The sequence below is a fragment of the Nocardia sp. NPDC059177 genome (genome assembly GCF_042755165.1).
In the GTDB taxonomy this organism is placed as follows: Bacteria; Actinomycetota; Actinomycetes; order Mycobacteriales; family Mycobacteriaceae; genus Nocardia.
On the sequence record NZ_JBHZBX010000013.1, the window covers coordinates 1 to 112,259 of the forward strand.

A 112,259-nucleotide genomic window follows, 5' to 3' on the forward strand; every position below is an offset into this window, starting at 1 on the left:
GGACGCCCAACGAAGTAGAGTCCGACTGGTTCGAGCGGAATCGAGCAGCCTGAGAAGTCAAAATCTCACTGTCCGAGAACTTCCCAGCCCCTCAGAGAGCAGGTTGGTGGTGTCGGTGGCGTGGGATTTGTAGGCGGTGGCGGTTTGGCCGGTCCAGTCGGCGACGTCGGTTTCGACGGCGGATTTCTGGGTGTTGGCTACTTCGGTGATGCGGGTCGCGACGTTGTCCCAGGTTTTGGCGTAGGCCTCGATCTGGTCGGGGTCACCGGCGATCCAGTTCAGGGCCTTCTGCAACGGTTCGCAGTGTTCGATGAGCCAGCCGACACCGTAGGAGGCCAGGGTGCCCAGCGGGTCGACGGCCAGGGAGAACAGGTCCGCGGCGCCGCCGAGGACGCCGAGGCCGGCTTCGATCCAGGAACCGGAGGAGATGGCGTCGGAGACGCCGGTGACGGTTTCGATGCAGCTGATGCCGGTGTAGGCGGTGGTGGAGTCTTCCTTGGCGGCGATCAGGGGGTTGGCGGCCATCAGATGCCGGATTCCTGGGACTTCAAGGCGGCGGCGTTGGTGGTGTCGCGGGTGGTGAACGAGTCCACGACGGTGGACAGGTTGGTGCTGGTGGTGGTGAAGGAATCGATCGCGGCCTCGATGGCGTCGATACCGTCGGTTTCGACCGAGTCGACGAACAACGGGCCCAGGAACGCGCAGATCTTGCCGAACGCGTCGGAGGGCGCGGAGACGGCTTGGGCGGCTTCCAACGCTTCGGTCAGGCCTGAGCCGGCAGAGGTGATGTTGGTGGCGTGGGATTTGATCTGATCCGCGGAGACGTTGATCTCCCCGGCACCGCCTGTATTCGTCATCGTGTTCCCCGCCCCTGTGAATCCCGTGCCACCCGCACTGGTGGGCGTTGTCACTCCCCCGCACAGCGCGTGTTCTACCGAACCGACCTGTAGAAGACCGGGTCCATGATCTTTTGGCACTCGGTGCCAGGCGTCGAGCCTAGCGGAAGTTCTCAGGCGCGAAGGTGTCGTGAAGTCGATGGAACCGGATGGTGGTCTTGTGCGTCTAAGCCGGTTGGCGGGTGTTGTGGGCATCGCGGGTTCGGGTGGTGAGGGAGCATCGACTGGGTGTGAATTCAGCGGGGTCAGAACATGGTTGGCGATATCGGTGCGATGGGAGCGGACGTCGCAGAGGTTGGTGGCTGGCAGCTGGCGCGCGGTCGTTTCGCGGGTCGGTAGGGAGGCGGGTCGGAGGGCGGGGAGATGTCGTAGGGTGGGCGGGACTGTGGGGCGGTCGGGTGCGGGGAGTGCTCGGGTGGCTCGGGGCTGGGACCGTGGGGTCGTGGCCGGTGGATCGGGGAAGACGGAGGATGCTCGTGCGGCGACGGTCTGTGGTGCTGGGCACGGTGGTGTGCGGGGTGCTCGCGGTGGTGGGGTGTTCGACTACCGAGGACGGGAACGCGCAGCCGAGTACGACGGATACGGCGGTGGCTACTGCGGCGCTGTGGGATCCGTGTTCGGAGATTCCGGAGGCGACGTTGACCGGGCTCGGGTTGAACCCCGGATCGAAGCGATCGGGAATCCTCGGGGCAGAAGAACCCGGCTGGAAGATCTGCCGGTGGACTGACGCGGAGTACCCGTCGAACTACAGCACAGCCGTCTACTCGACCACACACACGATCGATGAAGTGAGGACGAAACCGGGCAATACGAACTTCGAAGACATTGTGATCGCTGGCCGAACCGGCGTGCAGTACACGGACTCCTCGCACGCCGCCGACGAGTACTGCGTGGTCGCGTTCGAGACCGCGACCGGCTTCGCCCAGATCGACATGATCAATACAAGCTCGAAGTCCAAGCAGGTCGCACCGTGCGATCGGCTCCAGACGGTTGCCGAGGCCGTCGTTCCACTGATGCCGAAATAGCCGCCATCGTCGGGAGGGGAATTCCGTGGCAGACGAAAAGAATCGCTGGCAGACGCTCAAAGCCGAGGCTCAAGCTGGGAACCTGTACTTGGATCCATCAGTCGCCAAGGGCTGCCGCGATGCGAGCAACAAGCAGATCGAACTCTTCAAGACTCTGAAAGACGACCTCGTCACGCTGAAGACAGTCACCGGCCTCGGCCGCTTCAACTGTTCCGACCAGCTCGCCAAGATGCTCGGCATGAAAGCTGTTGGTGGGGAACGGGATTTCGATACCGCTTTCAAAGAACACATCGAAGTCCTCGAGCTGATCCGTGACACCATCGAGATCTCGGTGCAGAAGTACGAGAATCAGCAGTCCGATCAGGTCGCCGCGACAAACAACAAGGCCGCTGAACTCGAGAACGGGGGCAAGTGATGGCACTTCCCGCGATTCTGGCGGCTGCGGCGGTGGTCGGTGGCGCGTATGCCGGGCTGTCGGCGTATGCGAACGGTTCCACTCCGGAGCGGTCGACCGATGAGAGCCCGGATGCGACGATCGCCCGGAATCGGTTGACCGAGTTGCAGTCCGGGTTCGATGGTGATTATCAGGGCGGGCAGGTCAACGATTACGAAGAGCCGACCGAGATGTCGGATCTGTATGAGCGGGTGTCGGCGATGAATGTCGCCGATATCGCCACTCTGCACACGCGCTGGGAAAGTCTGCGTAATCAGATCGAGCAGGGGTTCAAGACCTATGACGCCGAGATCGGCAAGGCGATCGCCGAGAAGTGGACCGGTGATGCCGCGTCCAAGGCCGGTGAGGGGATCTCGCAGTACGTCGAGAAGTCCGGGAATCTGCTGGCTTCGGCGCAGATGATGGCGGAGAAGGTGAAGCTGGTGAAGTCGGCGGCGCAGGTCACCAAGGATCGGGTGCAGCCGCACGACGGGTCGACGGTGAGCGCGATCGCCAGCTGGATCCCCGGCCCCACCTGGAAGATGGACAGCCACAACAAGGAGACCGCGAAAGCCGAAGGCGCGGAAGTGGTTCGGGGCGTGTTCTACACCGCGGTCGAAGAGGCCGACACCCAGGTGCCGAAGGTTCCCGCGCCATACAACCCGGTGGTCACCGAGGACGAGACTCCAGGCGGCAAGTCGCCCGGGTCGACCAAGCCGACCACGACGCAGCCGACGACAACCCAGCCGACGACCACTCAACCCACCACCGAAGAACCGACGACCGAAGAACCGGCCACCGAGGACCCGTCCGACGACGACTCCGACGACGACACCTCGCCGTCGGGCACGAACCCGGCCACCACACCGGAGACACCGACGACCCCCACCACACCGGGCACCACGCCCGCCGGGACGAATCCGGCCGGGACCAGCGGGCTGCCGAGTGGCGGATCGCCGGGATCGCCGGGAGCGGGGACGCCCAGCGGCGGGACGCCGGGTGCCACCCAGCCGGGCACGCCGGGCGGCGCGACCACGCCGGGCGGCACGGTCGCGGCGGCGGGCGCGGCCGGGGCGGGCCGTAGCGGCATGGCCGGGATGGGCGGTATGGGTGCGGGCGGTGCGCGCGGCAAGGGCGAGGACGAGAACGAAACCGGGACCAAGGATTATCTGATCAACCAGCAGAACGGCGAGGAACTCACCGGCCTGTCCGAGGATCAGCGGGCTCGGACGGTGCCGCCGGTGATCGGCGAATGAGCGCCGGGCAGTGGCAGTTCAGCGCGCTCGGGTTCACCGTGTTGATGCGGTCTGTCGAACGCGATGTGCTGCCGTATCCGCTGGAAACCCACAGTGATGCCGAGACCGTCGACGAATACGACCGGCAGTGGCAGCGCGAGGCGCAGCGGATCCTGCCGATGTTCGACGCGACGCTGGAATCGGCGTTGCGGATCGTGCTGGCACCGGAGGGGCGGGTCGAACTGGCCGGGTTCGGCGACGGGGAGAGGTTGCGTTCTTTCGCGGCGGTGCAGGAACGTTCGGCGGTGCTGGTCGAACAGCAGCGGGTGCCGGTCGACGGTGCCGGCGGCGACATCCGGATGACGTTGCTGGGGATCGAGAGGCTGGCGGAGAAGCTGGCGGCCCGGCTGCCGAAGGTCGAGGCGGCCCGGGGCGAGGTGTTCTCGATGAACACCAACGACTTCGACGAGGAAGCACCGTACGACCCGTGGGCGGCGGATCGGCGCACGCCCCGGCAGCAGGCCGACGACTTCTTCGGGCGGACACGGTCGACACTGGTGTATGTGGCCGCGTATCCCGGTGCGGCGGTGGACAATCGGCCCGAACCGGGGCAGGGATTCCATGTGATGGACTTCCCGGACGGGCGCTACCTGGTGACCCAGCGTGGCTCGGTCGTCGAGGCACGACCGGGCGATACCGCGCAGGCGCGGCAGTCGGTGGTGCGATTGCTGAAGTCGGCTATCGCGCTGTACCGCGAGGAGAACGACCCCGCCTACCGGTGACCGGTTGTCCGGCCCGAGCGTGTGCGATGTGATCGGTAGCGGGTTTGTCGCAGAAAATCCTTCGACGTGACGCTCGCTCGGCGCTAGCGTGGTCCCTCGCCCCGCCGCCGTCGAGAGGAACCGCCGTGTCCGAAGCCGAGGCGATCGCCGCCAATCGCGCGAACTGGGATGATCGGGCCGAGGTGCACGTGCGCTCGCGGATGTATGACGTCGACGCCTTCCTGGCCGACCCGGACGACATCTCCTCGGTGGTGCGCAACGATCTCGCCGTGCTGGCCCCGCATCTGCCGCCGACCGGGGTCGCAGGCCGGTCGCTGCTGCATCTGCAATGCCATATCGGGACCGACACGGTGAGCTGGGCGCGGCTCGGCGCGGTCGAGGTCCACGGGCTCGATCTGTCACCGAACTCGCTGCGGCACGCGGCCCGGATCGCCGCCGCCGACGGGCGCGACCTCACCTGGGTGGAGGGCGACGCACGATTCGCCTCGACGCTGATCGACCGGCACTTCGACGTCGTCGTGACCAGCGCGGGCACGATCGTGTGGCTGCCCGAACTCACCGCGTGGGCGCGCTCGATCCATGACCTGCTGGCACCGGGCGGGGTGTTCCTGATTCGCGACGACCACCCGATCCTGGGCGCGATGGCCTTCGAGCCGTGGGAGATCGAGGACGACTACCTCGCCGGGAGCGGTGCGCGCACCTACTCGGATTCGGGGACCTACACCGAGGACTCCCAGGGGTCGATCACCCACACCACCAACCACGAGTGGCGCCACGACCTGGGCGAGATCGTCAGCGCGCTACTCGCGGCCGGGCTCGTCATCGAGGCGCTCGCCGAACTGCCCGCCATGGACTGGCCCGCGTTCCCGGATCTCGTCCCCTGCGCCGACGGCTGGACGCTGCCGGCCGGGAAACCCCGGATCCCACTGAACTTCGCCGTCGTCGCCCGCAAACCCGGACACTGACCGCCCCGGTTTCCGGGCGCCGAGACACGAGCAGACGCGGCGCCGACCGCCGCGCGCCCGGCGACGCGAACTCCGTGGGCGGCGGCCGAAGGCGCTGCTACTGCAGCCAGCCGGTGATGCGCTGGGCGATCGCGTCGGGGGTCAGGCCCAGGTCGTCGAGGATCTCGTTGCGGGAGGCGTGGTCCAGGAACTGTTGCGGGACACCGAGATCGCGGGTGGGGACATCGAGGCCGGCGTCGCGCAGGCGAGCCGAGACCGTGGAGCCGATGCCGCCGTGCAGGCCGCCGTCCTCGACGGTGACGACGAGACGGTAGTTCTCGGCGAGCTTGACCAGGGTGTCGGAGACCGGGATGACCCAGCGCGGGTCGACCACGGTGACCGAGAGGCCGTGCGGTTCCAGGAGTTCGGCGACACGCATGGCCGTCTCGGCGAACGGGCCGACGGCGACGAGCAGGACATCGCCGTGCTGGGACTGCGCGGAACCGGCGCCGGGCACGGCCAGGCGCAGCACATCGACACCGTCGAGGCGTTCGACGGCGGTGATGTCCTCGGCGACGCTGCCCTTCGGGAAGCGCAGCACGGTGGGGCCGTCGGCGATGGCGAGGGCTTCGGCGAGTTCCTCGCGCAAGGTGGCGCCGTCGCGCGGGGCGGCGACCCGGATGCCGGGGATGATGCCGAGCAGCGAGAAGTCCCACATGCCGTTGTGGCTGGCGCCGTCGGGACCGGTGACACCCGCGCGGTCCAGGACGACGGTGACCGGCTGCCGGAGCAGCGCGACATCCATCAGCAGCTGATCGAAGGCGCGGTTGAGGAAGGTCGAGTAGATCGCGACGACCGGGTGCATGCCGCCCAGCGCCAGGCCGGCGGCGGAGGTCATCGCGTGCTGTTCGGCGATGCCGACGTCGAACATGCGCTCGGGGAACCGTTCGCCGAAGGCGGCCAGGCCGGTGGGGCCGGGCATGGCGGCGGTGATGGCGACGATGTCCTCGCGGCGGGCGGCGTGCTCGATGAGTTCCTCGGAGAACACCGAGGTCCAGCCCTTGGCCTTCTTACCCGCGAGCGGGCGGCCGGTGAGCGGGTCGATCGGGTCGCAGGCGTGCATCTGGTCGGCGACGTGGTTCTCGGCGTGCTCGTAGCCGTTGCCCTTGCGGGTGACCACGTGCACGACGACCGGACCGCCGAAATCCTTGGCGCGGCGCATGGCCGCCTCGAGCGCGACCAGATCGTGGCCGTCGACCGGGCCGACGTACTTCATGCCCAGATCGGCGAACAGCTCCTGCGGGCTCACCGCGTCCTTGATCCCGGCCTTGAGCGCATGGACCATCGAGTACGCCGAATCCCCCACGGCAGGAATGCTTTTCAGGATGCGTTTGCCCGCGTCGAGGGCGTGCTCGTAGGCGGGCTGGGTGCGCAGCGCGGTCAGCCGGTCGGCCAGGCCGCCGATGGTGGGCGCGTAGGAGCGGCCGTTGTCGTTGACCACGACCACCACCGGACGGTCCGGGGCGCCCGCGATGTTGTTGAGCGCTTCCCAGCACATGCCGCCGGTGAGCGCGCCGTCGCCGACGACCGCGACGACGGTGCGGTCCTGGTCGTTGAGCGCGAACGCCTTGGCCAGACCGTCGGCATAGGACAGCGCGGCCGAGGCGTGCGAGGACTCGACCCAGTCGTGCTCGCTCTCGGACCGGCTCGGATAGCCCGACAGACCGTCGCGCATGCGCAGCGAGTCGAAGCGGTCCTTGCGGCCGGTGAGGATCTTGTGCACGTAGGCCTGGTGGCCGGTGTCGAAGATCAACGGGTCGGCCGGGGAATCGAAGATCCGGTGCAGGGCGATGGTCAGCTCGACCACGCCCAGGTTGGGACCGAGGTGTCCACCGGTGGCGGCGACCTTCTGCACCAGGAACTCGCGGATCTCGCCCGCCAGTTCCCGCAGTTGCGGCACGCTCAGCCGGCGCAGATCTTCGGGTGAATCCACCCGCGACAGCACTCCCACCTGAACTCGCTCCCTCCGGACTACAGTGTGATCCGCCCAGTGTATTTGGCCGCGCGACGGGCTCCGGCTCGCGGGCCCTTCCCGGGTGGCCCGCGCCGGGGTCTATGGTCTCGCCGGGCCCGCCCGGTCAGGCCGCTGAACTGCGCACGCGCGGCTGCCGTGGTGCACAGCCGCGACCCGGCGGGCTGTGAGGACTATCTCCCGCGCGTCCCCCGCCCCCACCCGGCCGGGGCCACCTACAGTGACGCTGTGGCCGAACCGGACGGTGTTGCGCGCACGATCGACCCGGGTGTGGTGGCCGGCATGCTCGACGAGGTGTACGCGGTCTGCCGCGACGACACCTCCGGTGCGCCCGCCGACTACATCCCCGAACTGGCCGCGGTGGCCCCCGATGCGTTCGGGTTGTGTCTGGCCACCGCCGACGGGCTGATCTACCGGGTCGGCGACACCGGGACCGGGTTCACCATCCAGTCGATCTCCAAGCCGTTCACCTATGCCCTGGCGCTGGCCGATCGCGGCCTCGACGGAGTCGCCGAACACATCGACGTGGAGCCCTCGGGTGAGCCGTTCAACGAGATCAGCCTGGATCCGCAGACCCAGCGGCCGAGCAACCCGATGATCAACTCGGGCGCGATCACCGCGGCCTCGCTGATCCGCGGGCGCGACACTGCCGAGAAGTTCGAGCGGGTGCGCCGCTGCTACTCCCGTTTCGCCGGGCGCGAGCTGACGATGGACCCGGCGGTCTACGAGTCCGAGGCGCGCACCGGCTACCGCAACCGGGCCATCGGCTACATGTTGCGCTCGGTCGGCATCATCGACGCCGACCCCGACGACGCGGTCGACCGGTACTTCCGGCAGTGTTCACTCGAGATCACCTGCGCGGACCTGGCGGTGATGGCGGCGACGCTGGCCGACAACGGGGTGAATCCGAAGACCAGGGAACGCGCGCTGTCGGCCGCGCTGACCGAGCGGGTGCTCAGCGTGATGACCACCTGCGGGATGTACAACGCCGCGGGTGACTGGGTGACCACGGTCGGCCTGCCTGCCAAGAGCGGGGTCGGCGGCGGGATCATCGCGGTGCTGCCCGGTCAGCTGGGGATCTCGGTGTACTCGCCGCGGCTGGACGCGCACGGCAACAGCGTGCGCGGGGTGGCCGCCTGCCGGGAGCTGTCGCGGCGGCTGGAACTGCATTTCTGTCACGTGACCCGCTCGGCGCGCACGGCGATCCGCGCCGACTACTCGGTGGCCCAGGTGCCCTCGCGGCTGCGCCGCAGTCCCGGGGACGCCGCGGTGCTCGACGCGCACGGCGACCGGGCCCGGATCTACGAACTGCACGGCGACCTGCTGTTCTCCGGCGCCGAACGGGCGGTGCGGGCGATCGAGGGCAAGGCGGGCGTGCTCGACGCGCTGGTGATCGATCTGCGGCGGGTCGGCGAGGTGAGCGCGGTGGCGCGGGAGATGTTCGACAAGTTGCAGGCCGGGCTCGTCGGCCGGGACACCCGGGTGGCGCTGGTCGACCCGGACGCCAAGGTCGGGCACGAGGCGTCGAGCCTGGACCCGAAGGACCCGCGCGGGCGGGTGTTCATCGACCGCGACACCGCCACCGAATGGTGCGAGGACATCGTCCTGGCCCGGCACCGGCCCGCCGGGACCACCCGCACCTCGATCGAGCTCGCCGAGCATCCGCTGCTGGCCGGGCTGGACGACACCGACCGCGCCGCGCTGGCCACCGACTTCCAGGCACGGACGCTGGCGCGCGGGGAGGTGATCGCCGAGCGGGGCGGGCCGCGGTCGGGTCTGTATCTGATCCTGGCGGGACGGGTGCGGATGACATTCGCGGGAGCCGACGGGCGGGTGCACCGGCTGGTGACCCTGTCGGCGGGGATGTCGTTCGGGGAGATCCCGATGCTGCTCGGCGAACCGTTCGTCAACGACATCGTCGCCGAGACGCGGGTGCGGGTGGCGGTGCTGAGCCCGGCCGCCTTCGACGCGCTCGCCCAGGCGCATCCGCGGCTGAAACTGGCACTGCTGCAACGGCTCGCGGCCGGGGCGTACGCGCAGATGGATGCCGCGCTGCGGACCATCTCGGGCAACCCGAGCAACTACTAGGAACTCGGGCCGGGCACCGGCCGTTGGCAGCTGAGGGAAACGTTTCGCGGCGACGGGAGTGGCACGGTGGGCGAGAAATCCTGGCAGGCGAGCACCACGATGCTCGGGCGCGGCACGGTCGGCGCTGTCCCGGATCTGATCCGGGTGACGCTCTCGGTCGAGTCGCGGGCCGCGACGGTCGCCGAGGCCTACGGGCGCGCGGGTGACCGGGTGAGCGCGGTGGTCACCGCCCTGCGCACGGCCGGGGTGCGCGATGCGGACATGGCGACCAGTGGGCTGAGTGTGCGCACCGAGACCGTTTACACCGACAACGGACGCACCGAGATCACCGGCTACCTGGCCGGCACCGGGCTGAGTGTGTCGCTGCGCGAAGGCACCGGCACCGAACCGGCCGAAACGGTCGCCGCGGCGGTGACCGCGGGCGGTGACGATGTCCGTCTCGGCGGGTTGACCAGGGAGATCGCCGATCCGGAGCCGCTGCTCGCCCAAGCCCGCGACGCCGCGTTCGACGACGCGAAGACCAAGGCCGAGCAGTACGCGGCGCGGGCGGGCGTGCGGTTGGGCGCGGTGCTGCAGATCTCCGAGGACATCGCTGCCCCGGTGCCGCGCGCCTACGAGATCAGCGGGAACGCGGCCCCGATGATGGCGCGCGGCAGTGCGCCGGTGCCGGTGGTGCCGGGCGAGACCGAGGTCGCCGCCACGGTGCGCGTCACCTGGGCGCTGGACTGAGCAGGTAGCCGGGGTTCAGCGGTCGAGCAGGGCCACGCATTCGACGTGGTGGGTGCCGGGGAAGGCGTCGAAGGCGCGCAGGTCGGCCAGGTGGTAGCCGGCGTCCAGGTAGAGGCCCAGGTCGCGGGCGAACGCGGCGGGGTCGCAGCCGATGTGGACGATGCGGCGGGGGTCGGCGTCGGCGACGGCGGCGATGATCTCCTTGCCCGCGCCCGCGCGCGGCGGGTCGAGGACGACGACGTCCGGTGTGCCCGCGGCGCTGTGGGTGCGCACCCAGCGTTCGACCCGGTCGGCGCGCAGGTCCAGCCAGGGCAGATCGCGCAGGGCCGCGGTGCCGTCGGCGACGGCTGAACGCGCCGATTCGACGGCCGCGACGGCGCCGGTCTGCCCGGTCTGCTCGGCCAGGCGCGCGGCGAAGACACCGACACCGCTGTACAGGTCCCAGCCGGACCCGCCCGGCGTCAGCCCGGACCATTCGGCGACCAGGTCCGAATAGCATTGCGCGGCACGATGATGCGCCTGCCAGAAGCCGGTGGCCGCCAGTTCCCAGCGTCGCCCGGCGACATACTCGACCGCCCGGCCGGTCCCGGCCATCACCCATTCCTCACGCGGCGCGTTGGTAGCGGACTTGCGCGCGGCCGCGCGGTCGCGAATCGCCCCACGGTCGTCACCGCCGGGCCCGCCGGATTCCCGGCGCCGGGTGGGATGCTGACGACCACGGCCGCGACCCGCGCCGCGCGGGGTCCCGGGCCTGCCGCCGCCACGGGCGGTGTCGTCGGCGGCGGCCAGTTCGACGATGTGGCGCACGCCGTCGCCGTCGACGGCGACGACCAGATCGCTGCCGGGAGTCCAGCTCCGCTGCGCGACGCCGTCGAGCGCGCCGGCCACCGGCTGCGGGCAGCGCAGGTCCGGGATCACCGCGGTGCTGCGGTAGCGGTGCACACCGGCGCGTCCCGCGTCGTCGACTACCAGCCGCACCCGGGTCCGCCAGCCGCCGGTCACCTCGGCGGCATCGCCCGCGATGGGTTCGACGGTGATCTCGGGCTCGATACCGGCCAGCCTGCGCAGCTGCTCGGCCACCACAGTGGCCTTGAGCGCGCGCTGCGCGGCCGGGGTGGCGAAGGAGAAATCGCAGCAGCCCGCGCCACCGGGACCCGAGACCGGGCAGGTCGCGGGGACCCGATCCGGCGACGCCTCGACGATCTGCACCGCGTCGGCCCGGCAGAACGAGCCACCCCGGTCCTCGGTGACACGCGCCAGCACCAGCTCGCCGGGCAGCCCGTGGCGCACGAACACCACGCGGCCCTCGTGGCGGCCCACACAGAATCCGCCGTGCCCGGGCGGGCCGAGCCGGATCTCGAATTCCTGTCCGCGCCAGTCACTCACGACCGCACCCACTCACTGTCTCGACCTGCGCGCGGCTCATCCGCGTCGACCCGGTTGTTCGAAGCCACGCCGCACCGAACCCGGCGCGTTGCCCTCGGCGGCCTGCTTGGCCCGCGTCGAGGAACTGAGCTGCCAGGGCACACTCGTCACCATCACGCCCGGCTCGAACAGCAGGCGCCCCTTCAGGCGCAGCGCGGACTGATTGTGCAGGACCTGCTCCCACCAGTGGCCGACCACGTATTCGGGGATGAACACGGTGACCACGTCGCGCGGGGCGTCCTTGCGCACGCGTTTGACGTAATCGAGCACCGGCTTGGTGATCTCGCGGTACGGCGATTCGATCACCTTCAGCGGGACATTGATCTCGCTGTTCTCCCACTCCCGGACCAGGCGGCGGGTGTCGGCGTCGTCGACGTTGACCGTGATCGCCTCGAGGGTGTCGGGGCGGGTGGCGCGCGCGTAGGCCAGGGCCCGGCGGGTGGGCAGGTGCAGTTTGGAGACCAGCACGATGGAATGGGTGCGGCTGGGCAGCACACCGTCCCAGTCGGACTCGTCGAGTTCGCGCGAGACCGAGTCGTAGTGGCGGCGGATGAGTTTCATCACCACGAAGATGGCGACCATGGTCGCGATGGCGATGTAGGCGCCGGCGAAGAACTTGGTGATCAGCACGATCACCAGCACCGCGCCCGTCGCGGTGAGACCGATCGCGTTGATCACCCGGGAACGCTGCATCTTCGCGCGCTGGGCCGGGTCGGTCTCGGTGCGCAGCAGCCGCGTCCAATGCCGCAGCATGCCGGTCTGGCTCAGCACGAACGAGACGAACACCCCGACGATGTAGAGCTGGATGAGCTTGGTCACCTCGGCACCGAACAGGACAACGAACGCGATCGCCGCGCCCGCCAGGAACAGGATGCCGTTGGAGAAGGCCAGCCGGTCGCCGCGGGTGTGCAGCTGACGGGGCAGATAGCGGTCCTGGGCCAGGATCGAGCCGAGCACCGGGAAGCCGTTGAACGCGGTGTTGGCGGCGAGCACCAGGATCAGCGCGGTGACGATCGTGATGAAGAAGAAGCCGATCGGGAAGCCGTGGAAGACGGCCTCGGCGAGCTGGGCGATCAGTGTCTTCTGGTGGTAGCCGTCCGGGGCGCCGACCAGGTTCGAGGTGTCGTGGGCGTAGACGATGCCGATCTTCTGGGCCAGGATGATGATGCCCATCAGCAGCACGATCGCGATGCCGCCCAGCATGAGCAGCGTCGTCGCCGCATTGCGCGACTTGGGTTTCCGGAACGCGGGCACACCGTTGCTGATCGCCTCCACACCGGTCAGCGCGGCGCAGCCGGAGGAGAACGAGCGCGCGATCAGGAACGCGAAGGCCACGCCGTAGAGGTGTTCGTCCTCGGCCTCCAGCCCGAAACCGGCGGACACGGCGTGGATGTCGTCACCGAGGACGTAGATCCGGAACAGGCCCCAGCCCAGCATCACGCCCATGCCGATGATGAAGGCGTAGGTCGGGATCGCGAAGGCCTTACCGGATTCGCGTACGCCGCGCAGGTTGATCGCGGTGAGCACGGCGATCGCCACCACCGCGAACAGCACCTTGTGCGTGGCCACGAACGGGACGGCCGAGCCGATATTGGAGGCGGCCGAGGAGATCGACACCGCCACGGTGAGCACATAGTCGACCAGCAGCGCGCTGCCGACGGTCAGACCCGCGTTGGGGCCCAGGTTCTTCGTCGCGACCTCGTAGTCGCCGCCACCGGACGGATAGGCGTGCACGTTCTGGCGGTAGCTGGCGACCACGACCGCCATCACCAGCGCGACGGCCAAACCCACCCACGGCGCGTACACGTAGGCGGAGATGCCCGCCGCCGACAGGACCAGGAAGATCTCCTCCGGCGCGTAGGCCACCGAGGACATCGCGTCGGAAGCGAACACCGGAAGAGCGATACGCTTGGGCAACAAGGTGTGGCCGAGCGAATCGCTACGGAACGGCCTGCCCAGCAGCACACGCTTGGCTGCCGTCGTCAACTTGGACACCGGGCTGAGCATAGAGCAGTTGATCGGTCCCCTCGCGCGCGCTCACCGGCCGCGACGGTGGCGTGGCGAGTGTTTGCGCCACGGCGCCGAGGGGAAAATGGGCGATGGGAGAACGCGGCGGGTACGGTCCATGCCGGACATGCCACGGGTCGGCCAGGAACGAGGGTGCACGGTGTACGTAGTGATCATGGGGTGCGGGCGTGTCGGCTCATCGCTGGCGCGCGCCCTGGTCCGGGTGGGGCACGAGGTCACGGTGATCGACCGCGATCCCAGCGCGTTCCGCCGGCTCGGTGAGGGGTTCACCGGTCAGGAGGTCGTCGGCGTCGGCTTCGACCGTGATGTGCTGACCCGCGCGGGGATCGAGCGCGCCGACGCGTTCGCCGCGGTGTCCTCCGGTGACAACTCCAACATCATCTCGGCGCGGGTGGCCAGGGAGATGTTCGGGGTGGAACGTGTCGTCGCACGCATCTACGACGCCAAACGCGCCGAGGTGTACGAGCGCCTCGGCATCCCTACCATCGCGACCGTGCCGTGGACGACCGACCGGTTCCTGCGCACGCTGATCGGCGACAGCTCCACCACCACCTGGCGCGAACCCACCGGCACGGTGGCCGTGTCCCAGCTGACGCTGCACGAAGAGTGGTTCGGGCGCACCGCGCGCGATCTGGAACGCGCGCTCGGGGTGCGGGTGGCGTTCCTGCTGCGCTTCGGTCAGGGCGTGCTGCCCGACGCGAAGACGATCATCCAGGCCGACGACGTGGTCTACGTCGCGGCCACGTCCGGCAGTGTCGGTGAGGTCGTCGCGCTGGCGGCCAAGCCCCCCGTGAGCGAGGACTGAACATGAAGGTGGCCATCGCCGGAGCGGGCGCGGTCGGGCGTTCGATCGCCAGGGAACTGCTGCGTGGCGGGCATCGGGTGATGCTGCTGGAACGCCAGCTCGACCACATCGATCCCACCGCCATCCCGGACGCGGTGTGGGTGCACGCCGACGCCTGCGAGCTGTCGCTGCTGGAGAACGCCGACCTCGAGACCTACGAGGTGGTCATCGCCGCCACCGGCGACGACAAGGCGAATCTGGTGCACAGTCTGCTCGCCAAGACCGAGTTCGGCGTGCGCCGGGTGGTCGCGCGGGTCAACGATCCGCGCAACGAATGGCTGTTCAACGAGTCGTGGGGGGTCGACGTCGCGGTGTCGACGCCGCGGCTGCTGGCCTCGCTGGTCGAGGAGGCGGTCTCGGTGGGTGATCTGGTGCGGCTGATGACACTGCGCCAGGGCCAGGCCAATCTGGTGGAGATCACCCTGCCCGCCGACACCCAGCTGGCCGGTAAACCGGTGCGTTCGCTGACCATGCCGCGCGACACCGCGCTGGTGACGATCCTGCGCGGCGGGCGGGTCATCGTGCCCCAGCCCGACGACCCGTTCGAGGGCGAGGACGAACTGCTGTTCGTCACCTCGGTGGAGGCCGAGGAGGACCTGCGGCTGTCGCTGGCCACCCACGGCGTGCGGCCCTAGGCGACCTTCAGCTCCGCGCGCAGCTTGTTCAGCGCGCGATGCTGCATGACCCGCACGACGCCGGGGCTGGTGCCGATGGCCTCGGCGGTCTGCGCTGCGCTCCAGCCGAGCACGATCCGCATGACCAGCACCTCGCGATGGTTGGGGGCCAGCACCTTCATCAGGTCGTGGGCGGCGGCGCGGCGTTCGTTGGCCATCGCCCACTCCTCCGGGCCCGCCGCCGCGCAGGCGGTGTCGGGCAGGTCGGCCATCGGGTAGGCGGTGTGCTTGCCGCGGCGGAACGCGTCGGAGACCTTGTTGGCGGCGATGCCGTAGACGAAGGCCAGGAACGACTTGCCCTGGTCGCGGTAGCGCGGGATGGCGGTGACGGTCGCCATCAGGACTTCCTGGGTGACGTCGTCGGCGGTGACGGTGAGGTGTCCGGTGGCACCCATCCGCGCCGAGCAGTAGCGCCGCACCAGCGGGTGCACCAGGCGCACGATCTCGGCGACGGCGTCGCGGTCACCGCGCGCGGCGGCACCGACCAGCGCGTCGAGTTGCGCGGCAACGCGCTTGCTCTCCGACATGGCGGGGGCGGAGGTCTTCGACGCGCCGGACGGTCGGTGCTCGGAAGCCATCATGGTCGCCGGTCCTTTCACGATCACTGCGTTTTTCCTACGCATTGATCGTGCGTCGAACGACCGGGGAGAACCAGACACCCCAGGGTGGGTACTCCCCCACCCACGCACCCTCAGGCGGGCGCGGAATCCTTTCCGGCACCGGCTTTGTCGGCTTTCTCGGCCGGGAGGTGTCCCGCGCGGCGCACCGCCCACACGGTGACCACCAGCGCCACCGCGGTCAGCGGCCAGCCCATCGCGATGCGGGCCACCGCGAGCCAGGTGGTGTGGTCGGTGTCGTAGAGCTGCGACTGCACCAGGTAGCGGGCACCGAAGACGACCACCCACACCGCGGTCGCCAGGCTGTAGAGCTTGCGCACGCGCGCGTCGGTGCGCCAGCCGCTGCCGTGCCCGTTGAGCGCGCCCCAGATCACCCCGACCAGGGGGCGGCGCAGCAGGATCGACAGCAGGAACACGCTCGCGTAGACCAGGCTGGTGTAGATGCCGAACAGGAAGAAGCCTTTGGCCTCGCCCATCCGGTAGGCGATGAACGCGCACACGCCGACACCGAGGAAACCCGAGATGGCCGGCTGGACCGGATCGTGGCGGACCAGCCGCCAGATCAGCACCGCGGCGGCGACGCCGAGCGCGGCCCAGATGGCGGCGGTCAGCCCGCCGAAGGTGTTGACCGGTACGAAGACCAGCACCGGGAGGGTGGAGTAGATCAGGCCGCTGAACCCGCCGAGCTGTTCGAGCAGGGTCTGTTCGGTCTGCTCGACCTCGGCGTCGGTGTCCGGGTCGACCGGGTCAGCGGTCGCCACGGGCAGCACCACGGTGGGTTCGGGGTCCGCGTAGCGGTACTCGTCGCTGGAGGGCATACGTCAGCTGTTCCCGCGCAATTCGTAGTAGGGGTTGAAGATCACCTTGCGGCCGTCGCGGTCACCGACCCGGCCACGGACCAGGATGCGCCTGCCCGGTTCGATCCCGGGAATGCGCCTGCGCCCGATCCAGACCAGGGTGATCGCGTCGGTGCCGTCGAAGAACTCGGCCTGCACGGTCGCGCCCGCGGCCTTGGGACACGCTTCCACACTGCGGAGCCTGCCGACGATTGTCGCTTCCTCACCGCGACAACAGTCCGCGGCGCGCCGGGCACCGGAGGCATCGGCCGTCTCGGCCAGTTCCTCGGCGTCGAGCTCGTCGATATCGGCGGTCAGGCGGCGCCCCAGCCGGCGAAAATATCCCGAGTCCGGACCCGATCCCGACTTGTGTCCGCCCGTGGATGACGACATTGCACGCTTCTCCCGCTAGTTGGCCGTACACCGCCACTGTAGATGGGCAAACGGGCGGCCGCTACGCTCGGTCCGTGTTGCGCACCCCACCCCAGGTCACCGTGGTCGCCCTGCCCGGAACCGGTTCCGACGCCGATTTCGCCGCCCGCGCGTTCGGTCCGGCCGCAGCCGCGCGTGGGTGGGCGTTGCACGCCGTCGAACCGGATCCCCAGGCCGTGATCGCGAGCTATATCGCGGCTTTGGATGCCGCCGCGGCCCGCGGTCCCGTCCTGGCCGCAGGGATTTCCCTGGGCGCCGCGGTGGCGCTCGACTGGGCAGCCGGGCAGCCCACCGCGGTGGTCGGTGTGATCACAGCATTACCCGCCTGGACGGGCGCCGAAACCGCCGCCTGCCCGGCCGCGTTGAGCGCCTCGGTTACCGCCGGGCAACTACGCGCCGACGGCCTGGACGCGGTACTCGCCCGCATGCGGGCATCGAGCCCACCGTGGTTGGCGGCGGCCCTCACCCGGTCCTGGCGCAGCCAGTGGCCGCATCTGCCCCAGGCCCTGGACGAGGCCGCCGCCTACGCCTGGCCGACCCGCGAGCAACTGGCGACGATCACGGTCCCGGTGGCGGTGGTCGGCGCGAGCGACGACCCGGTCCACCCGATCGCCGTCGCCGAGGAGTGGGCGAGCGACCTCCCCCACGCGAGCTTGCGCCGGGTGACCCTCGCCGAACTCGGCGAAAACCCCGCGATCCTCGGCGAAGCGGGCTTCGCCGAACTGGACGCGACACTCGCGAGTTCGACGCTGCCCACCACCACCTGACCAGCGAACATCCCTGCGCGAGTCCTAATTCAGGCCGAGTTGTTGCATGGCCGAACCGTCCGCACCGCGACGCGGCTCGTCGGGCAGCTGGGGCGGCAGCGCCGAGGGCGGCGGGGCGGCGGCCGCGGCGGCCTGCGCGGCCAATGCCTGCTGCTGGGCCAGCACCTGCTGCTGGTGGGCGGCGGCGAGCTGTTCGGCCAGTTCCTGCGGCAGCACCACCGGCAGCGGGTCACGCACCGGCAGCGGCTCGCTGCCACGACGCACCACCGCGTCGGCGAGGACCGCGCGGGCGGCGGTGATCAGCGGACTGCGGTCGTCGACCGCGCCCGAGGGGCCCGCGGCGACCAGGCGGATCATCCAGCGCGGTCCGTCGACACCGATGAAGCGCAGATCGGCGCCCTCGGTGATCGCCTTGACCTCGCGACCCCACGGCCCCTTCTCGACCGCGACGCTCGCCCCGTCGCCACGCAGCGACTCGGCCAGATCGGCGGCCACCGTGCGCCATTGACCCGCCGACTTCGGCGCGGCGTAGGCGGCGACGGTGAGCCGGCCGTGTTCGGTGGCCAGGTGCACCGCCTGCGGTGTGCCGTCAGGGCTCATCTCCACCTGGAGCTGACCGCCCTGGGGCACCGGGATGAGCACCGAGCCCAGGTCGAGGCGTTTGGCGACGACCTCCTCGGACACCTCGCTGATGTCGTAGGGGCCCGCGGCGGCGTCCGGCTCGTGGTCGAAGTTGCCGTAGATGCGCTCGTCGGTCGGCGCGTCGTCGAAGTCGAGGTGCGCGAAGTCCGGGCGCGGGAACTCGTCGGTGTCGTAGTCGTCCTCGTCGTAGCCGTCGAGGTCGTACTCGTCGGCTTCGGCATAGTCGTCTTCGTCGTAGGACTCGTCGTAGTTCGCCGGCTCGTCCTCGCGCGGTGCGCGCTTCTTCTTTCCGAACAGACCCATTACGCCTCCTCGCCGGTCAGGCTGGCATGCCCGCCGCTCGACCCGTATCCGCCCGCGCCGCGCGCGGTGTCGTCGAGGTCGTCGACCTCGGTGAAATCGACCAGTTCGACGCGCTGCACGAGCAGCTGCGCGATCCGGTCGCCGCGGCGCAGCTCGATGGCGGTGCGCGGGTCGTGGTTGATCAGGCACACCTTGATCTCGCCGCGGTAGCCGGCGTCGACCGTGCCCGGGGTGTTGACCACCGAGAGACCGGCCTTGGCCGCGAGGCCGGACCTGGGGTGGATCAGGCCGACCGTGCCGACCGGCAACGCGATCGCGATCCCGGTGCCGACCAGCACCCGCTCCCCCGGTTCGATGATCACATCTTCGGTGGTACAGAGATCGACGCCCGCGTCACCCGGATGGGCACGCGTCGGCACGGGAATGCCGGGATCGAGCCGCCGCAGCGGAATCGGTGCAAGTGCGTTCACATCGGTCGAGCCTACGCGTTCCGGCCCCGACCTTGCGGTCAGAGCCCCGGCGCGGTGGCTTACTCTGGACAGGTGCCCGACCAGCCCCATTCCACGACCACCGACCCCGACCACCCCGCGCCCGCGGCGCATCGGGCCTCGCCCTATCGGGAGCGCCTGTGGGTACCGCTGTGGTGGTGGCCGATCGGCTTCGCGATCGCCGGTCTGCTGGCCGCCGAGATCCACATGGGCGCGCCGGGCCTGCGGGCCTGGCTGCCGTATGTGTTGCTGGCGCCGGTACCGGTCTGGATTCTGTTGTGGATGAGCAGGCATCGCCTGGAAGTCACCGTCGCGCCCGACGGTGCCGCGGAACTGCGCGTCGACCGGGCCCACCTGCCGGTGAGTTTCGTCGCGCGCGCCGCGGCCGTCGCGCCGACAGCCAAGAGCGCGGCGCTGGGCCGTCAGCTCGACCCCGCCGCCTATGTGCAGCACCAGGCCTGGATCGGGCCGATGGCGCTGCTGGTTCTCGACGACCCGGACGACCCGACGCCGTACTGGTTGGTCAGTACGCGCAGGCCGGACCGGGTCCTGGCCGCGCTCGGACTCCCGAGCGCGGGCTGACCCGTCGCGTCGTCGTCTAGGCGGCGCAGTCCATGCAGATGAGCTGACCACCCTTTTCGCTGGCCAGTCGGCTGCGGTGGTGCACGAGGAAACAGCTCGAGCAGGTGAACTCGTCCGCCTGCTTCGGGACCACCCGAACGCTGAGTACCTCGTCGGACAGGTCCGCGCCGGGAAGCTCGAACGATTCCGCTGTATCGGACTCGTCGATGTCCACGACGGCGGACTGCGCCTCGTTGCGGCGGGCCTTCAGCTCCTCGAGCGAATCCTCCGACACTTCGTCGGATTCGGTGCGCCGCGGTGCGTCATAGTCGGTTGCCATGTCGTCTTCCCCTCAGTCCTTACTCCGTATATCCCGGATCAGTTCGATTGCCGAACCCCACTGGGATTCGGCGTTCGTTCCGCCCCGCCGGTGGTGCACCTCACACGTACACCGGTCGCCTATCAGGGTCGATCGGCGATCGATCACTCCGACAGCGTTCGGTTAACGCAGGACATGCCCTGGTTGTTCCCGCGACCGATCACCGTTTCACCGGTGATTATTCGATCTGGGCGGGCAGACAATAGCGGACCTGCGGACAAATGTCGCAATCACAACCCGGCCGAGTCGAAACCGACGACGAATCTTCACCTACCGGGAAACTCGCCGAGACCTCCCGCACTCGCGGACTGCCGCCGGACTCGTAGAGTGAGCCCGTGGTTTCACTGATCACCGAAGGCAGCGCGACCGATCGCGACGGCAAACCCTACCCGCGGCGGCGGCCCGAGCTCTGGCTCGTGCTCGTCCTCGTGCTGGCTCTGGTCAGCTTGTTCGTCTGGATCACGGCGTTTCGGACCCATGACGACAGCAACGCGCCGATGGCCTGCAACGCGCCGAGCACGCCGACCGGAGCCAACGCGCCCCAACCCGCGCCGCTCGGTACCCGGGTGAGCCCCTCGCGGCTGGACAACGTCGACCCGGCCGCCCTGTCGGAGTCGAAGGTGCGCGTGTTCAACGCCAACGGCCAGAGCGGTCAGGCCGGTCACATCGCCTCGGCGCTGGGCGATCTCGGCTTCGCCGGCGCGCCGGGGACACAGGTCGGTAACGATCCGGTCTATGTCAACGGCGATCTCACCTGCACCGGTCAGATCCGCTTCGGCGTCAACGGCCGCCCGGCCGCCGCCTCGGTCCAGCTGGTCGCGCCGTGCGCCGAGCTGATCGAGGATTCGCGGACCGACGACACCGTGGACCTGGTGCTCGGGCTGGCCTTCGGCGAGTCGCTGCGGCCCGGCGCCGACGCCGAAGAGGTGCTGCGGTCGCTGCGCAATCTCGCACCCGGCGCGAGTTCGTCCTCGATCGATCCCGATCTGCTCGAGGCCGCGCGCACCGTCTCCTGCTGAACCGCGCCGGGTCAGTCCGGCAGCGGCGTGAACGCGCCTGACTGTTCGAGCACCTGGGTCAGGTCGGCGGCGACACCCGGGGCGGCGACCACGGCGAGTTCGCCCTCGGCGCCGCCGACGGTGATCGCGGGCACCCGCACCACCGCGCCCGCCTCGGCGGCGATGAGTGCGCCCGCGGCCCAGTCCCAGGCGTTGAGGCCGTGTTCGTAGAACGCGTCCAGGCGGCCCGCCGCGACATGGCACAGGTCCATCGCGGCGGCGCCGAGCCTGCGGATGTCGCGGATCCTCGGCAGCACCTGGGTGAGGATCTGCGCCTGCCGCTCGCGACGCACCCGGCCGTAGGCGAAACCGGTGCCGACCAGCGCGACAGCCAGGGAGTCCTCGGCGCTGCAGCGCAGCGCGACGACGGTGCCGTCGGCGTGCACGGCCGTGGCGCCCGCGCCGCGGGCGGCGCTGTAGGTGACCGCGGCTGCCACGTCGACGACCGCGCCCGCGACCGGCTCCCCGTCCCGCACAGCGGCCACCGAGACCGCGTAGCCGGGCAGCCCGTAGAGGAAGTTCACCGTGCCGTCGATGGGGTCGACGACCCAGGTGACGGTGCCCGGCGCAGTCGCGCCGACATCCCCGCCGCCCTCCTCGCCGAGAATCGCGTCGGCGGGCCGGTGCCGGGCGAGCAGGCCACGGATCAGCTGTTCGGATTCGGTGTCGACGACGGTGACCGGATCGGTGACGTGGCCCTTGGTGGTGACGGCGCCCGCGACGGGCCCGCCCGCGGCGAACACCTCGGGTCGGCGCGAGCGCACATGGGCGGCCGCGGCTTCGGCCAGTTCGATCGCGAGCGAGCGCAACCGTTCCGGCTCGTCGGCGGTGCTGCGGAGGGTGGAGGTCTCGGAGGTCGTGTAGTCGGGCACGACTCCATCGGATCACATGTCGCGCCGCCCGGCGCCGGAGGTGACTACCGCTACTCTTTGTCAGGCACATCGACCGCGTCAGGCAAGGGGTTGCACCATGTCCGCTCGGGGGCACGCATTCGGCATCGATATCGGCGGTAGCGGGGTGAAGGGCGCGGTGGTCGATCTGGCCACCGGCACCCTCACCCACGACCGGATCAAGATCGCCACACCACACCCGGCCACGCCCGCCGCGGTGGCCGAGGCCGTCGCCGAACTGGTGGCGAAGGCACAGTGGGAGGGTCCGGTCGGGCTCACCATGCCGTGCGTGGTGCTCGACGGGCACGCCAGGACCGCGGCCAACATCGATCCGTCCTGGATCGGCACCGACGCGCGCGCGCTGTTCTCCGCGGCGCTGGACGGCCGCCCGGTGACGGTGCTCAACGACGCCGACGCCGCCGGGCTGGCCGAGGACAGCTACGGCTCGGCGCGCGATCTGCACGGGCTGACCATCATGCTCACCTTCGGCACCGGCATCGGCTCCGCGCTGCTCTACAACGGCACGCTGGTACCCAATTCCGAGCTCGGCCACATCCTGGTCGGCACGGACGAGGCCGAGCATCTGGCCGCCGCGTCGGTCAAGGATCGCGAGGATCTCGGCTACCCCGAGTGGGCGCGCCGGGTGAGCACCGTGCTGAGCACCATCGAGGCCCTGTTCTGGCCGAAGGTCTTCATCGCGGGCGGCGGCATCAGCCGTGATCACGAGCAGTGGATTCCGTTGCTCACCAACCGAACTCCGGTGATTCCGGCGGTGCTGAAGAACACCGCGGGTATCGTCGGTGCTGCTATGGCCATCGATGCGGGGCTCGCGCCCTGACTCGCCAGGAGGGGCGGCGCAACGCCTCGGTGGCATCGTGCCATGAGTACCCTGGTTGGATCGTTACAATGGAACACGTCCGGCGGTGAGCCGGTGAAACCTTCCGGCCGCGGCCGGTCGCGAGAAGGCTGGTGAACATACCGGCTTCCCCGGCCGACGCACCGCCGGTGCAACCCGACCGACCGCTCCGCCGGAAAACCACTCTGGCGTGACGCCGCACGAGACCGTCACGAAAGGGCGTACGTGGTAGCCACGAATACCCGTCAGACCGCCGACTCGGCCGACGCCGATGCCGACGACGCCGTAACCCCGGCCAAGAAGGCGCCGGCCAAGAAGGCCGCCGCCAAGAAGGCCCCGGCGAAGAAGGCCGCTGCCAAGAAGGCCCCGGCGAAGAAGGCGGCCGCCAAGAAGGCGCCGGCCAAGAAGGCCGCCGCCAAGAAGGCGAGCTCGGCCGAAGGCGGCGAGGAGCAGCTCGACGACGAGTCGATCGAACTCGACGACCTCGGCGATCTCGAGGTCTCCGAGGACGAGCTCACCGACGGTGAGACGCTGGTCGAAGAGGCCACCGAGGAAACCGCCGAAGCCGAGACCGACACCGAGGAGCCCTCCGAGAAGGACAAGGCTTCCGGCGATTTCGTCTGGGACGAGGAGGAGTCCGAGGCGCTGCGCCAGGCGCGCAAGGACGCCGAGCTCACCGCCTCCGCCGACTCGGTGCGCGCCTACCTCAAGCAGATCGGCAAGGTCGCGCTGCTCAACGCGGAGGAGGAGGTCGAACTCGCCAAGCGGATCGAGGCGGGCCTGTTCGCCGCGGAGAAGATGCGCGAGTTCGCCGAGGCGGGCGAGAAGCTCTCGGTGACCACCCGCCGCGATTTCAACTGGATCGTGCGCGACGGCAACCGCGCCAAGAACCATCTGCTCGAGGCCAACCTCCGCCTGGTGGTCTCGCTGGCCAAGCGCTATACCGGTCGCGGCATGGCGTTCCTGGACCTGATCCAGGAGGGCAACCTCGGCCTGATCCGCGCGGTCGAGAAGTTCGACTACACCAAGGGTTACAAGTTCTCGACCTACGCGACGTGGTGGATCCGCCAGGCCATCACCCGCGCCATGGCCGATCAGGCCCGCACCATCCGTATTCCGGTGCACATGGTCGAGGTCATCAACAAGCTCGGCCGCATCCAGCGCGAGCTGCTCCAGGACCTGGGCCGTGAGCCCACGCCGGAGGAGCTGGCCAAGGAAATGGACATCACGCCGGAGAAGGTCCTCGAGATCCAGCAGTACGCGCGGGAGCCGATCTCGCTGGACCAGACCATCGGCGACGAGGGCGACAGCCAGCTCGGTGACTTCATCGAGGACTCCGAGGCGGTCGTCGCGGTGGACGCGGTGAGCTTCACCCTGCTGCAGGATCAGCTGCAGTCGGTCCTCGAAACGCTGTCCGAGCGTGAAGCGGGCGTGGTGCGGTTGCGCTTCGGCCTCACCGACGGTCAGCCGCGCACCCTCGACGAGATCGGTCAGGTCTACGGCGTGACGCGTGAGCGCATCCGCCAGATCGAGTCGAAGACGATGAGCAAGCTGCGCCACCCGAGCCGGTCGCAGGTACTGCGCGACTACCTCGACTAGCCGAGTCGCTCGAGAAGCCCGTGTCCTCCGTCAGGAGGGCGCGGGCTTCCTTTATTTCCGAATGAACATTCCGAGCAGTTTGTATTAGCTGGCCGGTCGACACGGTAATCGTTTCGTGATCAACCCCACAGTGCCGTATTGCGCTGCGAAGGCCACGGATTCGCGATCTTCACCGTATCGTCACAGGCGGTTTTTCGTTCTACTGCCGCCGGTCTGCGGTACTGGCATTGAGGGTTTCGCGGCGTGCTCGACATTTATCACTTCAGCTACGGCTGGATCACTCCCCTTCTCGCGTATTTCATGTCCGTCACCGGCTGCCTGCTCGGCCTGCAGTGCGCGGCGCGCGGCCGCAACGCCGCCGAGGGCCGTACCGGCTGGCTCGTCGGCGCGGCCATCGCCATCGGCGGCACCGGCATCTGGGTCATGCATTTCATCGCCATGCTCGGCTTCACCATCCGTGGCGCCGATATCCGTTACGACATCCCGTTGACGCTGTTCAGCGCCCTCACCGCGATGGTGGTCGTCGGCATCGGGCTGTTCATGGTCAACAAGCCACAGCCCACCCTGCGTTCGCTGCTCGGCGGCGGCACGATCACCGGCCTCGGCGTCGCCACCATGCACTACACCGGTATGTACGCGATGAAATCCACCGCGACAGTCAGTTACCGGCCGGGCCTGGTCGCGCTGTCGCTGGTGATCGCGGTCGTCGCCTCGGTGGTGGCGCTGTGGTTCACGTTGCGCGTCAAGGGTTTTCTCGCCACCGTCGGTGCCGCGCTGATCATGGGTGTCGCGGTGTGCGGCATGCATTACACCGGCATGGCCTCCATGCACGCGCACTCCAATCATCACGCCGCCCCGCCGACCGGTGCCGGGGCGATGGATCTGCTCGCCCCGCTGATCGGCGTGAGCAGCATCGTCACCATGCTGGTGCTGATCAGCGTGAGCCTCACCGAGATCGAGAACGAGGAGGCGCTGCCGCGGATGTGGCTGACCTCCCGGCACGGACCGCGCCCGCAGCGGCCGCGTGGCCCGCGCCCGCTGCCCCAGATGCCGCCGCTGCCACCGGTCGCGCCCCAGCAGCTCCCCCCGGGAGTCCCGGGCGCCGGGCCGATCGAGTACCGCACCGAGGAGCTGGTCTACGACGGTGCGGGCGCCTGGCCGCGCCGGGTCGTGGACTGATCAGATCGGCGCCGGACCTGTGCGGCGCCGGGCGAATTCGACCGCGGGCTCGACGATCCTGGCCGCCACCGGGCCCAGGATCGCCATCAGCAGCACATAGGCGGAGGCCAGGGCGGCCAGGCGCGCGTCGACCTGGCCGTAGCCGACCGCGAGGCCGGCGATGACGATGGAGAACTCACCGCGCGCCACCAGCGCGGCGCCCGCCCTGGCACAACCCATCCGGCGGATGCCCTGCCTGCTCGCCGCCCACCAGCCGACCGCCACCTTGGTGGCGGCGGTGACCACCGCCAGCGCCACCGCCCAGCCGAACACCGGCGGCACCGCGCCCGGATCGATGGACAGGCCGAAGGCGACGAAGAACAGCGCCGCGAACAGATCCCGCAGCGGTTCCAGCAGTTTGACCGCCTGGTGCGCGGTCGACCCGGAGATCGCGATGCCGAGCAGGAACGCGCCGACCGCCGCCGAGACATTCAGCGCCGAGGCCGCGCCGGCCACCAGCAGCGCCGCGCCGAGCAACTGCAACAGGAACACCTCGCGGTCGGCGCTGTCGAGTACCGCCGAGACGACCCGCCCGAAGCGCAGCGCCACCACCAGTACCACGGTGATGGTCGCCAGCGCGACGGCCATCGACACCAGCCCGTTGAGCAGGCTCAGCCCCGCCAGCATCATGGTCAGGATCGGCAGGTAGACCGCCATCGCGAGATCCTCGAACACCAGGATCGACAGCACCACCGGGGTCTCGCGGTTACCGAGACGGCCCAGGTCGTCGAGCACCTTGGCCACGATTCCCGAGGACGAGATGTAGGTGACGCCACCCAGCACGACCGCGCCGACCGCGCCCCAGCCCAGGATCAGCGCGACCGCGGCCCCGGGCAGCGCGTTGGCCACCAGGTCCACCGCTCCGGCCGCCCAGGAGCGCCGCAGCCCGGTCATCAGCTCGGGGGCGGTGTACTCCAGCCCGAGCAGCAGCAACAGCAGCACGACGCCGATCTCGGAGGCGATGTGGCCGAACTCGGTGGCGGCGTCGAAGTCGACGAGTCCGCCCTGACCGAAGGCCAGCCCGCCCAGCAGATACAGCGGGATGGGCGACATCCCGAACCGGCCGGCCACTCGCCCGCAGACCCCCAGCGCGAACAGGATCGCACCGAGCTCGAGCAGAGCCAGTGCCTGCGCGGTCACGGCCGTCAGCCGTGGGTGAGGATCTTCGCGGCCGCGTCGAGGCCGTCCGGCGTGCCGACCACCACCAGCAGATCGCCTTCGGTGAAGGTGAAGTCCGGGCCGGGTGAGGGATGCAGCTGACCGGCGCGCATCACCGCGACGATCGAGGTCTTGGTGCGCGTGCGCATCCCGGTCTCACCGAGAGTGCGTCCGGCATAGGGGGATTCGTCGAGCAAGACCAGCTGGCGGGTGGTGATGCCGGGCAGGTCGCGGTGGTCGTCGTTGAGCTTGGCGACCAGTTGCGGCGCGCCGAGCAGGTTCGCCAGCACCGAGGCCTCGTCGGTGGACAGCGGCACCTGAGCGGCGATCGCGTCCGGATCGTCGGGCTTGGACACGATCAGGTCGATGTCGCCGTCGCGGTGCGCGACCACCCCGACGCGACGCCCCGACCTGACCTCGAAATCCTTGCGCACTCCGATTCCCGGTAGCGCTGTGACGTCGACGTTCACACGATCCAGCCTAGTCGCGCCGACCCCCGGATGTGGCCTACGCCACTGCGCCGCGCCGCGGCGTGGTGAACTCGCCGCCGGGACCGGGCCGATAGTCCTGGGCCGCGAGCACCGCGGCGAGCGGGAGCGGACCGTACAGATGCGGGAACAGCATCGAGGCCGGGTCGGCCGGTACGCCCGGCTCCCATCTCACCTCGGCGGTGAACCGGGCCGGATCCAGCCACAGCACCATCATGTCGGTGCGCCCGGCGAAGAGCCGGTTGGCGGGCAGCTGGACCTGCTGCGGCGTGGACAGGTGCACGAAACCGCTCTCGGCCAGCGACGGTGGCCTGCGTTCGCCGTCGTTCTGCAGTTGCAACCATTCTTGGGAAGTACACAGGTGAACAAGCGTGTGAGTGTCAGAGGTCACGGGTAATCTCCGGGTAGACAACAGGTTCGGACGTCGAAGACCTTGTCACAGCACCCGTTGCGGGGCTCGCTGCGGCGGTTGCGCCGCGCGCGTAACGAGCAACACCGCAGCGAGCGACACACCGGGTGAGCGACAAGATCGATGGGGAGGTGGCACAACGGCTCCGCAGGTGAACGGCGAGTGCTCGAAACCCGCGACCAGTAGCTGTTCGCTTTCAGCGAAACCGCAGGTCGTGTTATCGAAAACACAAAGATTCACTTCCGGGAACAAAGCCTGAATCCCGAACGTCTGACAGAGTAGTCGTACCACTGCTGGGAAGTAGCGGATGCGAGCCTCGTGGAGTGACCACGGGGCCCACACCTAGGCGAACGGCCACGCAGCGCCGGGAGCCGGGACGGAGGAGTCATGCCAGGAACCCTGACCAGCACCCCACTGACCGCGGTCGATCGTTGCGATCGTTGCGGGGCGGCTGCCCGAGTGCGTGCCGTGCTTCCCGCAGGTGGCGAGTTGCTCTTCTGCCAGCATCACGCGAATGAACACATGGACCGCTTGCGCGAGCTCGAAGCCGTGATCGACACGGAATCCGCTCCCGCTCTCTGACCTACTCCTCGCGTCCGAAACAACCACATCCGACAACAGAACATCCCGACAGCGGGCGACCCGAGCAGGGCGCCCGCTGTTGTTGTGTCCGGGGGGTTCGTCCTGGCCGTCAGCGGTCGGCCAGGATGCCGTCGACCAGCGTGGCAACTCCGTAGGCGAAGGCGCCGTCCGGGTCGGCGGGTGCCTGGTGGTGCTCACCGGCCGCCGCGCCGACCCGCCCCGCCAGCGGGAACTCGCCGGCGGGCACGATCCGGGCGAGCAGCGGGCCGTGCACGGCCCACCAGTCCGCGTCGCTGAGGAGCTCGGCCGCACCGGCCGCGGCGACGGCGAGGCGGGCGTTGCCGGTGGCGAAGTCGGTGAGCACCGCGATCGCCCGGTCCATCGCCAGATCGCTCAGTCCGGCGCCGTCGAGGGCGCGCAGCTGGCTCTCGTAGCGGCGCATCCGGGCCGGGCCGAGCACCTGACGCCACGGCGACACCTCGAGCAGCCACGGGTGGGTGAGCAGTTCGGTGCGTACGCCGGTGGCCACGGCGATCATCCGGTCGCGGATCGGCAGGTCGGCCTGCACCGGCGCGTCCTCGGCGGCGACCGCGTCCACCATGAGCGCCAGCAGGGCCTCCTTGCTCGGCACATAGGTGTAGATGCTCATCGCCCGCACACCGAGCTCGGCGGCGACCGCGCGCACGGTGAGTGCGGCGATGCCGTCGCGGTCGGCCAGGGCGATCCCCGCGGCGACCACGGCGTCGACCGTGAGACCAGGCTTGGGCCCCCGTGTGCCGGGCTTGGCGGGCAGGACGTGCCGCCACAGCAGTTCGAGGATCTGGCCGGCCTGCGCGGTGGACTTCTCGGCGCCGTCGGTGGGCACGATTTCGCCTTTCTGGCAAGCGGGAACAAACTCGGTACAGTGTACGTTGTTCGATCGTTCGCGCTACCCGATCAGAGGAGACCGCTCTGCCCGCCACCCAGGCCACCTATCTCCCCGACCGCCACCTGTTCGCCCTGTGGACCTGGACCGGCCATGCCGCAGGCCCCGCGCCCGGCCTCGGCGACCCGGAACAGCTCACCCTCGCCCTGCCGGTGGGTGAACGCGGCGCGATCGAGCCCGTCGAGATCGCCACGGCGGTGGTGACCCCGGCCGAACTGGCCACGCTGCCGACCGCCGGCCTCGCCCCCTCGGCGCTGTCCTGGCACACACTGCTGGCCACGCCCCGGCGCGACCCCGGCGATCGGCCGGGCGACCACCTCCCACCCGCACCGCACGCAACAGCCACCGCAACGACCGCAACCGCCGACCTTCCACCCGCCCTGCGCGCGGTGAACACCGATACGACCGCCGCCACGCACCTCGCACCAGCCGGACACCCGGCAGCCATGGAAACGACCGCAGCCACGCACGGTCCGTCGACGGCACTCCCCCCGACGGCAGTGGATCAGCTCCCGCCGGCGGCGCACGCCGTCCCGGACGCGGTGGGTACAGCGATCGTGTCGGCGGAGCGGGCGGTGCGGGTCCTGCGTGAGACCGAGGCGCTCGACGCAGAGCTCGCGCGGGTGTTGGACGCGACGTTGCGGCCGTATCAGGTACGGGGTGTCGGCTGGATGCGCGAGACCGTCGCCGCGTATGGCGGTGCGGTGCTGGCCGACGAGATGGGTCTGGGCAAGACGGTGCAGACCATCGGGTTTCTGCAGGGGCGGGCCGAGGGGCCGCAGCTGGTGGTGTGCCCGACCTCGCTGGTGGGCAACTGGGTGCACGAGATCGCGCGATTCGCCCCGGGGCTGACAGCGCACGCCTGGCGCGGCGGCGAGGTGACGGCCGAGGCAGGCACGGTGCTGGTCACCGGCTATCCGACGCTGCGTCTGCACGGTGCGCGCCTGCACGATCGCGAGTGGGCGACAGTGGTTTTCGACGAGGCGCAGGCGTTGAAGAATCCGCGCACCCAGGTGTCGAAGGCGGCGCGGGCGCTGCCCGCCGCGGCCAGGGTCGCGCTCACCGGCACCCCGGTGGAGAACCATCTCGACGAACTGTTCGCGCTGCTGCACCTCACCGTGCCGCGGCTGTTCGCGCACCGCACACAGTTCCGGCGCCGGTTCGTCAAGCCGATCGAGGAGGGGTCGGCCGCCGCGGCCGCCCGGCTGCGCGATGCCGTCGAGCCGGTGGTGCTGGGGCGCAAGAAGATCCAGGTGGCGGCCACGCTGCCGGCGAAGATCCACACCGATCTGCTCTGCGATCTGTCCGCCGAGCAGGAACGGGTGTACGACGCGGCGCTGGCCCGCGCGGTCGAGGAGGGGTTCGGTTCCGGCCTGCAACGCCAGGGGCGCGTGCTCGCCGCGCTCACCGAGCTCAAACAGGTGTGCAACCATCCCGGCCTGGTCTCCGGCGACCTGGCCGAGCTCGCCGGACGCTCCGGAAAACTCGACCTGTGCACCGACATCGTCGCCACCAATCTCGACACCGGCGATCCGACACTGATCTTCACCCAGTACCGCAAGACCGGCGACTTGCTGGTGCGCCACCTCGCCGAGCAGTTCGGGATCACCGCGCCGTTCTTCCACGGCGGACTCGACGCCGCCCGGCGTGCGGAGATCGTCACCGAGTTCCAGTCCCCCGGCGGTCCACCGGTGCTGATCCTGAGCCTGCGCGCGGCGGGCACCGGTCTGACTCTCACCCGCGCCGCCGACGTGATCCATTTCGATCGCTGGTGGAATCCGGCGGTCGAGGCGCAGGCCTCCGACCGCGCGCACCGGATCGGGCAGACACGTACCGTCACCGTCACCACGCTGACCAGCTCGACCACGGTCGAGGAGCACATCGCGGCGATGCACACCCGCAAGTCGGCGCTGACCGATCTGTCCGACGCGGCGGGCATCGCCGAACTGGCCCGCCTCGACGACGACGCCCTCGTCGACATCCTGCGCCGAAAGCGAGAGAACTGATGGGCGACAACGAATTCGGCTACACACCGTGGGGCAAGGACTGGGTCCGGCTGGCCGAGCCCTTGGGTCAGACCAAGCCGGAACCGATGCTGCCGCGGGCCCGCAGCATCGCCCGTAACCACGGCGTGCGCACCGAGATCGAGGGGCGCATAGTGCGCGCGCATCTGCACCGGGGCGGGCAGGCGTCGATCGCGCATGTCGAGGTGGTGCCGCTGACCCGGGACGCGGTGACCACGATCGCGCGCACCATCCCCGATCCGTCGGTGGTCACCGACGAGATGCACCGCGCGCTGCTCGACGCGGGCCGATCCCCCGCCCCGGCCCTGGCCAGTACCGACTGCTCCTGTTCGGCGCGCACCGACCGGTGCGTGCACGTGCTCGCGGTGCTGTACACGATCGCCCGCCAGGTCGACGAGAATCCGCGCCTCGCGCTGGAACTCCAGGGCTATTTCGACGCGACCGACGACATCGACGCGCCGGTCCAGGAACCACGCTGGACCAGCATCAACGCACTCGATCCCACCCGGTTCTTCGCCGTCTGACACCCGGGAGCGCGCAGGCGCCGGCGTCGATGGTGATCACCGCGCCGATGATGGTCCGCCCGCGCGACCGGCGAGGAACACGACGCGGTCGGCGACTACGGCCGAGGGTCACGCACGGCGCAGGCATTGCGCGAGGAAGCCGACGCCGGCGGCGGCGGCGCGCTACTGGCGGCGCAGGGCGGCGATGCGTTCGGTCAGCTGGTCCGAGGTCGCCAATGCCGTGGGCGGGCCGCCACATTCGCGACGGAGCTCGCCGTGGATCACGCCGTGCGGCTTGCCGGTGCGGTGATGGTGCATGGCGACCAGGCTGTTGAGTTCGCGGCGTAGTTCGCCGAGCTTGTCGGAGGTGGCGATGCGTTCGACGACCGCGGCGGGCGGGGGCGCGGCCTCGGCGGCGCTGCGGTCGGCGAGCTGGCGGGTCTGGCGGTCGCGCAGCAGCGCGCGCATCTGGTCGGCGTCGAGCAGGCCGGGAATGCCCAGGTAGTCGGCCTCCTCGTCGCTGCCGGCGATGGTGGCGGTGCCGAAGGAGGAGCCGTCGTAGATCACCTGGTCGAGTTCGGCGTCGGCGGCCAGCGCGACGAAGGACTTCTCCTCTTCGCCGGGCTCGTCCTTGGTCTTGTTCGCGTCGATCAGCAGTTCGTCGTCGAGCGCGTTCTTCTCCCGGTGCGGCTTGCCGATGACGTGGTCGCGCTGCAACTCCAGCTGGGCGGCCAGGTCCAGCAGCACCGGCACCGAGGGCAGGAACACACTCGCGGTCTCCCCCGGCCTGCGGGCACGCACGAACCGGCCGATGGCCTGGGCGAAGTAGAGCGGGGTCGACGCGCTCGTCGCGTACACGCCGACGGCCAGGCGCGGCACGTCGACACCCTCGGACACCATGCGCACCGCGACCATCCACGGCTGGGTGCCCTTGGCGAACTCGTCGATACGGCTCGAGGACTGTGGGTCGTCGGAGAGCACCACGGCGGGCCGCTCGCCCGAGATGTGTTCGAGCAGTTCGGCGTAGTCGCGGGCGCGTTCCTGATCGGTGGCGATCACCAGGCCGCCCGCGTCGGGGATGCCGGAGGCGCGCAGCTGACGCAGCCGGGTGTCGGCCGCGCGCAGCACCGCCGAGATCCAGTCACCGGCCGGGTCCAGCGCGGTCCGCCAGGCGCGTGCGGTCTGTTCGGCGCTGAGCGGTTCGCCGAGGCGGGCGGTGTGTTCCTCGCCCGCGCTGTCGCGCCAGTGCGCGTCACCGGAGTAGGCCAGGAAGACCACCGGGCGCACGACGCCGTCGGCGAGGGCATCGGCGTAGCCGTAGGAGTGGTCGGCGCGCGAGCGCGGGAAACCGGACTCGTCGGGTTCGTAGGTGACGAACGGGATCTTGGAATCGTCGCTGCGGAACGGGGTTCCGGTCAGTGCGAGCCTGCGGGTGGCGTCACCGAAGGCTTCCTCGGTGGCCTCACCCCAGGTCTTGGCGTCGCCCGCGTGGTGGATCTCGTCGAGGATCACCAGCGTGCGGCGGTTCTCGGTGCGCACCCGGTGGCGGGTGGGGTGGGCGGCGACCTGCGCGTAGGTCACCACGACGCCGTGGTAGTCGCCGGAGGTGGCGCCGGTGGAGTTGGAGAAGCGCGAGTCCAGCTGGATGCCCGTGCGCGCGGCCGAGGCGGCCCACTGGTGCTTGAGATGTTCGGTGGGGGCGACGACGGTGATCTGGTCCACCGTGCGATCGGCCAGCAACTCGGCGGCAACCCGCAGCGCGAAGGTCGTCTTACCGGCGCCGGGCGTGGCGACCGCGAGGAAGTCCCGCGGCTTGGTGGCCAGGTATTTCGTCAGCGCGCGCCGCTGCCAGGCGCGCAGGGAACCCCCCGCCGCACCCCCCGCGGCCGTATCGCCCGGTGTACCCGCTTCTCTCGCCGCAGCGACGCCACCCGACCCAGTCACGCAGACGACCCTAGCCGCCCGATGCGGCGTGTCGCCAAACCGACGCGGGGTGCGCGACCGGCATCACAATCGAGACCGAGGTCATCGGCCATTTACCTGTTACCCGCCGACACGTTGCCCGGCCCGCGGCACACCGCACACCGTTGTGCGGGATGCTTGACACGAGATGAGCAACGACCAGGTCCGGGCAGCCGATGTGGCACACCCGCCGCAGGCACCCCTGCCCGGCGGCCGGGCCACGCTGCCCACGATCCCGGCCGAGCCGCCCGGGCAACGTCCCCGCGAACACACCAGGGTGGTGCGGTGGCTGCTGTCGGCGTGGCGGTTGGTGGTCCGGGTCGCGCAGAAGTGCTGGAACAACTCGATCTTCGCCAAGTCCGCGGCGGCCGCCTTCTGGCAGACCCTGTCGCTGGCGCCGCTGCTACTCGGCCTGCTCGGCAGCCTCGGCTATGTGGGCGGGCTGTTCGGGCCGGACACGGTGCAGATCGTGGAGGCCAAGATCATCGCGTTCAGCCGCGACTTCTTCAGCCCGTCGGTGGTCGCGGACCTGATCGAACCGACCGTCGACGACGTGCTGGGCCGCGGCCGCGGCGCGGTGGTGTCGGTGGGTTTCGTGCTGTCGCTGTGGGCCGGTTCCTCGGCGATGGCGACCTTCGTCGACGCCATCGTGGAGGCCCACGATCAGCAGGACGCCCGGCATCCGGTCTGGCAGCGGATCTTCGCGCTGCTGCTCTATGTGCAGTTCCTGGTGGCGGCGGTGCTGATCCTGCCGGTGATCGCGCTCGGCCCGACCCGGATCGGGCGGGTGCTGCCCGAGACCTGGCGCGAACCCGGACTGCGGCTGATCGACACCTTCTACTACCCGATCGTCGGGTTGCTGCTGATCATCGGCCTGACCACGCTCTACAAGCTGGCCCTGCACAAATCCCTGCCCTGGCACCGGCTCTTCGGCGGCGCGCTGGTGGCCGGGGTGTTCTTCATGGGCGCCAGCGATCTGCTGCGCCGGTACCTGGCGTGGATCACCGACACCGGCGTCAGCTACGGCGCGCTGGCCACGCCGATCGCGTTCCTGCTGTTCACCTATTTCCTCGGCTTCGCGGTGATCCTGGGCGCCGAGTTCAACGCCGCCGTGCAGGAGTTCTGGCCTGCCCGCGCGACCAGGATGGAGCAGGTCAAGGAATGGCTGAGCAAGGTCCGTGCCGAGGACGGACCCGACGAAACCGCCGACGCCTCCCACGAGGCGCCGGCGTCAGCGACCGGGCAACCGGTTCAGTCGCCGCCCTTGCGCAAGCCGTCGTAGACCTTCTTGCAGTCCGGGCACACGGGCGAGCCGGGCTTGGGCGAGCGCGTCACCGGGAAGACCTCACCGCACAGCGCGACGACCATCGTGCCCATCACGGCACTCTCGGCGATCCGGTCCTTCTTCACATAGTGGAAGAACTTGGGGACGTCGTCGCCGGTCGTCTCGTCGGTCGTGGTTTCCGGGCGTACCAGAGTGTCTGTACTCACGCCTTCCATGATGCCGCATCCGCGGCCCGCACCGCTGACCAGCCGCGTGTGCGCGCCCGGAGCGAGAGTGGAAGACTCGGGGTATGCAGTCCCACGGCGACACCTCCGGCGGCGACGAGCCGACCCCGGACCCGGAGGTGACGATGCCCGCCACGCCCAGCCCTTCGCGCGGCTATTTCCCGGGCGCCGATGCCAAACATCCGGTCCTCATCACCGAGGCCGCGCCCTCGCTCGACGAGCAGCACCGCGCCCGGGTACGCCGCTACACGATCATCATGGCCTGCCGCATCCCGTGCCTGGTGCTGGCGGCGATCACCTACAGCATGTTCGAGAATCCGCTGATCTCGATCCTGATCATCGTCGCCTCGGTGCCGCTGCCGTGGATCGCGGTGCTCGTCGCCAACGACCGGCCGCCGCGCACCAAGGACGAACCGAGCCGCTGGGACGGGCGCGAGAACCAGATCGCGCTGGAATCGGGTCGTCGCAAAGCCATCGACTAACTCGCGGGCACCTGCGGCCTGCGGACCAGCATCGACATCAGCGCCGCGACGCCACACAGCGCGCCGGCCAGATACCAGGCCAGGTCGTAGGAGCCCTGCACGTCCCGGATGACACCGGCCCCGGTGGCCGCGATCGCGGCGCCCACCTGGTGCGCGGCGAAGACCCAGCCGAAGGCGATCGGGCCGTGGGCACCGAACAGTTCCCGGCACAGCAGCACCGTCGGCGGGACCGCGGCGAAGGGCGAGATCAGGCCGTAGAGCAGCATGTTCAGCGAGACCGCGGCCGAGATCGTCGCGTGCGACCAGCCGAATTCGGCGTGCAGCGGATCGATCAGGACGCTCGGAACCGAACGAAACGCGGCCGCACCCAGCAGGGCGACGAAACCGACACCGGCGACGATCCACGCCGGATGCAGGGCGCGCGGCCCGGTCGAGTCCTGCGCACGCGGCGTGGCAGCGGCGGGCATGTGGTCGGCGTCGTAGCTGCGGGGTGTGGCGCCGGCCGGCTCGGCTGGGTCGTCTCCGGTGGCGGGTGGCGGCGGGCGGAGGTCGGTCACCCGGATCAGAGTGCCTGATGGCGGCGATGCGAACGAGTGGCCGGTATGTCATCTTTCGTCGAGATCCTGCCAATCGACAACGCGGCGTGGACGGCCTACCGTTCCGACAGGGCCATCCGGCTCGACCCAGAGCGAAAGGGCGACAGCATGATTCGCTGGACCTGGGCGTTTCTCGACCGTCCCGCAACGAGTTTCGACGCCTGCGTGCGTTTCTGGGCGACGGTCACCGGCTCCACGGTGTCCGAACCACGGGGCGAGCACGCGGAATTCGTGACACTGCAGCCGGCGACCGGTCCGGCCTGGCTGAAGTTGCAGCGGGTCGGCGACGAGGGCGGTGTCCATCTCGACCTCGATGTCGACGACATCCCCGCCGCGGTTTCGGCCGCGACGGCGCTCGGCGCCCGGCTGATCACCATCGCCCCCGATTACACCGTGCTGCAATCGCCTGCCGGTCAGACATTCTGCTTCACCCCGATCACACACGTGCACGACGACCCACCGCCGGTCACCGTGTCGACCGCGCCGGACGGCACCGTGACCCGGCTCGACCAGATCTGCCTCGACCTGGCACCGGCCGAGATCACCACCGACACCGTCTTCTGGCATGCCATGACCGGCTGGACCCATCGACCGGGCCGCCGCCCCGAATTCGCCCGCCTGCGCGGCCCCGACCAGCCACTGCACCTACTGCTCCAGCGCCTCGACGAACCACGTCCCCCCGGTGCGCACGCCGATCTGGCCTCCTCCGACATCACCGCCACCGCCGCCTGGCACGAGTCCCTCGGCGCCACCCGCATCCACGACACCGACCACTGGATCGTCCTGCGCGACCCCGGCCACACCCTCTACTGCGTCACCGCCCGCGACCCTTACACCGGCTGACCTCGCACGTAACGATACCCGTCCCACCACCTCGGCCGCCGTCAGCCGCGCGTCCACAAAATCAGTCACACGCACCCACGCACCCCACGAGCGCTCCGGCCTGTGCGCACCAACAGCGACACCGACTGCAAGGTCAGCCGCACGCACCCACACCGCCGAGCGCTCCGGCCTGCGCGCACCAACGGCAACACCGGCCGCAAGGTCAGCCGCACGCACCCACACCGCCGACCGGCCTACCCGCCCACGGCAACGCCGCACGCGCCCAGATGCGCTCCTGCCGGCCTGCGTGCCCCGGTTGCAGGCCGATCACGAGGTCAGCCGTGTACCCGCTGGTCTGCGTGCCCCGGTTGCAGGCCGATCACGAGGTCAGCCGTGTACCCGCTGGTCTGCGCAGACGCCGCGCGGCCGAGCACGCGGCTGTCCCTGGCGGCGACTCGCCGCGGCCGGCTGTGCACGGTCGACACGCTGCCACGACGGGTGGAACCGCGTGGGGTCGGGCCTGGCAGAGTGATCGGGTGCCTACGAATCCCACCGCAACCCGTTCTCCGCTCACCGCGCTGTGCCCGGATCTGCGCGCCGCCCTGATCCGGGTCGGCTATGACGCGGACACGCTGGTCGAGGTGCTGGGGGTGGATGTGCATGCGGCGCTGAGCCGTTCGGAACCGGTGCCGGTGCGGCGGGCGGCGCGGGCGGCGGGTGAGCTGGGCACGCTGATCCGGCTGCTGCTGCTCGGGGACCCGCTGCCGGAACGGGAAGTGGGCGCGGCGTTCGCCCCGGTGCGGATCGAGGACGCGATCGCGGCGGGACTGCTGGTGCGCGACGGCGACGAGATCCGGGCCGCGCTCGATCTGCGGCCGCTCGACACCGGCGCCGGGACCCGCTGGATCCTGTCCGACCTCGACGATTCGATGCGCAGGCGCACACTGACCGAGGACCACGTGCTCGGAGTCGGGCACGCCTCGCTGTCGCTGCTGCGCGCCACGCCGACCGAGCCGGTCGGCACGGTGCTGGATCTGGGGACCGGCTGTGGCGTCCAGGCGGTGCACGCCGCGAGCTATGCGGGCCGGGTCACCGCCACCGATGTCAACGCGCGGGCGCTGTGGCTGGCCCAGGCCACGGCCGCGCTCAACGAACTCGACATCGAACTGGTCGAGGGCTCGTGGTTCGAACCGGTCGCGGGACGGCGTTTCGACCAGGTGGTGGCCAATCCGCCGTTCGTCGTCGGCCCGGCCCGCATCGAGCACACCTACCGCGATTCCGGCCTGGCCCTCGACGGCGCCAGCGAGCTGGTCATCGGCCGGGCGCCGGAACTGCTGGCACCCGGCGGCACCGCGGCCATGCTGGCCGCCTGGGTGCACGTCGACGGCCAGGACTGGCGTCAGCGGGTGTCGTCGTGGCTGCCCGCGCACGGCGTCGACGCCTGGGTGGTGCAGCGCGACGTCGCCGACCCGGCGCTCTATGTGGGCACCTGGTTGCGCGACGCGGGCCTGGACCCGCGCGATCCGGCCGCGCAGGCACGCGCCGAGCAGTGGCTGGCCGCGTTCGAGGCCGCCGAGGTGGCCGGCATCGGGTTCGGGTTCGTCTATCTGAAGTCGATCGACGGGCCGACCGAACTGCTCGCCGAGGACCTCACCCACGGCTTCGACGATCCGCTCGGCGAGGAGGTCGCCGGGTATTTCGCCAGGTCGGCGTGGTTGCGGGCGGTCGCGGCCGACAACGATCTGGCCTGGACCGCGCGTTTCGCCCCGAGTCCGGCGACCGCGCTGGAGCGGGTGTCGCTGCCCGGCGAGTCCGGCTGGGAGCAGCAGGTCGCCCGCCTGCACCGCGGTGACGGTCCGCGCTGGCAGCACGAGGTCGACGAGTCGACGATCGCGCTGGTCGCGGGAATGCGCCCGGACGGGCTGCCGTTGTACGAGCTGATCGAACTCCTCGCCCTGGCCGACGGAGCCGACGAGGTGACCCCGGAATTCGCCGCCCAGGCGCTGGGCGTGGTCAGCGGTCTGGTGCGGCACGGATTGGTGCGGCCGGTGTGATCGGCGCCGGCCGGGTGCCCGCCGGTTCCACCCGCCGCCGCTTCTCAGGAACTTCTCAGCCGTAAGGGTCGGAATCCGCAGCTCAGAGCTGTTTACCGCGAACGGGATCGGGAACTTTCCTTATGTCGGTTCCGTTGAACGGAGTGAGACACCACCGACAGGAGGCAAGTCATGACAAGCCCCGCCACTACTCGTGTGCGCCCCAGCGAGTCCGATATCGACGCCCAGAGCCCCGCCGCCGACCTGGTACGCGTGTACCTGAACGGAATCGGACGCACGGCACTGCTCACGGCGGCCGACGAGGTCGAGTTGGCCAAGCGTATCGAGGCGGGCCTGTATGCCCAGCACCTGCTCGAGACCGGTAAGCGGCTATCGGCGACTCGCAAGCGTGATCTGGCGATTCTGGTCCGCGAGGGGCAGGCCGCCCGCTCGCATCTGCTCGAGGCCAACCTGCGCCTGGTCGTCTCGCTGGCCAAGCGCTACACCGGCCGCGGCATGCCGTTGCTCGACCTCATCCAGGAGGGCAACCTCGGCCTGATCCGCGCGATGGAGAAGTTCGACTACGCCAAGGGCTTCAAGTTCTCCACCTACGCCACCTGGTGGATCCGCCAGGCCATCACCCGCGGCATGGCCGATCAGAGCCGCACCATCCGGCTCCCCGTGCACCTGGTCGAGCAGGTCAACAAGCTCGCCAGGATCAAGCGTGAACTGCATCAGCAGCTCGGCCGCGAGGCCACCGACGCCGAACTCGCCAACGAGTCGGGCATCCCGGTGGAGAAGATCGCCGATCTGCTCGATCACAGCCGCGACCCGGTGAGCCTGGACATGCCCGTCGGCAACGACGAGGAAGCCCCGCTGGGCGACTTCATCGAGGACTCCGAGGCGACCTCCGCCGAGAGCGCGGTCATCGCCGGCCTGCTGCACCACGACGTGCGCAGCGTGCTGGCCACCCTCGACGAGCGCGAACAGCAGGTCATCCGCCTGCGCTTCGGCCTCGACGACGGCCAGCCGCGCACCCTCGACCAGATCGGCAAGCTGTTCGGGCTGTCCCGTGAGCGGGTCCGCCAGATCGAGCGCGAGGTCATGTCCAAGCTGCGCAAGGGCGAGCGCGCCGACCGGCTGCGCGCCTACGCCAGCTGACCCCCGACCAGACGGCCCCACGGGGTCGTCTTCCGGAAACGCCGACCGGTGTCCGCGACCCCACCCCCTCCGTGGTCGCGAGCCGGTCGGCGTTGCCGTCTCTCAGGCCAGCCTGCGTGGACCGGCATCGAAACGGCTCGGTTGCGGACCGATCCGCACGCGGGCGTAGATGATCTCCGCCGAGGCGGGCGCGGCCAGCACCGGATCGCAGGACATCTCCCGGATCTGCGGGATGTCGTCGAACAGTGCCGAGATGCGCTGGGCCAGCTCGGCCAGGGCGGCCTTGTCGACCGCCGGGCCCGCCGGGCCACCGGAGAGCAGCGGCGCGGCGCGGGGCGCCTCGATCAGGGCGGCGGCCTCCGCGGCGGTCAGCGGCAGCGCCCGGTAGGCGCGGTCGCCGAGCAGGTCGATGATCATCCCGGACAGCCCGAACTCGATCACCGAACCGAACGACGGATCGTCGGTGACCCGCAGCACACAGCCCACGCCCTTGGTGGCCATCTGCTGCACGTGCAGCAGGGGATCGCCGCAGATCTCCACCAGGTCGGTGTAGGCCTGCCGGACCGCCTCGGGCCCCCACAGGTCCAGCCGCACGCCGAGCAGGTCGGGGCGGCGCCGCCACAGTTCCCCGGTCGCCTTCGCCGCGACCGGGTAGCCGAGTTCGGCCGCCGCCGCGACCGCCTCGCCGGCGCTGCGCACCGCCCGGAACGCGACCACCTCGATGCCGTAGCAGCGCAGTAGCCGAACCGCCTCGTCGTCGCTGAGCCAGCGCCCACCCGATTCGGCCAGCCACCCCTCGACCAGCGCTGCCGCGGCCGCTGTGGCGATGCCAGGGGGCCGCATCACCGGGGAGACGGGCCGGTCCCGCCAGCGCGCGTAGCGCTGGACCCTGGCCAGGGCTCTGGCCGCGCGTTCCGGATCGGGATAGGACGGGATGGACCCGCGCGCGGGTGCCGCCCCGGTCGTACGGACCGCGAGCAGCCGTGGGACACCCGATTCGGCGACGAAGGTCGTCAGCACCGGCTTGTCGTGACCCGTCGCGGCGGTGGCCGCGCGCAGGGCATCGGCGAAACCGCTCATCGCCACCGGTACCGGCGGGATGACCACCACGATCACGGCGTCGACCTCGTCGCTGCGCAGCGCGGCCAGCACCGCCTCGCGGTAGTCGGCCGGGGTCGCCTCGGGGCCCAGGTCGACCGGACCACCCACCGGCGAGGCATGCGTGTCGCGTTCGGTGGGCCGCGCCCCCGGTCCGCGGTCCACACTGGTCACCGGCCGGTGCACGCGCAGGCCCTCGCTGTGCGCGGCGTCGATGGCCAGCCAGTTCAGCGCGGCGCTGTTGCCGACCACCGCCACCCGCGATCCGCGCGGCAGCGGCTGACAGGCCAGCAGCGCGGCACAGTCGAACAGTTCGGAGATGGAGTCGACCTGGATGATCCCGGCCTGGGCGAACAGGTCGCGCACCACGGTGCGATCCATGTCGGCGCCCGCCGCGAGCCGCCCACTGCTCACGGCCACGATCGGCTTACCGCGCGCCACCCGCCGCGCCAGCCGGGAAAACTTGCGCGGATTACCGAAGCTCTCCAGGTAGAGCAGGATCACCTCGGTATCGGCGGCGGTGTCCCAGTACTGCAGCAGGTCGTTGCCGGAGACGTCGGCACGGTTACCGGCCGAGACGAAGGTCGACAGGCCCAGATTGCGGGCCGCCGCCTCCCCCAGGATGGCCGCGCCGAGCGGGCCGGACTGGCAGAAGAACCCGATCCGCCCGCGCTCGGGCAGGACCGGCGCGAGGGTGGCGTTGAGCCCGACGGCCGGGTCGGTGTTGGCGATACCCAGCGCGCTGGGCCCGACCACCCGCATGCCGTGTCCGCGCGCGGCCGCGACCAGGTCGTGTTCGGCGGCCAGGCCGTCGGCGCCGGTTTCGCCGAAACCCGCGGTCAGCACGACCAGGCCCTTGACGCCCTTGGCCATGCAGTCGTCGAGTACCGCGCCGATCGCCGCGGGCGGCACCGCGACCACCGCCAGATCCACCTCGTCGGGGATATCGCGCACGGTCGGGTAGGCCCGCACGCCACGGACCGACTGCCGGTTCGGGTTCACCGGGAACACCGGACCGCTGAAACCACCGGCGAGCAGGTTGGCCAGCACGGCGCCGCCGACCCTGGCCGGGTCGGGCGAGGCGCCGATCACCGCGACCGAACCGGGCGTGAGCAGGTTGCCGACGCTGCGCGCCTCGGAGGCCGCCTCGCGCGCATCCCGGACGGTGCGCAGCGCTTCGGTGGGATCGATGGCGAATTCCAGATGCACCTCGGCGCCGTCGCGACTGCGCTGCAACTGGTAGCCCGCCTCGCGGAAGACGGTGATCATGCCCGCGTTCTCGGCCAGCACCTCGGCGACGAAAGCGGCCACGTCGTTCTCGGCCGCCGCGCCGGCGAGGTGTTCGAGCAGGATCGAGCCGAGGCCACGGCCCTGGTGCTCGTCGGCGACGACGAAGGCCACCTCCGCCGCGCGCGGGCCCGGCCGGTCGAGCAGTTCGTAGCGGGCCACGCCGATGATCGCCTCACCCAGCACCGCCACCAGCCCGACCCGGTCGTGGTAGTCCACGTGGGTGGTCCGGTACATGTCCTTGGGCGAGATCCGCGGGTACGGACCGAAATAGCGCAGATAGCGGGTGCGGTCGGACAGGCCGGTGTGGAAGGTGGCCAGCGCCTCGGCATCGGCGGGCACGATCGGGCGGATCCGCATTACACCGCCGTCGGCGGCCAGCACGTCGCCGAACCATTGTTGCGGTGGCGCAGGCGGATTCGCCGGGGTGTCGGGTGTGTCGGGTAGCAGTGGCTCAGTCACGGGGATCCTCCGGGTCGAGGCCGAGCAGGCCGAAGCTCGCGCGCCGGGTGGCGGTGATGGCGGTGTCGACAGCGCGCTGGGCCCGGATCTGATCCGCGTCGCCGATCTCCGGGGTGCCGCCGGGACCGTCCCACGGCCGGTAGCCGGTGTCGCCGCCGTCACTCATGGTGGCCGAGGGCTGCACGCGCGGTGCCGCTGCCCGCACCTGGTCGAGCCACTCGGCGGGTACCGGCGTCTCGGGCGCCAGCGGGCGGTCCAGGGCGGCGGCGAGCAGATGGGTCCAGGCGCGCGGAACCACCCGCACCACCCCGTATCCGCCGCCGCCGAGCGCCAGCCACCGGCCCTCGGCGTGGCGGTCGGCGAGATCGCGCATGGCCAGGAACGCCGCGCGCTGCCCGTCGACGGTGAGTTCCAGATCGGCGAGCGGATCCTCGCGATGGGTGTCCACCCCGCACTGGCTGACGATGATCTGCGGCCGGAACGCCTCGACCGCGCCCGGCACCACCGCGTGGAAACCGCGCAGCCACTGGGTATCTCGCGTCCCGGGCAGCAGGGGCAGGTTGATCGAGGTGCCCTCGGCCACCCCGATCCCGGTCTCCTCCGGCCAGCCGGTGTTGGGCCACAGCGTCGCCGGATGCTGGTGCAGCGAGACCGTGAGCACCCGTGGATCGGCGTAGAAGGCGTGCTGCACGCCGTCACCGTGGTGGACATCGACATCCAGGTAGGCGATGCGGTCGAAACCGTGCTCGAGCAACCACGAGATGGCGATGGCGGCGTCGTTGTAGACGCAGAAGCCGGCCGCCGAACTCGGCATGGCGTGGTGCATTCCGCCACCGATACTCACCGCGCGCCGCGTGCGACCCGCCGCGATCTCGGCGGCCGCGGCCAGCGTGCCGCCGACGATCACCGACGCCGCCTCGTGCATGTGCGGGAAGATCGGATTGTCCGCTGTGCCCAGCCCGTAGGCGCTGTCCTCCGGTGCGGGCGGACCCGCTCCGGCCCGCCGCACGGCGTCGATGTATGAACTGCTGTGTACGCGCAGCAGGTCCTCGCGCGTCGCCGCGCCGGGAGCCAGCAGCTCGACACCGTCGAGCAGGCCCAGACTTTCGGCCAGCGACATGGTGAACTGCAAGCGCGCCGGTTTCATCGGGTGCTCCGGAGTCCAGGTGTAACCGAGGAATCGCTCGGTCCAGACGACGGTGCCGGGGTCGACACTGCGCGGCGATGTGACCATGCCCGCCACGCTAGCTGGAAGCAGCGGGCCCCGTGCGGCGTTGACATGCAGTAGAAATAGGGCCGCCGGTCCGGCGGGCGGACAGGCGTTCGCGCGTGGGTAGAATTCGTGCCGACGAAGGGGTAACAGGTGAAGGATCTGGTCGACACCACGGAGATGTATCTCCGTACCATCTACGACCTCGAGGAAGAGGGCGTCGTGCCGCTGCGCGCGCGCATCGCCGAACGCCTCGAGCAGAGTGGTCCGACGGTGAGCCAGACGGTCGCGCGGATGGAGCGCGACGGACTGCTGCTCGTCGCGGGCGACCGCCACCTCGAGCTGACCGACAAGGGCCGTTCCATGGCGGTGGCGGTGATGCGCAAGCACCGGCTCGCCGAGCGGTTGCTGGTCGACATCATCGGACTCGAGTGGGAGAACGTCCACGCCGAGGCGTGCCGGTGGGAGCACGTGATGAGCGAGGAGGTGGAGCGGCGCCTGATCGAGGTGCTCAACCACCCGACCACCTCGCCCTACGGTAACCCCATTCCCGGCCTCGACGAACTGGGCCTCGGCGATACCCCCGCCGCCGAGGAGACCCTGGTCCGGCTCTCCGATCTGCCCAACGGCACGCTGCACGCGGTGGTCGTTCGCAGGCTCGCCGAGCACATCCAGACCGACCCGGAGGTCATCGGCCGGCTGCGTGAGGCCGGTGTGGTGCCCGACGCGCGCGTCACGGTGGAGACCAAGCCCGGTGCGGTGCTGATCACGGTGCCCGGGCACACCGGGTTCGAACTGTCCGAGGAGATGGCGCACGCCATCCAGGTGAGGCTGGTCTGATACGTGAAACTCCTGGTCACCGGCGGAGCCGGCTACGTGGGCGGCGTCTGCGCCGCGGTGCTGCTCGAACAGGGCAACGAGGTGGTGGTCGTCGACGACCTGTCGACCGGTAACGCCGCCGGTGTCCCCGCGGGAGCGCGCTTCGTCGACGGTGACATCGCGGTCGCGGCGCCGGAGTTGTTGCGGGCCGAATCCTTCGACGGTGTCCTGCATTTCGCGGCGCAGTCGCTGGTCGGTGAGTCGGTGGAGAAGCCGGAGAAGTACTGGCACGGCAATGTCGTGAAGACGCTGACACTGCTCGAGGCGATCCGCGAAACCGGTACGCCGCGACTGGTGTTCTCCTCCACGGCCGCCGTCTACGGCGAGCCCGAGCAGGTGCCGATCACCGAGACCGCCCCCACTCGCCCGACCAACCCGTACGGCGCCAGCAAGCTCGCGATCGATCACGCCATCACCTCCTACGCGGTGGCGCACGGGCTGGCCGCGACCAGCCTGCGCTACTTCAATGTCGCCGGCGCCTATGGCGGGCTCGGTGAGAACCGGGTCGTGGAAACGCATCTCATCCCCCTCGTGTTGCAGGTGGCGCTGGGCCACCGCAAGGCCATCTCCGTCTACGGCACCGACTGGCCGACCGCCGACGGCACCTGTGTGCGTGACTACATCCACATCCGCGATCTGGCGCAGGCGCATCTGCTGGCGCTGAGTTCCTCGCAGCCGGGCAGTCATCGCATCCTCAACCTGGGCTCGGGCACGGGATTCTCGGTGCGCGAAGTGATCTCGGCGTGCGAGCGGGTGACCGGGCTGCCGATCGAGGCGATCGACGCACCGCGCCGCGCGGGCGATCCGGCCGTATTGATCGCCTCCAGCGCGCGGGCCGTGGCCGAGCTGGGCTGGCGGCCCGAGCACAACGACCTCGACGAGATCGTCGCCGACGCGTGGGAATTCCTGCGTTCGCTCGGTGACGCCGCGCACAGCGCCCGCTGAGCGCACCCGCCGGTCAGTCGCCGATCGGGCCGATGTCGACGCCGAGGTCGGCGGCGATCTGGTGCCCGCAGTAGGCGAGTTTGCGCAACCGTTCCGGCCGCAGCCCGCTCTGCAGCGAGGTCTCCAGCAGCACCGCCATGGGGTGGGTCGCGTCGGCCTCCACCGCAGCGGTCAGCGCGACGCCCGCGAACGGCCCGTCGCCCCGCAGATAGGCGCTGAATCCCAGCAGCGCGGCGGCCTCGGCCCGATCGGTCCCGGGCGTGGCCCTGGCCAGCTGGGCCCACAGCTGTTCGGCGGCCTCGGCGTGGTCGCCGAGGGCCAGCCCGTACATCGCGTCGCGGATCGCGCGGTCGCGCAGGGTGGCCGCCAGCTGGGCGAATTCGCGTTCCGCGCGCGGCGCCCCGGAGGCCGCGTCGGCGATCTGCCAGAGCACCCATTCCAGCGCCCGGCGCTGGTACGCGGTCTCCTGACCCGCCCGCCGCGCGAGGTCGAGCCGGTCGCGGTAGCGGACCACCTCGGGACCGATCCGCGCGCGCACTCGCGCGCACAACAGCTCGTCGGCGGCCACCAAGGCCGTCAATTCGCTGCGTGAGCCGCGAATCTGCCTGCCGTCGAACACGTGGGACACCGCGATCATCGACGCGCTCGGATCGCCGACCCGTCCGCTGCCGGCCGGGTCGAACAGATTCCGGTACCGCCGGCCCGCCGCGATGACGGGTACCGACCAGGCCCCGCGCACCGCGATCCCCTCGGCACCGAGCGCGTCGAGCAGGGTGGCGGTGCGCCGCAGCGGCGCCCCCGACGAGGACAACCGGTCATCGACGACGATCGCGAGCACTCCGGTGCCCTGTTCCCGGGCGAACACCGCGCTTACACAGTCGGTGAACTGCTCGACGCCTCCGGCCGCGCTCACCCCGTCCAGATCGAACCGGACGATCGCTTCGATCGCCGCGCCGCCCACCTGGCCGGGGCCGTGCAGCACCGCGACGACGAGGGAGCGCTCGGGAACGAAGCCCAGCATGGCGGGTAGCGCGGCGATCAGTTCGCCGGGTTCGGCGACCCGCAACAGCCGCTGCGGGAATTCGCCGGGGTAGGCGGGGGTGGATTCGGCGCAGGTGAGCGCCCGGGGGAAGGGGCCGGTGCGCTTGGCCCGGCGGGGTGAGTTCGTCGAGGAGGTCATGGCTCCACGGTGCCCCCGACCGCCGCCGGCGCCGAGAACGCGACCTGGGCTTTTGCCCGCCCTGTGGATAGCGGCCCGCCTGTGGAGCACGCCCGCTCCGGGCACCTGTCCCCGCCCGAATCTGTCGGACCGGTGTGGTAGCGCCCGGATCAGGTCCCGCGGACCGCTCGCACGGTGGTGGCGAAAAGCTCGTCGACGGCCGCGATGTCGGGCGCGGCGGCGCCGAAAGTCATGGAGGTCACCGTGATTCGCACATCACCGACCTGCCCGACCGAGGTCTGCATCGTCTGCGTCAGCTCCGCGCCGCCCACCTCGGGAACGACGGTGCGCCGCAACGATACTGCGTCGTCGGCGCCACCAGCGGGCGCCGTGGCGCCGACCGTGGTGGTGACCACCGATTCCGCCCCCGCCCGGCTGACCTGAATCCGCTCGCACCCGCCGAGCCGATCCCGCAGCCGCGCCATCGACTCCCCGGTGCGCGCGAGTTCGACGGTCAACGAGGTCCGGGTGGCGTCGTCGGTGCCGACGGCCACCGCGGCCGGTTCGGCGCCCGGTTCCGGCTCGGGCGGCGTACAGCCGATCGGCCGCACCGTCGCACCGGCGCCGATCCCGTCGAGATCGCCCGCGGCCGCCTCGGCCGCCGCAGGCGGCAGGATCACCGCCGGGTAGCGGGCCGGGAACTGCCCCGGCGCAGGCAGCAGGTCGGCGAGCGCGCCATCCACGTGCTGAACGGCCATCGCGCTCTCGGCGACCGGCGTCCCGTCGACGCGCTGCCCGCACCCGGACAGCACCGCGACCGCGCCGACCAGCGCACACGCGGCCGCCGCGCGCGCCACCCGGACGTTGCGGGCCGATGTCGTTTCCGCCACGTTCACAGCGTCCACTGTGCCCCACCGCGCGGATCCCGCCACGGCCGCCACGCCGGGGGAATGCCGCGGCCAGGCGGGCTGTTGTGTGTCGGAGACGAGCCGTCCTCCGGCCGTGTGCGAGGCGAGTGCTCGTATGGGGGACAATGGAGAAGGCCTCCCCCGCCGCGAGCGATGGTGGACCGCGCAGGAAGGAGAACCGCGATGGATGACCAGTCGCACATGTACGAGCTGGAGTTCCCGGCGCCGCAGCTGTCCTCGGAAGACGGCGCGGGTCCCGTGCTGGTGCACGGCCTGGAGGGCTTCACCGATGCCGGTCACGCCGTCCGGCTGGCGACCACCCACCTGCGGGAGAGCCTCGAATCCGAGCTCGTCGCCTCCTTCGACGTGGACGAGCTGCTCGACTACCGGTCGCGCCGCCCGCTGATGACGTTCAAGACCGATCATTTCGCCGACTACGCCGAGCCGGAACTGAACCTGTGGGCGCTGCGCGACACCGCGGGCACGCCCTTCCTGCTGCTCTCGGGCCTGGAGCCGGATCTGCGCTGGGAGAAGTTCACCACCGCGGTGCGGTTGCTGGCCGAACAGCTCGGCGTGCGCCGGATGATCGGGCTGTCCGCGATCCCGATGGCCATCCCGCACACCCGTCCACTGGGGGTCACCGCGCATTCCTCGGACCGTTCGCTGATCGGCGAGCACCAGCGCTGGCCCGGTGAGCTGCAGGTTCCCGGCAGCGCGTCCTCGCTGCTGGAGTACCGGATGGCCCAGCACGGGCACGAGTCGGTCGGGTTCTCGGTGCACGTGCCGCACTATCTGGCCCAGACCGATTACCCCGAGGCCGCGCAGACCCTGCTCGAGAACGTCGCCGACAACGCGGGCCTGGAGCTGCCGCTGGCGGCGCTGGGCGAGGCCGCGGCGCGGGTGCGTGAGCAGGTCGCCGAGCACATCGCGGGCAACGAGGAGGTGGAGACGGTCGTCACGGCGCTGGAACGCCAGTACGACAGCTTCGTCACCGCCCAGGAAGGCCAGTCCAGCCTGCTGGCCGGCGACGGTGAACTGCCCAGCGGTGACGAACTCGGCGCCGAGTTCGAACGTTTCCTGGCCGAACAGGGCGGTTACGGCGACACCACCGCCGACGGCAAGGACTGACCGGCCGACCCACTAGGGTGGTCGGAGTGGATCTGACCGACCTGCTCGACATTCCCGGGACCGACGCCGACGCGCTCTACGAGTCGTTCGCCGTGTGGGCCGCCGAGCAGGGCACGCCCCTGTATCCGGCGCAGGACGAGGCGCTCATGGAGCTGGCCTCGGGATCCAATGTCATCCTGGCCACGCCGACCGGGTCGGGCAAATCGCTCGTCGCGGTCGGCGCGCACCTGTTCGCCATGACCAACGGGCAGCGCAGCTACTACACCGCGCCGATCAAGGCGCTGGTCAGCGAGAAGTTCTTCGCGCTGTGTGAGGTGTTCGGCGCCGAGAACGTCGGCATGGTGACCGGCGACGCCGCGGTCAACGCCGACGCCCCGATCATCTGCGCGACCGCGGAGATCCTGGCCAATCTGGCGCTGCGCGAGGGCGCGGCCGCCGAGGTCGGCCAGGTGGTGATGGACGAGTTCCACTTCTACGCCGATCCCGATCGTGGCTGGGCCTGGCAGGTGCCGATCATCGAGCTGCCGCGTGCGCAGTTCCTGCTGATGTCGGCCACCCTGGGCGAGGTCGACTTCTTCGCCACCGATCTCGAGCGCCGCACCGGCCGCGCCACCACCGTCGTCGCCGGCACCGAACGCCCGGTCCCGCTCACGTACTCCTACGTGCGCACCCCGATCACCGAAACCCTCGAAGAGCTGGTCACCACCCATCAGGCTCCGGTCTATGTCGTGCACTTCACCCAGGCCGCCGCCCTGGAACGCGCCCAGGCGCTGACCAGCGTGAACTTCGCCTCCCGGGCCGAGAAGGACGCCATCGCCGCCGCCATCGGCGAGTTCCGCTTCGCCGCCGGTTTCGGCAAGACGCTCTCGCGGCTGATCCGGCACGGCATCGGCGTGCACCACGCGGGCATGCTGCCCAAATACCGCAGGCTGGTGGAGAAGCTCGCCCAGGACGGGCTGCTGAAGGTGGTGTGCGGCACCGACACCCTCGGCGTCGGCATCAATGTCCCGATCCGCACCGTCCTGCTGACCGGGCTCACCAAGTACGACGGTGTGCGTACCCGCCGGCTCAAGGCGCGCGAGTTCCATCAGATCGCCGGGCGCGCGGGCCGGGCCGGTTTCGACACCATGGGCACGGTCGTGGTGCAGGCGCCCGAGCACGAGGTGGAGAACGCGCGCCTGCTCGCCAAGGCAGGCGACGATCCGAAGAAGCAGCGGAAAGTCCAGCGCCGCAAGCCGCCCGAGGGTTTCGTGTCCTGGAGCGAGGAGACCTTCGACCGGCTGGTCGGTGCGCAGCCCGAACCGATGGTCTCGCGGTTCGCGGTGACGAACTCGCTGCTGCTCAATGTGATCGCCCGCCCTGGCAACTGCTTCGAGGCCATGCGCCATCTGCTCGAGGACAATCACGAGCCGCGCCCGGCCCAGCGCAGGCACATCCTGCGCGCGGTCCGGCTCTATCGCGCGTTGCGCGATGCCGGTGTGGTGCAACAGCTCACCGAGCCCGACGCGCAGGGCCGGATGGCCCGGCTCACCGTCGACCTGCAACGCGATTTCGCGCTCGATCAGCCGCTGTCGCCGTTCGCGCTGGCCGCCTTCGAGCTGCTCGATCGCGAAAGCTCCACCTACACACTCGATGTGGTGTCGCTGATCGAGGCGACCCTCGAGGACCCGCGGCAGTTGCTGATGGCCCAGCAGCACAAGGCGCGTGGCGCCGCGGTCGCGGAGATGAAGGCCGACGGCATCGAATACGAGGAGCGGATGGAGCTGCTCGAGGAGGTCACCTGGCCCAAGCCGCTCGCCGAGCTGATCGAGCCCGCCTTCGAGACCTACCGTGCCGGGCATCCGTGGGTCTCGGAGTTCGCGCCGTCGCCGAAGTCGGTGGTGCGCGACATGATCGAACGCGCGATGACCTTCGCCGAGCTGATCTCGTTCTACGAGCTGGCCCGCTCCGAGGGCGTGGTGCTGCGCTATCTCGCCGACGCCTATCGCGCACTGCGGCGCACGGTGCCCGACGCCGCCCGCACCGAGGAGCTCGACGACCTGGTGGAGTGGCTCGGTGAGTTGATCCGCCAGGTGGATTCGAGCCTGCTCGACGAGTGGGAGCAGCTCACCAACCCGGGCGCGGAGACCGACGCCGAACAGGTCGCCTTCGGCGCCGAATCGGTGCGCCCGATCACCGCCAACGAACGCGCGTTCCGGGTGATGGTGCGCAACGCGATGTTCCGCCGGGTGGAACTGGCCGCCCGGCGCCGCTGGTACGACCTCGACGAGCTCAGCCCCGGCACCGACTGGGCCGGGGACCTCGCCGCCTACTTCGACGAGTACGAGACGCTCGGCACGGGCCCGGACGCGCGCGGGCCGCAGCTGTTCCAGGTGGAGAAGCGGACCGGGTTCTGGCATGTGCGCCAGGTGCTCGACGACCCGGCCGGCGATCACGGCTGGGCGCTGACGGCGATCGTGGATCTCGAGGAGTCCGATGCCGCGGGCGAGGTCGTGTTCGACGAGGTCACAGTGGCGGCGGGCTGAGTCATACCGGATCCGCATGGGCCCGGAGAGCGAGTGTTTGACGGATTCGTTTTTGGGTAGGCGCCGCTGATACTCTCTCCCGGCCGCCGACCGAAAGTTCGACTATGCCCGAATCCCCGTACCTTGTCATCTACCCCGAACGGGTACGTGCCAACTACCGAGCCCTCGACGCCGCGCTGGCGGCACCGGGCACCCGGATCAGGTACGCGGTGAAGGCGGCGCCGGTCGACGAGATCCTCCTCCTGCTCGCGGCCGAGGGCGCGGAGTTCGACGTCGCCAGCATCGGCGAGATCGACCAGTGCCTGCGCCTGGGGATCGACCCGGCGACGCTGTGCTACGGCAATCCGATCAAGAAGAGCGCCCACATCGCGCGCGCCTTCGCCCTGGGCGTGCGCCGCTACGCCTTCGACACCGAGGACGATCTCGCCCGCATCGCCGAGCACGCCCCCGGCGCGGAGGTCGAGTGCCGGTTCCTGTCCTCGGCACCGCAGTCGCGCACCCCGTTCGGCACCAAGTTCGGCTGCGCGCCCGCCGAGGCGCTGCGCCTGCTGGTGCGCGCCCGCGATCTCGGCCTGACCGTCGGCGGCCCGTACTTCCATGTCGGCTCCCAGCAGCTCGATCCGGCCGCCTGGCGGATCGGCATCGAGCAGGCGGGGCAGATCGTGGCCGCGCTGGCGGACAAGGGCATCACCGTTCCGGCGGTGAATGTCGGTGGCGGACTGCCGATCTCGTATGCCGACGCGGCGCCGGAGCTGCCCGCGATCACGGCGGCGATGAGCGCGGCCGCCGCGCAGTTCCTGCCCGCGAACACCGCCCTGATCGTCGAACCCGGCCGGGCGCTGGTGGGCGACGCGGGCACGATTCACGCCGAGGTCGTCGGCGTGCGATTCGCGCCGGACGGGCGGCGCTGGGTGTATCTCGACATCGGCCGATACAACGGTATGGCCGAGACGGAGAACGAGTACATCGCCTATCGTTTCGTCACCGATCGCGACGGCGATCCGGTCTCGGCGGCGGTGGTCGCGGGTCCGACCTGCGACGGCGACGATGTACTGTATCAACGCACGAAGGTCCTTCTGCCGACCACGTTGCGAGCCGGTGATCAGATCCAGATCCTCGACACCGGCGCCTATACCGCGAGTTATTCGTCGGTGTCCTTCAATGGTTTTCCGCCCTTGACCGTTCATGTCTCGGGCGCTGAGCGAGAGTGAGTTTGCCCATGACGGCGGAATTCACCGGCTGGCACGTGCTGGCCGAGTTCGGTGGTGTCGACACAGACCTGTGTGACGATCTCGAACGACTCGAATCGGCGTTGCGTGAGTCTCTGATCGCGGCGGGCGTCACCATCTGCGATGTCGTTCACAAAAAGTTCGATCCGCAGGGGGTGACCGTCCTCGCCCTGTTGTCGGAGTCCCACGCCTCGATTCACACCTATCCGGAGTCCGGCGACATCTTCGTCGACGTCTTCACCTGCGGCAGCATCGGCGCAGGCGCCACGAAAGCCGTGGACATGCTGCGGGACAAGCTGTCTCCGGCGCGCGTGCAGATGAAGGTCGTCCAGCGTGGCCACGGCGCCGAGAAGATCTTCGAACCGGTGGGCGACGGCCTGACCCGGATCTGGGATCTGCACGAGGTGATCGTGGACACGAACACCCCGTTCCAGCACATGGTGATCGCGCGCACCGATCAGGGCATCTCGCTGTTCTCCGACGACGACCGCCAGTCCACCGAGTTCTCTCAGGTCACCTACCACGAGGCCATGATGGTCCCGGCGTTCGTGCTGGCCGAGAAGCTGGACCGGGTGCTGATCATCGGGTCCGGTGAGGGCGTGGCCTCGCAGATGTCGGTGGCGGCCGGGGCGAGCCTGGTCGACCATGTCGACATCGACCAGCGCGAGGTCGAACTGTGCGCGCGGCACCTGCCCTACGGCTACACCCCCGGGGAACTGGCCGCCGCGGTCGCGGGTGAGGGCCCGGTGCATGTGCACTATGCCGACGGCTGGGACTTCCTGGCCAACGCGCAGCAGGCAGGCACCCGCTACGACGTGATCGTCATCGATCTGCCCGACGAGCGGGTCGAGGACGCCCAGCACAACCGCCTCTACGAAGCGGAGTTCCTGTCCCGATGTAAGGCGCTGCTGGCCCCCGGCGGTGTGCTGTCGGCCCAGGCAGGCTGCGCGACCATGTGGCGCAACGAGACTCTGAAGCGTTCGTGGGGCCGTTTCCACGAGCAGTTCGCCACCGTGGTTCCCTACGGCAGCGACGAGCACGAGTGGACCTTCCTGTTCGGCCTGAACGAGAAGATCGAGGACCCGGTGCGCGGCATGACCGACCGTCTGGCCCTGCTCCCCTACCGTGCCGAGACCATCGACGCGCGGGCACTGGAGCGCGGCGCGATCGAGCCGTACGCCCTGCGTCGCTGAGCGCACGACGACACCGTAGGCGGTGATCCGGACAGTCCGGGTCACCGCCTGCGTCGTCACCGGGGACCGCCCGCGAGCTCGAATCCGGTGCCGGCGGGCACGAATGTTGGCACCATGCGAAGTGCACAGCTTCGAGGAGAAACGAGTCGTCCCCATGACACCGACACCGTTGTCCGCCGCCGGCCTGATGCCGGTGCGCCGCCCGTCCGATCACCGTCCCCGCCTGGACGGGCTGTCCACGGCGGGACTCGCGACGTTCCGCGCGCGGTTCGACCGGGCCCCCGCGACCTCGGCGGCCGACTTCGCGCGGCTGGCCGGCGATGTGTCGATGCGGTCGTTCCCCGGCGCCGCCGAGCGCGTGCTGGGCCCGCTGATGGCCCGCCCGGCGTATTTCTGGGTGGCGAAATCGCTGCGGCATCTCGGCGACGGCACCGCGGTGGGGCACAATGTCTTCCGCCTGCTCGGCGGTGTGCGGGCGCTGAATTTCGTGGCCACGGTGGGTGATTCGGTGCTCGACGGCCGGGCGGCGGTGCTGTTCGACTACGACGACCCGCGCGTGGGATCCCGCCGTCCCGCCCGCCGGATCTACGACGAACTGCGCGAGATCGAACCGGATCTGTGGCTCGGTCCGAGTTACTTCCTGACCGGGACCAAGCGCGTTCCGATGGGCTGGTTCGCGCTCGACGCCTCGGTCCCGTTCGACGGTCCGGCCTGACCACGCGGCCTCGCCGCGCGAGCGGCGTCAGTCGTCGTCGACGCCGCGCGCGGCCAGCGCCTCGCCCATCGCGTCGGCGGTCCGCAGCGCCCGGACCAGCACCGGGGTGACCAGGGCCGTCGCCGACCAGCTCAACCCGCGCGCCCGGCGCGCCTCGGCGACCTCGTGGACGATCTGGGCCAGCAGCGGCACGCAGCGGATGGCCAGGGCCAGCAGCAGCGCGGCCCGCTCCGGATCCACCCCGGCGCGGCGCAGCGGCCGCAGGGCCCGGACGAGGACGTCGAGCAGGTCGGTGACCCGGGTCGTCACGGTGACCAGGGCCGCGAGCGCGACCGAGACGAGCAGCACCGCGCACACCGCCACGGCGCGGGTGGGCGAGGTGGTGAGCAGCTGGAACACCCCGATGATCACCGTCATCCACAGCACCGGCCGCACCTGGGCCAGCGCCACCCGCCAGGAGATCCGCGCGAGCGCGAACAGACCGGCCACCGCGAGCACGACCGCCGCGACGCCGGGCAGATCGCGCACGAACACCGTCATGGCGACGATCGCGAGGACCAGCCCCCAGAGCTTGACCCCGGCGGGCAGCCGGTGCAGCAGCGAGTCACCGGGCTGGTAGAGCCCGATCATCCGACGAGCAGGCGGTAGGCGTCCACCGCGTCGACGGGGGTGCCGTCGAAGGCGACCGCGCCGTCGTCGAGCACGATGACGCGGTCGAAGCCGTCGAGCAGCGCGAGCTGGTGGGTCACCACGATCACCTGCTGGTCCAGGGAGTTCAGCGCCTCCGAGACCCGGCGCGCGTTGCGCAGATCGAGCAGGGTGGTCGGTTCGTCGGCGATGAGCACCTCGGGCTCGCGGATCAGCGCGGAACCGATCGCCAGCAGTTGCTTCTGCCCGCCCGAGAGCAGGTGCGCGGGATGATCGGCGTGCCCGGCCAGCCCGAAACGCTCCAGCATCCGCGCCACCCTGGCCGCGATCTCGGCCTTGGCCAGCCCGCTGCGGCGCAGCGAGAAGGCCAGGTCCTCGCCGACGGTCGGCATCACGATCTGGGTGTCGGGGTCGGTGAACACGAAGCCGACCTTGCGCCGCACCTGCGCGCCCTTGCGCGCGGCATCGATCCCGTCGACGGTCACCGTGCCCGAGGTCGGCGCGAGCAGACCGTTGAGCATGCGGGCCAGCGTGGATTTGCCGGATCCGTTGGCGCCGATCAGGCCGACCCGGCGTTCGGTGATCCGCAGGTCGACCTCGCGCAGCACCACCCGCTCACCGAAGCGGTGCCCGACACCGTCGACGACGATCTCGCTCACGACGCCGAACCCAGCCCGTGCGGGCGCTCAGCCACGGATCAGCCCCGGGTAGGCCCGGTGCACGCCCTTGGCCACGACGGTGGCGATCACGACTTTGGCCAGGTCACCGGGGATGAAGGCGAAGTTGGTCGACACCGCCGCCCACACCCCGAGGTCGGTGCGCACCAGCAGGCCGGCGGTCCCGAACAGGTAGATGACCACGATGCCGCCCAGCGCGTTGATCAGCAGGCCGAGCACGAGCGGATACTTCGGCAGGATCAGGCCGGTCAGCCAGCCGATCAGCAGCGTCGCGGGGATCCAGCCGATCAGGTAACCGGCGGTCGGCGAGGCCAGCGCGGTCAGCCCGGTGCGGCCACCGGAGAGCAGCGGCAGGCCGATCATCGTCAGCGCGATGAACACCACGACCGCGGCGGTGCCCTTGCGCGCCCCGAGGACGGCGCCGGTGAGAATCACCCCGAGGGTCTGCAACGTGATCGGTACGCCGCTGAAACCGACGGTGATCGCCCCCGGCAGCCCCATGGCCGCGATGAGGGCGGCGAATACCGCGATCTGGGCCATGTCCCGTGCGGTGAATCCGACCGCGGACTTCGGGGCATTCTCGACTTCGGACACGGCGACATCCTTCACAACAGAATTGAACGACGTTCAAAATAGCAGGCCAGCAGCCCGGGGAGGATGTCGCGGTGGGCGAAGATCGACTAAGCTTCGGGGGTTGGAGCAACTCGGATGGCGGTCACCGCACGACGGCATCGCCGGACGCATCTCGTGGCCGAGGAAGGGCCATCATGTCGATTGCGCTACAACGATTTTCGAAACTGATCGCGGCGATCTACACCGCGGGCGACGATCCCGGCCGCTGGAACAGCGTGGTCCACGAGATCACCGACACCTTCGGCGCGGTACAAACGCTGCTCGTCATCGCCGAGCCCGCCACCGGTCAGGTGTCGGTGATTTCCGCGGGCCACCTGGAGAAACCCGGCGGCAACGCCGTGCAGCTCAGCACCCTCACCGAGCGGGTCAACGCGCTGCCCGCGGGCGCCACGGTGACCGGCGACGACCTGCTGACGCCCCAGGACAAGGGCATGGCGGCACCCGGACGGCACCCGGTCGCGACGGCGAACTGTTTCGTGGCGCGCCTGACCGAGGAGGTGCCCGCGTCCTGGCTGTGCCTGACCATGCGTGATCACCGCGCGATCACCGGCGACTCGGCGGCGCGCACCCTGCTCGGGGTGCTGGTACCGCACCTGTGCGGCGCCCTGCGCACCCATTCCAAACTGGTCGAGCTGTCGCGCGACCGTGCCTTCGCGCTGGCCACGCTGGAGAAGGCCAAATACGGGATCATGATCGTCACCGGCGACTCGGCGATGGTGTTCGCCAACGCCATGGCCGAGCAGATCACCCGGCAGGCCGACGGCATCACCGTCGACGCGAGCGGCCGATTGCGGGCCTCGCTGTCGAGCGCGCCCGCCCCACTGTGCGCGCTGATCCGCCAGGCGGCGGGCCCCGAGCGCAGCAGCGGCAACATCGCGTTGCCGCGTCCGTCAGGGGGACGGCCGCTGATCGTGCGGGTCACCCCGCTCGACGGCATCAGCAAGGGCGGTCCGTGGGAACGGGCAGTGTTGTTGCTGGTGGTCGATCCCGAACACGACCCGCAACCGGAGCCGACCGCCCTGCACGATCTCTACGGGCTCACCGACGCCGAGACGATGGTCGCGATGGGAGTGCTGCGCGGTGACGGATTACCGGCCGTCGCCGATCAGCTCTCGGTCTCGCTGTTCACCGCGCGCACGCATCTGCAGCACATCTTCGCCAAGACCAGAACCCACCGTCAGGCCGAATTGGTCCGGTTGCTGCTGACCAGCGCGATCTCCGCGCAATGACGGGCCGGGGTCAGATCGGGTGGAAGCCGACGCCGGGACCGCCGCGCGCGGACACGTCGTCGAGGATCCGGGTGAAGTTGGCACCGACCTGCGGTCCCAGACAGGGCACCCCGATATAACCGTTGACGATGGCCACCAGCGTCGTACCGACGACGATCGGGCCGCCGGAGTCGCCGACGATCACGCAGATCTGGCTCAGCGTCCAGGTCGCGCCGCCGAACACGTCGCCGTAGACCAGACCACAGGTCTGACCGGTCGTGCGTCCCTCCTTACAGGCGATCGCGGGGAACTGCGCGGGCAGCCCCACACCGGTGATGGTGGTGGAACCGACGTGGTTGATCGGGTTCACCAGGCCCGCGTCGAAGACGATGAGCAGGTAGTCGAGGTCGTTGTTGACGAAAGACACCGTGCCGACTGTGCCCACCGCCTGGTCGGCTTCCGCGGACACTCCAGCGCCGGCGACCGCGCAGTGTCCCGCGGTGAATCCGACGAGCTGTCCGGCCCCGTCGTAGCCGATGGTGGTGAGGGTGCAGGTGGAGCCGTCGTCGAAGACGATCCCGGAACCACCACCGAGGGGCACCGGAGCCTGCGCGCTCGCGGTCCCGACGCCCGCCCAGGCCAGGACCAGCGCGGCGGCGATGATCCACCAACTTCGCACAGACATAATCGGGGCACTCTCGCACCGGGGTGCGGGAGTGCCTCGGTCATTCCTGTTCTCTGTCATGCGTGGGTCAGACCACGCACAGCGGGTACAGAATCGGCAGGGTCACGAGAATCGGGACGCAGGTCAGCAGCGCGCCCGGAATCGTGATGAACGGCGACAGCACGACGGGCTGCACTTCTACGGGCACCGGTGCGACGGGGACGGCAGGGTCCGCCGCAGGTGCTGCACCGGCTACGCCGGCACCGAGAGCGATCAACGGCGCACAAGCAAACACCGCGATGGTGGAGCGAATCTTGTTGTTGATCATTGCCATTCCTTAGAACTGTGGTGGCGGGTTCGTCACCTAATACAGAACAGCACCGATCGCGAACCAGCGCGTCGCTCGAACAGATGAGATCAGATCAGAACGGCCGCTTGGATCTGATCACCGCGGCGAGGTACTCGTAGTCGTCGGCGCGGGCCGAGGACGCCCGGAACGCCAGGCCGATCGTGCGTCCCGGCGCGGGGGCGGCGAAGCGGGCGACATCGAGGGTCGCGCGCGCGGTCTCCGCCGCCACGGCCATCTCGGGGATGAGGGTCACCCCGAGTCCACCGGCCACGCACTGCACCACCGTGGTCAGCGAGGCGGCGCGGGTGTCGCCGACCGCGCCGGGATGCACCTCGGCGTTGCGGCACAGCTCCAGGGTCTGATCCCGCAGGCAGTGGCCCTCGTCGAGCAGCAGCAGCGGCATCTCGGCCAGCACCGGGGCGGCCAGGTCGGTGCGGCCTGCCAGTTCGTGACCGCGCGGGGTGACCAGTACGAACTCCTCGGTGTACAGCGGGATCTCCACCAGCCCGGGCGCTTCGCTGGGCAGCGCGAGCAGCGCGACGTCGAGCACGCCGGTGCGCAGGCCGTCGAGCAGGCGGGCGGTCTGGTCCTCGACCACCTGCGGCACCAGGTTCGGCAGTTTGCGCCGCAGCTCGGGCAGCAGCTCGGGCAGCACGTACGGCGCGACGGTCGGGATGATGCCCAGCCGCAGCACCCCGCCGAGCCCGTCCCCGGACGCCGAGGCGACGAATCGGTCGGCGGCCTCGAGGGTCGCGCTCGCCTGCGGCAGCAACCGCATGCCCGCCGCGGTGACGAGCACGCGGCGGGTGCTGCGCTCGATCAACTGGAGCCCGAGCCCGTTTTCCAGCGATGCCAGGGCCTGCGATAACGTGGGTTGGCTCACATTCAAACGCGCTGCGGCGGTGCCGAAATGCCGATATTCGGCGACGGCCACGAACGCACGCAGCTGCGAGAGGGTTGGCTGATAAGTCTGATCAGTCACGCCTATCAGTGTACGACGGAGCAATCGGATATACCTTTTAGTAGGCTGGCAACACCACACCACGAATGAGGAGATGAGCATGGCTCTGCTGACCATCGGCGACCAGTTCCCGGCATACAACCTCCAGGCCGTCATCGGAGGTGACCTGTCGAAGGTCGACGCGCAGCAGCCCGACGATTACTTCACCCAGATCACCAGCGACGACCACGCGGGCAAGTGGCGCATCGTGTTCTTCTGGCCCAAGGACTTCACCTTCGTGTGCCCGACCGAGATCGCCGCGTTCGGCAAGCTGAACGACGAGTTCGCCGACCGCGACGCGCAGGTCCTCGGCGCGTCGGTCGACAACGAGTTCGTGCACTTCCAGTGGCGCGCCCAGCACGAGGATCTCAAGACCCTCCCCTTCCCGATCCTGTCCGACCTCAAGCGTGAGCTCGCCACCGCGACCGGCGTGCTCAACGCCGACGGTGTCGCCGATCGCGCGACCTTCATCGTCGACCCGAACAACGAGGTCCAGTTCGTCTCGGTGACCGCCGGTTCGGTCGGCCGCAACGTCGACGAGGTGCTGCGCGTGCTCGACGCCCTGCAGTCCGACGAGCTGTGCGCCTGCAACTGGAAGAAGGGCGATCCGACGATCAACGCCGGCGAACTGCTCTCTGCCAGCGTCTGATCCAGCCTTCCCCACCGATTCACCCTTAGGAGCCCCACTGCCATGAGCATCGAGAACCTCAAGAACTCTCTCCCCGAGTACGCCAAGGACCTCAAGCTCAATCTGTCCTCGCTGGCGCGCACCACGGTGCTCAACGAGCAGCAGCTGTGGGGCACCCTGCTCGCCTCGGCCGCCGCCACCCGCTCGGCCACCACGCTGCGCGAGGTCGCCGAGGAAGCCGCCGACGTGCTCTCCGCCGAGGCCTACGAGGCCGCGCTGGGCGCCGCGTCGATCATGGGCATGAACAACGTGTTCTACCGCGGCAAGGCGTTCCTGGACGGCCGCTACGACGACCTGCGCGCGGGCCTGCGGATGAACATCATCGGCAATCCGGGCGTCGACAAGGCCGATTTCGAGCTGTGGTCGTTCGCGGTGTCCTCCATCAACGGCTGCGCGCACTGCCTGGAGGCGCACGAGAAGACCCTGCGCGAGGCCGGTGTCTCGCGTGAGGTGATCTTCGAGTCGCTGCGCGCCGCGGCGATCGTGGCCGGTGTCGGCCAGGCCGTCGCCTCGACCGAGGCGCTCGCGAACGCCGCGGTCTGATCCACCCGTTCCACGCGGCCCCGCTCCGGATTCCGGTGCGGGGCCGCGGTCGTTCGCCCCGGACACGACCGCCGTCGCGGTTGGCCTACCGCCCGTGACCCGGCCGGTAGGCTCGCGCGCATGAACGCACATGATGTGCCCGATGCCCCGGACATCCAGGTCGAGGTCGTGCGAGTGTTCACCGATCCCGCCGGACATCTCGGCAACGCGCTGGGCATCGCCCGCGCCGGCGACGTCGTAGCCCTGGACCCCCAGGAGCTCGCCGCCCGGCTGGGCTACAGCGAGACCACCGTCTACGAGGACCCGGCCGACGGGGTCGCGCGGGTCCGGATCTTCACGCCCATCAGGGAATTGCCGTTCGCCGGGCATCCCACCGTCGGCACGGCGTGGTGGCTCGCCGAGCAGGGCCTGTCGGTGCACACCCTGCAGGTGCCGGCAGGCCCGGTCGCCGTCAGCCGCACCGAAGGCCTGACCTGGGTCACCGCCCGCGCCGAGTGGACACCGGAATTCACCTTCCACCAGCTGGATTCGCTCGACGAACTGGCCCTGCTGCGGCCCGGCGACTTCGCCGACGGCCAGCACTACTTCTGGGTCTGGACCGACGAGCCGCGCGGGGCGATCCGCACCCGGATGTTCGCCCCCGACATGGGCATCGCCGAAGACGAGGCCACCGGCGCGGCCGCCATCGCGCTCACCGCCCGGCTGCGGCGCGGACTGGTGGTGACCCAGGGACTGGGCTCACAGCTCTACACCGAATGGGATTCCGACGGCTGGGTGCGGCTGGGCGGGCGGGTGTCCGAAGATCACGTGATGGTGCTCTAGCCGCCGAGGGTGCCGCCGAAGCGGCGCAGCCAGGGTGGCCGGGAGGTCCAGTGGCCGCGGCGCTGCGGTGCCTCCGCGGCGCCCACGTCGGCGAGGATCCTGGCCTCGAGCTGACGCGGCGGCGGACGCTGGTCGTCGTCGGCCAGGCGGGCCAGCACCTCGTGCACGCCCCTGACCCGCGCGGCGAAGATCGACAGGCTGTGCGGGGTGGTGGCGGCGAGCTTGTTCTCGATGTGGTGGTGTTCGAGCTCGGCGACGGCATCGAGGGCGTAGGCGTCGGCGAGGGTGAGCACCGATCCCGGCGGGCACCAGGGCGGCCGGGCGCCGGGGCGGGCCAGGCGTTGTTCGGCGAGCCGTTCGATGCCCTCGGCGAGCAACCGGGTGACCATCGGGACGCGCAGACCGAGGTCGCGCCCGATCGTCCGGTAGGTGCGGCCGCCGTAGTAGGCCAGCACGAACACCTCGCAGTGCCGGTCGAGCGGGTCGTCGAAGCCGAGGCGGGCCGAGACCGCCAGCCACGGCATGTCGTCGCCGTCGTTGCGGTTCAGGCGCAGCCGCTGCACCGCGAGCCGGTGGACCTGGGCGAGCAGCCAGGTCTGCTCGGCGCTGAACAGTCCGTGGTCCGGGTCGGGGTACTCGGGGAGCCGATCGCCGTCGCGACCGTAGACGACGCCGCGACCGAAGGCGATGTCGTACTCGATCGGGTCGAGGTCGTGGGTGTCGGTCTTGGTGGCGACGAATGCCGAACGGCCCCAGGGTGTTCCGAGATCGGGCAGCGGCGGTGCCGGTGCGGGGGTGTCGTCCGCCGGGTCGGGTAAGTCGTCGGCGGGCTGGTCGTCGGCGGTGATCCACGGTGTCGCGCGGACGCGGCGGAAGCCCTCGCGGACAACGTCTTCGGCCAGGCCGCGGCGCTGCAGCACGCGCAGCGCGAGCCCGAAGGCGGCCGCACCGGTCGTGCGGTAGAGCTCGCGCACCGCCTCGCGATCCTCGGCGCCGGACAGGATTTCGGGCGCGGACGGCGATGTGCCGCTCCGCGCCTTTTCTGGACCACGCTGCCCATTCATCGTCGAATTCCTGTCCGCACAACGGCAATTCGCAGCCCGAGCGGTTGTGGATCGGTATTCACTGCCCGATCGCGGCGATCAGCATGAACGCGGTGCCGATATCCATCACCAGATGCGGCACCAGCGCCGAGGTCAGCGGGTGGCCGCCGGACGGATGTACCCAGCGCCACCGGCGTGACCGGTGACCGGCGGTGCCGAGCACCAGCAGCGCGTCGAGGACGAACAGCGCGGCCAGCGCGAACGCGGGCCAACCCAGCGCCGCCGCACCATGGTCGGTGCCGTGCCCGCCCATCGCGTACAGCATGGCCGCCGCCGCGACGGTGTGATAGCCGAGCGCGAGCAGCTCGTCGGGCGCGGGTGCCGGGTCGCGGCGCAGGCGGAACAGCCGCTCCCCGAACAGCATCGCGAACGCAACGGTCAGCGCGGTGAGGATGCCGCGCATCGCGTGCGGGTCGCTGGCCACGGGAAAGATCAGCATCGCCAGCATCACCAGGCACATCAGCAGATGCGCGCCGTCGGCGGCGGCATCGACGCGCTGACCCGCCCGCGGCCGGGTCAGCCGACCGACGACGATGAGCGCCGCCACCACGAACGCGACCACCACCAACCATCGCATCACCCCGTTGTCCTGCACGAATTCGGCCACACCCCACCACCTTCGAGTCGGCACCCGCCCACCATGCTCGCACCGCACCGCCGTCCGCTGCACCGTTTTCCCAGCAAACCGGGCTCGCACCGGCGGCTCCGCCGGGTCACCATGGACCGATGAACGACCCCAGCCCCGTGACCACGCACTGGCGAATCACCGTCGACGATCTGACCGGCCCCGAGATCACCGCGCTGCTGACCCGGCATCGCGCCGAGATGGCGGGCAACTCCCCCGCCTGCAGCATGCACGCCCTCGACCTGACCGCCCTGCGGGATCCGGCGGTGACGGTATGGGGCGCGTGGTCGGGCACCCGCCTGGCCGGCTGTGGCGCGCTGCGCACCCTCGATCCGGCGCACGGCGAGATCAAGTCCATGCGCACCGCCGACGGATTCACCGGCCGCGGCGTGGGGGCCGCGGTGCTCGCGCACCTCATCGCGCAGGCCCGGCGGCGCGGCTATCGGCGGCTGAGCCTGGAGACCGGCGCGAGTGCGTTCTTCGCCCCGGCGCGGCGGCTGTATCGGCGCCATGGCTTCACCGAATGCGGACCGTTCGCGGAGTACGTTCTCGATCCGCACAGCCGGTTCTTCACGCTGATGCTCACCTAGTGGGTCGGGCTAGCTGCGTGGCACCCACTGGGCCGGCCCGACTCGCCGAACGCCACCCCGAGGCGGACGGCGACCGGGCCGGCGACACAGACGGCACCGGCTCAGCTGGGTTCACGCGGCGGTCACCGACCCGGCGCGCGGCGGTGGAGCTCAGCCGAGGGCGCGGGCGAAACCGGCGGCGAGTTCGGCGACCTGGGCGTCGGTCATGACGAACGACGGGGAGATCTGCATGGCGCCGCCGCCTGCGGCCCGGCCGGAGATGCCTTGCGCGCGCAGGGCTTTGACCAGGGCGGGGCCCTCGGCGGGGTCGGCGAGCTGGACGGCGGCGACGGCGCCGAGACCGCTGCGGATCTCGCTGACCCGCGGGTGGTCGGCCAGCGGGGCCAGCGCGACGTGCAGGGTCTGTTCGAGCCGGGCGGCCTCTTCGAGCAGGCCCTCGCGTTCGACGATGGCGAGATTGGCCAGGGCGGCCGCGGCGGCGCCCGCGTGACCGCCGTAGGTGTAGCCGTGCCGGAACCAGACACCACCGCCGAAGAACGGTTCGGCCAGGTGCGGGGCGACGAACACCGCGCCCATCGGCACGTACCCGGAGGTGAGGCCCTTGGCGGTGGTCATCAGGTCGGGGCGCAGATCGAAGCGGGTCGAGGCGAACCAGGAGCCGCCGATGCGGCCGAAACCGGTGACGACCTCGTCGGCCACGAACAGGATGTCGTGGTCGCGGCAGATCTGGCGGACCTCGGCGAGGTAGCCCGCCGGCGGCAGGTACACCCCGCCCGCACCGATGATCGGCTCGCAGAAGAACGCGGCGATCTGCTCGGCGCCGACCTCCTCGATCAGGGCCAGCAGCGACTTCGCGTCGTCCCACTCCACCGTGCGGGTATCGGCGACCAGTTCGCCGTAGCCCTCGATATTGGGCGCCAGCCCGCCCAGCGCGGTGCTCGCGTAGTGCATGCCGTGATAGGCCAGGCGGCGCCCGACCAGGATCTTCTTGTCGGTGCGGCCCTGTTCGTACCAGTACCGGCGGGCCAGTTTGGCGGCGGTCTCCACCGAGTCCGAGCCACCGGAGGTGAAGAAGATCTTGCTGCCGGGGATCGGCGCGATCGATGACAGCTTCTCGGCCAGTTCCTGGACCGGCGGCTCGGTGAGGTCGCCGAAGTTGGAGTAGTGGGCGATGGTGCGCAGCTGCGCGGCGACCGCGTCGGCGATCTCGGCGCGACCGTGCCCGACATTGGCGAACCACAGCCCCGCGGTGGCGTCGAGGTATCGCGTGCCCGCGGTGTCGTAGACGTAGGCGCCGTCACCGCGCGCCACGACGAACGCGCCGTCGCGGTCGACGGCACCCATATCGGCGAATCCATGCCAGAGCGCATTCATGGCTCCACACTTACCCGAACCAGCGCGGGTACGCGCGCGGACGCACCCGCGCGTCTCAGTCCGCGGACCGCCGCGCACGCCATCGAGCGGGCAGATCACCCAGCGCGGCCATGGCGACCGCCAGTACGACGAACACCACGGTGAGCACCACCAACCCGATCGCCAGCGACACATATCCCTGCTCGCGGGGATCGAGGAACGGATACGGGTACCAGTCGACGATGGGCCCCCGGATCAGGCTGTACACGCCGTAGACGAGCGGAAACGCCAGCCACTGGCCGATCAGCGCGGGGCCGGTGCGCGGCCGGCGTGGCATGGCGACCAGCAGCCAGTCCAGCAACAGCACCAGCGGCAGGATGCGATGCAGCACATCGTTGATCCACCTGTCGGTGAGCATCACATCGACATTCGCCAGCAGCACCGCGTACACCACCATCGTGATCAGCATGTACAGCGTCACCGCGCCGCGCACGAGCTGCCAGCGCGGACCCTGCGGCGCGAGCACCCCGCCGACCAGCAGTACGAGCACGGCGAGAATGTTCGACTCGATGGTGAAATAGCTCAGATAGTTGGCAAGGGAGAAGGTCGCCGAATCGAGATTGCGCAGCGGGATCCACAGCAGCGCGACCACACCCAGGATCGCGAACCCGACCCGGTACACCCTGATCCACCACGCCGTGCCCGTCGCTGCGCTCATCCCCGGATCGTCGCACGCGAACCCCGCCCGGCAGCCGACATCAGCCCCGGCGACCCGCCGCGTCGCGGCACGCGGAACACGACATGTGCTCCCTGTGGTGTGTCGTCGGTCTCGCCGATCCGGCCCCCGGGCAGCACGGCGGAAAAACCGGTGGCGGGCTTCGCTAGGCTGACAGATGCAATGACCAGGACAGCTAGCACCGGTACCCGCGCGCTGCGCACCCGCCTGGCGGAGGTCTCGCTGCGCGACGAACACCGGCTCCAGCGCAAGCTCGACCGTGCGCGCCCCGATGACCTACCCGCCCTCGAGGCCGAGATCGCCGCCGCCGCGACCCGCGTGGCCAATCGCCGCGCGGCGGTTCCGCGGATCACCTACCCGGAACAACTGCCGGTCTCGGCGCGCCGCGACGATATCGCCGCCGCCATCGCCGCGCACCAGGTGGTGATCGTGGCGGGCGAGACCGGCTCGGGCAAGACCACGCAGATCCCGAAGATCTGTCTGGAGCTGGGCCGCGGCGTCCGCGGCACCATCGGCCACACCCAGCCGCGCAGGCTGGCCGCGCGCACCGTCGCCGAACGCATCGCCGACGAGCTCGGCACCGAACTGGGCGATGTGGTCGGCTACACCGTCCGGTTCACCGATCAGGCGTCGGATCGCACACTGGTCAAGCTGATGACCGACGGCATCCTGCTCGCCGAGATCCAGCGCGACCGGATGTTGCGCCGCTACGACACGATCATCATCGACGAGGCGCACGAGCGCAGCCTCAATATCGACTTCCTGCTCGGCTATCTGAAACAGCTGCTGCCCAAGCGTCCCGATCTGAAGGTGATCATCACCTCGGCGACCATCGATCCGGAGTTGTTCGCCCGCCACTTCGCCGACGCCGAGGGCACCGCGGCCCCGATCGTGGAGGTGTCGGGCCGGTCCTATCCGGTGGAGTTGCGTTACCGGCCGCTGTCGCTGGAACTGCCCGGATCCGATGCCGACGACGAGGACGCCCGTGTCGTCGATCGCGATCCGACCGATGCCGTCGCCGACGCCGTCACCGAGTTGTTCGCCGAGGGCGACGGTGACGTGCTGGTGTTCCTGTCCGGCGAACGCGAGATCCGCGACACCGCCGACGCGCTGCGGGATCTGCGCCTGCCCCGCACCGAGGTGGTGCCGCTGTACGCGCGGCTCTCGGCCGCCGAGCAGCACAAGGTGTTCACCCCGCACACCGGTCGCCGGGTGGTGCTGGCCACCAATGTCGCCGAGACCTCGCTGACCGTGCCCGGCATCCGCTATGTCGTCGATCCGGGCACCGCCCGGATCTCGCGCTATTCGATGCGGACCAAGGTGCAGCGGCTGCCGATCGAACCGGTCTCGCAGGCCTCGGCGCGGCAGCGTTCCGGCCGCTGTGGCCGCGTGGCCGACGGCATCGCCATCCGGCTGTACTCCGAGGACGATTTCGAGTCGCGGCCCGCGTTCACCGAACCCGAGATCCTGCGCACCAATCTGGCCGCGGTCATCCTGCAGATGACCGCGCTCGGCCTCGGCGACATCGAGAGCTTCCCGTTCGTGGAGGCGCCGGACCGCCGGGCGATCCGCGACGGCATCGCGCTGCTCGAGGAACTCGGCGCGCTGGCGCACGGCAGCGCGAAAGCCGTGGACGGTGAGGCGCATTCGGGCGGGCATCTCACGCTCACCCCGATCGGGCGCGAGATGGCGCAGCTGCCGGTGGACCCGCGCATGGCGCGCATGCTGGTCGAGGCGCACCGCAACGGCTGCCTCGACGAGGTGCTGGTGATCGTGGCCGCGCTGTCGATCCAGGACGTGCGCGAACGGCCGGTCGAGCAGCAGCAGGCCGCCGACACCCAGCATGCCCGCTTCACCGTCGACGGCTCGGATTTCCTGGCCTACCTGCGCCTGTGGGACTACCTCACCGAGCAGCGCAAGTCGTTGTCGTCCAACCAGTTCCGGCGCATGTGCCGCGAGGAGTTCCTGCACTACCTGCGCATCCGCGAATGGCAGGACCTGCACGGTCAGCTGCGCACAATCACCCGGGGGCTCGGCTGGAACGACGCCGGCACGTCGTCGCGATCCGACTCCGGCGACGACACCGGCACCGGGAGGAACCCGGGGCGACGCGGCCGGGCACGCGACCAGCGGGAACCGGGCGCCGGCGATGCCGCGACGGAAGCCGGGCCTGCGCAGTCCCCGGGGCGCGCTCGGCGCGGACGCGGACAGCGGGCCGGCCAGCCGGCATCGGCCACGCGATCCACCGGTGGGTCCGGGACCGCGGCCACCGCCCGAACCAGGCCGGCGGCGAAACCCGAACGCGGATCGGCCGATTCGCCCACCGGATCGCACGACCACGGTGCACGCCGAAAGGCCCCGGCGGGAACCGTGCGCGCGTCCACGGAATCGGCGGCGGCCGATGCCGAGGCGGCCATGCCGTGGCCCAGTGCGCAGATCCATCAGTCGCTGCTGGCCGGCATGCTCTCGCATATCGGTGTGCGGGAAGCCGAATCGCGCGAGTTCCTGGGCGCGCGCAATGCCAAGTTCATGATCTTCCCCGGTTCGTCGCTGGCCAAGAAGCCGCCGCGCTGGGTGATGGCCGCCGAGCTGGTGGAGACGTCCCGGCTGTGGGGCCGGATCGCGGCGAAGGTGGAACCCGAGTGGGCCGAGCGGCTCGCGGGCGATCTGGTGAAACGCACCTATTCCGAACCGCATTGGTCGTCCAAGCGGGGCGCGGCCCGCGCCTACGAGCGGGCCACGCTCTACGGCGTGCCGCTGGTGACGGGCCGACCGGTCGACTACGGCCGCATCGATCCCGAGCTCTCCCGCGAACTGTTCCTCCGTCACGCCCTTGTCCAGGGCGAGTGGCAGACCCGCCACGGCTTCTTCGCCCGCAACCGCGCCCTGATCGACGATGTCGCTGACCTCGAGCACCGGGCCCGCCGCCGCGACATCCTCGTCGACGACGAAGTGCTCTTCGAGTTCTACGACCAGCGCGTCCCCGCCGACATCGTCTCGGTGCGCCACTTCGACAGCTGGTGGCGCAAGGCCGAGCGCACAGACGCTGGGCTGCTGGACTTCTCGACCGACACCGTGGTCAACGCGGGCGCCGCCGCGCTGGACCCCACCGATTTCCCGGACGCCTGGCGCCAGGGCGAGCTCAGCTTCCCACTGACCTACCAGTTCGAACCGGGCCGCGACGACGACGGCGTGACCGTCCGCGTCCCGGTCGAACAGCTCGCCCACGTGCGCGCGGTCGGCTTCGACTGGCTGGTGCCCGGCATGCGCGAGGAACTCGCCGCCGCGTTCATCAAGACCCTGCCCAAGAACCTACGTCGCGCGGTCGTGCCCGCCCCCGATTTCGCGGCCGCGGCCCTGCGCGGGCTGACCCCGCGCGCCGAACCGCTGCGCACCGGACTCGCGCGTGAACTGTCGCGGCTGGGTTCGGTCACCGTCACCGCCGAGGATCTCTCGCCCACCGCGCTGCCGGATCACCTGCGGATGACCTTCGCCGCAGTCGATCAGCGCGGGACCGTGCTGGCCAAGAGCAAGAACCTCGCCCAGCTGAAAGCGCGACTGGCCGAACAGGTCTCGGCCTCGGTCGCCCGCGCCACCGCCGGTGCCGAGCGCGCGCCGGCCACGGTGTGGACCTCCGAGTCGCTCGGTTCGGTCGCGCCGACGGTGCGCCGCGAGGTGGCCGGGCAGACCGTGACCGGCTATCCGGCGCTGGTGCCCGAGGGCGACGGCGTCGCGGTGCGCGTGCTGAGTTCCCCCGGGGAACAGGCCGCGGCGATGCGCGCCGGCGTGCGCACCCTGCTGCTGGCCGCGATTCCCACCTCCACGCGCGCGGTCACCGCCGGGCTCCCCGCCGCCGACCGGCTCGCCCTGAGCCAGAACCCGGACGGGTCACTGGACAAGCTGGTCGAGGACTGCCGGGTGGCCGCCGCCGACGAACTGATCGCGAAGGCCGGCGGGCCCGTGCGCGATCCCGCGGAGTTCGACAAGCTCGTGGCCACCGTGCGCCCGCAACTCGCCGGGGCCGTCGGCACCCTGATCCGCACCGTCGCGCCGGTACTGTCGGCGGCGCATCGGGCCCGCGCCGCGCTGGCCGAGACCACCGAGACCGATATCGCCGAGGACGTCCGCCAGCAGCTCGACGACCTGCTGTTCCCCGGTTTCGTGGCCGAATGGGGCCGGGCCCGGCTGCGCGAGCTGCCGCGCTACCTGCTCGCCGCGGCCCAGCGCCTGGAATCGCTGCCGGGTTCGGCGGTGCGCGACCGCCACGGCATGGTCGAGGTGGACCGGATGCTGGCCGCCTACGACAAGCTGGTCCGGAGCCTGCCCGAGGGGCGCAGGCACGCGCGCGATGTCACCGAGATCTGGTGGATGATCGAGGAATTGCGGGTCAGCCTGTTCGCGCAGAAGCTGGGCACGCCGTATCCGGTGTCGGCCAAGCGGATCGAGAAGGCGATCGGCGCGATCCGGCGCTGAGGTGGGTCAGTCGGCGACCGCGGCCGCGGCGCGGGCGGCCCGCATCTCGGTGATCTCGCGTTCGAAATCGGCGGCGCTGGTGAAGGATCGGTACACCGAGGCGAACCGCAAGTAGGCCACCTCGTCGAGATCGCGCAGCGGGCCGAGGATGGCCAGGCCGACCTCGTGACTGGGCACCTCGGGAGAACCCTTGGCGCGCACCGCGTCCTCGACCTGCTGGGCCAGCAGGTTCAGCGCGTCGTCGTCGACTTCGCGGCCCTGGCAGGCGCGGCGCACACCGACGATCACCTTCTCGCGGCTGAACGGCTCGGTGACACCACTGCGCTTGACCACCGACAGGATCGCGGTCTCGACGGTGGTGAACCGGCGAGCGCAGGCCGGGCAGGATCGACGGCGGCGGATGGCCGTGCCCTCCTCGACTTCGCGCGAGTCGACCACTCGCGAGTCAGGGTGTCGGCAATACGGGCAATGCATCCGAGGGTTCCTTCGTCGATGCGCACTCCATGGCTCTTGACAGGATACCGGTCAGGACCGCACGAGCTGCCACTGCGTGGTCAAGTCCGTGATGATCTCCGGTAACCGGGCGATCATCCGGCCCCGATCGAGCTTGGCGGCGAAGGGTTCGCGGTACACCGAGACCGCGCGCGCAGGGTCGGTGACCAGGTCGAGATGGCGGGGCACGAGGTCGGCGGTGATGTAGGCCCAGCGGTCGGCGCGGTCGGCCCAGTTGAAGGCGGGCAGCGGCATTCGCAGTCCGAGCGTGCTGCCGGGCGCGCCGACGGCGACCGGGGCGTAGACGCCGGGGGCCCGGGTGCCGGGCACGGCCGGTTTGCCCGCTACGGTGGTGACGTAGGTGAGGACCCGGCCCATGCCGTCGCGTCCGGCGGCGGTCACGTCCCACTGGTCGGCGACGATGTGGTTCTGTTCGCGATCGGTCATCCGGATCAGCGCGTCGGTGCGACCGGCGGTGGTGCCGCTGTCGATGCCGGCCCAGGCGGTGTGGATGCCGTCGTCGAGCAGACCGGCCGCGGCCATCTTGTCGATGCCGGCCATCCCCTCGGCGATGTAGGCCTCGTGCATCGGCACCAGGTCGGTGAAGATGTGTTTCTGCATGATCATCAGCCGGGTCTGGTACCAGGCCATGTCCGCGGCGGTCAGACGCGGGCCGAGTTGCGCCAGGCCGGTGATGTCGGCGGGCACCTCGGCGAGCAGCTCGGGCGGGACGGCGCGCAGGATGTCGGCCGCGACCGAACCCAGTTCGTGGATGCCCGCCACCGAGAGCACCCCGGCGATATCGCCGACATCGAAGAAGCCCGAGGCGAACGAGCCGCCCGCGATGCCCGCCAGGCCCGCCCAGTAGAAGTCGGGGTGCGCGGCGGCGATGCGGAAGTAGTTGACATACACCTGGGTGAAGGTGGCGGTGTTGGCCGCGACACCGCGATACGGCTCCCAGCCGGCCAGGTCGATCTGCGCGTTGCCGGTGGCGACGACGAGCCAGTACTGGTGCAGCAGGGTCGCGTAGCGGGTGGGTGCGATGCCGTCGGCCCGCGCCGCGTCGAGCGCGGTCCGCAGCGGTTCCTCAGACAGTGGCAGCTCCGGGTGCAGGCCACCGCCGAATTCCCCGTCGGCATTGAGTGCTGGGAGGTCGAGGTAGCCGGCGTAGCTGGTGCGCGCGTGCGCGGTGGGCGCGAGCACGGCGCCGAGGAGAACACAGAGCAGAAGAGCGATCGAACAGCGGCGCACGAGACCTCGCATCCGGCTTCGACCAGGGCGGTCGTTCCCCGGTTCACGATGCGGGTCACGCTAGCAACGTGTTCTAGTTCTGGCGTGATTTTCGTCTGAGACAGTGATCTTGAACCGTCTGGCCTACCGGCGGGAAACCCCTACGGTGCAGCCGGTTCCACATCAGGGCAGCCCGGGCGTAAGCCCCCTGGACGGCAGGTCGGCGGGCTCCGAGATCGACGGGACGGGGACCTCGACGCGATCACCGAAGCTGCCCGCACGCAGATGCGCGAGCCCGAGGAAGGCGACGACGATCAGCGCCGTCGCCAATGCGGTCACCGCCAGTGCGGCGAACCCCCGCTGCGCCCGTTCGACCCGGCGCAGCGGGTGCGCGCCGCGCGCCGGGCGGGCCGGCACCCGGCCGCGCGTGTAGAGCGCGAGTTCACTGCGCGGTCCGGTCACCCGGTCGACCCGGATGGGCCGCGCCACCGGACGGGCCGGCGGCTCCGAGCGCGGCACCGTGGCGAAGGCGAGATCGACCTCGGCGTCGGTGAGGTCGAAGATCCGGCTGCGCCGCTCGGTGCGGACGAGCTCGGCGGGCGGCAGCTCGATCCGGCGATCGGCCGGCGCGGCGGTGCGAACCAGGACGCCGCGCGGCTCGGGTGACACGCTCGCCGCCCCGGCCTGCTCGACGGCGTCCGGCAGGGCCGCGACCGGCACTCGAGGACTGTCGAGCCGGGGCCGGGCCGCACCGCGCAGCAGCGTGAAAGGCCGTGGGGCGCGTGTGGTCCGGCGGCGCCGGAGCACCGGCTCGCCGGTACCGGCTCGGTCGTGGGAACGCAGGGCGCCGGTCGCTGTGCTCATCGGAAGTACCTCCGGGGTGGTGTGCTCCGCTGCTGAAGGAAACCGCTGGTGAGGCCACTTCGCCTGCCGCGGTTCGAACATGTGTGCGACGAACTGATGTTCGATTTCTACCACGTACCGACGTCTATGTCAGCACGAAACGCCCGACATGCTCGAACAGATGTTTGATAGTTCGGCGTGGCCCGACTAGCCTCGGAAGAGCGAATTCGACCAGGGAAAGGGCGGGATAACGGTGACCCACACAGACGACACGGGTGACGAAAGCGCTACCGGCACCGTCACATCGGGATCCGGTGCGGATCTCACCGTGCGTCAACGCACGGTCCTCGATGTCATCCGCACCTCGGTGACCGAACGTGGCTATCCGCCCAGCATCCGCGAGATCGGCGACGCGGTCGGGCTCACCTCCACCTCGTCGGTGGCCCACCAGCTGCGCGCGCTCGAACGCAAGGGCTACCTGCGCCGCGACCCGAATCGTCCACGCGCGGTGAACGTCCGCGGGCTCGACGAGGCGGTCCGCTCGGTGACGACGCTGCCGGCCGAGCAGCCCGACGAGGCCGATCCGAGCCGCCCCACCCCGACCTTCGTCCCGGTCCTGGGCCGGATCGCCGCCGGCGGCCCGATCCTGGCCGAGCAGGCCGTGGAAGAGGTCTTCCCGCTGCCGCGCGAGCTGGTCGGCGACGGATCACTGTTCCTGCTCAAGGTCGTCGGGCAGTCGATGGTCGACGCGGCCATCTGCGACGGCGACTGGGTCGTGGTGCGCCAGCAGAACGTCGCCGAGGGCGGCGACATCGTGGCCGCCATGATCGACGGCGAAGCCACGGTGAAGACGTTCAAACGCGCGGGCAAGGATGTCTGGCTGATGCCGCACAACCCGCACTTCGAGCCGATCCCGGGCAACGACGCGCAGATCCTCGGCAAGGTCGTCACGGTCATCCGCAAGATCTAGCGGCGCACGCTCGCGTCCATCTCCCAGATCAGCAGTTCGGCGGCGGTCACGGCGGTCACGCGGTGGCCGCCGGTCGCCGTCAGGCGCACGGCATCGCCCTGGTCGAGCACATCCCCGAGGCCACCGGCACCAGGGCATTGCGGGCGAGTTCGCCGTCGATGTCGAGTTCCTGGTAGCTGGGCGCCACCCCGGCGGTATCCGGTGGAATCCACATCTGCACCACGTGCAGCCGCTCGGTCTCCCGGTACCCCGCGCCGTTGCGTTCGGAATGCCGGATGCCGGTGCCCGCGCTCATCCGCTGGGCGAGCCCGGGACGGATGACGCCGGAATGCCCCGACGAATCCTGACAGCGGGTAACCCCCGCGGCGGCGCGGGCATTCCGCGCCGCCGGGATCAGGCGGTGTGGATCACCAGGGCAGCGCGGCGCGCAGGCGTCCGGTCAGGCTGCGGCCGGAGTCACGGTCCCGTTCGGTGAACAGGAACTGGAGCTCCTCCTCCAGGCTCTTGCGGACCACATCGCGCAGGTCGGCGGCGGCACCGTCGACATCTTCGGCCTCGAGCCACGGCGTGGGGTCGATGGGTGTGCCCGCGGAGAAGTAGAACCGTTCGGGGCGCGGGATCGGGGTCGGCCCGATGCCCTTGACCAGCGGCGGGTTCAGCTCGGGGTTGATGCCGAGCAGGTCGCAGGTCCAGCGCAGCGGCCGCATCACCGGATGCTGACCGTCGAAGACGATGTCGTAGGCGTCGTCGATGCCGATCATCGCCAGCGGCACGATCGGCACCCCGGCCTGGATCGCCATCCGCGCGAAGCCGGTGCGGCCCTCCCACTTGAGCACGTACTTCTCGCCCTTGCGCCGGATCGCCTCGCGCCCGCCGCCGGGGAACACCACCACGGCCTCACCCTGTTCGAGCAGGGCCAGGCAGTTGGACCGGGTACCGCGCACCGCACCGAAACGGTGCAGGATGGCGCGCAGGCCCGGCTGCATCAGCACATGCTCGGCCAGCCCACGCACCAGCCGGCCGCGCGAGCGCAGCACCGCGGGCATCAGCAGCGGCGCGTCCAGGCCGCCGAGCAGATTGTGGTTGGCCACGATCAGCACCGGCCCGTCGGCCGGAATGTTCTCCAGACCGAAGAAGCGCGGGCTCGTCCAGGCCCGCAGCGGCGCGAAGACCGCCTCGAACGCCCGGATCTCCCATTCGCTCGGCGCCGGCCGCAGCGGCGCCCCGTCGGAGAGGATCCGGCCGCCCTGCCCGGCCCGTCCTGTCCCGTTCTCGTTCACCATTCCCTGACCCTGATGGTCGTTCGACATAACACCCTCCTGCTGTCGACTTTCGACCATAGCTTCCGAAATACGCTGTGTCGCATCGGCATTTGGCCGCTACCAGCGGGCAAATCAGCGAAAAAGATCAGCTGAGTGCCGGTGCGGCAGGACCGGAGTGCGCGTACTCGGACAGCGCCGCCGCGAGGGCGTGCGGCACGCGAGCACGGACCCGGGTCCCGCCTTCCTCGTGGTCGGAGGAGATGATACGGCCGTCGGCGTGGATGCGGGCGAGCAGGTCACCGCGGCTGTAGGGCAGCAGGACCGTGATGTCGGCGTCGAGCCCGCCGAGCACCTCGGACAGCCGCTCGCGCAACTCCTCGATCCCGGCGCCGGTGTGCGCGGAGACGAATGCGGCGTCGGTGAGCATGCCGCGCAGCCGGGTGAGCTCGTTCGGGTCGGCCGCGTCGATCTTGTTGACCACCAGCAGCTCGGGTGGCGCGGCGGTGCCCTGCTCCTTGATCACATCGGTGATCACCTCGCGCACGGCCTTGATCTGCTCGAGTGGCAGCGGGTCGGAACCGTCGACGACGTGCAGCAGCAGATCGGCGCCGGTCACCTCCTCGAGCGTGGAACGGAACGCCTCGACCAGCTGGGTCGGCAGGTGGCGCACGAATCCGACGGTGTCGGTGAAGACCATTTCGCGGCCGTCGTCGAGGGCGGCGCGGCGGGTGGTCGGGTCCAGGGTGGCGAACAGCGCGTCCTGCACCAGCAGCCCGGCGCCGGTGAGCGCGTTCATCAGGCTGGACTTGCCCGCGTTGGTGTAGCCGACGATCGCCACCGCGGGCACCCCGCTGGCGCTGCGGCGCGCGCGCATGGTGTCGCGGGCGGTCTTCATCTCGCGGATCTCGCGGCGCAGCTTGGCCATCCGCTCGCGGATGCGGCGGCGGTCGGTCTCGATCTTGGTCTCACCGGGACCACGCAGACCGACGCCACCGTTGCTGCCCGCCCGGCCACCGGCCTGCCGTGACATCGACTCACCCCAGCCGCGCAGCCGGGGCAGCATGTATTCCATCTGCGCCAGCGCGACCTGGGCCTTGCCCTCGCGGGAGGTGGCGTGCTGGGCGAAGATGTCGAGGATCAGCGCGGTGCGGTCGATGACCTTGACCTTGACGACCTTCTCCAGCGCGGTGAGCTGGGCCGGAGTGAGCTCGCCGTCGCAGATCACGGTGTCGGCGCCGCTGTCGAGGACCACGGTGCGCAGTTCCTCGGCCTTGCCGGAGCCGATGTAGGTGGCCGGGTCGGGCTTGTCGCGACGCTGGATCAAGCCTTCGAGAACCTCCGAGCCCGCGGTCTCGGCGAGCGCGGCCAGTTCGACCATGCTCGCCTCGGCCTGCGCGGCGCTGCCGGTGGTCCACACACCGACCAGCACGACCCGCTCGAGGCGCAGCTGGCGGTACTCGACCTCGGTGATGTCGGCGAGTTCGGTGGACAGCCCGGCGACGCGGCGCAGCGAGGAGCGCTCGTCGAGCTGCATCTCGCCGACGGTGGGTTCGGGCGCCCAGCCGGGACGCTGCATGCGCGCCGCGTGCCTGGCGAGCGCGTCGTCGACGTCGCCGCGGTCGGCGGTGACGCCGGGATCGGCCGTGCCGGTGCGCTCGGCCGTGGTGTCTGTGGGTGTTTCTGGTTTCGTCATACGCCCTCCATGCTGCCACGTCTCGGTGACCGGGCGCATCCGGTTATCGGCGCTGCTGCGCGTCCCACCAGTCCCGCGACAGCGTGCCGATGGCCAGCAGCACCGAGGGGCCGCGCAGCCAGGCGTGTCCGTCGGTGACGGTCACCCGCACCTGGCCGCCCGGTACGCGCACCACGACCTCGCCGCTGCCCGCACCGATCGAGCGGCCTGCCGCGGTGAGCGCGGCAGCGGCCGCGGCGACGGTGCCGGTGCCACACGAGCGGGTCTCGCCGACGCCGCGCTCGTAGACGCGCATGTCGACGGCGTCGTCCGGACCGAGCGCGGTGAGGATCTCGACATTGACCCCGTGCGGGAACAGGTCGGGGTCGAATCCGGGCGAGAGGGTGAGGTCGAGACCGGCCAGCGCCTCGGCGGTCAGCCCGGCGTCGACGCAGGCCAGGTGCGGATTGCCGACATCGATGCCGATCCCGGACAGCGGCCTGCCGCCCAGCGTCGCGGTGGACGGGCCGAGTTCGCGGACCTCGCCCATGTCCACGGTGACCTCACCGTCGACCGCACCGGCCGCGTGCACCACCACCGGGCGGGCGCCGGCCCGGCTGCCCACGACGTATTCGGTGCCGGTCGCGAGCCCGGTGGCGCTGAGGTAGTGCGCGAACACCCGCACGCCGTTGCCGCACATCTCGGCGATCGAGCCGTCGGCATTGCGGTAGTCCATGAACCAGTCCTCGCCGCCCACCCCGGTGGGCAGCGCGTCGAGCACGCCCGCCGACACCAGCGCGCCGGCCTTCGCGACCCGCAGCACGCCGTCGGCGCCCAGCCCGCGCTGCCGATCGCACAGGGCGGTGACGCGGCCGGCGGTCAGGTCGAGGCGGACCTGCGGGTCGGGCAGCACCACGAAGTCGTTCTGGGTGCCGTGGCCCTTGCTGAATTCGATGTCGGACACAGCCGTCATTCTCCTCTGCGGGTTCGGTGCGGCCGTTACCGGGCGAAGGTGCGCCGCTGCCGGGCGATCTCGTAGAGCCCGATCGCGCCCGCCGAGGGCGCGCCCAGCGAGCTGGCGGTACCGCCCATCGGGATGGTCACCAGGTCGTCACACGCCTCGGCCCAGGCCGCGCTCATGCCGGTGGTCTCGTTGCCGACCACCAGGATGGTCGCCTCGGTGAAGTCGTAGTCGTAGATGGTGCTCGGCGCGGCCTCGTCGGTGCCGACGATCCGGGTGGGGATGCCGCGCGCGATCTGGCGGTCCCGGAATTCCAGGACCTGGGCCGGTCCGGCGGCGCGCAGCACCGGGACCGAGAACAGCGAGCCGGTGGAGGCGCGCACGGCCTGCGGGTCGTACTGGTCGGCGCCGTGGCCGGTGACGATGACCCCGGACGCGCCGAAGGCGTCGGCGGAGCGGATCAGGGTGCCCAGGTTGCCGGGCGAGTTCGGCCGGTCGAACACCACGACCACCGGCGCGTCCTCCCCCGGTTCGCCCGGCGCGAACTCGGCCGGATCGAGCTGGCGCGAGACCGCGACCGCGACGATCTCCGGAATACTCGCCGACTTCTCCCCCAGTTCGGCCATCAGCTCGGGCACCAGCCCGACCTGCGGCACCTCGGAGGTGTCGAGTACCTCGCGCGCCCAGCTGGACAGGTCAGGGGTGCCCAACCGGTACAGCAGGGTCTCGAGCGGCCAGCCGTTGTCGATGGCCTGGGTGATCGGGCGCACGCCCTGCACGAGGAACCTGCCGTCACGATGACGTTTCGTGCGGTTGTTGAGGTAGGCCTGCCACACCTGCACCGAGGCATTGCGGGTGCTCACTCGTCGGCTCACTGCGCGGTCCGTCCTGTCTGTGCTGTTCGGGGCGAGTCGAGCAGTGCCAGCGCGGTCGCGGCCAGCTCGGGGTCGGCGCCGTCGACCCAGGTCACCCGGGGATCGCGACGGAACCACGACCGCTGCCTGCGCACGTACCGGCGGGTGCCGATCAGGGTGCGCTCGCGGGCGTGGGCGAGATCGTATTCGCCGTCGAGGTGGGCCAGTACCTGGGCGTAGCCGATGGCACGGCGGGCGGTCTGGCCCTCGCGCAAGCCGTGCGCGAGCAGCGCGTGGACCTCCTCGACCAGACCACTGTCGAACATGAGGTCGGTGCGGACCTCGATGCGTGCGTCCAGGGCGGCGGTCTCCCGGTCGACGCCCAGGATCCGGGTGTCCCAGCGCGGGGCGCCGATCGTGGGGGCCGAGGCGGCGAACGGCTTGCCGGTCAGCTCGACCACCTCGAGCGCGCGCACCATCCGCCTGCCGTCGGTGGGCAGGATGGTGTCGGCGGCGGCCGGGTCGGCTGCCCGCAGGGCCGCGTGCACAGCCGCCACGCCGCCCTCGGCGAGCAGCGCCTCCCAGCGGGCCCGCACCTGCGGATCGGTGGCGGGGAAGTCCCACTGGTCCAGCAGCGCCTGCACGTACATCATCGAGCCGCCGACGATCACCGGCACCCGGCCACGCGCCAGCAGTTCCTCGATCACGGTGGTGGCCGCGCTCTGGTAGGCGGCGACGGTCGCGGTCTCGGTGACGTCCAGGACGTCGAGCAGATGGTGCGCGATGCCGCGGCGCTGCTCCGGCGGCAGCTTCGCGGTGCCGATGTCCATGCCGCGGTAGAGCTGCATCGCGTCGATATTGACGATCTCGCCGCCGAGGCGTTCGGCCAGGTCGAGGGCCAGATCGGATTTTCCGGTCGCGGTGGGGCCGACGACCGCGATGGGGCGACCGTGCCTGCTGGTCACTGGCCGGTGCCCTCCTGTCCGTTCGGCTGCCACACGCTCACGTCGTAGCCGACACCGAAGGGTGCGCCCTGGTAGAGGGTACGTACCAGCGGATCGGCCGGGTCGGCGGCGAACAGCCCACCCAGCGCCTGGTAGGCGGCGCGGCCGTCGAGCAGCAGTTGCGCGGACAACTCCGGGTCGAGGGCGGCCAGCCCGGCGCGGGAACCGGCGCGCAGGGCGGTGTCGAGGGCGGCCTGGGCCGGGGCGGCACGCTCGTCGAGGTAGCCGGGCGCCCCGACGGTCAACGTCGCGGCGCCGTCGGCGACGACGAGGACCGCGTGCGGCACCGGATCTGCGTCGAGTTCGGCCCGCAGTACCGCGCCGGCGCGCACGCACTGCGCGGGCGCGGTGTCGTCGGCGAGCAGCCGCGCACGCACCGAGATCGCCGGGGACACCTGTTCCCGCAACCATCCGGCGACCAGCACCGGCAGCGGAAGCTGAGCGTCTGCCGGCCCGGCCGCTCGCGTGCCCGGCCCCAGCCCGACGACGACGTCGGCGCCGAAGCCACGGAACGTCCCGACGGTCCCCGGATCGAAGTTCTCCGCCCGCGCGCCGACACCGAGCACCGTCCAGCGGTCGGCGGCGGCGGCCAGCGCGCCCGCGGCCGCGAGGGCAGCGGCGCGCAGCACCGCGACCGGATCGTCGGGATCGCCGCCGGGAGCCGGTGGCCGCCCGCACAGTTCGGGCACCAGCATCGGCGGCGACGGGACCAGGGCCGCTATCGAGAACACGCGGTAACCGTAGCCGGAGCGTGCGACGGGCCCCGCATCCGGCGCACCGCGACCCCGGCGGCGGTCTGCGAGTGTCCGGCGCGGTGATACCCGCCGAGATTGCTAGTGTTTTCACGTGCGACTACCCACGTCGTCCGGGACGAAATCCCAGGAAATCCGGCATCCGATCACCCGGATCGATGGTTTCCTCGGCTCGAACCGGGTTCAATGGGATGTGCTAGGGCGTAACCAGGCAGCCGTGACGCGCGGCAGGGACGGAGAGCAATGACCGACAGCAACGGAACCGCGAAGCCCACCCCCGGGCCGGGCCCGCGACCGTCCGGTACCCCCAAGCCCGGCGGGAAGTCCCCGCGTCCGCCGAAGCCGCACGCCGTGAAACCGGCGCCGGGTCCGGATCAACCGCATCCGCACGCGATGGTCGTGCCGACCGTGACCGACCCCAGCAAGTGGGGCCGCGTCGACGAGGACGGCACCGCCTGGGTCAAGACCGCCGACGGCGAACGGATCATCGGCTCCTGGCAGGCCGGCGACGCCGCCGAGGGGCTCGAGCACTTCGGCCGCCGCTTCGACGACCTCGCCACCGAGGTGGCGCTGCTCGAAGCGCGGCTGGCCGCGGGCGCCGATGCCCGCAAGACCAAGGCCGCCGCCGTGGCGATCGCCGAGACGTTGCCGACCGCGGCCGTCATCGGTGACATCGACGGCCTCGCGACCCGCCTGCAGGCCATCACCGAGCACTCCGAGGAAGCCGCCGCGCACGCCAAGGAGGAGAAGGAACGCGCCAGGCACGAGCACACCGAGCGCAAGGAAGCCCTCGCCGCCGAGGCCGAGCAGATCGCCGCCGAATCCACCCAGTGGAAGCACGCGGGCGACCGGCTGCGCGAGATCCTCGACGAGTGGAAGTCCATCCGCGGTGTCGATCGCAAGGTCGACGACGCGCTGTGGAAGCGCTACTCCAAGGCCAGGGAGGCGTTCAACCGCCGCCGCGGCGCCCACTTCGCCGAACTCGACCGCGAACGCGCCTCGGCCAAGACGCGCAAGGAAGAGCTGTGCGTGCGCGCCGAAGAACTCTCCGGCTCCACCGACTGGACCGGTACCGCCGCGGTGTTCCGCGATCTGCTCACCGAGTGGAAGGCCGCGGGCCGCGCGCCACGCGAGGCCGACGAGGCACTGTGGCGCCGTTTCAAGAGCGCCCAGGACGTGTTCTTCGCCGCCCGCAACGCCGCCGTCTCCGAGCGCGACGCGGAGTTCGAGCACAACGCCACCGCCAAGCTGGAACTGCTGCGCGCCTACGAGCACATCGACCCGGCCGCCGGGCTCGACGCCGCCCGCAACGCGCTGCGCGAACTGCAGGACAAGTGGGACGCCATCGGCAAGGTGCCGCGCGAGCGCATGCAGGAGCTGGAAGGCAAGCTGCGGACCATCGAGAAGCGGGTGCGCGACGCCGCCGATCAGCAGTGGCGCCGCACCGACCCGGAAGCCGTGGCCAGGGCCGCGCAGTTCCGCGAGCGGGTCGCCCAGTTCGAGGAGCAGGCCGCCAAGGCCACCGCGGCGGGCAAGAAGCGCGACGCGGAGAAGGCCCTCGAACAGGCCAAGCAGTGGCGCGAGTGGGCCGACGCAGCTGAAGGCGCCGTCAGTAACCGCTGACGGACACAGAACGACGAAACCCCCAGCACCCGTCGAGGGCTGGGGGTTTCTTCGTCGAAGCTGCTATTCGCCGGTGAGGCGTTTGCGGTCGCGCTCTTCGGCCTCGCGGGCGGCGTTGCGGCGCTGTTCTTCGGCCGCCAGCTGGACGGCGGTGCGGCTCCACACCACGCGCACCCAGTGGAAGGTGAGCACCATGATGGCGATCGTGCCCAGGATCAGGCCGATGCCGGGGCCCGCGCCCTCGTAGTTGCCCAGACCGGGCGTCTGCCGGTGCCAGATGGACAGCACGCCGAACACACTCGCCACCGCCGAGCCCGCGACCGCCAGCCAGGCCAGCACCCAGCGGCGGGTGGTCAGAGCCAGCAGCGAGAAGCCGACGCCGAACACGATGACCAGCCACACGAACAGCCGGGAGGGCAGGCCGATGTGCTCGAGACGCGCGGCATCGGTGTTGAGCAGCACGTCGAACCCGCGCGCGGTGCCCGCATGCGGCAGCACCAGCGAGACGAGCAGCGCGAAGACCGCGCCCGCCACCACCATCGCCCGCGCACCGGGGTCGATCTCGCCGGCGATACGGCGTTCCACCGCGTCGAGCTCGCCGCGGAACTGTTCGAAGTCCTGGTCGTCGTCCACCCGGTTCACCGCGTTCTCGCTCCTGTCGGCAGGCTGATCGTTGCTCGGCTCCTGTGCGCCTGGCTCCACTGTGCCATCACCGCTCGCGCCGTCGTCCGCCGACCCACTACGGCCGGTAGTAGGGTCCGGGGTCTCGCCTGTGCTCACGCCGAGCAGCCGGTCGAGCAGCCGCTGTCCACGGTCTCGACGACCGGCGCGCCGATGCGCGGCAGGCCGAGACCGACACCGATCGGCGCGGTCTTGGGCATCACGCCGCGTTCGTGCGCGTCACCGGCACGGGTACGCCGGTGTGACTTCACGACGCTGTCGGCGATCAGGTGGTGCGGGGCGGCGGCGGTGATGTCGACGGTGACCAGGTCACCGGGGCGGATGCCCGCGTCGGTGCCCGGCCGGAAGTGCACCAGCCTGCCGTCGCGCGCCCGGCCGCTCATCCGCGCGGTGGCCGCGTTCTTCTTGCCCGCGCCCTCGGCGACGAGCAGTTCCACCTCGGTCCCGATCAGCGCCTGGTTGGCCTCGAGCGAGACCTGCTCCTGCACCGCGATCAGCCGGTCGTAGCGCTCCTGCACCACGGCCTTGGGCAGCTGATCGGGCAGTTCGGCGGCGGGCGTACCGGGCCGCTTGGAGTACTGGAAGGTGTAGGCGCTGGTGAACCGCGCCCGGCGCACCACATCCAGGGTCTCCTGGAAGTCCTCCTCGGTCTCGCCGGGGAAGCCGACGATGATGTCGGTGGTGATCGAGGCGTGCGGCATCGCGGCGCGCACCTTGTCGATGATGCCGAGGAAGCGTTCCTTGCGGTAGGAGCGCCGCATCGCCTTGAGCACCCGGTCCGAGCCGGACTGCAGCGGCATGTGCAGCTGCGGGCAGACCGTCGGGGTCGCCGCCATCGCCTCGATGACGTCGTCGGTGAACTCGGCCGGATGCGGCGAGGTGAACCGCACCCGCTCCAGGCCCTCGATCTGCCCGGTCGCGCGCAGCAGCTGGGCGAAGGCGCCGCGGTCGCGCGGCTGCTCCGGGTCGACGAAGTTCACACCGTAGGAGTTGACGTTCTGACCGAGCAGCGTCACCTCGAGCACGCCCTGCTCGACCAGCGCCTGCACCTCGGCGAGCACGTCACCGGGGCGACGGTCGACCTCCTTGCCACGCAGCGCGGGCACGATACAGAAGGTGCAGGTGTTGTTGCAGCCCACCGAGATCGACACCCAGCCGGCGTAGGCCGACTCACGCTTGGCGGGCAGGGTGGACGGGAAGGCCTCCAGCGATTCGAGGATCTCGACCTGGGCCTGCTCGTTGTGGCGGGCACGTTCGAGCAGCACCGGCAGCGAGCCGATGTTGTGCGTGCCGAAGACCACGTCCACCCACGGCGCCTTGCGCACCACGGTCTCGCGGTCCTTCTGCGCCAGGCAGCCGCCGACGGCGATCTGCATGCCGGGGCGGCCCTGCTTGACCGGGGCCAGATGGCCGAGGGTGCCGTAGAGCTTGTTGTCGGCGTTCTCGCGCACCGCGCAGGTGTTGAACACCACCAGGTCGGGGGTGTCGGTGGGGGCGGCCTTCACATAGCCCGCGTCTTCGAGCAGCCCGGACAAGCGTTCGGAGTCGTGTACGTTCATCTGGCAGCCGAAGGTGCGGACCTCGTAGCTGCGCGCCTGCGTGTGCGCGCGCTGCGTCGCGTCCTGTCCGTTCGAATCCACCCGTCCAGGGTACGGCCCACGTCTGATGTGGTCTGCGTCGCGGTCCGTCCGACGTCCGAGGTACCGGCAGGTTACCGGCAGGTTGCGGTTCGGCGTGCCGCGACGGCGAGTCACCGAAAGGCGGGCAAATCTCCGAAGAACGCCTAAGGTTTCTGACCATGACCGACGACGCCGCACCCGCGACCGGGAACGCCGACGCGCCAGCCACTACCGCTGCGCCGCTGATGATCTCGATGCGCGGAGTGAACAAGCGCTTCGGCACTCTTCGTGTGCTGCGCGACATCAACCTCGCTGTGCCTCGCGGCCAGGTCGTGATCATCCTCGGCCCTTCGGGCTCGGGAAAGTCGACCTTGTGCCGCACCATCAACCGACTCGAGCCGATCGACTCCGGACTGATCGCCATCGACGGCGTACGCCTGCCCACCGAAGGCAAAGCACTCGCTGCGCTGCGTGCCGAAGTCGGCATGGTGTTCCAGTCGTTCAACCTCTTCGCGCACAAGACGATTCTGGAGAACGTCATGCTCGCGCCGATCAAGGTGCGCGGCAGGAAGAAGGAAGACGCCCGTAAGCGTGCCCTGGCTCTGCTCGACCGGGTCGGCATCGCCAATCAGGCCGACAAGTATCCCGCGCAGCTCTCCGGCGGCCAGCAGCAGCGGGTGGCCATCGCCCGCTCGCTGGCGATGGACCCGAAAGTGATGCTCTTCGACGAACCGACCTCCGCGCTGGACCCGGAGATGGTCAACGAGGTGCTCGAGGTGATGGTCTCGCTGGCCAAGGAGGGCATGACCATGCTCGTGGTCACCCACGAGATGGGCTTCGCCCGCCGCGCCGGTGACCGCGTGCTGTTCATGGCCGACGGCGAGGTCGTCGAGGACACCGCGCCCGAGGCCTTCTTCACCAACCCGACCTCGGATCGTGCCAAGGACTTCCTCGGCAAGATCCTCAGCCATTGACGCTGTATCCACACCAGAAGAGGGAGAAGGAAACTCGATGAGGATCAATCGTGCGGTGCGCGTCGGTATCGGCGCGGTCGCGGTGGCGCTCGCCGCGACGGTCACGGCGGCCTGTGGCGGTGGTGACGAGAAGTCGGCACTGGACAACGCCAAGGACGGCAACCTGACCATCGGCATCAAGTTCGACCAGCCGGGCCTGGGCCAGCGCAACACCGACGGCACCTACAGCGGCTTCGACGTCGACGTGGCCACCTACGTCGCCGAGAAGCTGGGCGTGAAGCCGGAGAACATCACCTTCAAGGAAGCACCTTCGGGCCAGCGCGAGACGCTCATCGAGAACGGCCAGGTCGACTACATCGTCGCCACCTACTCGATCACCGACAACCGCAAGGAGAAGGTCGACTTCGCCGGCCCGTACTACATCGCCGGTCAGGACCTGCTGGTACGTGCCGACAACACCGACATCACCGGTCCCGAATCGCTCAGCGGCAAGAAGGTCTGCTCGGTGAAGGGCTCCACGCCCGCGCAGAACATGAAGGACAAGTACCCGCAGGCGCAGCTGCAGACCTATGACACCTACTCGCTGTGTGTCGACGCCTTGCGCAGTGGGGCGATGGACGCGGTCACCACCGACAACGTGATCCTGGCCGGTTACGCCGCGCAGGCGCCCGGTGTCTTCAAGCTGGTGAACAAGCCGTTCACCACCGAGAAGTACGGCATCGGCCTGAAGAAGGGCGACACCGAACTGCGCACCAAGGTCAACGACGCGATCGAGGCGATGATCGCCGACGGTTCGTGGAAGGCCGCGCAGGAGAAGAACTTCGCCGGTACCGGCATCGCGGTTCCCGCGCCGCCGACCGTCGACCGCTACTGATCCACCGACTGCGGTGGCCCGGCCCCGGCCGGGCCACCGCAGTCGTAGCCCCCTGTCCTTTTCCTATCGATCGGAGGACGCGCGTCCGTGTTCGACCTGATCTCGAGGTACGACATCCTCGACGCCTTCTGGGTGACCATCAAGCTGACGTTCTTCTCGGCGATCGGCGCGCTGATCCTCGGGACGATCGTCGCGGGCATGCGGGTCTCGCCCATCCCGGTCGCACGCTGGGTCGGCTCGGCCTATGTGTCGATCTTCCGCAATACGCCGCTGACGTTGATCCTCGTCTTCTGCTCGATCGGCCTGTACAACACGCTGGGCTGGGAGCTCGCCGGTGAATCCCTCGACAACAACAACTTCCGCTGGGCCATCGTCGGATTGAGTGTCTACACCGGGGCGTTCGTGTGCGAGTCGTTGCGCGCGGGCATCAACACCGTTTCCATCGGGCAGTCGGAGGCGGGGCGCTCACTGGGCTTCGGCTTCGCGCAGAACCTGCGGCTGATCGTGCTGCCGCAAGCCTTCCGCGCGGTCATCTCACCGCTGGGCAGTGTGCTGATCGCGTTGACGAAGAATTCGACCGTCGCCTCGCTGATCGGTGTCGCCGAGGCCTCGTTCCTGATGAGCGAGATGATCGAGAACGAGGCGGCCCTGATCACCATCGGTGCCATCTTCGCGCTCGCTTTCGTCATTCTCACCCTGCCCACCGGCTTGTTCTTCGGTTGGCTGGCCAAGCGGTACGAGGTGGTGCGATGAGTTCGCAAGCGTCGGTCCTGTTCGACGCACCGGGCCCGCGTGCCCAGGCACGCCATATCGGCTACTCGGTGCTCGTCGGCGTCGCGATCGCCGCGGCGGCAGTGTGGCTGTTCCTGGCCTTCGAGGAAAAGGGCCAATTCACCGCGGAGAAGTGGAAGCCGTTCCTGGAGGCAGGGGTCTGGGAAACCTACCTGTTGCCCGGTCTGCAGGGCACGCTGCTCGCGGCGGCCATCTCGATCGTGGGCGCGCTGGTCTTCGGCATGCTCTTCGGCGTCCTGCGCATGTCGGACCACCGGTGGGTGCGCTGGGTGGCCGGCGCGATCGTCGAGCTCGCCCGGGCCATCCCGGTGCTGATCCTGATGATCTTCCTGTTCGCGGTGTTCGGCGAGTACAAGCTGTTCCGCTCGGATGATCTCGCGCTGGCCGCGGTGGTCATCGCGCTGGTCATCTACAACGCCTCGGTCATCGCCGAGATCGTGCGCGCCGGCATCAAATCGCTGCCCAAGGGCCAGACCGAGGCCGCGGCCGCGCTGGGCATGCGCAAGGGCCAGCTGATGCGGCTGGTGCTGCTGCCGCAGGCGGTCACCGCGATGCTGCCCGCGCTGGTCTCGCAGATGGTGGTGGTGCTCAAAGACACCGCGCTGGGCTACCAGATCACCTATGTGGAACTGGTGCGATCCGGTCAGCAGGAAGGTGCCATCCTGGGTAACCCCATCCCGGCGCTGATGGTCGTGGCGTTGATCATGATCACGATCAACATGGCACTGACCTTCCTGGCGACCAGGCTGGAGAAGCGGCTGCGCTCGGGACGCAAGAAGGGCGGGGCGGTCGTGGCCGCCGATTCCATCCTCACCGATGCCGCGCCCGGCATCGACATCACCAAGAAGTAGTCCGCCCAGCCACCGCGGGCCCGTTCTCCGGAGCGGGCCCGCGGTGCTGTGTCCGGACCTAGTCGCGGTAGCGGTAGAAGCCCTCACCGGAGGCGACGCCGAGCTTGCCCTTGTCGATGTAGTTCTCCTTCAGCCAGTCGGCGAGCTGCGCGGTCTGGTCGTTGCCGCTGTGGCGCAGGATGTTGTACGGCGTGGTCAGGCCGACGATGTCGAGGATCTGGAACGGGCCCATGGGGGCGCCGGTGGCGATGCGCCAGGTCTTGTCCACCGCTTCCGGTTCGGCGTAGCCCCCCGCGGCCAGGGCGATGCCGGAGTTCAGGAACGGCACCAGCAGCGAGTTGAGCACGTAACCCGCCTTCTCCTTGTGCAATTCGATCGGCACCATCCCGATCGCCGTGGCGAACGCGACGACGGCGGCGAACACCGCCGGGTCGGTCTGCGGGGTGCCCATCACCTCGGCGGTGTTGAACTTCCAGACGTGATTGGCGAAGTGCAGCGCCAGGAATCGGTCGGGGCGGCCGGTGTAGTCGACCATGTCGCTGGGCAGCAGGGTCGAGGAGTTGGTCGCGAAGACGGTGCGCTCGGGTGCCAGTTCGCCGAGGCGGGTGTAGAGGTCGCGCTTGATCGAGAGCACCTCCGGCACCGCCTCGATGACGAGGTCGGCCTCGGCGACGGCCGCGGCGAGATCGGTCGTCAGGGTGATGCCCTGCGCGGTGGCGACCGTGTTGCCCGCGTCGGCGCCGGCGACCTCGGCCTGATAGGTGGTGGCCAGGTCGTCGAAACGTGTGCGCGCGGCGGTAACAGCCGCGTCGTCGATGTCGTAGGAGGTGACGTCGAAGCCGTGGTAAGCGGTCTGATAGGCGATCTGGGAGCCCAGCACACCGGTGCCCAGCACGGTCACCTTGCGGAATTCGAGGGTCATGCACCCATCATGTCCCGGATGCCCCGCGAGAGGGGGACAACAAGCCTCGCGTACCGGACATCTCGGGCGGTGGCGGGTAACGGTTCGGCGAATCCGTCGGGTGGCCGGGCTCAGCCGACGGTGACGAGACCCTCGGCCACCATCCAGTCACGGGCGACCTCGGCCGGTTCCTCGCCGTCGATGTCGACGCGGCGATTGAGCTCGGTGATCACCTCGTTGGTGAGCCGCGCCGAGATCGGCGCCATGATCTCGATGACGCGCGGGTGCGCCTGCGCGAAATCGCGGTGCATGACCAGCGCCGCGTTGTATTTCGGGAAGAAGCCGCGGTCGTCTTCGAGCAGGACCAGGTCCAGGGCGGGGATGCGGCCGTCGGTGGCGGCGACCGAACCGAACCGGCACTGGGTGGCGTCGGCGGTGGCCTGGTAGACCAGCGCGTCCTGGACGATCTGCTTGTGCGCGGCGGCGGGGTCGATGCCGTAGGCGGCCGCCAGCCCCGGATACCCGTCGGGGCGGACATTGAACTCGGTACCCACACAGGTGGTCGCCGCGCCGGGGTCCTGGTCGATCAGCCGCGCGTAGTCCGACAGGGTCCGCACACCGGTCTCCTCGGCGGTGCGCCTGCTGGTGACCAGCGCGTAGGTGTTGTTCATCGGCGCCATCGCCGCCCACACCATCGCGTGCTCGGCGAGGTCGGCGTCGCGGGTGGCCTCGAACTGCTGGACCTCGGTCGAGGCCGGGTTCGCCGGGTCTGCGACGATCGGCTTCTCCTTGCCCAGGTAGTTGATCCACCCGGTGCCGGTGTAGTCGTAGGCGATGTCGATCTGCTGGTTCAACTGGGCGTCGCGCAGGCTGTTGGAGCCCTGGATATTGGTCAGGTCACGCACATTCGCGCCGGCCGCGGTGAGCGCGAACTCGATGAGGTAGCCGAGGATATTGGCCTCGGTGAAGTCCTTGGAGCCCACCGTGACCGCGACACCGTCGAGTTCGGGCACCGGCCGGATACTGCCGGGACCGACCGGCAGCGGCACCGAACTGCCCGATTGCAGCCCGCAGCCGGCCACCAGTACCGCCCCGAGTACGGCGGTGAGTCCACGCCGCCATCCGTTCACCGCAGCCCCCTCGGTCCCAGATACTGTTCGGCCAGCGCGCCCAGCCAGTCCACCAGCAGTGCCAGCGCGACGGCCAGCACCGCCCCGACGGTCAGGGTGACGGTGTCGCGCAGTTTGTAGCCGGTGTCGATCAGGATGCCCAGCCCGCCCGCGCTCACCATGAACGACAATGTCGCGGTTCCGACGGCCAGCACCAGCGAGGTGCGCAGCCCGGCCAGGATGTAGGGCACGGCCAGCGGGAACTCGATGCGGCGCAACACCAGTGCCGAGGACATGCCCTGCCCGCGCCCGGCATCGATGAGGGCCGGGTCGACCTGCTGGTAGCCGAGGATGGTGTTGCGCAGCACCGGCAGCACCGAGCAGAACACGATGGGCGCCACACCCACCCAGAAACCGGTGGTGCGGGTGACCAGGTAGCACAGCACGATCAAACCGATCGCCGGCGCGGAGGCCCCGATATTGGCGATGCCGACGAAAACCGGTGCGAGCCCGCGGAACCGGGCCCGGGTGAGCAGCGTGCCCAGCGGCACCGCCAGGGCCACCACGATGAGCACCACCGCCGCGGTGATCAGCACGTGCTGCCAGGTGACCTCGGCGAGATTGCGCACGCTGATACTGGCCTGCTGGGTGGCGGTGAGATCGCGCCGGAACGCCCACACCAGCACACCGACGGTGAGCACGATGACCAGCACCGGCTGCACGAGCAGGCGCAGCAGTTCGGCGCGACGCTGGGTGGCGGGTGCCGCGACGGCGGCCGGCGGGTCGGCGACGGCCTGCCCGGGAGGCGAGTTCGTCATCGTGCGCACCTCCGTGCCGGGTGATCGCCGGCGCTGGGCCCGCCGTCGCACACCGCCGCCCGGGCGACCCGTGCCACACTGTTCAGCCGGAGTGGCCCTGCACCGATCGGCCGGGTGCCCCACCCGGCCGGGTGCCTGCGCTGTGACGGTTTCCGGGTGCGACTACTCATGCCGACGCTGTTTCGGTAGCGGCCAGGTGCGCGATCAGGGTGTCCACGGTGACCACGCCCGAGTAGGCGCCCGCGGTGCCGACGACGACGGCGGAGGCGGTGCGGTCGGTGAGCAGGACCGCGAGTGCGTCCTGCAGGGTCGCCTCGGCGGGCAGGGTCGCGGGAATCGGGGTGCCGAGGCCGGTCAGCGAATCGGCGTGGGCGAGTTCGCCGGTCGTGATTCGGCGGAGAGGTTTGTGCGCGTCGTCGACGACGATGCCCCAGGAACGGTCGGCCGTGCGCAGGGCCGCGGCCAGGTCGGCGGGGGTGGTGTCCGGGCCCGCGGTGACGCCACGGTCCAGGTCGAGGTCGCCGAGGACAGCCAGGCCGAGGCGGTCGATGGTGGCAGTGGCGCCGACGAAGCCGGCGACGGTGTCGTCGGCGGGGGCGGCCAGGATGGCCGCGGGAGTGTCGTACTGCAGGATGCGGGAGCGGTCACCGAGGACGGCGATCCGGTCGCCGAGTTTCACGGCTTCGCCGAAATCGTGGGTGACGAACACGATGGTCTTGCCGAGTTCGCTCTGCAGACGCAGCAATTCGTCCTGCAGCAGGGCGCGGGTGATCGGGTCGACCGCGCCGAACGGTTCGTCCATGAGCAGCACCGGCGGGTCGGCCGCCAGCGCCCGGGCGACGCCGACGCGCTGTTGCTGACCGCCGGAGAGCTGGCGCGGATAGCGGTCGCGGTAGATGTCGGGGTCAAGGCCGACCAGGCTCAGCATCTCGTCGGTGCGCGCCGCCGTGCGTTTGCGGTCCCAGCCGAGCAGGCCGGGCACGGTGGCGATGTTCTTGGCGACGGTCAGATGCGGGAACAACCCGGCCTGCTGGATCGAATAGCCGATGCCGCGCCGCAATTCGTCGGCGTCGATGGCGGCGGCGTCGCGCCCGCCGATGGTGACGGTGCCCGAGGTGGGCTCGATCAGCCGGTTGATCATCCGCATGGTGGTGGTCTTGCCACACCCGGACGGCCCGACGAGCACCACGATCTCCCCGGCGGGAATGGTCATGCTGACCTCGTCCACGGCCGGATCGGACTGGTCCGGATAGCGTTTGGTGACCCGGTCGAGGGCGATCTCGACGCCGGAGACCGCCGTCGGGGTACTGGTTTCGATGTCAGCCACGAATTCCCCTCGAGATGGTGAGCCGGCCGAGCAGCACCAGCACGCCGTCGAGTGCGAGTGCGAGCACGACGACGAGGACGGTGCCGGTGAGCGCCTGCGGCACGGCGTTCGGGCTGCCGAGGCGGCCGAGCCCGGAGATGATGAGATTGCCCAGGCCTGGGCCTTTCGCGTAGGCCGCCAGCGCCAGGATGCCCATGATCATCTGGGTGCTGACCCGCATCCCGGTGAGGATCGACGGCCAGGCCAGCGGCAGCTCGATCACCGCCAGCCGCCGCAGCCGGCTCATGCCGACACCGCGCGCGGCGTCGATCACGGCCGGGTCGACACTGGACAGTCCGAGCACGGTGTTGCGCAGGATCGGCAGCAGCGCGTACAGCACCAGCGCCGCGATCGTCGGCCCGACGCCGAGCCCGAGGAACGGGATCAGCAAGCCCAGCAGCGCGAACGAGGGCACGGTGAGAATCGCGCCCGCCGTGGCGGTCGCCGCCGCCGAGCCGAGCGGACTCCGGTAGACCAGGATCCCGAGCAGTACCGCGATCAGCGTCGCGACGACCAGGGACTGCACCACCGCCGACACGTGCAGATAGGAATCGAGCAGCAACTGCTCACGTCGGCTCACCACGAACGACCACAACGCGTCCAGGGTCCACCTCCCCGTAGATCGGCGGCCACACCGGGCCCTGCTCCCCCGAATGCCCACCCGGATCCCGGGTGAAACACTCCGTCCCCACACCCGCCGATGCCCGGCACTACGAAAACACCTGCGCGGAACCATGTTTCATCGACGACGAATCATCCTACGCCCGCAACGAGCACACCGCGGCGGTTCGGCCGCGTCCACCCGTCAGCCGACCTCGCCGGCTTCGGCCAGTTCGGCTTTCACCACCGCGTACGCGACCGAGGGTCGGTAGCCACGGCGGGCGAGCATGTCCACCAACCGTCGGGTGGCCTTGGCCCGGTCGAGGTCGGCGGGCAGCGTACGGAGTTTTCGGCGCACCAGTTCGACGGCGGCCTGCTCGTCGCCGGGGACCGGCTTGCGTACCGATCGGCGCTCGTCGTCGGTCTCGGCAGGGTCGTCGAGGGCATCGGCGAGTTCGGTGGTGACGACCGCGAAGGCAGTGGCCTGGTCGTAGCCGCGGCGGGCGAGCATGCCGACGAGACGGCGCACGGCCTTGTCGCGGTCCAACTCCCGGGAGAGGGTGGCGAGTTTGCGGCGTACCAGGTCGGTGGCGCGGGCGCGTTCGGCGTCGTCGGTGACGGCGGCGAGCGCGGTCTCGGCGTCACCGGGGGCCACGCCCTTGTCCCGGAGTTCGCGTTGCAGCGCCTTCTTGCCGCGGCCGGAATATGTGTGCCGTTCGTGCACCCACTGTTCGGCGAAGGCGGTGTCGTCGATGAGGCCGACCTCGGTGAGCCGGTCGAGCGCGGCGTCGGTCACCTCGAGCCGGAAGCCCTTCTCGCCGAGTCGCTTCGCCAATTCGGCGCGACTGCGGGCGCGGACCGCGAGGAGGTTCAGACAGGCGTCCTTGGCCTGGTCCACGGTCGCTGCGGGCCGGTCGCCCGGGGCGAGCCGGCGTGTGCCGGCCCGCCTGTCGGGCTCTCCCGGCTCGGATCCGGCCGCCACCGGATCCGCCTGTCGTCCGTCGTCACCACCGACGCCGGTCGACAGGGAGTCTGCGTCGCGCCGGCCGGACTCGCGTCCGCGCCGGGCGCGGCGGGGTCGGGCCCCGCTCCCCCACTCTTCATGATCATCACCGGTCCGCGCAGCGGAATACCGTGATTGGTCACAATCGGCGAATCCGGTCGGGTGCGCGCGCTGCGGATCGCCCGCACCCGACCGAATTCCCCTCGCGTCCGGCCCGGCTCGTTCGTCACGAGCCGGGCGGACGAGCTCGGTGGCCGTTCCCTGTTCGCGCTCGACCTCGATCCCGAGGCGGGCGAGCTGCCGGCGCATGTCCTCGACCGGATCGGTCGGGTCACGGCGGGCGCGGCCGGGGTTCGGCGTGCGCATCAGCTCAGAAGTCGGCGGGCGCGTCGGCCTCGGCGGTCAGGTCGGCGCCGATGCCCAGCTTCTCCTTGATCTTCTTCTCGATCTCGTCGCGCACATCGGTGTTCTCCAGCAGGAACTTGCGGGCGTTCTCCTTGCCCTGGCCCAGCTGGTCGCCCTCGTAGGTGTACCAGGAGCCGGACTTGCGGATGAAGCCGTGCTCGACGCCCATGTCGATGAGCGAGCCCTCCTTGGAGATGCCCTGGCCGTAGAGGATGTCGAACTCGGCCTGCTTGAACGGCGGGCTGACCTTGTTCTTGACGACCTTCACGCGGGTACGGTTACCGACCGCGTCGCTGCCGTCCTTGAGGGTCTCGATGCGGCGCACGTCCAGCCGCACCGAGGCGTAGAACTTCAGCGCCTTACCACCGGTGGTGGTCTCCGGCGAGCCGAACATCACACCGATCTTCTCGCGCAGCTGGTTGATGAAGATGGCGGTGGTGCCGGAGCTGTTGAGCGCGCCGGTCATCTTGCGCAGCGCCTGGCTCATGAGGCGGGCCTGCAGGCCGACGTGGCTGTCGCCCATCTCGCCCTCGATCTCGGCGCGCGGCACCAGGGCGGCGACGGAGTCGATGACGATGATGTCGATGGCGCCGGAGCGCACCAGCATGTCGGCGATCTCGAGCGCCTGCTCGCCGGTGTCGGGCTGGGAGACCAGCAGTGCGTCGGTGTCGACACCGAGCTTGCGGGCATAGTCGGGGTCGAGCGCGTGCTCGGCGTCGATGAACGCGGCGACGCCGCCCGCGGCCTGGGCGTTGGCCACCGCGTGCAGGGCGACCGTGGTCTTACCCGAGGATTCCGGGCCGTAGATCTCGACGACGCGACCGCGCGGCAACCCGCCGATACCGAGGGCGACATCGAGGGCGATGGACCCGGTGGGGATGACGGAGATGGGCTGGCGAGCCTCCTCGCCCAGGCGCATGACGGCGCCCTTGCCGAAGCTCTTCTCGACCTGCGCGAGTGCCAGTTCCAGCGCTTTGTCGCGATCGTAGGCCTGCGGTGCCATGGTGTGATCCCCTTCTCGAGGTGAGTGTCTCTCTGGTTGGCGCCCACAGTAGAGGCCGGCACCGACAAGTTCTGGCGACCAGATTAGTCGAACACCCATTCGAGTCAAGCGACGCGCCCAGCGACGCGCGGACCGGCCGTCGTGACCAGCAATCCCGCCGCGAAACCGGGCGTCACCACCCCGGGTCAGTGCTGCGGCAGCACCGTCTCATCACCCTCGGCGCGGGCCCCGAGGATCCGGCGCTCGGACTCCGCGATGGGCACGTCGTTGATGCTCGCCTCCCGGCGCGCCATCCGCCCGTCCGGCGCGAACTCCCACTGCTCGTTGCCGTAGCTGCGCCACCACTGCCCCGTCGCGTCGTGCCATTCGTACTGGAAGCGCACGGCGATGCGATTGCCGTGGAAGGCCCACAGGTCCTTGCGCAGGGCGTAGCCGTTCTCGGTGGCCCATTTCCGGGTGAGGAACGCCACGATCGCGGCGTGGCCGGTGAAGAACTCGTCGCGATTGCGCCACACCGAGTCCTCGGTATAGGCCGCGGCGACGAGCTCGGGATCCCGGGTGTTCCAGGCGTGCTCGGCGGCCCGCACCTTGGCGCGGGCGGTCTCGAGATCGAACGGGGGCAGGGGCGGTCGCATGACGTGCGCCTTTCGGAAGTGCGGGTCAGGGATTGGCCGGAGACAGTTCGGGTGGACCCCAGCGCAGCGGCAGCGCCGCGGGCCGGTCGAGCACGACCTCGACGGTGAAGTCGATCCAACACTGCGCGCCGGGGACAGAAGTATCGGTGTCCCAGCGGATTTCCGCCGTGCCGGTCAGCTGGAGCAGCGCTCCGCTCGACCAATCGGCGACGAGCAGCCCACAGCGCGGCCACACCGCGAGATTGCCCAAGGTCATGAACATCGAGTTGCCGCGGTAGTCCGGCCAGCGCAGGCGGGTCGGCGACAGCACCTGCAGGAAGCCGGGATTGCCGCCACGATGCGAGGCGTCTGCCCGGCCGTCGGCGTCGGCGGTGGCGACGAAGAAGGTGTCGGCCGTGCCGATCGCCCGCATCTGGGCCCCGGTCAGCGCCGTGCCGCGCCGGACTGGACCGGGGCCGTCGGTGGCGTACTCGCGGATCTGTCTGCGCGAGAGGTATTTCGGGCAGTTCGCGTACACCTGCTCGGTGCTGATCCGCAGCCCGCCCGGCCGCGCGACCGCGTCGCCGTTGACCCGCATCCGCCTGCGGCGTTGCGGTTGCAACGCGATCAGCCCCACCGGCAGATCGCCGGCCAGCGCCGTGGCCAGCGGGTCGTCGGGGCCGGGCGCGGCGTCGATATCGATGGTGGTGGAGTCCACCGCGTGCACGAAGCCGGCGGGCCCGGTGAGCGGACTCGCCCACAGCCGCCCCGCCGCATCCGCCCCGGCCAGCACCACCATCGGCTGCTCGGCCAGAAAGGACGCCGCGACCGCGGGGATGTCGCTACGGATCGTGCGGCCGACCCGGGCGGCGAGCTCGTTCTGCCCGAGCCGTCGCTGCACGGCCAGCTCACCGGGATGGAACATCGCCCGGCCTCAGAAGAAGCCGCAGGTCGGCGCGGCGCCCGCGGGCGCTGGGGCAGCCTCGGCACCGGCCGGGGCGTACACCTCGAGCCGGATGCCGTCGGGGTCGGCGAAGAAGACGCCACCGGAGGAGGCGCCTTCGCCGTGCGCGACCACGCCCTCGTGGAAGAACTCGGCGCCCAGTGCGCGCAGGGCGGCCTCGGTGACGCGGACCGTCTCCAGATCGGCCACCTGGAACGCCAGGTGGTGCAGGCCCGGTGTGCTGGTGGAGAACTCGCCGTCGCTCTGCTGCCACAGGGTGAGCACCAGCGTCCCGCCCGTGCCGAGGAAAGCCCAGCGACGCGCGCCGTCGACCCCGCCACCGAGCTGCTCGAAGCCGAGGCCACGGCGATAGAAGTCCACGGAGCGTTCGAGATCGGTGACATTGAGGCCGACGTGGCCGGTGGTGAGCACGGGCGCGCTGATGGCTGTCATGGTGTCCTCCCGGAACAATTAACCGTCAATTGAGTGTTGAACAGTTAGACCGTAGAACGACGGCACCACTGCGGTCAACCCTTGAAATCACTTTAGACGGTTAGGAAGGCGGAGTTGATAGCCTCAGGCATGCGCGATCCCCGTCCGCACTCCGGCGAACCACCCGCTCTGGACCTGCTCAACACCCGGTGGCAGGGGACCGAACCCGGTGATCTGCTCGCCGATCTCGACGGGTTGCGCACCTGGCTGACGCTGCTCGGCCTGACCGACCGCGTGCCCGCCGACTCGCGCACCCTCGCCGCCGTCCGGACCGCGCGCGAGGCCGTGCACGAGGCACTCACCCGCAGCGAGTACGACCCGATCAACCGGGTCCTCGCGCACGGCCGGATCCGCCGTGAACTCACCGCCGACGGTCCGCGCGAACTTCCCGAACTCGACGACCCGGCCTGGCTACCAGGCTGGCTGGCCGCCGACGACCTGCTGCGCCTGCTCGCCGAGGCACCGCACCGGATCCGCCAATGCGCTCATCCCGACTGCGTGCTGTTCTTCTACGACACGTCCAAGAACGGCACCCGGCGCTGGCATTCCATGGCGACCTGCGGAAATCGCGCCAAGGCCGCCCGCCACTACGCCAAAGAGTCCACGCCTCAGAACAATTCGTCGAGCAAGCGGTAGTAGTCGAGCTTGCCGCGATCGGGTTCCGGCAGACCGTAGGCGGTAAAGAAGGCATCGACCGCATCGGTGCCGAAGTCCCCGGACAGGTCACGCTCGGCCAGAGCCAGGTCGCGGTAGCGGTCGGCGCGGCCCAGGGCCGCGAGGTCGATCAGCACACCGCCGCGCAGCACATTGGCGGGGGTGAAGTCGCCGTGGGCGACGACCAGGTCCTCCTCGGCCGGGCGCCGCTCGCGCAGCTGCGCGAGGATCTCGGGCGGTGTGCGATCACGATGGTCGTCGTCGAAGTCGCCGGTGTCGACGAAGCCTTCGACCACCGCGCGACGCGCCTCGGCGAGGGTGCTGTCGAGACTGCCGTCGAAGGGGCACGCCGCCACCGGCAGGGCGTGCAACGCGCGCAACGTCCGGCCCATCAGGGCGCCGACCGTATCCGGATCCGGTTGTCCACCAGGTGATTCAGCGCCGGCTGCCGGATCGCCGGGCGACATCGCCTGTCCTGCCAGTGAACCGGTACCCGTGTCGGCGAGCACGAGGACGTCCTCGGCGAACGCGGCCACCTCCGGCACGGCGATCCCATTGTCGCGCAACCAGATCAGCCGTTCGCATTCGGCCACCGCGCGCGGACCCCGCTTGATCCAGTACCGCCCGGCCCGCACCAGGTTGCCGCCACGGCCCTCGTGCCCGGAGGACCACGCGGCGTCCGGGTCGAGCAGCTCGGCGACCTCGGGCGGCAGCGGCAGGGCCAGTTCGGTGAGATGGTCCAGGGCCGCGCGGGTCGACTCGATGAGTTCGGAGTCGCCGTCGGCCACCCGCAACCGCATGGCCTCGTTGAGCAACTGCCTGGCCTCCTGCGGCCGGTGCTGTTCGGCGAGGGACTTGCCCAGATGATGGGCAGCGAAGGAGACCAGATCGGGATCGAGGGCCCGGCTGGCGTCGAGCGCGCGCCGGTAGAGGACCTCGGCACGGCCGGGCTCGCCCTGGTAGCGGTAGACGTCGCCGAGATTGATCCAGACGGTGATCCGGCGCTTTTCGGTATCGGCCAGCTCCAGCGCCTGGTCCAGGCGGTCGAGAGCGTCACCGTACCGGCCGAGCAGCATCAGGGCGATGCCCAGCCTGCGCAGGCCCGCGAAGTCGTGTGGGTCGGCGACCGCGACCCGGGCCGCGAGGATCTCGGGATCGACCGGGATCATCCGCAGCCGTTCGTCGAACCGGTACGGACGCGGCGGGTTCTGCGCGGTCACGGCCATGACCTGGTCACCACCGCGACCGGGGGACGTCGAATTCGGCGCACAGTGCGCGCCACACGTCACGCGGGTCGACGCCCGCCTCGATCGCGACCGCCCCGGTCCGGCCGAACCGCGGTATCACGTGATCGGCGAGCAGGGAGTCGGCGCGCGCCGCGCCGAACTGGGTGTGCATCAATTCCTGGAACTCGGTCAACCGCACGCTGCCCAAGATACTCGCGCTCGGTAACAGTTTCTCAGGCGCCGCCCGCGCGGTGACAGATCTCGACCGGGTCCTCGACCTCGGCCAGCCCGTCGGCGGCCTTGCTCGCCGCGGCGGCGAAGGCCGGATCGCCGAGTACCTGCCGGACAGCGTCGCCGACCGCCGCGGGTGTCAGCGGGCGCACCAGCAGCGAACTGCCCTGGCGGACCGCCCGATTGGCCAGTTCCCACTGGTCACCACCGCCGGGCACAGTCACCACCGGGACGCCGGCCGCCAGCGATTTCGCGAGCAGTCCGTGGCCACCGCCGCCGACGACGACCGCGGCGTGGGTGAGCAGCTCGTCTTGGCGGCCCAGGCCGGCGGTGGCCCAGTCCGGCAGCTCGGCCGGCGGGGTGTCCAGGGTCGAGATCGCCACGCGCACATCGAGTCCGGTCAGCCCGTCGAGGACGGTCTCGGCCATCGCGGCGACGCCGGTCTGCGCGGTCGACGGCGCCACCATCACCAGCGGGGCCGCACCCGGCGGCAGCGGGAGGATGGCGTCGGTCGGCTCCCACAGCAGCGGGCCGACGACATGGGTCGCGACAGGCCAGTCCGGGCGATCCACCTCGAGCGCGGGCAGGGTGGCGACCAGCCGGGCGGTGGGCCCGGGGTCCTCGCCGGGCAGGCCGATGCTCTCCCTGGCGAGCGCGCGCTGCCGGTGCCCGTTGCGGACAGCACGCGCGGTCATCGTGCGCAGCACGCCGTCACGGACGCGGCCACGCACACCCGCACCGGGTGCCAGGCCGCTGCCGATCGGTGGCAGCGCCTTCGACGGCAGATACAGCGGGTGCGGCGACAGTTCCACCCACGGCAGCCGCAGCCGTTCGGCCGCCATGCCGCCGCCCGCGGTGAGCACATCGGAGACGATCAGGTCGGGCAGCATCGCGCTGAGTTCGGGCAGGTTCTCGGTGGCGATGTGCGCGGCACGTTCGTGGATGCGGGCGCCGGCGTCGGCATCGTCGTCGGTGGCCCGCGGCGCGAGCCCCTTGAGTCTGCGCACGCTGATCCCCGCGGCGCGGGCGGGCTCGAGCCAGCGCGGACCGGTGAACAGCACCGGTTCGTCACCGGCCGCCAGCAATCGCAGACACAGCGCGATCGCGGGAAACGCATGCCCCGGATCGGGCCCGGCCACCACGGCAATTCGCATGCGCCACAGCCTGCCACACGGTGTCGGTTACGCGCCGGTCACCGCCCTCGGCCCTGCTCAGCCCGCGAAAGTGAACAGTTCGAAGCCGACAGCGTGCTCGGCGGGGAAACCGTCCTTGGGGCCGGTCGCCTGCTCGACGATCTCGCGCACCTGGTCCTCGACCGGGACCGGGCTCAGCACCTGCAAATAGCGACGGTGCGCCGCCAAAGACGCCCTGGCCTGATCGAGATATCCGCCGACATCGACCGCGTGCGTCACCACCGGACCGACCACGGCCGCCCAGCGCGCCGACCACGGGGCGAGATCGGCGAGTTCGGGGAAGATCCATTCGTTGCCCGCGTCGGAGATGGCGTCCATGGCCGCGCGGCCGACCGCCCGATGGTCGGCGCTGTTGACGAAGCCGGGCGCCCAGGTGTCGCCGAAGTTGAACAGCACCACCATCTCCGGGCGATGCCTGCGCAGAGCGGCGGCCAGCTCACGGCGTAGGGCAAGGCCCTCCTCGATCCGGCCGTCGGGATGGTCGAGGAACTCCACGGTGTGCACGCCGACTTCGCGGGCGCCCGCGATCTCCTCGATCTCCCGTAACGGTCCCGCCTGCGCGGGCGGCATGCCCGCGATCCCCGCCTCGCCGCGAGTGGCCAGCAGGTAGCGCACATCCTTGCCCTGCGCGGTCCAGCGGGCGACCGCGGCGGCCGCGCCGTATTCGATGTCGTCGGGATGCGCGACGATCACCAGTCCGCACTGCCAGTCTTCGGGGAGCTGCTCCATTTCGCCCATGCTAGGCGCGGGCACCGACCGGTTACGGCTTGGTGAGCGGGCTGTTCTCGTTGGACCCCGTCACCGCCTTGTACAGCAGATACACCCCGGTACCGATCGCGGCGATCACCAGGATCGGCAGCAGCGCCTTGATCAGCGCGCCGATGATCCAGATCGCGATCACCGCGACCACGACGATGCCGATGACTTTCCAGACCATGATGTGACTCCTCGCCAGTTCCGCGACCGCCCGTCCGGCGATCCGACACCTTTCGATACTCCCACCGCCGGACCGATAGATCACCAGGTCAGCGCCGATATCCGGGTGGAGATCAGGGTTCACCCCGAGACCTCGGGCCCGAATACCGGACGCGGGGACCGGCTTGCGTCCATAATCGGGGCTCATCGCGAGGAGGAGTCCATGGAACCCATCGTCACGATCGCCGCCGGTGCGATCCGCGGCCGCACCGACGACGGCGTCACCCGATTTCTCGGGGTGCCGTACGCGGCGGCGCCGGTCGGGCCTGCACGGTTCCGGTTGCCCGAGCCCGCGCCCGCCTGGGACGGGGTGCGCGAGGCCAGCGAGATGGGCGCCACCTGCGCGCAGTCGCCGTATCCGGCGCCGATCCACGCGCTGATCGGCAGCGACGGGATTCCCGGCGACGAATACCTCAACGCGAATGTCTGGACGCCGGATCCGGCGGCGAGCGGACTGCCGGTACTGGTGTGGATCCACGGTGGGGCGTTCGTGCGCGGGTCCAATGCCCGCGCGATCTACGACGGCACCTCGTTCGCGCGCGACGGTGTGGTGCTGGTGTCGATCAACTACCGGCTCGGGGTGTCCGGGTTCGCCGCGATCGAGGGCGCGCCGCACAATCGCGGCCTGCACGATCAGCTCTTCGCACTGCGCTGGGTGCGCGACAATATCGCCGCGTTCGGCGGCGATCCGGGCAATGTGACGATCTTCGGTGAGTCCGCGGGCGGGATGAGTGTGGCGGCGCTGATCGCCGCGCCGCAGTCGGCCGGGCTGTTCCGGCGGGCGATCGTGCAGAGCGGCAACGGCGCCGTCGCCGCGGATCTCGACGATGCCCGCAAGGTCACGGCCGCGCTGGCCGAGGAGCTCGGGATCGCGCCCACCGCCGAGGATTTCGGCGCGCTCGGGCCGGACCAGTTGCGCGCGGCGCAGAACGCGGTGGCGCTGGCGGTGATGATGGACCCCGATCCGCAGCGCTGGGGTACGACGGTGATCGAGCAGGGTCTGGGCATCATGAGCCTGTTCCCGGTCCGTGACGACGACATCGTGGCAGGCCCCGCCACCGAGACACTGGCCGCGCATCCCGAGCGCGCGGTCCCGCTCGTCATCGGCACCACCGCCGACGAGTTCCGCTTCTTCACCGTCCCGACCGGCATCACCGCCGGGATCACCGCCGACACCCTGCCGTCGGTGCTCACCCGCTACGGCATCGATCCCGCGGTGGCCCCGGCCTATTCGGCCCAGCGGCCCGATGCCACCCCGGCCGAGATCTTCAACGCGATCCTCACCGACTGGTGTTTCCGCGCGGGCACCCTGGACTTCGCCACCGCCAATGCCGCAGGCGCCGACACCCACGTCTACGAATTCGCCTGGCCCACCGAGCTTCCCGGCCTCGGCGCCTGCCACGTCCTGGAAGTCCCCTTCGTCTTCGACGCCCTCGACGAGGCCCATTCCCTCACCGGGCCGAATCCCCCACAGCACCTGGCCACCGAAATCCACGCCGCCTGGGTGCGATTCGCCACCGACGGCACCGTCGTCTGGCCCACCTACACCCCCGACACCCCGAACACCCGAGTCTTCGACTCCCCCGAATCCTCCACGATCCCCGACCTGCGCCCAGCCGAACTCGCCGCCCTCCGCCAGGCCATCCCCCGCCCCTGAACCCAGGCGCGCCGACCCGCTCACCGCGCCCGGCGGTGCTACCGTCCGCTGACCGGAGCCGTACCGAAAGCGTCGAACGGGGTGGTGTGATGACCGATGATCCGTCGAGTCCCGGTTCGTGGGCCGAGGTACTCACCGCGATGACCCATCCGGCCGACCCCGAGCCGACCGTGCACGGTGTCCTCACCTGTCTCGACGACAACGGCCCGGTACCAGTGGGTTTCACCGCCTTCGAACCGGTGACACCCACCTACCTCGGCGCCATCGAACCCGGCCGGACCAGGTGGCGGGTGTGGCGCGACGGCGCCCGGGTACGGATCGAGAACGCGGCGGGCGAGCCGGTGCTGATCTGTGACGGCACGTGGGTCTGGCGCTTCGACGGTGATCCGGCGCCCCTGCGCGACAACGCCTCGACCGTCCACTACTTCGGCTCCGCGGCCAGGCTGTTGCTCCGGCGCTCCCCGAACGAGTTCGCCGGTGACGATTTCACCACCCCCACCGGCCCGGTCGGCGTGACGACCTTTCTGGGCAGGCCGGCCTGGACCGTCGAGCTGGCACCACCGCCGCGCAAGCCGTATCCGATCCAGCTGGTCGTCGACCGGGCGACTGGCATCGTGCTGCAGCAACGCAGCGACAGTGCGGGGACCGTACTCGACGAATGGTCCGAGCTGACCGTCGGGGCCGAACTCGACGACGCCCTGTTCGGCTGGGCGGGACCGGTGCGGACCAGGGCAGACGAGCAGCAGCGTCTGCGGGCGCGACGAGAGGCCGAGGCCGAGGCGCAGCGGGAGTGGTTCGCGCGCACCGTGACCCGGGAGCCGTTGAGTATCGAGGCGCGTTTCGAGATCGCGGTGGAGACCGTGTATCGCCACGACGACCGGACCGGCGCTTTCGAAGCGTCGCTGCGTGGTTTCCCGAATCACGCCATGCTCGCCCGGCGGCCGCAGTCCGCGCTGTCGTGGGAGTTGGGGTGGTCCGGGCACGTCGAACGGTGGACGGACGGGGGCTACGACTGGGCGTTGCGGATCGACGGGGTCAGCCCTACGCCGGAGTCGCTGGCCAGGTTTCGGCGGCAGCTGTCCGGAAACCCTGCCTAGCGGGGTGAATCCGTGCTCAGATCCGGTGTCCGGTCGGCCATTTCGGCCAGGGCTTGGGCCCAGCCGTCGAGGCGGTCGGCGGCTTCGCGGAGGTCGGCGACGATGCCGTTGAACTGGTAGGCGACGACGGTGTCCTCCGGGACCGCGAGGATGCGGGCCGCGGCGGCGACGAGCTGTTCGTATTCGACGACGCCGGTGGACAGGCGGGTGACCACGTCGGCGACGGTGGACTTCAGGGCGCTGACCGTGTCCGGGTTGGCGCGCCCGACCGTGTCGGCGGCCTGTTCCATGGCGACCACATCGGCCGCGAGGGCGTGCAGGGCGGCCGCGCCCGAGGTGGCGGTGGCGAGCAGGTCGCGCAGTTCGTCGTCGGGCAGCCGCCGGGTGCGCGCGATCTGGGCGCCGAGCCCGTGCAGCGCCCGTTCGGCGCGCAACAATCGCTGGATGGGGGCGCGGGCGGCCGAACGCACGCCCGGTGACTTGCGGGCCACGAACGCGGCCTGCGGCAACGGCCGGTCGCGTAACTGCAGGTAGCGTCGCGCGCTGAGCGCGGTTCCGGTGACGAAAGCGACTGCGCCGCCGCCGATCACCACCACCGCCCAGGCGGGCGCGGATACCACGGCCAGCCCCACCGCACCGACCGTCGTGATCCCCGACGCGGTCCCGAGCTGAAAACTGCGCCGCCGCGCCCGGCGCCGCCGCCGCAGTTCCCGTTCCCGCGGATCGGCCCAGCGCCGCACGGCGACCAGCGCCTGCTCACCGACCCCCCGCAGGGTGGCGGGCACCCCACCGGCGACCGTGGCAGCCACGATCGCCGCCGGATCGACGATCTCGGCGCGTTCCCGCCGCGTCTTCCCGCTCATCCCGAATTCCTTCCGCCGCAACCCCGGCTACCCGATACCTTACGACCGCCCCGGGCCTCACGTACCGCATTCCCAGCCCCGCACATCCCGACCTCGAGGAGGGATCGGCGCGAAGCGGCGGTTGGCGGGCGGGGGGGCGGGGGGGCCCCCGGTTGGTGGGCGCGGGGGGGGAACTAAACGGTGGGGGGAGGGGGGCCCGAAGGGGGGGCGGGCAACAGGGGGGGTCGGGGCGGGGGCCCCGGACCTCCCGCCTTCTGTCCCGCCCCTTAGCAAAACTACGGGGGGGCCCCCCCGCGGCCCTGAAGGGGCCGCGAACTCGAGCGCGCCAGCGCTCCACAATCACTGCTGCGTAGCCTGGCCTTTGTTGATCTGGGGGGCCTGCGCGGGCTGCTGCGCCGGATCGACCGCCGCCGCGTTGTTGCCTGTGGGCAGCGCGTCCCCGCGCATCGACGCACGGATCTGCTCGAGCTTGCTGTGCCCGGCCATCTGGATGCTGGCCTGCTGGACCTCCATCATCCGGCCCTGCACCGTGTTCTGTGCCAGCTCGGCGGCACCGAGCGCATCGGCGTAGCGGCGTTCGATCTTGTCGCGCACCGCGTCGAGGCTGGGGGTGGAGCCGGGTGCGGACAGGGTGGAGTCCATCTGCTGCAGCGAGGCCGAGACCTGTTCCTGCATCTTGGCCTGCTCGAGCTGGCTGAGCAGCTTGGTGCGCTCGGCCACCTTCTGCTGCAGCATCATCGCGTTCTGCTCGACCGCCTTCTTGGCCTGTGCGGCGGCCTGCAGGGACTGGTCGTGCAGCACCTTGAGGTCTTCCACCGACTGCTCGGCGGTGACCAGCTGGGCGGCGAACGCCTCGGCGGCGTTGGTGTACTGGATCGTCTTCTCGGTGTCGCCCGCGGCGGCCGCCTGATCGGCCAGCGTGACGGCCTGACGGGCATTGGCGTTGAGCTTCTCGACCTCGTCGAGCTGGCGGTTCAGCTTCATCTCCAGCTGACGCTGGTTACCGATCACCGACGCCGCCTGCTGCGACAGCGCCTGATGCTGACGCTGCGCCTCCTCGATAGCCTGCTGAATCTGGACCTTCGGATCCGCATGCTCTTCGATCTTGGAGTCGAAGAGGGCCATCATGTACTTCCAGGCCTTCACGAACGGATTAGCCATCGATTGATCCCGCCTCCATCTGTGCGTCGCTCGTGCGACTGGTGGTGCGCGACCGTCACGCACCAGATATGTGCTTATCCTTCACCATGCGGCACCCGGACCGGTGAAACCGGCCCCATCGACGCCTGGGTGAGAATCTATCGGTTCTCACCAGCGGTGTGCAGCGTCTCGCGCGCCGGGCGCGGGGTTCACCGCATCACATTCCCTTCACCAGTACCAGCATCTCGGCGCGCGGCGCCGGGATGACGATGCGGGTGTCCTCGGCGATGCCGATGCGCGGGCCCGGCTCGGCGGCGGCGCTCGCGGAGGCGGGCACCTCGCCCGCGTCCGGGTCGGCGGGTGCCGCCTGCTCGGGCGCGGCGGCCTCGTGCTCGGCGGCGGGGCCGGTCAGCGCGGGTTCGCGCGGCGCGGAGCCGTCGGCGCCGGCCATGATGGTGCTCACGTCCCACAGCACCCGCGACAGCGGCACGTCCAGTGCCTCGCAGATGGCGGCGAGCAGTTCACTGGAGGCTTCCTTGCGGCCGCGCTCCACTTCCGACAGATAGCCGAGGCTCACACGCGCGGAGGTGGACACCTCGCGCAGCGTTCGATGCTGGGCGAGACGTGCACGCCGCAGACTGTCCCCGATTGCCTCCCGCAGCAGCGTCATCTCGTTCTCCTCCACCTCGTGTCACCGCCGTAGCGGTGCTCACCTCTTTCTGGCACAACGTCGAGCACCGGCCGGTGGTTCCCGGCCGCGGCTAGTTCGTCGTCACGCAGCGCAGCAATTCCCGCACGGCGTGGTGTACCGCACCGATTCTGATCGTCCACCGGTCACCGCCCAGTTTCAACCGGACCACCTCGCTGTGGCGCGGACCGGCCAATCCGAGGTATACCGTCCCGACCGGGTGCCCGTCCTGGGAATCGGGTCCGGCGACCCCGGTCAGCCCGACTCCCCAGTCCGCCGCGCAGCGCTGCCTGGCCCCGGCGGCGAGCTGTTCGGCGGTCGAGGCGGCCACCGGCCCGTCCACGCGCAGGATCGCGTCGTCGACGCAGGCCAGCCCGCTCTTGAGGTCGGTCGCGTACACGATCAGCCCGCCGCGCAGCACCGCGCTCGCGCCGGGCACCCCGGCGACGGTGGCGGCGAAAAGTCCCGCGGTCAGCGATTCGGCGGTGGCGACGGTCTGTCCGGCCGCGTTCAGCGCCTGCACCAGCTCGGCGACCGGCGCGCCGTCGACGAGGGGATCGCTCACGAGCGCGACTCGCTCCTGGCCCGTCCGCCGGCCAGCCACAGCCGCGCCGCCTGGCCGACGTAGTCCAGGCCGGTGCCCACCGTCAGCGCGACGGCCAGATACATCAGCCACATGCCCGCGGTCTCGTAGGCGCCCGACAGCGGCAACAGCAGCAGCGCGATGGCCACCGACTGCACCAGCGTCTTGAGCTTGCCGCCGCGCCCGGCCGGGATCACCCCGCGCCGGACCACCACCAGCCGCAACACCGTGATGCCGAGCTCCCGGCCGCAGATGACCAGGGTGATCCACCAGGGCAGATCGCCCAGCATCGACAGCCCGATCAGCGCCGAACCGATCAGCGCCTTGTCCGCGATGGGGTCGGCGAGCTTGCCGAAATCGGTGACCAGACCGTATTTGCGGGCCAGTTGCCCGTCGAAGCGGTCGGTGATCGCGGCCAGGCCGAACACCGCGGCGGCGATGACCCGCCAGCGGGTGTCGTGCCCGCCGTCGGCGAACAACGCCAGCACGAACAGCGGGACCAGCACGATCCGGGCGATGGTCAGCACATTGGCGATATTGAGCAGCGGCACGTTAGCCTCGGCCCGCTCGTGCCCGGCCCGCAACGACGCCGGCTCGCTCACCCCGCGATCGATCTCTTCCGGTCGCACGCTCATGCTCTGTCCATTCGGCATGTTCGGGCGCTCTCCGTGGTTACGCAGGCTGCCTCCTCCGAGCGCTGACCTCTCATGCCCCAACCTCTCGGCATTCCCCGGCAATGCGCCGCCCACGCTGATCGCAGGCGATTTGCTCGCCCACACGGTGCCGCCCGATCCGGTCGACGGGCCCGGCGCGATGCGGTGAGCGGATCGACAGGATGTGCGGCACATGTTCAGACTATCGGTAACCGGGCCGACTACTGTGCACCCCATGACCTCACGGGGACCACTGGGTGGTTCGACCAGCGACGCGCATCCCGCCGCGCCCACTGTGGCGCCTGTTCCAGGTCTGATCGTCCGACGCGCGCGAACCTCCGATGTCCCCGTCGTCAAGCGCCTGGTCGACGAGTACGCGGGCCGCATCCTGCTGGAGAAGAACCTGGTCACCCTCTACGAGTCGGTGCAGGAGTTCTGGGTCGCCGAACTCGACGACCGGGTGGTCGGCTGTGGCGCGCTGCACGTGCTGTGGGCCGATCTGGGCGAGGTGCGCACCGTCGCGGTGGACCCGGTCGTGAAGGGCCGCGGGGTGGGCGGTGCGGTGGTCGAGCGGCTGGTCACGGTCGCACGGGAGCTGCAGTTGCAACGGCTGTTCGTGCTGACCTTCGAGGTGGATTTCTTCGGGCGGCACGGTTTCGTGGAGATCGACGGCACTCCCGTCACCGCCGAGGTGTACGCCGAGATGTGCCGTTCCTACGACACCGGTGTCGCCGAGTTCCTCGACCTGAGTTATGTGAAGCCGAACACCCTCGGCAACACCCGGATGTTGCTGACCCTCTGAAATCCCTCGCCAGAAAGTGATCGACGTGCCGATCTTCGCTGTCCACTACACCTACTCCGAGGCCACCGCGGCCGACCGGCTGACCAACCGCCCCGAGCATCGGGCCTGGCTCAACGCTTTGGTCGACGCGGGCACCGTCCTGACCAGCGGACCCTACCCGGACGGCACCGGCGCCCTGCTGATCTTCCGCGCCACCGACGCGCCCTCGCTGACCGAGCTGCTCACCAACGATCCGTTCGCGAAGCTGGGCCTGATCGATGCGGTGCGCGTGGTCGAGTGGCTGCCGGTGATGGGCGCCTTCAGCGAATAGGCCGGCAGACACGACACTGCCCGGAACCGATCGCGGTTCCGGGCAGTGTGCGTTCAGACGGAGGTCTTGCGGGTACGCAGCAGGCTCGCCACCGTGGCGACGACCAGGATGCCGATGATGACACCCAGCGACATCGGTGTGGAGATCTCCGGCACGGTGACGTGCTCGCCACCGTTGACGAACGGCAGCGTGTTCTCGTGCAGCGCGTGCAGCACCAGCTTGATGCCGATGAAGGCCAGGATCGCGGCCAGCCCGTAGGACAGGTAGACCAGGCGATCGAGCAGCCCGCCGATCAGGAAGAACAGCTGACGCAGACCCATCAGGGCGAAGGCGTTGGCGGTGAACACCAGGTACGGCTGTTCGGTGAGGCCGTAGATCGCCGGGATGGAGTCCAGGGCGAACAGCAGGTCGGCGAAGCCGATGGCCAGCAGCGCCATGAGCAGCGGCGTGACGACCCGCTTGCCGTCGACCCGGGTGACGAGCTTGTCACCGTCGTACTGGTCGGTGGTCGGCAGGATCCGCTTGGCCAGCGCCACGATGCGGCTGTCGCGTTGTTCCTCGTGTTCGGCCTCGTGCCCGCTCTCGCGCAGCAGCTTGACCGCGGTGAAGATCAGGAACGCGCCGAACAGGTAGAACACCCAGCTGAACGCGCTGATCGCGGCCGCGCCGACGGCGATGAACACACCGCGCATCACCAGGGCGAGCACGATGCCGATGAGCAGCACCTTCTGCTGGTAGATCCGCGGCACCGCGAAGCTGCTCATGATGATCAGGAAGATGAACAGGTTGTCCACCGAGAGGGCCTTCTCGGTGACGAAACCGGCGTAGTACTCCCCGGCGTAGGTGCCGCCCCATTTCCAGGCGACGACCCCGCCGAACAGCAGGGCCAAGCCGATGTAGACGGCCGACCAGAACGCGGATTCCTTGAAGGTCGGTTCGTGCGGTGTGCGCACATGGGCGAAGAAGTCGAAGACGAACAAGCCGAGGATCACGACGCCGGTGATCACCCACTCGAGCGTGGTCACCTGCATGTGGTGGTCCGATCGATGAAGTTCATGTCGCCCATCATGCCCGAAATGTCCGTTTCTGCCGACTTGCGGAACGATTGCTCGCCATGATTTCACACACAGGGCCGCCGACCTGCACGGGGCCGGTCCGGCGCGGCGTCCGGATCGTCCGATATTCGGTTTACCGCCGCGCGGCCGCGCTGCTACCGTCGACGCATCGTCACACCACCCCGGCACCACGAGAGGAGCCAGCCGTGAACGGATCCACCGCGATGTACGAACGCCGTGTCGAGATGCACCGGCTAGCCCCGGGTGCCGCACTGCCGCAGCGCCTTTCGAGCGCTCCCGGCGACTGCTGACCGGCACCGAGCGCCTCCCCCACCCGCGGGCCGTTCGCCCGTAGTCCACCCCTGCCCTCGCTGGCCGGGGCGATCACGCCTTCCCCTGTAGCCCAACTGGCAGAGGCACCGGTCTCAGGTACCGGCAAGTGCGAGTTCGACTCTCGCCGGGGGAACTCGTCCACCCTCCCGGCTCACGCAGGTGCCGACGGGCTCTCATAAGGCCCGCCCGCGCGGTTCGACTCCGCGGTGAGCCACGGTCCCTCCTCGTTCGTCGCCGGGCACGCTCCGGCACGGTCAGAGCAAACCAGCTCCAGTGCGCCGACCGGCGTGCGTACCCGACCTACTCGTCCTCGGCCGCGCCGGGGTCGCCGCCCCGGATCGACCACAGCAGCCCGTCCAGCTCGTCGGGCTTGATCAGCACGTCACGCGCCTTCGAGCCCTCACTGGGCCCGACGACACCACGCGTCTCCATCAGGTCCATCAGCCTGCCCGCCTTGGCGAAGCCCACTCGCAGCTTGCGCTGCAACATCGAGGTGGAACCGAACTGGGAGGTGACGACCAGTTCGACGGCCTGCAGCAGCACGTCCATATCGTCGCCGATATCGGGGTCGACATCCTTGGTCTCGCCCTGCTTGGCGGCGGTGACGCCCTCCTGGTACTCCGGCTCGGCCTGAGTCTTGCTGAACTCGACGACCGCGTGGATCTCCTCGTCGGAGATGAACGCGCCCTGCAACCGGGTCGGCTTGCCCGCGCCCATCGGCAGGAACAGGCCGTCGCCCATGCCGATCAGCTTCTCCGCGCCCGGCTGGTCCAGGATGACTCGCGAGTCGGTGAGCGAGGAGGTGG

Annotated in this window: 113 protein-coding genes, 1 tRNA gene and 1 pseudogene (1 of these 115 running past the window's edge); 48 read left to right on the top strand and 67 right to left on the bottom strand. The window is 70.2% G+C overall.

Features of this window, described 5'->3' with window-relative positions:
* Positions 1-57: 57 nt before the first annotated feature.
* Together ACFXK0_RS17550 and ACFXK0_RS17555 are read right to left on the bottom strand one after the other, a co-directional pair.
* Entirely contained in the window at positions 58-525 is a 468-nt protein-coding gene (locus ACFXK0_RS17550) for a WXG100 family type VII secretion target (protein ID WP_379411406.1), read from the bottom strand.
* Positions 525-857: a type VII secretion target gene (locus ACFXK0_RS17555; RefSeq protein ID WP_379411407.1), complete on the bottom strand. Its 333-nt coding sequence runs from the start codon at positions 855-857 to the stop codon at positions 525-527. Before ACFXK0_RS17555 ends, ACFXK0_RS17550 begins: the two co-directional genes overlap by 1 nt.
* A 530-nt stretch (positions 858-1,387) precedes the next feature.
* Between ACFXK0_RS17555 and ACFXK0_RS17560 the strand changes: the two genes are divergently transcribed.
* The 5 genes from ACFXK0_RS17560 to ACFXK0_RS17580 all read left to right on the top strand — a co-directional run bounded on the left by ACFXK0_RS17560 (position 1,388) and on the right by ACFXK0_RS17580 (position 5,336).
* Positions 1,388-1,921 (top strand): DUF3558 domain-containing protein, encoded by a 534-nt coding sequence (locus tag ACFXK0_RS17560; RefSeq protein ID WP_379411408.1) that lies wholly within the window; start codon positions 1,388-1,390, stop codon positions 1,919-1,921.
* A 25-nt stretch (positions 1,922-1,946) separates the two neighbouring features.
* Complete coding sequence (locus ACFXK0_RS17565) at positions 1,947-2,336, top strand: hypothetical protein (protein WP_379411409.1); 390 nt, start codon at positions 1,947-1,949, stop codon at positions 2,334-2,336.
* A complete protein-coding gene (locus ACFXK0_RS17570; RefSeq protein ID WP_379411410.1) occupies positions 2,336-3,610 on the top strand; it encodes a hypothetical protein in 1,275 nt (424 codons plus the stop codon). The genes ACFXK0_RS17565 and ACFXK0_RS17570 overlap by 1 nt, the downstream gene beginning before the upstream one ends.
* Entirely contained in the window at positions 3,607-4,371 is a 765-nt protein-coding gene (locus tag ACFXK0_RS17575) for an ESX secretion-associated protein EspG (protein ID WP_379411411.1), read from the top strand. The genes ACFXK0_RS17570 and ACFXK0_RS17575 overlap by 4 nt, the downstream gene beginning before the upstream one ends.
* Before the next feature lie 125 nt (positions 4,372-4,496).
* Positions 4,497-5,336, top strand: a complete 840-nt coding sequence (locus ACFXK0_RS17580) for a class I SAM-dependent methyltransferase (RefSeq protein ID WP_379411413.1) — start codon at positions 4,497-4,499, stop codon at positions 5,334-5,336.
* 97 nt (positions 5,337-5,433) lie between these two features.
* Here the strand turns inward: ACFXK0_RS17580 and dxs are convergent, their stop codons facing one another.
* Complete coding sequence (gene dxs / locus ACFXK0_RS17585) at positions 5,434-7,326, bottom strand: 1-deoxy-D-xylulose-5-phosphate synthase (RefSeq protein WP_379411414.1); 1,893 nt, start codon at positions 7,324-7,326, stop codon at positions 5,434-5,436.
* A gap of 303 nt (positions 7,327-7,629) precedes the next feature.
* Between dxs and glsA the strand changes: the two genes are divergently transcribed.
* Positions 7,630-9,435 carry a glutaminase A gene (gene glsA, locus ACFXK0_RS17590; protein WP_379411597.1) on the top strand — a complete coding sequence of 602 codons (1,806 nt, stop codon included), beginning with the start codon at positions 7,630-7,632 and terminating at the stop codon, positions 9,433-9,435.
* A 66-nt stretch (positions 9,436-9,501) separates the two neighbouring features.
* The gene (locus tag ACFXK0_RS17595) at positions 9,502-10,164 is read left to right on the top strand and encodes an SIMPL domain-containing protein (protein ID WP_379411416.1); all 663 of its coding nucleotides are present in this window, start codon (positions 9,502-9,504) and stop codon (positions 10,162-10,164) included.
* Between the two features lie 15 nt (positions 10,165-10,179).
* On the opposite strand, the gene ACFXK0_RS17600 is transcribed toward ACFXK0_RS17595, so the two are convergent.
* Together ACFXK0_RS17600 and ACFXK0_RS17605 are read right to left on the bottom strand one after the other, a co-directional pair.
* On the bottom strand, positions 10,180-11,550 hold the full coding sequence (locus tag ACFXK0_RS17600; protein ID WP_379411417.1) for a class I SAM-dependent RNA methyltransferase: 1,371 nt from the start codon (positions 11,548-11,550) through the stop codon (positions 10,180-10,182).
* Positions 11,551-11,586: 36 nt separating this feature from the next.
* Positions 11,587-13,584: an APC family permease gene (locus tag ACFXK0_RS17605; protein WP_379411419.1), complete on the bottom strand. Its 1,998-nt coding sequence runs from the start codon at positions 13,582-13,584 to the stop codon at positions 11,587-11,589.
* 172 nt (positions 13,585-13,756) lie between these two features.
* On the opposite strand from ACFXK0_RS17605, the gene ACFXK0_RS17610 reads away from it, so the two are divergent.
* Together ACFXK0_RS17610 and ACFXK0_RS17615 are read left to right on the top strand one after the other, a co-directional pair.
* On the top strand, positions 13,757-14,422 hold the full coding sequence (locus ACFXK0_RS17610; RefSeq protein ID WP_379411420.1) for a potassium channel family protein: 666 nt from the start codon (positions 13,757-13,759) through the stop codon (positions 14,420-14,422).
* Positions 14,423-14,424: 2 nt separating this feature from the next.
* Complete coding sequence (locus ACFXK0_RS17615) at positions 14,425-15,096, top strand: potassium channel family protein (protein WP_379411421.1); 672 nt, start codon at positions 14,425-14,427, stop codon at positions 15,094-15,096.
* On the opposite strand, the gene shbA is transcribed toward ACFXK0_RS17615, so the two are convergent.
* The 3 genes from shbA to ACFXK0_RS17630 form a co-directional block, all read right to left on the bottom strand.
* A complete protein-coding gene (shbA, locus tag ACFXK0_RS17620) occupies positions 15,093-15,713 on the bottom strand; it encodes an RNA polymerase sigma factor ShbA (protein ID WP_379411598.1) in 621 nt (206 codons plus the stop codon). The genes ACFXK0_RS17615 and shbA overlap by 4 nt on opposite strands.
* 113 nt (positions 15,714-15,826) lie before the next feature.
* Entirely contained in the window at positions 15,827-16,570 is a 744-nt protein-coding gene (locus tag ACFXK0_RS17625) for a DUF3159 domain-containing protein (protein WP_379411423.1), read from the bottom strand.
* 3 nt (positions 16,571-16,573) lie between these two features.
* Entirely contained in the window at positions 16,574-16,981 is a 408-nt protein-coding gene (locus ACFXK0_RS17630; RefSeq protein WP_379411424.1) for an OB-fold nucleic acid binding domain-containing protein, read from the bottom strand.
* 74 nt (positions 16,982-17,055) lie between these two features.
* Between ACFXK0_RS17630 and ACFXK0_RS17635 the strand changes: the two genes are divergently transcribed.
* Positions 17,056-17,787 (top strand): alpha/beta fold hydrolase, encoded by a 732-nt coding sequence (locus ACFXK0_RS17635; protein WP_379411426.1) that lies wholly within the window; start codon positions 17,056-17,058, stop codon positions 17,785-17,787.
* Between the two features lie 24 nt (positions 17,788-17,811).
* Here the strand turns inward: ACFXK0_RS17635 and ACFXK0_RS17640 are convergent, their stop codons facing one another.
* Together ACFXK0_RS17640 and dut are read right to left on the bottom strand one after the other, a co-directional pair.
* A complete protein-coding gene (locus ACFXK0_RS17640; RefSeq protein WP_379411599.1) occupies positions 17,812-18,726 on the bottom strand; it encodes a DUF3710 domain-containing protein in 915 nt (304 codons plus the stop codon).
* Positions 18,727-18,731: 5 nt separating this feature from the next.
* Positions 18,732-19,202 (bottom strand): dUTP diphosphatase, encoded by a 471-nt coding sequence (dut, locus tag ACFXK0_RS17645; protein ID WP_379411427.1) that lies wholly within the window; start codon positions 19,200-19,202, stop codon positions 18,732-18,734.
* Between the two features lie 72 nt (positions 19,203-19,274).
* On the opposite strand from dut, the gene ACFXK0_RS17650 reads away from it, so the two are divergent.
* Positions 19,275-19,802, top strand: coding sequence for a DUF3093 domain-containing protein (locus ACFXK0_RS17650; RefSeq protein WP_379411429.1), 528 nt, complete (start codon positions 19,275-19,277; stop codon positions 19,800-19,802).
* 16 nt (positions 19,803-19,818) lie between these two features.
* Here ACFXK0_RS17650 and ACFXK0_RS17655 read toward each other — a convergent pair whose 3' ends face one another.
* A complete protein-coding gene (locus ACFXK0_RS17655) occupies positions 19,819-20,121 on the bottom strand; it encodes a DUF4193 domain-containing protein (RefSeq protein WP_218716942.1) in 303 nt (100 codons plus the stop codon).
* 374 nt (positions 20,122-20,495) lie between these two features.
* Between ACFXK0_RS17655 and cei the strand changes: the two genes are divergently transcribed.
* Positions 20,496-21,179: an envelope integrity protein Cei gene (gene cei, locus ACFXK0_RS17660; RefSeq protein WP_379411430.1), complete on the top strand. Its 684-nt coding sequence runs from the start codon at positions 20,496-20,498 to the stop codon at positions 21,177-21,179.
* A gap of 11 nt (positions 21,180-21,190) precedes the next feature.
* Here the strand turns inward: cei and ACFXK0_RS17665 are convergent, their stop codons facing one another.
* The gene (locus tag ACFXK0_RS17665) at positions 21,191-22,090 is read right to left on the bottom strand and encodes an inositol monophosphatase family protein (RefSeq protein WP_379411431.1); all 900 of its coding nucleotides are present in this window, start codon (positions 22,088-22,090) and stop codon (positions 21,191-21,193) included.
* Between the two features lie 97 nt (positions 22,091-22,187).
* On the opposite strand from ACFXK0_RS17665, the gene ppgK reads away from it, so the two are divergent.
* The 3 genes from ppgK (at position 22,188) to ACFXK0_RS17680 (ending at position 25,742) form a co-directional block, all read left to right on the top strand.
* On the top strand, positions 22,188-22,946 hold the full coding sequence (gene ppgK, locus ACFXK0_RS17670; RefSeq protein WP_379411433.1) for a polyphosphate--glucose phosphotransferase: 759 nt from the start codon (positions 22,188-22,190) through the stop codon (positions 22,944-22,946).
* 243 nt (positions 22,947-23,189) lie between these two features.
* On the top strand, positions 23,190-24,563 hold the full coding sequence (locus ACFXK0_RS17675) for an RNA polymerase sigma factor (RefSeq protein WP_379411434.1): 1,374 nt from the start codon (positions 23,190-23,192) through the stop codon (positions 24,561-24,563).
* Positions 24,564-24,806: 243 nt separating this feature from the next.
* Complete coding sequence (locus tag ACFXK0_RS17680) at positions 24,807-25,742, top strand: MHYT domain-containing protein (protein ID WP_379411435.1); 936 nt, start codon at positions 24,807-24,809, stop codon at positions 25,740-25,742.
* On the opposite strand, the gene ACFXK0_RS17685 is transcribed toward ACFXK0_RS17680, so the two are convergent.
* From ACFXK0_RS17685 to ACFXK0_RS17695, 3 genes are read right to left on the bottom strand one after another with little or no spacing between them, the layout of a single operon-like run.
* Positions 25,743-26,921 carry a cation:proton antiporter gene (locus tag ACFXK0_RS17685; protein WP_379411437.1) on the bottom strand — a complete coding sequence of 393 codons (1,179 nt, stop codon included), beginning with the start codon at positions 26,919-26,921 and terminating at the stop codon, positions 25,743-25,745.
* Positions 26,922-26,926: 5 nt separating this feature from the next.
* Positions 26,927-27,409, bottom strand: a complete 483-nt coding sequence (locus ACFXK0_RS17690) for a cation:proton antiporter regulatory subunit (RefSeq protein ID WP_379411438.1) — start codon at positions 27,407-27,409, stop codon at positions 26,927-26,929.
* 37 nt (positions 27,410-27,446) lie between these two features.
* On the bottom strand, positions 27,447-27,818 hold the full coding sequence (locus ACFXK0_RS17695; protein ID WP_379411440.1) for a DUF952 domain-containing protein: 372 nt from the start codon (positions 27,816-27,818) through the stop codon (positions 27,447-27,449).
* A 405-nt stretch (positions 27,819-28,223) separates the two neighbouring features.
* Here ACFXK0_RS17695 and ACFXK0_RS17700 point away from each other — a divergent pair, with 405 nt between their 5' ends.
* Positions 28,224-28,418, top strand: coding sequence for a hypothetical protein (locus ACFXK0_RS17700; RefSeq protein WP_029903635.1), 195 nt, complete (start codon positions 28,224-28,226; stop codon positions 28,416-28,418).
* Positions 28,419-28,527: 109 nt separating this feature from the next.
* Here ACFXK0_RS17700 and ACFXK0_RS17705 read toward each other — a convergent pair whose 3' ends face one another.
* Positions 28,528-29,283, bottom strand: a complete 756-nt coding sequence (locus tag ACFXK0_RS17705) for a TetR/AcrR family transcriptional regulator (protein ID WP_379411441.1) — start codon at positions 29,281-29,283, stop codon at positions 28,528-28,530.
* A 125-nt stretch (positions 29,284-29,408) separates the two neighbouring features.
* Here ACFXK0_RS17705 and ACFXK0_RS17710 point away from each other — a divergent pair, with 125 nt between their 5' ends.
* Together ACFXK0_RS17710 and ACFXK0_RS17715 are read left to right on the top strand one after the other, a co-directional pair.
* Positions 29,409-31,349, top strand: coding sequence for a DEAD/DEAH box helicase (locus ACFXK0_RS17710; protein ID WP_379411600.1), 1,941 nt, complete (start codon positions 29,409-29,411; stop codon positions 31,347-31,349).
* Entirely contained in the window at positions 31,349-31,891 is a 543-nt protein-coding gene (locus ACFXK0_RS17715; RefSeq protein ID WP_379411443.1) for a hypothetical protein, read from the top strand. Before ACFXK0_RS17710 ends, ACFXK0_RS17715 begins: the two co-directional genes overlap by 1 nt.
* A 162-nt stretch (positions 31,892-32,053) precedes the next feature.
* Here ACFXK0_RS17715 and ACFXK0_RS17720 read toward each other — a convergent pair whose 3' ends face one another.
* Positions 32,054-33,730, bottom strand: a complete 1,677-nt coding sequence (locus ACFXK0_RS17720) for a DEAD/DEAH box helicase (protein WP_379411601.1) — start codon at positions 33,728-33,730, stop codon at positions 32,054-32,056.
* Positions 33,731-33,980: 250 nt separating this feature from the next.
* Here ACFXK0_RS17720 and ACFXK0_RS17725 point away from each other — a divergent pair, with 250 nt between their 5' ends.
* Positions 33,981-35,114, top strand: a complete 1,134-nt coding sequence (locus ACFXK0_RS17725; protein WP_379411445.1) for a YihY/virulence factor BrkB family protein — start codon at positions 33,981-33,983, stop codon at positions 35,112-35,114.
* Here ACFXK0_RS17725 and ACFXK0_RS17730 read toward each other — a convergent pair.
* Positions 35,084-35,323 (bottom strand): DUF3039 domain-containing protein, encoded by a 240-nt coding sequence (locus tag ACFXK0_RS17730; RefSeq protein WP_189024012.1) that lies wholly within the window; start codon positions 35,321-35,323, stop codon positions 35,084-35,086. The genes ACFXK0_RS17725 and ACFXK0_RS17730 overlap by 31 nt on opposite strands.
* Positions 35,324-35,406: 83 nt before the next feature.
* Between ACFXK0_RS17730 and ACFXK0_RS17735 the strand changes: the two genes are divergently transcribed.
* A complete protein-coding gene (locus tag ACFXK0_RS17735; protein ID WP_379411446.1) occupies positions 35,407-35,823 on the top strand; it encodes a DUF3099 domain-containing protein in 417 nt (138 codons plus the stop codon).
* On the opposite strand, the gene ACFXK0_RS17740 is transcribed toward ACFXK0_RS17735, so the two are convergent.
* Positions 35,820-36,380: a hypothetical protein gene (locus ACFXK0_RS17740; protein WP_379411448.1), complete on the bottom strand. Its 561-nt coding sequence runs from the start codon at positions 36,378-36,380 to the stop codon at positions 35,820-35,822. The genes ACFXK0_RS17735 and ACFXK0_RS17740 overlap by 4 nt on opposite strands.
* Positions 36,381-36,425: 45 nt before the next feature.
* Between ACFXK0_RS17740 and ACFXK0_RS17745 the strand changes: the two genes are divergently transcribed.
* From ACFXK0_RS17745 to ACFXK0_RS17755, 3 genes are all read left to right on the top strand, one after another.
* Positions 36,426-37,262, top strand: coding sequence for a VOC family protein (locus ACFXK0_RS17745; RefSeq protein ID WP_379411450.1), 837 nt, complete (start codon positions 36,426-36,428; stop codon positions 37,260-37,262).
* A 515-nt stretch (positions 37,263-37,777) separates the two neighbouring features.
* Entirely contained in the window at positions 37,778-39,295 is a 1,518-nt protein-coding gene (locus tag ACFXK0_RS17750; RefSeq protein WP_379411451.1) for a methyltransferase, read from the top strand.
* Between the two features lie 171 nt (positions 39,296-39,466).
* Positions 39,467-40,435: a sigma-70 family RNA polymerase sigma factor gene (locus tag ACFXK0_RS17755; protein WP_022566390.1), complete on the top strand. Its 969-nt coding sequence runs from the start codon at positions 39,467-39,469 to the stop codon at positions 40,433-40,435.
* 102 nt (positions 40,436-40,537) lie between these two features.
* Here ACFXK0_RS17755 and ACFXK0_RS17760 read toward each other — a convergent pair whose 3' ends face one another.
* Positions 40,538-43,180, bottom strand: coding sequence for a GNAT family N-acetyltransferase (locus ACFXK0_RS17760; RefSeq protein WP_379411602.1), 2,643 nt, complete (start codon positions 43,178-43,180; stop codon positions 40,538-40,540).
* A 94-nt stretch (positions 43,181-43,274) separates the two neighbouring features.
* Positions 43,275-44,516, bottom strand: a complete 1,242-nt coding sequence (locus ACFXK0_RS17765) for an acetoin utilization protein AcuC (RefSeq protein WP_379411453.1) — start codon at positions 44,514-44,516, stop codon at positions 43,275-43,277.
* Between the two features lie 129 nt (positions 44,517-44,645).
* Here ACFXK0_RS17765 and ACFXK0_RS17770 point away from each other — a divergent pair, with 129 nt between their 5' ends.
* Together ACFXK0_RS17770 and galE are read left to right on the top strand one after the other, a co-directional pair.
* Positions 44,646-45,332 (top strand): iron dependent repressor, metal binding and dimerization domain protein, encoded by a 687-nt coding sequence (locus ACFXK0_RS17770; protein ID WP_379411455.1) that lies wholly within the window; start codon positions 44,646-44,648, stop codon positions 45,330-45,332.
* A gap of 3 nt (positions 45,333-45,335) precedes the next feature.
* Complete coding sequence (gene galE / locus ACFXK0_RS17775; RefSeq protein WP_379411456.1) at positions 45,336-46,316, top strand: UDP-glucose 4-epimerase GalE; 981 nt, start codon at positions 45,336-45,338, stop codon at positions 46,314-46,316.
* Positions 46,317-46,329: 13 nt separating this feature from the next.
* On the opposite strand, the gene ACFXK0_RS17780 is transcribed toward galE, so the two are convergent.
* Entirely contained in the window at positions 46,330-47,496 is a 1,167-nt protein-coding gene (locus ACFXK0_RS17780) for a DUF4192 domain-containing protein (RefSeq protein WP_379411457.1), read from the bottom strand.
* Positions 47,497-47,645: 149 nt separating this feature from the next.
* Positions 47,646-48,371 (bottom strand): sensor domain-containing protein, encoded by a 726-nt coding sequence (locus ACFXK0_RS17785; protein WP_379411458.1) that lies wholly within the window; start codon positions 48,369-48,371, stop codon positions 47,646-47,648.
* Between the two features lie 195 nt (positions 48,372-48,566).
* On the opposite strand from ACFXK0_RS17785, the gene ACFXK0_RS17790 reads away from it, so the two are divergent.
* From ACFXK0_RS17790 to ACFXK0_RS17810, 5 genes are all read left to right on the top strand, one after another.
* Positions 48,567-49,511, top strand: coding sequence for a proteasome assembly chaperone family protein (locus tag ACFXK0_RS17790; RefSeq protein WP_379411460.1), 945 nt, complete (start codon positions 48,567-48,569; stop codon positions 49,509-49,511).
* A gap of 26 nt (positions 49,512-49,537) precedes the next feature.
* Complete coding sequence (locus tag ACFXK0_RS17795; protein ID WP_379411461.1) at positions 49,538-52,036, top strand: DEAD/DEAH box helicase; 2,499 nt, start codon at positions 49,538-49,540, stop codon at positions 52,034-52,036.
* 104 nt (positions 52,037-52,140) lie between these two features.
* Positions 52,141-53,247, top strand: a complete 1,107-nt coding sequence (locus tag ACFXK0_RS17800; RefSeq protein ID WP_379411463.1) for a type III PLP-dependent enzyme — start codon at positions 52,141-52,143, stop codon at positions 53,245-53,247.
* A gap of 8 nt (positions 53,248-53,255) precedes the next feature.
* Entirely contained in the window at positions 53,256-54,458 is a 1,203-nt protein-coding gene (gene speD / locus ACFXK0_RS17805; RefSeq protein WP_379411464.1) for an adenosylmethionine decarboxylase, read from the top strand.
* A gap of 154 nt (positions 54,459-54,612) precedes the next feature.
* Positions 54,613-55,173: a hypothetical protein gene (locus ACFXK0_RS17810; RefSeq protein ID WP_379411466.1), complete on the top strand. Its 561-nt coding sequence runs from the start codon at positions 54,613-54,615 to the stop codon at positions 55,171-55,173.
* 27 nt (positions 55,174-55,200) lie between these two features.
* Here ACFXK0_RS17810 and ACFXK0_RS17815 read toward each other — a convergent pair whose 3' ends face one another.
* The 3 genes from ACFXK0_RS17815 to ACFXK0_RS17825 are packed head-to-tail and all read right to left on the bottom strand — an operon-like array spanning position 55,201 to position 57,092.
* Entirely contained in the window at positions 55,201-55,803 is a 603-nt protein-coding gene (locus ACFXK0_RS17815; protein ID WP_379411467.1) for an energy-coupling factor transporter transmembrane component T family protein, read from the bottom strand.
* Complete coding sequence (locus ACFXK0_RS17820; protein WP_379411469.1) at positions 55,800-56,480, bottom strand: energy-coupling factor ABC transporter ATP-binding protein; 681 nt, start codon at positions 56,478-56,480, stop codon at positions 55,800-55,802. The genes ACFXK0_RS17815 and ACFXK0_RS17820 overlap by 4 nt, the downstream gene beginning before the upstream one ends.
* A 27-nt stretch (positions 56,481-56,507) precedes the next feature.
* Entirely contained in the window at positions 56,508-57,092 is a 585-nt protein-coding gene (locus ACFXK0_RS17825) for a biotin transporter BioY (protein WP_379411470.1), read from the bottom strand.
* A 173-nt stretch (positions 57,093-57,265) separates the two neighbouring features.
* Between ACFXK0_RS17825 and ACFXK0_RS17830 the strand changes: the two genes are divergently transcribed.
* A complete protein-coding gene (locus ACFXK0_RS17830) occupies positions 57,266-58,360 on the top strand; it encodes a helix-turn-helix transcriptional regulator (protein ID WP_379411472.1) in 1,095 nt (364 codons plus the stop codon).
* A gap of 10 nt (positions 58,361-58,370) precedes the next feature.
* Here the strand turns inward: ACFXK0_RS17830 and ACFXK0_RS17835 are convergent, their stop codons facing one another.
* The 3 genes from ACFXK0_RS17835 to ACFXK0_RS17845 form a co-directional block, all read right to left on the bottom strand.
* Complete coding sequence (locus ACFXK0_RS17835) at positions 58,371-59,024, bottom strand: serine protease (RefSeq protein ID WP_379411473.1); 654 nt, start codon at positions 59,022-59,024, stop codon at positions 58,371-58,373.
* 67 nt (positions 59,025-59,091) lie between these two features.
* Positions 59,092-59,331, bottom strand: a complete 240-nt coding sequence (locus ACFXK0_RS17840) for a hypothetical protein (RefSeq protein WP_379411474.1) — start codon at positions 59,329-59,331, stop codon at positions 59,092-59,094.
* A 94-nt stretch (positions 59,332-59,425) separates the two neighbouring features.
* Positions 59,426-60,334: a hydrogen peroxide-inducible genes activator gene (locus ACFXK0_RS17845; protein WP_379411475.1), complete on the bottom strand. Its 909-nt coding sequence runs from the start codon at positions 60,332-60,334 to the stop codon at positions 59,426-59,428.
* Between the two features lie 79 nt (positions 60,335-60,413).
* Here ACFXK0_RS17845 and ACFXK0_RS17850 point away from each other — a divergent pair, with 79 nt between their 5' ends.
* The 3 genes from ACFXK0_RS17850 to ACFXK0_RS17860 all read left to right on the top strand — a co-directional run bounded on the left by ACFXK0_RS17850 (position 60,414) and on the right by ACFXK0_RS17860 (position 62,405).
* Positions 60,414-61,001: a peroxiredoxin gene (locus ACFXK0_RS17850; RefSeq protein ID WP_379411476.1), complete on the top strand. Its 588-nt coding sequence runs from the start codon at positions 60,414-60,416 to the stop codon at positions 60,999-61,001.
* Positions 61,002-61,043: 42 nt separating this feature from the next.
* Positions 61,044-61,583, top strand: a complete 540-nt coding sequence (locus ACFXK0_RS17855; protein WP_379411478.1) for a carboxymuconolactone decarboxylase family protein — start codon at positions 61,044-61,046, stop codon at positions 61,581-61,583.
* 120 nt (positions 61,584-61,703) lie between these two features.
* Positions 61,704-62,405: a PhzF family phenazine biosynthesis protein gene (locus ACFXK0_RS17860; protein WP_379411480.1), complete on the top strand. Its 702-nt coding sequence runs from the start codon at positions 61,704-61,706 to the stop codon at positions 62,403-62,405.
* Here the strand turns inward: ACFXK0_RS17860 and ACFXK0_RS17865 are convergent.
* Complete coding sequence (locus ACFXK0_RS17865) at positions 62,402-63,469, bottom strand: hypothetical protein (RefSeq protein WP_379411481.1); 1,068 nt, start codon at positions 63,467-63,469, stop codon at positions 62,402-62,404. The two genes, ACFXK0_RS17860 and ACFXK0_RS17865, sit on opposite strands and share 4 nt — an antisense overlap.
* Before the next feature lie 58 nt (positions 63,470-63,527).
* Entirely contained in the window at positions 63,528-64,115 is a 588-nt protein-coding gene (locus ACFXK0_RS17870; RefSeq protein ID WP_379411483.1) for a DUF5134 domain-containing protein, read from the bottom strand.
* Between the two features lie 119 nt (positions 64,116-64,234).
* On the opposite strand from ACFXK0_RS17870, the gene ACFXK0_RS17875 reads away from it, so the two are divergent.
* Entirely contained in the window at positions 64,235-64,723 is a 489-nt protein-coding gene (locus tag ACFXK0_RS17875; RefSeq protein WP_379411484.1) for a GNAT family N-acetyltransferase, read from the top strand.
* A 150-nt stretch (positions 64,724-64,873) separates the two neighbouring features.
* Here the strand turns inward: ACFXK0_RS17875 and ACFXK0_RS17880 are convergent, their stop codons facing one another.
* Positions 64,874-66,097, bottom strand: coding sequence for an aspartate aminotransferase family protein (locus ACFXK0_RS17880; RefSeq protein WP_379411486.1), 1,224 nt, complete (start codon positions 66,095-66,097; stop codon positions 64,874-64,876).
* A 55-nt stretch (positions 66,098-66,152) separates the two neighbouring features.
* The gene (locus ACFXK0_RS17885; protein WP_379411487.1) at positions 66,153-66,794 is read right to left on the bottom strand and encodes a Pr6Pr family membrane protein; all 642 of its coding nucleotides are present in this window, start codon (positions 66,792-66,794) and stop codon (positions 66,153-66,155) included.
* A gap of 180 nt (positions 66,795-66,974) precedes the next feature.
* Between ACFXK0_RS17885 and hrpA the strand changes: the two genes are divergently transcribed.
* The gene (gene hrpA / locus ACFXK0_RS17890; RefSeq protein ID WP_379411489.1) at positions 66,975-71,285 is read left to right on the top strand and encodes an ATP-dependent RNA helicase HrpA; all 4,311 of its coding nucleotides are present in this window, start codon (positions 66,975-66,977) and stop codon (positions 71,283-71,285) included.
* A gap of 6 nt (positions 71,286-71,291) precedes the next feature.
* Here the strand turns inward: hrpA and nrdR are convergent, their stop codons facing one another.
* The 3 genes from nrdR to ACFXK0_RS17905 all read right to left on the bottom strand — a co-directional run bounded on the left by nrdR (position 71,292) and on the right by ACFXK0_RS17905 (position 73,871).
* The gene (gene nrdR, locus ACFXK0_RS17895) at positions 71,292-71,759 is read right to left on the bottom strand and encodes a transcriptional regulator NrdR (RefSeq protein WP_379411490.1); all 468 of its coding nucleotides are present in this window, start codon (positions 71,757-71,759) and stop codon (positions 71,292-71,294) included.
* A 51-nt stretch (positions 71,760-71,810) separates the two neighbouring features.
* Positions 71,811-72,980, bottom strand: a complete 1,170-nt coding sequence (locus ACFXK0_RS17900) for a hypothetical protein (RefSeq protein WP_379411491.1) — start codon at positions 72,978-72,980, stop codon at positions 71,811-71,813.
* A 210-nt stretch (positions 72,981-73,190) separates the two neighbouring features.
* Positions 73,191-73,871, bottom strand: coding sequence for a hypothetical protein (locus ACFXK0_RS17905; RefSeq protein WP_379411493.1), 681 nt, complete (start codon positions 73,869-73,871; stop codon positions 73,191-73,193).
* Between the two features lie 232 nt (positions 73,872-74,103).
* Here ACFXK0_RS17905 and lexA point away from each other — a divergent pair, with 232 nt between their 5' ends.
* Entirely contained in the window at positions 74,104-74,820 is a 717-nt protein-coding gene (gene lexA / locus ACFXK0_RS17910) for a transcriptional repressor LexA (RefSeq protein WP_379411495.1), read from the top strand.
* Here lexA and ACFXK0_RS17915 read toward each other — a convergent pair.
* The 7 genes and pseudogenes from ACFXK0_RS17915 to ACFXK0_RS17945 form a co-directional block, all read right to left on the bottom strand.
* Positions 74,817-75,166: pseudogene (locus ACFXK0_RS17915) on the bottom strand (pirin family protein); the annotation flags it as partial. The gene lexA and the pseudogene ACFXK0_RS17915 overlap by 4 nt on opposite strands.
* Before the next feature lie 61 nt (positions 75,167-75,227).
* Positions 75,228-76,130: a lysophospholipid acyltransferase family protein gene (locus ACFXK0_RS17920; protein WP_379411496.1), complete on the bottom strand. Its 903-nt coding sequence runs from the start codon at positions 76,128-76,130 to the stop codon at positions 75,228-75,230.
* A gap of 97 nt (positions 76,131-76,227) precedes the next feature.
* Positions 76,228-77,658 (bottom strand): GTPase HflX, encoded by a 1,431-nt coding sequence (gene hflX / locus ACFXK0_RS17925; RefSeq protein WP_379411603.1) that lies wholly within the window; start codon positions 77,656-77,658, stop codon positions 76,228-76,230.
* Positions 77,659-77,818: 160 nt separating this feature from the next.
* Positions 77,819-78,709, bottom strand: a complete 891-nt coding sequence (gene dapF / locus ACFXK0_RS17930) for a diaminopimelate epimerase (protein ID WP_379411604.1) — start codon at positions 78,707-78,709, stop codon at positions 77,819-77,821.
* 44 nt (positions 78,710-78,753) lie between these two features.
* Positions 78,754-79,578 (bottom strand): TrmH family RNA methyltransferase, encoded by an 825-nt coding sequence (locus tag ACFXK0_RS17935; RefSeq protein WP_379411498.1) that lies wholly within the window; start codon positions 79,576-79,578, stop codon positions 78,754-78,756.
* 8 nt (positions 79,579-79,586) lie between these two features.
* On the bottom strand, positions 79,587-80,534 hold the full coding sequence (miaA, locus tag ACFXK0_RS17940; protein WP_379411500.1) for a tRNA (adenosine(37)-N6)-dimethylallyltransferase MiaA: 948 nt from the start codon (positions 80,532-80,534) through the stop codon (positions 79,587-79,589).
* The gene (locus ACFXK0_RS17945; protein ID WP_379411501.1) at positions 80,531-81,304 is read right to left on the bottom strand and encodes a hypothetical protein; all 774 of its coding nucleotides are present in this window, start codon (positions 81,302-81,304) and stop codon (positions 80,531-80,533) included. Before ACFXK0_RS17945 ends, miaA begins: the two co-directional genes overlap by 4 nt.
* A 264-nt stretch (positions 81,305-81,568) precedes the next feature.
* On the opposite strand from ACFXK0_RS17945, the gene ACFXK0_RS17950 reads away from it, so the two are divergent.
* Positions 81,569-82,948, top strand: a complete 1,380-nt coding sequence (locus ACFXK0_RS17950; protein ID WP_379411502.1) for a DUF349 domain-containing protein — start codon at positions 81,569-81,571, stop codon at positions 82,946-82,948.
* Between the two features lie 63 nt (positions 82,949-83,011).
* On the opposite strand, the gene ACFXK0_RS17955 is transcribed toward ACFXK0_RS17950, so the two are convergent.
* Together ACFXK0_RS17955 and miaB are read right to left on the bottom strand one after the other, a co-directional pair.
* Positions 83,012-83,590 carry a hypothetical protein gene (locus ACFXK0_RS17955; protein ID WP_379411504.1) on the bottom strand — a complete coding sequence of 193 codons (579 nt, stop codon included), beginning with the start codon at positions 83,588-83,590 and terminating at the stop codon, positions 83,012-83,014.
* Between the two features lie 134 nt (positions 83,591-83,724).
* Entirely contained in the window at positions 83,725-85,269 is a 1,545-nt protein-coding gene (miaB, locus tag ACFXK0_RS17960) for a tRNA (N6-isopentenyl adenosine(37)-C2)-methylthiotransferase MiaB (RefSeq protein ID WP_379411505.1), read from the bottom strand.
* Between the two features lie 224 nt (positions 85,270-85,493).
* Between miaB and ACFXK0_RS17965 the strand changes: the two genes are divergently transcribed.
* The 4 genes from ACFXK0_RS17965 (at position 85,494) to ACFXK0_RS17980 (ending at position 88,739) form a co-directional block, all read left to right on the top strand.
* A complete protein-coding gene (locus tag ACFXK0_RS17965) occupies positions 85,494-86,222 on the top strand; it encodes an amino acid ABC transporter ATP-binding protein (RefSeq protein ID WP_379411605.1) in 729 nt (242 codons plus the stop codon).
* A 37-nt stretch (positions 86,223-86,259) separates the two neighbouring features.
* Entirely contained in the window at positions 86,260-87,096 is an 837-nt protein-coding gene (locus ACFXK0_RS17970) for a glutamate ABC transporter substrate-binding protein (protein ID WP_379411506.1), read from the top strand.
* Between the two features lie 87 nt (positions 87,097-87,183).
* Positions 87,184-87,849: an amino acid ABC transporter permease gene (locus ACFXK0_RS17975; RefSeq protein WP_379411508.1), complete on the top strand. Its 666-nt coding sequence runs from the start codon at positions 87,184-87,186 to the stop codon at positions 87,847-87,849.
* Positions 87,846-88,739 carry an amino acid ABC transporter permease gene (locus ACFXK0_RS17980; protein WP_379411509.1) on the top strand — a complete coding sequence of 298 codons (894 nt, stop codon included), beginning with the start codon at positions 87,846-87,848 and terminating at the stop codon, positions 88,737-88,739. The genes ACFXK0_RS17975 and ACFXK0_RS17980 overlap by 4 nt, the downstream gene beginning before the upstream one ends.
* A gap of 58 nt (positions 88,740-88,797) precedes the next feature.
* Here ACFXK0_RS17980 and ACFXK0_RS17985 read toward each other — a convergent pair whose 3' ends face one another.
* From ACFXK0_RS17985 to ACFXK0_RS18030, 10 genes are all read right to left on the bottom strand, one after another.
* A complete protein-coding gene (locus tag ACFXK0_RS17985; protein ID WP_379411511.1) occupies positions 88,798-89,661 on the bottom strand; it encodes a 3-hydroxyacyl-CoA dehydrogenase in 864 nt (287 codons plus the stop codon).
* Between the two features lie 110 nt (positions 89,662-89,771).
* Positions 89,772-90,770, bottom strand: coding sequence for a glycine betaine ABC transporter substrate-binding protein (locus ACFXK0_RS17990; RefSeq protein ID WP_379411512.1), 999 nt, complete (start codon positions 90,768-90,770; stop codon positions 89,772-89,774).
* Positions 90,767-91,567: an ABC transporter permease gene (locus ACFXK0_RS17995; RefSeq protein ID WP_379411513.1), complete on the bottom strand. Its 801-nt coding sequence runs from the start codon at positions 91,565-91,567 to the stop codon at positions 90,767-90,769. The genes ACFXK0_RS17990 and ACFXK0_RS17995 overlap by 4 nt, the downstream gene beginning before the upstream one ends.
* 166 nt (positions 91,568-91,733) lie before the next feature.
* Positions 91,734-92,894, bottom strand: coding sequence for an ABC transporter ATP-binding protein (locus ACFXK0_RS18000; RefSeq protein ID WP_379411514.1), 1,161 nt, complete (start codon positions 92,892-92,894; stop codon positions 91,734-91,736).
* On the bottom strand, positions 92,887-93,537 hold the full coding sequence (locus ACFXK0_RS18005) for an ABC transporter permease (protein WP_379411606.1): 651 nt from the start codon (positions 93,535-93,537) through the stop codon (positions 92,887-92,889). Before ACFXK0_RS18005 ends, ACFXK0_RS18000 begins: the two co-directional genes overlap by 8 nt.
* A gap of 201 nt (positions 93,538-93,738) precedes the next feature.
* Positions 93,739-94,902: a regulatory protein RecX gene (locus ACFXK0_RS18010; RefSeq protein ID WP_379411515.1), complete on the bottom strand. Its 1,164-nt coding sequence runs from the start codon at positions 94,900-94,902 to the stop codon at positions 93,739-93,741.
* Between the two features lie 4 nt (positions 94,903-94,906).
* Positions 94,907-95,944 (bottom strand): recombinase RecA, encoded by a 1,038-nt coding sequence (gene recA / locus ACFXK0_RS18015; protein ID WP_019048052.1) that lies wholly within the window; start codon positions 95,942-95,944, stop codon positions 94,907-94,909.
* 185 nt (positions 95,945-96,129) lie between these two features.
* Positions 96,130-96,579, bottom strand: a complete 450-nt coding sequence (locus tag ACFXK0_RS18020; RefSeq protein WP_379411517.1) for a nuclear transport factor 2 family protein — start codon at positions 96,577-96,579, stop codon at positions 96,130-96,132.
* 25 nt (positions 96,580-96,604) lie between these two features.
* Positions 96,605-97,483, bottom strand: a complete 879-nt coding sequence (locus tag ACFXK0_RS18025) for a pyridoxamine 5'-phosphate oxidase family protein (protein WP_379411519.1) — start codon at positions 97,481-97,483, stop codon at positions 96,605-96,607.
* Between the two features lie 9 nt (positions 97,484-97,492).
* Positions 97,493-97,954 (bottom strand): VOC family protein, encoded by a 462-nt coding sequence (locus tag ACFXK0_RS18030; protein WP_379411520.1) that lies wholly within the window; start codon positions 97,952-97,954, stop codon positions 97,493-97,495.
* 129 nt (positions 97,955-98,083) lie between these two features.
* On the opposite strand from ACFXK0_RS18030, the gene ACFXK0_RS18035 reads away from it, so the two are divergent.
* Positions 98,084-98,629, top strand: a complete 546-nt coding sequence (locus ACFXK0_RS18035) for a CGNR zinc finger domain-containing protein (protein WP_379411521.1) — start codon at positions 98,084-98,086, stop codon at positions 98,627-98,629.
* Here the strand turns inward: ACFXK0_RS18035 and ACFXK0_RS18040 are convergent.
* Genes ACFXK0_RS18040 through ACFXK0_RS18060 form a run of 5 tightly spaced genes read right to left on the bottom strand, consistent with a single transcriptional unit; the run spans position 98,602 to position 102,234 of the window.
* The gene (locus ACFXK0_RS18040; RefSeq protein WP_379411523.1) at positions 98,602-99,873 is read right to left on the bottom strand and encodes a tetratricopeptide repeat protein; all 1,272 of its coding nucleotides are present in this window, start codon (positions 99,871-99,873) and stop codon (positions 98,602-98,604) included. The two genes, ACFXK0_RS18035 and ACFXK0_RS18040, sit on opposite strands and share 28 nt — an antisense overlap.
* A gap of 7 nt (positions 99,874-99,880) precedes the next feature.
* Positions 99,881-100,072 (bottom strand): DUF3046 domain-containing protein, encoded by a 192-nt coding sequence (locus tag ACFXK0_RS18045; protein ID WP_379411524.1) that lies wholly within the window; start codon positions 100,070-100,072, stop codon positions 99,881-99,883.
* Between the two features lie 34 nt (positions 100,073-100,106).
* The gene (locus tag ACFXK0_RS18050; RefSeq protein WP_379411526.1) at positions 100,107-101,258 is read right to left on the bottom strand and encodes a glycosyltransferase; all 1,152 of its coding nucleotides are present in this window, start codon (positions 101,256-101,258) and stop codon (positions 100,107-100,109) included.
* 57 nt (positions 101,259-101,315) lie between these two features.
* The gene (locus ACFXK0_RS18055; RefSeq protein ID WP_379411527.1) at positions 101,316-102,026 is read right to left on the bottom strand and encodes a PIG-L deacetylase family protein; all 711 of its coding nucleotides are present in this window, start codon (positions 102,024-102,026) and stop codon (positions 101,316-101,318) included.
* Between the two features lie 31 nt (positions 102,027-102,057).
* Positions 102,058-102,234, bottom strand: coding sequence for a hypothetical protein (locus ACFXK0_RS18060; RefSeq protein ID WP_379411528.1), 177 nt, complete (start codon positions 102,232-102,234; stop codon positions 102,058-102,060).
* A gap of 201 nt (positions 102,235-102,435) precedes the next feature.
* Here ACFXK0_RS18060 and ACFXK0_RS18065 point away from each other — a divergent pair, with 201 nt between their 5' ends.
* The gene (locus ACFXK0_RS18065) at positions 102,436-103,929 is read left to right on the top strand and encodes a carboxylesterase/lipase family protein (RefSeq protein ID WP_379411530.1); all 1,494 of its coding nucleotides are present in this window, start codon (positions 102,436-102,438) and stop codon (positions 103,927-103,929) included.
* 89 nt (positions 103,930-104,018) lie between these two features.
* The gene (locus ACFXK0_RS18070) at positions 104,019-105,026 is read left to right on the top strand and encodes a hypothetical protein (RefSeq protein WP_379411531.1); all 1,008 of its coding nucleotides are present in this window, start codon (positions 104,019-104,021) and stop codon (positions 105,024-105,026) included.
* On the opposite strand, the gene ACFXK0_RS18075 is transcribed toward ACFXK0_RS18070, so the two are convergent.
* The 5 genes from ACFXK0_RS18075 to pgsA form a co-directional block, all read right to left on the bottom strand.
* Positions 105,023-105,889: a hypothetical protein gene (locus ACFXK0_RS18075; RefSeq protein WP_379411532.1), complete on the bottom strand. Its 867-nt coding sequence runs from the start codon at positions 105,887-105,889 to the stop codon at positions 105,023-105,025. The genes ACFXK0_RS18070 and ACFXK0_RS18075 overlap by 4 nt on opposite strands.
* Before the next feature lie 339 nt (positions 105,890-106,228).
* Positions 106,229-107,050, bottom strand: a complete 822-nt coding sequence (locus ACFXK0_RS18080) for a PspA/IM30 family protein (RefSeq protein WP_379411533.1) — start codon at positions 107,048-107,050, stop codon at positions 106,229-106,231.
* Positions 107,051-107,246: 196 nt separating this feature from the next.
* A complete protein-coding gene (locus ACFXK0_RS18085) occupies positions 107,247-107,699 on the bottom strand; it encodes a helix-turn-helix domain-containing protein (protein ID WP_379411534.1) in 453 nt (150 codons plus the stop codon).
* A gap of 91 nt (positions 107,700-107,790) precedes the next feature.
* Positions 107,791-108,282, bottom strand: a complete 492-nt coding sequence (locus ACFXK0_RS18090; protein ID WP_379411535.1) for a CinA family protein — start codon at positions 108,280-108,282, stop codon at positions 107,791-107,793.
* A complete protein-coding gene (pgsA, locus tag ACFXK0_RS18095; RefSeq protein WP_379411537.1) occupies positions 108,279-108,935 on the bottom strand; it encodes a CDP-diacylglycerol--glycerol-3-phosphate 3-phosphatidyltransferase in 657 nt (218 codons plus the stop codon). The genes ACFXK0_RS18090 and pgsA overlap by 4 nt, the downstream gene beginning before the upstream one ends.
* Before the next feature lie 253 nt (positions 108,936-109,188).
* On the opposite strand from pgsA, the gene ACFXK0_RS18100 reads away from it, so the two are divergent.
* Together ACFXK0_RS18100 and ACFXK0_RS18105 are read left to right on the top strand one after the other, a co-directional pair.
* Positions 109,189-109,755 (top strand): amino-acid N-acetyltransferase, encoded by a 567-nt coding sequence (locus tag ACFXK0_RS18100; RefSeq protein WP_379411538.1) that lies wholly within the window; start codon positions 109,189-109,191, stop codon positions 109,753-109,755.
* Between the two features lie 25 nt (positions 109,756-109,780).
* On the top strand, positions 109,781-110,065 hold the full coding sequence (locus tag ACFXK0_RS18105) for a YciI family protein (RefSeq protein WP_379411540.1): 285 nt from the start codon (positions 109,781-109,783) through the stop codon (positions 110,063-110,065).
* A 53-nt stretch (positions 110,066-110,118) separates the two neighbouring features.
* Here ACFXK0_RS18105 and ACFXK0_RS18110 read toward each other — a convergent pair whose 3' ends face one another.
* Positions 110,119-111,096, bottom strand: a complete 978-nt coding sequence (locus ACFXK0_RS18110) for a TerC family protein (protein WP_379411541.1) — start codon at positions 111,094-111,096, stop codon at positions 110,119-110,121.
* Between the two features lie 416 nt (positions 111,097-111,512).
* On the opposite strand from ACFXK0_RS18110, the gene ACFXK0_RS18115 reads away from it, so the two are divergent.
* Positions 111,513-111,586 (top strand) — tRNA-Leu (locus tag ACFXK0_RS18115).
* Positions 111,587-111,753: 167 nt separating this feature from the next.
* Here the strand turns inward: ACFXK0_RS18115 and ACFXK0_RS18120 are convergent.
* A protein-coding gene (locus ACFXK0_RS18120; protein ID WP_379411542.1) for a DNA translocase FtsK 4TM domain-containing protein crosses the window boundary here: on the bottom strand, positions 111,754-112,259 show its end. 2,050 nt of this gene lie beyond the right edge of the window; only the last 506 of its 2,556 coding nucleotides appear in the window; its start codon lies beyond the right edge, outside the window; it ends in the stop codon at positions 111,754-111,756.

What these genes read in the sequence shown, in the direction of transcription:
- ACFXK0_RS17550 (WP_379411406.1), bottom strand. Translation starts at nt 525, where the DNA reads ATGGCCGCCAACCCCCTGATCGCCGCCAAGGAAGACTCCACCACCGCC.
- ACFXK0_RS17555 (WP_379411407.1), bottom strand. Translation starts at nt 857, where the DNA reads ATGACGAATACAGGCGGTGCCGGGGAGATCAACGTCTCCGCGGATCAG.
- ACFXK0_RS17570 (WP_379411410.1), top strand. Translation starts at nt 2,336, where the DNA reads ATGGCACTTCCCGCGATTCTGGCGGCTGCGGCGGTGGTCGGTGGCGCG.
- ACFXK0_RS17575 (WP_379411411.1), top strand. Translation starts at nt 3,607, where the DNA reads ATGAGCGCCGGGCAGTGGCAGTTCAGCGCGCTCGGGTTCACCGTGTTG.
- glsA (WP_379411597.1), top strand. Translation starts at nt 7,630, where the DNA reads ATGCTCGACGAGGTGTACGCGGTCTGCCGCGACGACACCTCCGGTGCG.
- ACFXK0_RS17615 (WP_379411421.1), top strand. Translation starts at nt 14,425, where the DNA reads ATGAAGGTGGCCATCGCCGGAGCGGGCGCGGTCGGGCGTTCGATCGCC.
- shbA (WP_379411598.1), bottom strand. Translation starts at nt 15,713, where the DNA reads ATGGCTTCCGAGCACCGACCGTCCGGCGCGTCGAAGACCTCCGCCCCC.
- ACFXK0_RS17625 (WP_379411423.1), bottom strand. Translation starts at nt 16,570, where the DNA reads ATGCCCTCCAGCGACGAGTACCGCTACGCGGACCCCGAACCCACCGTG.
- ACFXK0_RS17630 (WP_379411424.1), bottom strand. Translation starts at nt 16,981, where the DNA reads ATGTCGTCATCCACGGGCGGACACAAGTCGGGATCGGGTCCGGACTCG.
- ACFXK0_RS17655 (WP_218716942.1), bottom strand. Translation starts at nt 20,121, where the DNA reads ATGGCAACCGACTATGACGCACCGCGGCGCACCGAATCCGACGAAGTG.
- ppgK (WP_379411433.1), top strand. Translation starts at nt 22,188, where the DNA reads ATGTCCGCTCGGGGGCACGCATTCGGCATCGATATCGGCGGTAGCGGG.
- ACFXK0_RS17700 (WP_029903635.1), top strand. Translation starts at nt 28,224, where the DNA reads ATGCCAGGAACCCTGACCAGCACCCCACTGACCGCGGTCGATCGTTGC.
- ACFXK0_RS17715 (WP_379411443.1), top strand. Translation starts at nt 31,349, where the DNA reads ATGGGCGACAACGAATTCGGCTACACACCGTGGGGCAAGGACTGGGTC.
- ACFXK0_RS17725 (WP_379411445.1), top strand. Translation starts at nt 33,981, where the DNA reads ATGAGCAACGACCAGGTCCGGGCAGCCGATGTGGCACACCCGCCGCAG.
- ACFXK0_RS17735 (WP_379411446.1), top strand. Translation starts at nt 35,407, where the DNA reads ATGCAGTCCCACGGCGACACCTCCGGCGGCGACGAGCCGACCCCGGAC.
- ACFXK0_RS17745 (WP_379411450.1), top strand. Translation starts at nt 36,426, where the DNA reads ATGTCATCTTTCGTCGAGATCCTGCCAATCGACAACGCGGCGTGGACG.
- ACFXK0_RS17755 (WP_022566390.1), top strand. Translation starts at nt 39,467, where the DNA reads ATGACAAGCCCCGCCACTACTCGTGTGCGCCCCAGCGAGTCCGATATC.
- ACFXK0_RS17760 (WP_379411602.1), bottom strand. Translation starts at nt 43,180, where the DNA reads ATGCGGATCCGCCCGATCGTGCCCGCCGATGCCGAGGCGCTGGCCACC.
- ACFXK0_RS17765 (WP_379411453.1), bottom strand. Translation starts at nt 44,516, where the DNA reads ATGGTCACATCGCCGCGCAGTGTCGACCCCGGCACCGTCGTCTGGACC.
- ACFXK0_RS17780 (WP_379411457.1), bottom strand. Translation starts at nt 47,496, where the DNA reads ATGACCTCCTCGACGAACTCACCCCGCCGGGCCAAGCGCACCGGCCCC.
- ACFXK0_RS17790 (WP_379411460.1), top strand. Translation starts at nt 48,567, where the DNA reads ATGGATGACCAGTCGCACATGTACGAGCTGGAGTTCCCGGCGCCGCAG.
- ACFXK0_RS17800 (WP_379411463.1), top strand. Translation starts at nt 52,141, where the DNA reads ATGCCCGAATCCCCGTACCTTGTCATCTACCCCGAACGGGTACGTGCC.
- speD (WP_379411464.1), top strand. Translation starts at nt 53,256, where the DNA reads ATGACGGCGGAATTCACCGGCTGGCACGTGCTGGCCGAGTTCGGTGGT.
- ACFXK0_RS17810 (WP_379411466.1), top strand. Translation starts at nt 54,613, where the DNA reads ATGACACCGACACCGTTGTCCGCCGCCGGCCTGATGCCGGTGCGCCGC.
- ACFXK0_RS17815 (WP_379411467.1), bottom strand. Translation starts at nt 55,803, where the DNA reads ATGATCGGGCTCTACCAGCCCGGTGACTCGCTGCTGCACCGGCTGCCC.
- ACFXK0_RS17830 (WP_379411472.1), top strand. Translation starts at nt 57,266, where the DNA reads ATGTCGATTGCGCTACAACGATTTTCGAAACTGATCGCGGCGATCTAC.
- ACFXK0_RS17835 (WP_379411473.1), bottom strand. Translation starts at nt 59,024, where the DNA reads ATGTCTGTGCGAAGTTGGTGGATCATCGCCGCCGCGCTGGTCCTGGCC.
- ACFXK0_RS17840 (WP_379411474.1), bottom strand. Translation starts at nt 59,331, where the DNA reads ATGATCAACAACAAGATTCGCTCCACCATCGCGGTGTTTGCTTGTGCG.
- ACFXK0_RS17850 (WP_379411476.1), top strand. Translation starts at nt 60,414, where the DNA reads ATGGCTCTGCTGACCATCGGCGACCAGTTCCCGGCATACAACCTCCAG.
- ACFXK0_RS17855 (WP_379411478.1), top strand. Translation starts at nt 61,044, where the DNA reads ATGAGCATCGAGAACCTCAAGAACTCTCTCCCCGAGTACGCCAAGGAC.
- ACFXK0_RS17860 (WP_379411480.1), top strand. Translation starts at nt 61,704, where the DNA reads ATGAACGCACATGATGTGCCCGATGCCCCGGACATCCAGGTCGAGGTC.
- ACFXK0_RS17865 (WP_379411481.1), bottom strand. Translation starts at nt 63,469, where the DNA reads ATGAATGGGCAGCGTGGTCCAGAAAAGGCGCGGAGCGGCACATCGCCG.
- ACFXK0_RS17875 (WP_379411484.1), top strand. Translation starts at nt 64,235, where the DNA reads ATGAACGACCCCAGCCCCGTGACCACGCACTGGCGAATCACCGTCGAC.
- ACFXK0_RS17880 (WP_379411486.1), bottom strand. Translation starts at nt 66,097, where the DNA reads ATGAATGCGCTCTGGCATGGATTCGCCGATATGGGTGCCGTCGACCGC.
- ACFXK0_RS17885 (WP_379411487.1), bottom strand. Translation starts at nt 66,794, where the DNA reads ATGAGCGCAGCGACGGGCACGGCGTGGTGGATCAGGGTGTACCGGGTC.
- hrpA (WP_379411489.1), top strand. Translation starts at nt 66,975, where the DNA reads ATGACCAGGACAGCTAGCACCGGTACCCGCGCGCTGCGCACCCGCCTG.
- nrdR (WP_379411490.1), bottom strand. Translation starts at nt 71,759, where the DNA reads ATGCATTGCCCGTATTGCCGACACCCTGACTCGCGAGTGGTCGACTCG.
- ACFXK0_RS17905 (WP_379411493.1), bottom strand. Translation starts at nt 73,871, where the DNA reads ATGAGCACAGCGACCGGCGCCCTGCGTTCCCACGACCGAGCCGGTACC.
- ACFXK0_RS17920 (WP_379411496.1), bottom strand. Translation starts at nt 76,130, where the DNA reads ATGTCGAACGACCATCAGGGTCAGGGAATGGTGAACGAGAACGGGACA.
- hflX (WP_379411603.1), bottom strand. Translation starts at nt 77,658, where the DNA reads ATGCAGCGTCCCGGCTGGGCGCCCGAACCCACCGTCGGCGAGATGCAG.
- ACFXK0_RS17950 (WP_379411502.1), top strand. Translation starts at nt 81,569, where the DNA reads ATGACCGACAGCAACGGAACCGCGAAGCCCACCCCCGGGCCGGGCCCG.
- ACFXK0_RS17965 (WP_379411605.1), top strand. Translation starts at nt 85,494, where the DNA reads ATGATCTCGATGCGCGGAGTGAACAAGCGCTTCGGCACTCTTCGTGTG.
- ACFXK0_RS17970 (WP_379411506.1), top strand. Translation starts at nt 86,260, where the DNA reads ATGAGGATCAATCGTGCGGTGCGCGTCGGTATCGGCGCGGTCGCGGTG.
- ACFXK0_RS17980 (WP_379411509.1), top strand. Translation starts at nt 87,846, where the DNA reads ATGAGTTCGCAAGCGTCGGTCCTGTTCGACGCACCGGGCCCGCGTGCC.
- ACFXK0_RS17985 (WP_379411511.1), bottom strand. Translation starts at nt 89,661, where the DNA reads ATGACCCTCGAATTCCGCAAGGTGACCGTGCTGGGCACCGGTGTGCTG.
- ACFXK0_RS17995 (WP_379411513.1), bottom strand. Translation starts at nt 91,567, where the DNA reads ATGACGAACTCGCCTCCCGGGCAGGCCGTCGCCGACCCGCCGGCCGCC.
- ACFXK0_RS18010 (WP_379411515.1), bottom strand. Translation starts at nt 94,902, where the DNA reads ATGCGCACGCCGAACCCCGGCCGCGCCCGCCGTGACCCGACCGATCCG.
- recA (WP_019048052.1), bottom strand. Translation starts at nt 95,944, where the DNA reads ATGGCACCGCAGGCCTACGATCGCGACAAAGCGCTGGAACTGGCACTC.
- ACFXK0_RS18020 (WP_379411517.1), bottom strand. Translation starts at nt 96,579, where the DNA reads ATGCGACCGCCCCTGCCCCCGTTCGATCTCGAGACCGCCCGCGCCAAG.
- ACFXK0_RS18025 (WP_379411519.1), bottom strand. Translation starts at nt 97,483, where the DNA reads ATGTTCCATCCCGGTGAGCTGGCCGTGCAGCGACGGCTCGGGCAGAAC.
- ACFXK0_RS18030 (WP_379411520.1), bottom strand. Translation starts at nt 97,954, where the DNA reads ATGACAGCCATCAGCGCGCCCGTGCTCACCACCGGCCACGTCGGCCTC.
- ACFXK0_RS18035 (WP_379411521.1), top strand. Translation starts at nt 98,084, where the DNA reads ATGCGCGATCCCCGTCCGCACTCCGGCGAACCACCCGCTCTGGACCTG.
- ACFXK0_RS18040 (WP_379411523.1), bottom strand. Translation starts at nt 99,873, where the DNA reads ATGGCCGTGACCGCGCAGAACCCGCCGCGTCCGTACCGGTTCGACGAA.
- ACFXK0_RS18050 (WP_379411526.1), bottom strand. Translation starts at nt 101,258, where the DNA reads ATGCGAATTGCCGTGGTGGCCGGGCCCGATCCGGGGCATGCGTTTCCC.
- ACFXK0_RS18055 (WP_379411527.1), bottom strand. Translation starts at nt 102,026, where the DNA reads ATGGAGCAGCTCCCCGAAGACTGGCAGTGCGGACTGGTGATCGTCGCG.
- ACFXK0_RS18060 (WP_379411528.1), bottom strand. Translation starts at nt 102,234, where the DNA reads ATGGTCTGGAAAGTCATCGGCATCGTCGTGGTCGCGGTGATCGCGATC.
- ACFXK0_RS18065 (WP_379411530.1), top strand. Translation starts at nt 102,436, where the DNA reads ATGGAACCCATCGTCACGATCGCCGCCGGTGCGATCCGCGGCCGCACC.
- ACFXK0_RS18070 (WP_379411531.1), top strand. Translation starts at nt 104,019, where the DNA reads ATGACCGATGATCCGTCGAGTCCCGGTTCGTGGGCCGAGGTACTCACC.
- ACFXK0_RS18075 (WP_379411532.1), bottom strand. Translation starts at nt 105,889, where the DNA reads ATGAGCGGGAAGACGCGGCGGGAACGCGCCGAGATCGTCGATCCGGCG.
- ACFXK0_RS18080 (WP_379411533.1), bottom strand. Translation starts at nt 107,050, where the DNA reads ATGGCTAATCCGTTCGTGAAGGCCTGGAAGTACATGATGGCCCTCTTC.
- ACFXK0_RS18085 (WP_379411534.1), bottom strand. Translation starts at nt 107,699, where the DNA reads ATGACGCTGCTGCGGGAGGCAATCGGGGACAGTCTGCGGCGTGCACGT.
- pgsA (WP_379411537.1), bottom strand. Translation starts at nt 108,935, where the DNA reads ATGAGCGTGCGACCGGAAGAGATCGATCGCGGGGTGAGCGAGCCGGCG.
- ACFXK0_RS18100 (WP_379411538.1), top strand. Translation starts at nt 109,189, where the DNA reads ATGACCTCACGGGGACCACTGGGTGGTTCGACCAGCGACGCGCATCCC.
- ACFXK0_RS18110 (WP_379411541.1), bottom strand. Translation starts at nt 111,096, where the DNA reads ATGCAGGTGACCACGCTCGAGTGGGTGATCACCGGCGTCGTGATCCTC.